At 26.1% G+C, this 87,977-nt stretch carries 94 protein-coding genes, 1 tRNA gene and 6 pseudogenes; 14 read left to right on the top strand and 87 right to left on the bottom strand.

Going from position 1 to position 87,977, the window contains the following annotated elements:
- The 16 genes from NG904_RS07390 to NG904_RS07315 all read right to left on the bottom strand — a co-directional run.
- Nucleotides 1-310 (bottom strand): DUF4176 domain-containing protein (locus NG904_RS07390; protein WP_252230801.1); only part of this gene is annotated, 310 nt, incomplete at its 3' end.
- Between the two features lie 47 nt (nt 311-357).
- A complete protein-coding gene (locus NG904_RS07385) occupies nt 358-717 on the bottom strand; it encodes a hypothetical protein (RefSeq protein WP_252230800.1) in 360 nt (119 codons plus the stop codon).
- A 116-nt stretch (nt 718-833) separates the two neighbouring features.
- Nucleotides 834-1,358, bottom strand: coding sequence for an Imm6 family immunity protein (locus NG904_RS07380; protein WP_252230798.1), 525 nt, complete (start codon nt 1,356-1,358; stop codon nt 834-836).
- Between the two features lie 163 nt (nt 1,359-1,521).
- Nucleotides 1,522-2,742, bottom strand: a complete 1,221-nt coding sequence (locus NG904_RS07375; RefSeq protein ID WP_252230796.1) for a hypothetical protein — start codon at nt 2,740-2,742, stop codon at nt 1,522-1,524.
- Nucleotides 2,743-3,086: 344 nt separating this feature from the next.
- Complete coding sequence (locus NG904_RS07370) at nt 3,087-3,803, bottom strand: SMI1/KNR4 family protein (protein ID WP_252230794.1); 717 nt, start codon at nt 3,801-3,803, stop codon at nt 3,087-3,089.
- Nucleotides 3,804-3,819: 16 nt separating this feature from the next.
- Nucleotides 3,820-6,624 (bottom strand): hypothetical protein, encoded by a 2,805-nt coding sequence (locus NG904_RS07365; protein ID WP_252230792.1) that lies wholly within the window; start codon nt 6,622-6,624, stop codon nt 3,820-3,822.
- Between the two features lie 25 nt (nt 6,625-6,649).
- Nucleotides 6,650-7,036, bottom strand: a complete 387-nt coding sequence (locus tag NG904_RS07360; RefSeq protein WP_252226898.1) for a DUF4280 domain-containing protein — start codon at nt 7,034-7,036, stop codon at nt 6,650-6,652.
- Between the two features lie 17 nt (nt 7,037-7,053).
- Nucleotides 7,054-7,584: an imm11 family protein gene (locus NG904_RS07355; RefSeq protein ID WP_252230790.1), complete on the bottom strand. Its 531-nt coding sequence runs from the start codon at nt 7,582-7,584 to the stop codon at nt 7,054-7,056.
- Nucleotides 7,585-7,598: 14 nt separating this feature from the next.
- Complete coding sequence (locus NG904_RS07350; protein WP_252230788.1) at nt 7,599-8,210, bottom strand: hypothetical protein; 612 nt, start codon at nt 8,208-8,210, stop codon at nt 7,599-7,601.
- Between the two features lie 28 nt (nt 8,211-8,238).
- Nucleotides 8,239-9,648, bottom strand: a complete 1,410-nt coding sequence (locus NG904_RS07345) for a contractile injection system protein, VgrG/Pvc8 family (RefSeq protein WP_252230786.1) — start codon at nt 9,646-9,648, stop codon at nt 8,239-8,241.
- A gap of 16 nt (nt 9,649-9,664) precedes the next feature.
- Nucleotides 9,665-10,267, bottom strand: coding sequence for a hypothetical protein (locus NG904_RS07340; RefSeq protein WP_252230784.1), 603 nt, complete (start codon nt 10,265-10,267; stop codon nt 9,665-9,667).
- Nucleotides 10,268-10,548: 281 nt separating this feature from the next.
- Entirely contained in the window at nt 10,549-11,757 is a 1,209-nt protein-coding gene (locus tag NG904_RS07335; protein ID WP_252230782.1) for an NADP-dependent isocitrate dehydrogenase, read from the bottom strand.
- Nucleotides 11,758-12,139: 382 nt separating this feature from the next.
- A complete protein-coding gene (locus tag NG904_RS07330) occupies nt 12,140-13,150 on the bottom strand; it encodes a YeiH family protein (protein WP_252230780.1) in 1,011 nt (336 codons plus the stop codon).
- A gap of 125 nt (nt 13,151-13,275) precedes the next feature.
- Nucleotides 13,276-14,151, bottom strand: a complete 876-nt coding sequence (locus NG904_RS07325) for a LysR family transcriptional regulator (RefSeq protein ID WP_252230778.1) — start codon at nt 14,149-14,151, stop codon at nt 13,276-13,278.
- 87 nt (nt 14,152-14,238) lie between these two features.
- Nucleotides 14,239-15,795: a GxxExxY protein gene (locus NG904_RS07320; RefSeq protein ID WP_252213556.1), complete on the bottom strand. Its 1,557-nt coding sequence runs from the start codon at nt 15,793-15,795 to the stop codon at nt 14,239-14,241.
- Nucleotides 15,796-15,950: 155 nt separating this feature from the next.
- Complete coding sequence (locus tag NG904_RS07315) at nt 15,951-17,720, bottom strand: methyl-accepting chemotaxis protein (RefSeq protein ID WP_252230776.1); 1,770 nt, start codon at nt 17,718-17,720, stop codon at nt 15,951-15,953.
- A 477-nt stretch (nt 17,721-18,197) separates the two neighbouring features.
- On the opposite strand from NG904_RS07315, the gene NG904_RS07310 reads away from it, so the two are divergent.
- The 3 genes from NG904_RS07310 (at nt 18,198) to NG904_RS07300 (ending at nt 21,491) form a co-directional block, all read left to right on the top strand.
- Complete coding sequence (locus tag NG904_RS07310) at nt 18,198-19,490, top strand: ABC transporter substrate-binding protein (RefSeq protein WP_252213560.1); 1,293 nt, start codon at nt 18,198-18,200, stop codon at nt 19,488-19,490.
- Between the two features lie 229 nt (nt 19,491-19,719).
- Entirely contained in the window at nt 19,720-20,586 is an 867-nt protein-coding gene (locus NG904_RS07305) for a carbohydrate ABC transporter permease (RefSeq protein ID WP_252213562.1), read from the top strand.
- Nucleotides 20,586-21,491: a carbohydrate ABC transporter permease gene (locus NG904_RS07300; RefSeq protein ID WP_252213564.1), complete on the top strand. Its 906-nt coding sequence runs from the start codon at nt 20,586-20,588 to the stop codon at nt 21,489-21,491. Before NG904_RS07305 ends, NG904_RS07300 begins: the two co-directional genes overlap by 1 nt.
- Nucleotides 21,492-21,638: 147 nt before the next feature.
- Here NG904_RS07300 and NG904_RS07295 read toward each other — a convergent pair whose 3' ends face one another.
- Nucleotides 21,639-22,523: a potassium channel family protein gene (locus NG904_RS07295; RefSeq protein WP_252213566.1), complete on the bottom strand. Its 885-nt coding sequence runs from the start codon at nt 22,521-22,523 to the stop codon at nt 21,639-21,641.
- A gap of 14 nt (nt 22,524-22,537) precedes the next feature.
- Nucleotides 22,538-22,719: pseudogene (locus NG904_RS07290) on the bottom strand (DNA alkylation repair protein); the annotation flags it as partial.
- A gap of 267 nt (nt 22,720-22,986) precedes the next feature.
- On the opposite strand from NG904_RS07290, the gene NG904_RS07285 reads away from it, so the two are divergent.
- Nucleotides 22,987-24,225, top strand: coding sequence for a S41 family peptidase (locus tag NG904_RS07285; RefSeq protein WP_252230772.1), 1,239 nt, complete (start codon nt 22,987-22,989; stop codon nt 24,223-24,225).
- A gap of 50 nt (nt 24,226-24,275) precedes the next feature.
- Here NG904_RS07285 and NG904_RS07280 read toward each other — a convergent pair whose 3' ends face one another.
- From NG904_RS07280 to NG904_RS07215, 14 genes are all read right to left on the bottom strand, one after another.
- Nucleotides 24,276-26,324, bottom strand: coding sequence for an N-acetylmuramoyl-L-alanine amidase (locus NG904_RS07280; RefSeq protein ID WP_252230770.1), 2,049 nt, complete (start codon nt 26,322-26,324; stop codon nt 24,276-24,278).
- A 275-nt stretch (nt 26,325-26,599) separates the two neighbouring features.
- The gene (locus NG904_RS07275) at nt 26,600-27,229 is read right to left on the bottom strand and encodes a PilZ domain-containing protein (protein WP_252230768.1); all 630 of its coding nucleotides are present in this window, start codon (nt 27,227-27,229) and stop codon (nt 26,600-26,602) included.
- A 254-nt stretch (nt 27,230-27,483) separates the two neighbouring features.
- Entirely contained in the window at nt 27,484-28,779 is a 1,296-nt protein-coding gene (locus tag NG904_RS07270) for an FtsW/RodA/SpoVE family cell cycle protein (protein WP_252230766.1), read from the bottom strand.
- 99 nt (nt 28,780-28,878) lie between these two features.
- On the bottom strand, nt 28,879-29,304 hold the full coding sequence (locus NG904_RS07265; RefSeq protein WP_252230764.1) for a PadR family transcriptional regulator: 426 nt from the start codon (nt 29,302-29,304) through the stop codon (nt 28,879-28,881).
- A gap of 11 nt (nt 29,305-29,315) precedes the next feature.
- Nucleotides 29,316-29,840, bottom strand: a complete 525-nt coding sequence (locus tag NG904_RS07260) for an RNA polymerase sigma factor (protein ID WP_252213578.1) — start codon at nt 29,838-29,840, stop codon at nt 29,316-29,318.
- Between the two features lie 155 nt (nt 29,841-29,995).
- The gene (locus tag NG904_RS07255; protein ID WP_252230762.1) at nt 29,996-31,060 is read right to left on the bottom strand and encodes a hypothetical protein; all 1,065 of its coding nucleotides are present in this window, start codon (nt 31,058-31,060) and stop codon (nt 29,996-29,998) included.
- 138 nt (nt 31,061-31,198) lie between these two features.
- The gene (locus tag NG904_RS07250) at nt 31,199-31,897 is read right to left on the bottom strand and encodes a class I SAM-dependent methyltransferase (RefSeq protein WP_502801457.1); all 699 of its coding nucleotides are present in this window, start codon (nt 31,895-31,897) and stop codon (nt 31,199-31,201) included.
- Nucleotides 31,898-32,293: 396 nt separating this feature from the next.
- A complete protein-coding gene (locus NG904_RS07245; RefSeq protein ID WP_252230760.1) occupies nt 32,294-32,503 on the bottom strand; it encodes a TfoX/Sxy family protein in 210 nt (69 codons plus the stop codon).
- A 149-nt stretch (nt 32,504-32,652) separates the two neighbouring features.
- A complete protein-coding gene (locus NG904_RS07240; protein ID WP_502801456.1) occupies nt 32,653-34,212 on the bottom strand; it encodes an AAA family ATPase in 1,560 nt (519 codons plus the stop codon).
- 113 nt (nt 34,213-34,325) lie between these two features.
- On the bottom strand, nt 34,326-35,084 hold the full coding sequence (locus NG904_RS07235) for a class I SAM-dependent methyltransferase (RefSeq protein ID WP_252230756.1): 759 nt from the start codon (nt 35,082-35,084) through the stop codon (nt 34,326-34,328).
- 233 nt (nt 35,085-35,317) lie between these two features.
- Nucleotides 35,318-35,602, bottom strand: coding sequence for a hypothetical protein (locus NG904_RS07230; RefSeq protein WP_252230754.1), 285 nt, complete (start codon nt 35,600-35,602; stop codon nt 35,318-35,320).
- Nucleotides 35,603-35,916: 314 nt separating this feature from the next.
- The gene (locus NG904_RS07225; protein WP_252230752.1) at nt 35,917-36,177 is read right to left on the bottom strand and encodes a TfoX/Sxy family protein; all 261 of its coding nucleotides are present in this window, start codon (nt 36,175-36,177) and stop codon (nt 35,917-35,919) included.
- Between the two features lie 162 nt (nt 36,178-36,339).
- Nucleotides 36,340-36,588, bottom strand: coding sequence for a hypothetical protein (locus tag NG904_RS07220; RefSeq protein WP_252230750.1), 249 nt, complete (start codon nt 36,586-36,588; stop codon nt 36,340-36,342).
- 34 nt (nt 36,589-36,622) lie between these two features.
- Entirely contained in the window at nt 36,623-36,784 is a 162-nt protein-coding gene (locus tag NG904_RS07215; RefSeq protein WP_252230748.1) for a hypothetical protein, read from the bottom strand.
- A 200-nt stretch (nt 36,785-36,984) separates the two neighbouring features.
- Between NG904_RS07215 and NG904_RS07210 the strand changes: the two genes are divergently transcribed.
- On the top strand, nt 36,985-37,788 hold the full coding sequence (locus NG904_RS07210) for a CAP domain-containing protein (protein ID WP_252230746.1): 804 nt from the start codon (nt 36,985-36,987) through the stop codon (nt 37,786-37,788).
- A gap of 640 nt (nt 37,789-38,428) precedes the next feature.
- Here the strand turns inward: NG904_RS07210 and NG904_RS07205 are convergent.
- Both NG904_RS07205 and NG904_RS07200 read right to left on the bottom strand, forming a co-directional pair.
- A complete protein-coding gene (locus tag NG904_RS07205) occupies nt 38,429-38,743 on the bottom strand; it encodes a hypothetical protein (protein ID WP_252230744.1) in 315 nt (104 codons plus the stop codon).
- 76 nt (nt 38,744-38,819) lie between these two features.
- Nucleotides 38,820-39,341: a DUF6652 family protein gene (locus tag NG904_RS07200; protein WP_252213597.1), complete on the bottom strand. Its 522-nt coding sequence runs from the start codon at nt 39,339-39,341 to the stop codon at nt 38,820-38,822.
- Nucleotides 39,342-39,639: 298 nt separating this feature from the next.
- Here NG904_RS07200 and NG904_RS07195 point away from each other — a divergent pair, with 298 nt between their 5' ends.
- Together NG904_RS07195 and NG904_RS17630 are read left to right on the top strand one after the other, a co-directional pair.
- Nucleotides 39,640-40,425, top strand: a complete 786-nt coding sequence (locus NG904_RS07195) for a hypothetical protein (RefSeq protein WP_252230742.1) — start codon at nt 39,640-39,642, stop codon at nt 40,423-40,425.
- A 15-nt stretch (nt 40,426-40,440) separates the two neighbouring features.
- Nucleotides 40,441-40,740: pseudogene (locus tag NG904_RS17630) on the top strand (glycoside hydrolase family protein); the annotation flags it as partial.
- A 179-nt stretch (nt 40,741-40,919) separates the two neighbouring features.
- Here the strand turns inward: NG904_RS17630 and NG904_RS07190 are convergent.
- A complete protein-coding gene (locus NG904_RS07190; protein WP_252213601.1) occupies nt 40,920-41,636 on the bottom strand; it encodes a hypothetical protein in 717 nt (238 codons plus the stop codon).
- A 254-nt stretch (nt 41,637-41,890) separates the two neighbouring features.
- Between NG904_RS07190 and NG904_RS07185 the strand changes: the two genes are divergently transcribed.
- Nucleotides 41,891-42,568 (top strand): hypothetical protein, encoded by a 678-nt coding sequence (locus NG904_RS07185; RefSeq protein WP_252213603.1) that lies wholly within the window; start codon nt 41,891-41,893, stop codon nt 42,566-42,568.
- A 267-nt stretch (nt 42,569-42,835) separates the two neighbouring features.
- Here the strand turns inward: NG904_RS07185 and NG904_RS07180 are convergent.
- Nucleotides 42,836-43,462, bottom strand: a pseudogene (locus NG904_RS07180) (oxidoreductase).
- Nucleotides 43,463-43,686: 224 nt separating this feature from the next.
- Between NG904_RS07180 and NG904_RS07175 the strand changes: the two are divergent.
- Nucleotides 43,687-43,802: pseudogene (locus tag NG904_RS07175) on the top strand (winged helix-turn-helix transcriptional regulator); the annotation flags it as partial.
- Nucleotides 43,803-44,252: 450 nt separating this feature from the next.
- On the opposite strand, the gene NG904_RS07170 reads toward NG904_RS07175, so the two are convergent.
- From NG904_RS07170 to NG904_RS07075, 21 genes and pseudogenes are all read right to left on the bottom strand, one after another.
- On the bottom strand, nt 44,253-46,052 hold the full coding sequence (locus NG904_RS07170) for an AIPR family protein (protein ID WP_252213605.1): 1,800 nt from the start codon (nt 46,050-46,052) through the stop codon (nt 44,253-44,255).
- A gap of 162 nt (nt 46,053-46,214) precedes the next feature.
- Complete coding sequence (locus NG904_RS07165; RefSeq protein ID WP_252213607.1) at nt 46,215-46,946, bottom strand: YwqG family protein; 732 nt, start codon at nt 46,944-46,946, stop codon at nt 46,215-46,217.
- A 137-nt stretch (nt 46,947-47,083) separates the two neighbouring features.
- Nucleotides 47,084-47,977 (bottom strand): DUF1266 domain-containing protein, encoded by an 894-nt coding sequence (locus tag NG904_RS07160; RefSeq protein ID WP_252230740.1) that lies wholly within the window; start codon nt 47,975-47,977, stop codon nt 47,084-47,086.
- 241 nt (nt 47,978-48,218) lie between these two features.
- Nucleotides 48,219-48,854 (bottom strand): hypothetical protein, encoded by a 636-nt coding sequence (locus tag NG904_RS07155; protein WP_252230738.1) that lies wholly within the window; start codon nt 48,852-48,854, stop codon nt 48,219-48,221.
- A 67-nt stretch (nt 48,855-48,921) separates the two neighbouring features.
- The gene (locus tag NG904_RS07150; RefSeq protein WP_252230736.1) at nt 48,922-49,332 is read right to left on the bottom strand and encodes a peptide deformylase; all 411 of its coding nucleotides are present in this window, start codon (nt 49,330-49,332) and stop codon (nt 48,922-48,924) included.
- Between the two features lie 117 nt (nt 49,333-49,449).
- Nucleotides 49,450-49,752, bottom strand: coding sequence for a hypothetical protein (locus NG904_RS07145; RefSeq protein ID WP_252213615.1), 303 nt, complete (start codon nt 49,750-49,752; stop codon nt 49,450-49,452).
- A gap of 465 nt (nt 49,753-50,217) precedes the next feature.
- Nucleotides 50,218-50,964, bottom strand: a complete 747-nt coding sequence (locus tag NG904_RS07140) for an alpha/beta fold hydrolase (protein WP_252213617.1) — start codon at nt 50,962-50,964, stop codon at nt 50,218-50,220.
- 677 nt (nt 50,965-51,641) lie between these two features.
- Nucleotides 51,642-51,890, bottom strand: a complete 249-nt coding sequence (locus NG904_RS07135; RefSeq protein ID WP_252213619.1) for a spore coat protein — start codon at nt 51,888-51,890, stop codon at nt 51,642-51,644.
- A 12-nt stretch (nt 51,891-51,902) separates the two neighbouring features.
- A complete protein-coding gene (locus NG904_RS07130) occupies nt 51,903-52,088 on the bottom strand; it encodes a hypothetical protein (protein WP_012424239.1) in 186 nt (61 codons plus the stop codon).
- A 122-nt stretch (nt 52,089-52,210) separates the two neighbouring features.
- Nucleotides 52,211-52,317, bottom strand: a pseudogene (locus tag NG904_RS07125) (manganese catalase family protein); the annotation flags it as partial.
- Nucleotides 52,318-52,549: 232 nt separating this feature from the next.
- On the bottom strand, nt 52,550-52,780 hold the full coding sequence (locus NG904_RS07120) for a hypothetical protein (RefSeq protein ID WP_252230734.1): 231 nt from the start codon (nt 52,778-52,780) through the stop codon (nt 52,550-52,552).
- A gap of 99 nt (nt 52,781-52,879) precedes the next feature.
- Nucleotides 52,880-53,029, bottom strand: a complete 150-nt coding sequence (locus tag NG904_RS07115) for a hypothetical protein (protein WP_252230732.1) — start codon at nt 53,027-53,029, stop codon at nt 52,880-52,882.
- A 275-nt stretch (nt 53,030-53,304) separates the two neighbouring features.
- Nucleotides 53,305-54,102 carry a DUF4097 family beta strand repeat-containing protein gene (locus tag NG904_RS07110; protein ID WP_252230730.1) on the bottom strand — a complete coding sequence of 266 codons (798 nt, stop codon included), beginning with the start codon at nt 54,100-54,102 and terminating at the stop codon, nt 53,305-53,307.
- Between the two features lie 196 nt (nt 54,103-54,298).
- Nucleotides 54,299-55,117: an MBL fold metallo-hydrolase gene (locus NG904_RS07105; protein ID WP_252230728.1), complete on the bottom strand. Its 819-nt coding sequence runs from the start codon at nt 55,115-55,117 to the stop codon at nt 54,299-54,301.
- A 355-nt stretch (nt 55,118-55,472) separates the two neighbouring features.
- On the bottom strand, nt 55,473-56,267 hold the full coding sequence (locus NG904_RS07100) for a dimethylarginine dimethylaminohydrolase family protein (RefSeq protein WP_252230726.1): 795 nt from the start codon (nt 56,265-56,267) through the stop codon (nt 55,473-55,475).
- 54 nt (nt 56,268-56,321) lie between these two features.
- Nucleotides 56,322-56,667: pseudogene (locus NG904_RS17625) on the bottom strand (DnaD domain protein); the annotation flags it as partial.
- A gap of 453 nt (nt 56,668-57,120) precedes the next feature.
- Complete coding sequence (locus NG904_RS07090; protein WP_252230724.1) at nt 57,121-57,402, bottom strand: hypothetical protein; 282 nt, start codon at nt 57,400-57,402, stop codon at nt 57,121-57,123.
- Between the two features lie 256 nt (nt 57,403-57,658).
- Nucleotides 57,659-57,910, bottom strand: coding sequence for a hypothetical protein (locus NG904_RS07085; RefSeq protein WP_252230722.1), 252 nt, complete (start codon nt 57,908-57,910; stop codon nt 57,659-57,661).
- Entirely contained in the window at nt 57,888-58,016 is a 129-nt protein-coding gene (locus NG904_RS17265; RefSeq protein WP_286674314.1) for a hypothetical protein, read from the bottom strand. Before NG904_RS17265 ends, NG904_RS07085 begins: the two co-directional genes overlap by 23 nt.
- A 359-nt stretch (nt 58,017-58,375) precedes the next feature.
- On the bottom strand, nt 58,376-59,377 hold the full coding sequence (locus tag NG904_RS07080) for a GGGtGRT protein (protein ID WP_252213635.1): 1,002 nt from the start codon (nt 59,375-59,377) through the stop codon (nt 58,376-58,378).
- Between the two features lie 25 nt (nt 59,378-59,402).
- Complete coding sequence (locus NG904_RS07075) at nt 59,403-60,095, bottom strand: iron-sulfur cluster assembly scaffold protein (protein WP_017826199.1); 693 nt, start codon at nt 60,093-60,095, stop codon at nt 59,403-59,405.
- 245 nt (nt 60,096-60,340) lie between these two features.
- Here NG904_RS07075 and NG904_RS07070 point away from each other — a divergent pair.
- Nucleotides 60,341-60,427, top strand: a tRNA-Leu gene (locus NG904_RS07070).
- A 108-nt stretch (nt 60,428-60,535) separates the two neighbouring features.
- On the opposite strand, the gene NG904_RS07065 is transcribed toward NG904_RS07070, so the two are convergent.
- From NG904_RS07065 to NG904_RS07055, 3 genes are read right to left on the bottom strand one after another with little or no spacing between them, the layout of a single operon-like run.
- On the bottom strand, nt 60,536-61,327 hold the full coding sequence (locus NG904_RS07065) for an ImmA/IrrE family metallo-endopeptidase (protein WP_252230720.1): 792 nt from the start codon (nt 61,325-61,327) through the stop codon (nt 60,536-60,538).
- A complete protein-coding gene (locus tag NG904_RS07060) occupies nt 61,328-61,765 on the bottom strand; it encodes a helix-turn-helix domain-containing protein (RefSeq protein ID WP_252230718.1) in 438 nt (145 codons plus the stop codon). It lies immediately after the preceding gene.
- Nucleotides 61,765-62,121, bottom strand: a complete 357-nt coding sequence (locus tag NG904_RS07055; protein WP_252230716.1) for a DUF4258 domain-containing protein — start codon at nt 62,119-62,121, stop codon at nt 61,765-61,767. The genes NG904_RS07060 and NG904_RS07055 overlap by 1 nt, the downstream gene beginning before the upstream one ends.
- A 445-nt stretch (nt 62,122-62,566) precedes the next feature.
- Between NG904_RS07055 and NG904_RS07050 the strand changes: the two genes are divergently transcribed.
- Nucleotides 62,567-63,325, top strand: a complete 759-nt coding sequence (locus NG904_RS07050; RefSeq protein WP_252230715.1) for a hypothetical protein — start codon at nt 62,567-62,569, stop codon at nt 63,323-63,325.
- A gap of 271 nt (nt 63,326-63,596) precedes the next feature.
- On the opposite strand, the gene NG904_RS07045 is transcribed toward NG904_RS07050, so the two are convergent.
- From NG904_RS07045 to trxA, 19 genes are all read right to left on the bottom strand, one after another.
- Nucleotides 63,597-63,842, bottom strand: coding sequence for a hypothetical protein (locus NG904_RS07045; RefSeq protein ID WP_252214020.1), 246 nt, complete (start codon nt 63,840-63,842; stop codon nt 63,597-63,599).
- A gap of 625 nt (nt 63,843-64,467) precedes the next feature.
- The gene (locus NG904_RS07040; protein WP_252230713.1) at nt 64,468-64,953 is read right to left on the bottom strand and encodes a hypothetical protein; all 486 of its coding nucleotides are present in this window, start codon (nt 64,951-64,953) and stop codon (nt 64,468-64,470) included.
- Complete coding sequence (locus NG904_RS07035) at nt 64,940-65,611, bottom strand: hypothetical protein (protein ID WP_252230711.1); 672 nt, start codon at nt 65,609-65,611, stop codon at nt 64,940-64,942. The genes NG904_RS07040 and NG904_RS07035 overlap by 14 nt, the downstream gene beginning before the upstream one ends.
- 356 nt (nt 65,612-65,967) lie before the next feature.
- On the bottom strand, nt 65,968-67,476 hold the full coding sequence (locus tag NG904_RS07030; RefSeq protein ID WP_252226754.1) for a DUF1846 domain-containing protein: 1,509 nt from the start codon (nt 67,474-67,476) through the stop codon (nt 65,968-65,970).
- A gap of 515 nt (nt 67,477-67,991) precedes the next feature.
- Nucleotides 67,992-68,501, bottom strand: a complete 510-nt coding sequence (locus tag NG904_RS07025) for a metallophosphoesterase (RefSeq protein WP_252230709.1) — start codon at nt 68,499-68,501, stop codon at nt 67,992-67,994.
- A gap of 92 nt (nt 68,502-68,593) precedes the next feature.
- A complete protein-coding gene (locus tag NG904_RS07020; protein ID WP_252230707.1) occupies nt 68,594-69,211 on the bottom strand; it encodes a hypothetical protein in 618 nt (205 codons plus the stop codon).
- A 93-nt stretch (nt 69,212-69,304) separates the two neighbouring features.
- Nucleotides 69,305-70,018: a serine/threonine protein kinase gene (locus NG904_RS07015; RefSeq protein WP_252230705.1), complete on the bottom strand. Its 714-nt coding sequence runs from the start codon at nt 70,016-70,018 to the stop codon at nt 69,305-69,307.
- 40 nt (nt 70,019-70,058) lie between these two features.
- Entirely contained in the window at nt 70,059-70,256 is a 198-nt protein-coding gene (locus NG904_RS07010; RefSeq protein WP_252230703.1) for a hypothetical protein, read from the bottom strand.
- 292 nt (nt 70,257-70,548) lie between these two features.
- Nucleotides 70,549-70,932 (bottom strand): iron-sulfur cluster assembly scaffold protein, encoded by a 384-nt coding sequence (locus NG904_RS07005; RefSeq protein WP_252230701.1) that lies wholly within the window; start codon nt 70,930-70,932, stop codon nt 70,549-70,551.
- Between the two features lie 70 nt (nt 70,933-71,002).
- On the bottom strand, nt 71,003-71,449 hold the full coding sequence (locus tag NG904_RS07000; protein ID WP_286674313.1) for a DUF134 domain-containing protein: 447 nt from the start codon (nt 71,447-71,449) through the stop codon (nt 71,003-71,005).
- Nucleotides 71,442-71,891: a Fur family transcriptional regulator gene (locus NG904_RS06995; protein ID WP_286674312.1), complete on the bottom strand. Its 450-nt coding sequence runs from the start codon at nt 71,889-71,891 to the stop codon at nt 71,442-71,444. The genes NG904_RS07000 and NG904_RS06995 overlap by 8 nt, the downstream gene beginning before the upstream one ends.
- Nucleotides 71,892-71,907: 16 nt before the next feature.
- On the bottom strand, nt 71,908-72,264 hold the full coding sequence (locus tag NG904_RS06990) for a NifB/NifX family molybdenum-iron cluster-binding protein (protein ID WP_252230697.1): 357 nt from the start codon (nt 72,262-72,264) through the stop codon (nt 71,908-71,910).
- A 90-nt stretch (nt 72,265-72,354) separates the two neighbouring features.
- Nucleotides 72,355-72,714, bottom strand: a complete 360-nt coding sequence (locus NG904_RS06985; RefSeq protein ID WP_252230695.1) for a C-GCAxxG-C-C family (seleno)protein — start codon at nt 72,712-72,714, stop codon at nt 72,355-72,357.
- Between the two features lie 34 nt (nt 72,715-72,748).
- Nucleotides 72,749-73,594: an ATP-binding protein gene (locus NG904_RS06980; RefSeq protein ID WP_252230693.1), complete on the bottom strand. Its 846-nt coding sequence runs from the start codon at nt 73,592-73,594 to the stop codon at nt 72,749-72,751.
- On the bottom strand, nt 73,585-74,415 hold the full coding sequence (locus NG904_RS06975) for an ATP-binding protein (protein WP_252230691.1): 831 nt from the start codon (nt 74,413-74,415) through the stop codon (nt 73,585-73,587). The genes NG904_RS06980 and NG904_RS06975 overlap by 10 nt, the downstream gene beginning before the upstream one ends.
- A 17-nt stretch (nt 74,416-74,432) precedes the next feature.
- Nucleotides 74,433-74,798, bottom strand: a complete 366-nt coding sequence (locus NG904_RS06970; RefSeq protein ID WP_252230689.1) for a NifB/NifX family molybdenum-iron cluster-binding protein — start codon at nt 74,796-74,798, stop codon at nt 74,433-74,435.
- Between the two features lie 241 nt (nt 74,799-75,039).
- Nucleotides 75,040-75,867, bottom strand: coding sequence for an Mrp/NBP35 family ATP-binding protein (locus NG904_RS06965; protein ID WP_252230687.1), 828 nt, complete (start codon nt 75,865-75,867; stop codon nt 75,040-75,042).
- 191 nt (nt 75,868-76,058) lie between these two features.
- Nucleotides 76,059-77,360, bottom strand: coding sequence for a cytochrome c biogenesis protein/redoxin (locus NG904_RS06960; RefSeq protein WP_252230685.1), 1,302 nt, complete (start codon nt 77,358-77,360; stop codon nt 76,059-76,061).
- Nucleotide 77,361: 1 nt separating this feature from the next.
- On the bottom strand, nt 77,362-77,679 hold the full coding sequence (trxA, locus tag NG904_RS06955) for a thioredoxin (protein ID WP_017826314.1): 318 nt from the start codon (nt 77,677-77,679) through the stop codon (nt 77,362-77,364).
- Nucleotides 77,680-77,974: 295 nt separating this feature from the next.
- Between trxA and NG904_RS06950 the strand changes: the two genes are divergently transcribed.
- Nucleotides 77,975-79,783: a thiol-activated cytolysin family protein gene (locus tag NG904_RS06950; protein WP_252230683.1), complete on the top strand. Its 1,809-nt coding sequence runs from the start codon at nt 77,975-77,977 to the stop codon at nt 79,781-79,783.
- A 99-nt stretch (nt 79,784-79,882) separates the two neighbouring features.
- Here NG904_RS06950 and NG904_RS06945 read toward each other — a convergent pair whose 3' ends face one another.
- The 6 genes from NG904_RS06945 to NG904_RS06920 form a co-directional block, all read right to left on the bottom strand.
- On the bottom strand, nt 79,883-80,539 hold the full coding sequence (locus NG904_RS06945) for a 4Fe-4S binding protein (RefSeq protein WP_252230681.1): 657 nt from the start codon (nt 80,537-80,539) through the stop codon (nt 79,883-79,885).
- Nucleotides 80,540-81,042: 503 nt separating this feature from the next.
- Nucleotides 81,043-82,062 (bottom strand): stalk domain-containing protein, encoded by a 1,020-nt coding sequence (locus NG904_RS06940; protein ID WP_252230679.1) that lies wholly within the window; start codon nt 82,060-82,062, stop codon nt 81,043-81,045.
- 199 nt (nt 82,063-82,261) lie between these two features.
- Nucleotides 82,262-82,426 (bottom strand): aspartyl-phosphate phosphatase Spo0E family protein, encoded by a 165-nt coding sequence (locus NG904_RS06935; protein WP_252213658.1) that lies wholly within the window; start codon nt 82,424-82,426, stop codon nt 82,262-82,264.
- A gap of 115 nt (nt 82,427-82,541) precedes the next feature.
- Nucleotides 82,542-83,351, bottom strand: a complete 810-nt coding sequence (locus tag NG904_RS06930) for an EcsC family protein (RefSeq protein ID WP_252230677.1) — start codon at nt 83,349-83,351, stop codon at nt 82,542-82,544.
- A 35-nt stretch (nt 83,352-83,386) separates the two neighbouring features.
- On the bottom strand, nt 83,387-83,890 hold the full coding sequence (locus NG904_RS06925; protein ID WP_252226746.1) for a GNAT family N-acetyltransferase: 504 nt from the start codon (nt 83,888-83,890) through the stop codon (nt 83,387-83,389).
- 98 nt (nt 83,891-83,988) lie between these two features.
- The gene (locus tag NG904_RS06920) at nt 83,989-84,216 is read right to left on the bottom strand and encodes a hypothetical protein (RefSeq protein ID WP_252213664.1); all 228 of its coding nucleotides are present in this window, start codon (nt 84,214-84,216) and stop codon (nt 83,989-83,991) included.
- Between the two features lie 483 nt (nt 84,217-84,699).
- On the opposite strand from NG904_RS06920, the gene NG904_RS06915 reads away from it, so the two are divergent.
- Nucleotides 84,700-85,161: a hypothetical protein gene (locus NG904_RS06915; RefSeq protein ID WP_252230675.1), complete on the top strand. Its 462-nt coding sequence runs from the start codon at nt 84,700-84,702 to the stop codon at nt 85,159-85,161.
- Between the two features lie 105 nt (nt 85,162-85,266).
- Here the strand turns inward: NG904_RS06915 and NG904_RS06910 are convergent, their stop codons facing one another.
- On the bottom strand, nt 85,267-86,181 hold the full coding sequence (locus tag NG904_RS06910; protein ID WP_252230673.1) for an EamA family transporter: 915 nt from the start codon (nt 86,179-86,181) through the stop codon (nt 85,267-85,269).
- A gap of 332 nt (nt 86,182-86,513) precedes the next feature.
- Nucleotides 86,514-87,044, bottom strand: a complete 531-nt coding sequence (locus NG904_RS06905) for a hypothetical protein (protein ID WP_252213670.1) — start codon at nt 87,042-87,044, stop codon at nt 86,514-86,516.
- Between the two features lie 347 nt (nt 87,045-87,391).
- Here NG904_RS06905 and lepB point away from each other — a divergent pair, with 347 nt between their 5' ends.
- Nucleotides 87,392-87,931: a signal peptidase I gene (lepB, locus tag NG904_RS06900; RefSeq protein WP_252213672.1), complete on the top strand. Its 540-nt coding sequence runs from the start codon at nt 87,392-87,394 to the stop codon at nt 87,929-87,931.
- The last annotated feature ends 46 nt before the right edge of the window (nt 87,932-87,977 follow it).

The following is an 87,977-nucleotide window of genomic DNA, read 5'->3' as shown; positions in this document are numbered from 1 at the left end:
CGCATCCAGAATAATCCCATATTTTTTCATTTGAGTCAGATGCTATCCTTTGCATTCTACCTGTTATCACCAATTCTCTATTTGAATTTTTTAATAACACTACTGTTCCTAAAGGTAAAACTTCATCTTTATCAATTTCTATTTCACTTTGTTCATTACTAATTATATTTTTTTCATCCTCTTCATTAAGATTTCCAATATTCACCTTGAAACTACATCCATTTAGAATAACAAACATACTTATTAAAACTACACTCAATATAATATTTTTCTTATGCAATTTTTTTATTAATAAACTAACCAATTTCATTTAATAACCCCTTTTATTAAATATAATAGATATGTTCTTTCCATTATCTATTCATTGTTTTTTTTACTTTCTACGCCAAAACTTCCGCCAATTACTTCTGCTGCTCCTACTTCACAATTTCCATTTATAAAATCTCTTTTTGTCTTAAATCCAAGTGCTCCCAAATACCCTTCAGCCTTTGCTGATGTATCTATTCCACCTTTTATATCATGCATGGAAATTGATACTTTTCCAAAAGATCCAATTGCCTCACATTTTCCTTCTCCATTATCAAACATAAGGCCAACATCTCCACTCATTAAACTAACAGATCCATCGACTTTAATCTTACTTCCATCTAATTGTGTCTCTTTAAATTCATATGGAAAATCGATTAACTTCCCATTTCCTTCAATTCCAACTTTCATAGATGGAGCAAATTCAGCATTTTCATTAAATAAATTTAATTTTATTAATTAATTTAATAAAATTAAATTATAGTTATTCATTTTATAATTTCACATTCTTAACCAATATTGATAAATTAATAAGCACTCATAATTTTTTTCATAAAATCATCTCTAATAATTGCTATCTTATCATCACTTATTTGATAATTAGATAAAAGCTGCTGTTCAAATACTATAATTTCATCTTTTGTAATGAAACTAGTCTCAATTGCACTTTCTATTAGAATTATAAAACTCTCTTCTTTTATACCTTCTAATGATTGTGGCAAATATTTTGTATTTTCTTTTTTATATGCCATCCACGATGTATAACTAACAGTATCTACTAATAAAGACCATAATCTCGCAATGTTTAAATCTTCTTCATCCTCCACAAACTCAGATATACCTGTACATTCAGCATTATCAATCAACTCATATAAATCATCTCCTGAAATTCCATTATTTTCAACCCACGTCCAGCATTTATTTAATGCGTCTCGTCCATCTACATACCTATCATCAGTTTTATTGATTTTAGAAAAAACTTTTTCTGCAATAGTAATAACAAACCCAACTTTTATTTCATCTTTTAATTTACCTAAACGTTGTAATTCCATACATTCTCTCTCCTATCATTCTATTATTTTTCCATATTTTAGTATAAATGATGTTAATCCATTTACTTTAACACTATTATCAATTTCCGAAGTAACAATTATCTTTAAGTTTGGATACTTCTTACTTGCTTGATAGAAGATTCCACACTTTTCTTTTGGAAATTTATTTTTTTATCTGTTTCTTTACTACTTCCGTTATTTGAACCTTTTGAAAAATTATAGCTCCAAGACCTAGTTCTGCTCCACCAATCCCATTTCTTACTGCTACACCTATATCAGCTATTTCAACAGAGCTAGGTATTGCCAATGTACCTTTTGTACCATTTAATATTGGTAATGAACCACCACCCATGTTAGATATATTCCCAGGTGATTTACATATGTTACCTATACCTTTTACTGCCATGAATAAATTTATATCTATACTATATGCATCATATGCCTGCTTATACTGAGACTTATTTTTATAATATTCATTTGCTTTTTTTCCTTCTTCTGTATATTCAGCACTTGCACTCATAGCATTAAGTCTTTTGTCCTGATCAAAGCTAAGTATTCCATCCAATGAAGCACCTAAAGCTAAAGTATCATAATATCCTTTTGTTGCTACTCCCATAAACGCATTACCAAATGATTGTAAATGCTTCTTGAATGATCCTGTATGCTTACTAGCAAGATCATAATCTACAGGTACAAAAACACTCCCATTGCATGTAGGATATGCCTTTCCTAAAATAAATTCATCATCACCTGCTTGAGTCTTTACTAGTGTCCCTTTATATACTTTTTTTGAATCAAATACTTCAATATCACTTCTATTTTTTAATGCTACTCCTGATTTGGGTATACCATTATACATATCATTCTGCATAACAACATTTAGCATTACATTACTTCCAAGAATACTTAGCGATAATAATTCATTTTTATATTCAAGTTCTGCTAATGCTTCTTGAACTCCGGCTGTTGGTTCATCATCTGTAAATTTCTCATATGTTTCTCTACAGCTTCCATTTTCATATACTGCATTACTTTGATTATAACATTCTCCTTCAAGTGAAATATAACTTGATTTGTTTTTTTGAACTAATACTTTATTACTTCCACTTATGGATACGCTTCCTCCACTTAAGCTTATTCCACCTGATGCTCCTAAGCTTAAATTTCCTGAACTACTTATATTAATTCCATTTTCATCATTTAAGTTGACATTCATTCCACCTCTATAGAAGTTAATGGCTCCTGGTAATATATCTAAATTATTTCCACTTTCAGTTGAAAAGTATCTATTATTTGTATTTGATATTTTAGAGCAGCTACTTCCATTTTTTCTTACACATCCAGTTACAATAGGTTCATCATATCTATTAGGAAAATAAAGCATTACGCTTTCTCCTATGTTTGGCATTGCATACATTATGTTTCCTGTTGGTGGAGAATACTTAAACCATGATGCCTTGCTTAAGAAAGGTACTGCTATTGATTAGATTTTCTTCATCATTTGTTGCCAATCTAATTGAACGGAAAAAAATAATGAGCCAATCTATTTCAACTGACTCATTATATATTTAACTGCATTATTAATATTATGCAGTGATGAATATAAATTAACTTTATTTATATTCCTATAAACTTTATTAAATTTTATTCATCTAAATTATTTTCATTAATCATGTTTTTATCATAACTAAATAATCCGTTAGATTCACTGAATAATTTTAGTTTTAATTATTCAAATCCAATAACTGTCCACTCATCTACTGTATCCCAAAATTTAATATTGTATTCTGGATCTTCTTTTGAAGACCATAAAGTTGCATTATCATTATCGCAATTGTTATAATCTATAACCACATATGTTCCCATACCATTACTAAAAAAACCATAAGATGATCCTAAATCAATTTTAAGATTTTGACTTCCTATATCATCAATAATTCCCCATTCATAATCATCTAAATATACTACATTTTCAAGAGAGCTAAGCCCCATACTTTTGCTAGGATAATAATAAAAACCATTATGGACATTTTCATAAAAAGCTCTAAGTTTTCCAGGAATTTTATTCCATGATTTCTTCAAATACTCATTCTTTAAATTATGTTTAGGATTCCCACCTTCATAATATAATATTTTCCCATTTGAATTTTTAATAGAATATAAAATAGAGTACTTATTTCCTACATTCATAAATTCTACATCTAATAAAAACTCCTTGAAAAAAGAAATTACATTACTCATTTCATCTTTCACATTTTTTTCCCATATCTCTAATATTTTTTTTATTTTCTCTGATTTTTCTACTTCATTAAAAGCTTCTCTCCATTCACATGGAATTAGGCCTTCTTCTAAATTGTTAATTTCATCAACATTTAATATCTTTATTGAAAGTTTTTTATTCAATGTATATTTATTTAAAAATTTTATTTTTTCTTCATTAATCATTTATATCAACTCCTTGTTATTTTAAAAAATCATCTATTAGCCTTTGTATTCTTCCTTCTAATTCCCTTTCTATTCTAATCATTCTTTTCCTAAATTCAGAATCAACTTCAATATCACCTTTTTTATACAATATCCATTCTTCATAAGATTTTGATCCTTTAGATGTGTTAGCTATCTTGCTTAAACCTATAAAGTTCTCCTCATAATTTAATATACTTAACTGTTGTTCATATGACAACTTCTCAAATCCCTCCATTTTAACTATTTTTTTCATAGATACTATATGATCTGCTTCCAAATTACTAGTAATTCGTTTTCCTGGTAAAGCAAAATCATCCATAGGTAAGTTTACCCCTTCATTTACCATATCCCTAATTTCAGTAGTTGGAGTTCTTCTTCTTAATTTGTTATATAATTTATCAGAAATTTTTTGTTTTCCATACCTAGCTCCATTATTAACTTTAGTTTCATTCCCCTGAACTTTATTTTCTATATTTTTACCTTTATTATTTGAACTACTTTCTTTCTCATAATTTTTCTTATTGGTAGCATTATTATTTTTATCTGTTTCTTTACTACTTCCGTTATTTGAACCTTTTGAAAAATTATAAGCTCCAAGTCCTAATTCTGCTCCACCAATTCCAGTTCTTACTACTACACCTATATCAGCTATTTTAACAGAGCTAGATATTGCCAATGTACCTTTTGTACCATTTAATATTGGTAATGAACCACCACCCATGTTAGATATATTCCCAGGTGATTTACATATGTTACCTATACCTTTTACTGCCATGAATAAATTTATATCTATGCTATATGCATCATATGCCTGCTTATACTGAGACTTATTTTTATAATATTCATTTGCTTTTTTTCCTTCTTCTGTATATTCAGCACTTGCACTCATAGCATTAAGTCTTTTGTCCTGATCAAAACTAAGTATTCCATCCAATGAAGCACCTAAAGCTAAAGTATCATAGTATCCTTTTGTTGCTACTCCCATAAACGCATTACCAAATGATTGTAAATGCTTCTTGAATGATCCTGTATGCTTACTAGCAAGATTAACATCTACAGGTACAAAAACACTCCCATTGCATGTAGGATATGCCTTTCCTAAAATAAATTCATCATCACCTGCTTGAGTCTTTACTAGTGTCCCTTTATATACTTTTTTTGAATCAAATACTTCAATATCACTTCTATTTTTTAATGCTACTCCTGATTTGGGTATACCATTATACATATCATTCTGCATAACAACATTTAGCATTACATTACTTCCAAGAATACTTAACGATAATAATTCATTTTTATATTCAAGTTCTGCTAATGCTTCTTGAACTCCGGCTGTTGGTTCATCATCTGTAAATGGTTCATATGTTTCTCTACAGCTTCCATTTTCATATACTGCATTACTTTGATTATAGCATTCTCCTTCAAGTGAAATATAACTTGATTTGTTTTTTTGAACTAATACTTTATTACTTCCACTTATGGATACACGTCCTCCACTTAAGCTTATTCCTCCTGATGCTCCTAAGCTTAAATTTCCTGAGCTACTTATATTAATTCCATTTTCATCATTTAAGTTGACATTCATTCCACCTCTATAGAAGTTAATGGCTCCTGGTAATATGTCTAAATTATTTCCACTTTCAGTTGAAAAGTATCTATTATTTGTGTTTGATATTTTAGAGCAGCTATTTCCATTTTTTCTTACACATCCAGTTACAATAGGTTCATCATATCTATTAGGAAAATAAAGCATTACGCTTTCTCCTATGTTTGGCATTGCATACATTATGTTTCCTGTTGGTGGGGCATACTTAAACCATGATGCCTTGCTTATATCTTGGGTTTCATCTATATTTAAATGGAGCTTTACCCTTTCTCCATCTACTGCAAGTACTTTTCCTTCTATGGATATACCACTTAATTTTTCATTATATATTTTTTCTTGCCAAATTCCATTTTTTCTACAAAACCTATATTTATATATTAATTCCCTATTATGCATTTGTCCATAATATTGGTTTATATAAAAATCTCTTTCTTTAAATTTTATTAAATCTCCAATGTCCATTTTTTCTCTAAGCATTACTTCATAATAAAAGAAATCTGTATCATGGAAATCAATCCCTAAAGTTAAGACTTTATAATATTTTTCTAAATCTTTACTTGCCTTATAATTAATTTCATTATTTAAAGCATAAAATTTTAAGCTAGGCTTTCCAAAATAAATTATATTATTTGTATTTACTACATCGCAGATTAGTTCTAAACCTAGATAACTTCCTATTCTTTTTAAAAATTCATAATCTGTTTCTTTATATTGAAAGAGTGGCTTTTCAATACTCATAGGTCTATTCATGCATTGAGCAAATCCATATCCTTCATAATTTTTTAGGATTTCATTTATTAATTCATCATAACTCATATTTATATCTTGAAAAGATCTTGTCCTTTTTTCAATATCAAGTAATGAGCTACTAGATGAACCTTCTAATTCTAAATAATATATTCCATTAATATTAGTTGTTTTAATATTCTCTATTATTCCATTAAATATTATTGTTCTTTTTTCTTCATTTGATGTATTTTCATTATTATTTAAGTCTGTGTTTTCTATTTCTTCATAAACACATATTTTATCATTTGTGGAAGCTTCTATAGAATACTTAAAATTTACGCTATCATCTATTAAGCATTTTAAATATACTTTTCCATGTTCATTAGGTTTGCAGAAAATTTTAATATCTTCTATTTTAAGTATTTCATATGGACATTCTACTTTTAGTTTTTTTGTTGCTTCCATAATAACTCAAGTCACCTCCTTGCTATTAACCTTCTTGTCCACTAGTTACAAAAGTTATATTACCGCCACGACAGCAATATATTACTGAATCTGTTGTAAGTGCTGGTTCGCCTTCTACTATAGTATCACCTTTAGTTTTTATCCAATCATGAACTATTTGTGGTACACACTTTATCCCAGTTTTTATATTTCCATCTTTATCTATTACTGTTATTTCAGTTTTTTCTACAAAGCATCCCTTTTCTTCGCATACTCCAAAATAACTTATATTTTGTTCTGTATTGTCCTTTTTATTTAATATTGGATTACCATTTGCATAACTTCCATGACTTACAGGAATGTTTATCTTTCTTTCATTACTTCCTTTATTGCACTTCATTTTTGCTCCTCTTACTACATAGTAAACTGCCATGCTCTCCCCTCCATCAATTATTTATTTTTCACTTCTAATTTTTCTAATAAAATTCCATTAAAATTACGTCTTAATATGCTCTCTGCTACATCTAATCTAATAACGATTAACGTTTGGTCACTTTCTTTAACTTTAAATATTTTCTTATTTTTAATTTTATTTTCATCTAACACTATTTTTTTAACTACACTTTTATTTAAATTGAATTCTGATTCTTCGCTTAAAGCTTGTACTTCTTCAAATATAGGCAAATAATAAATATGTTGCTCTAATTTTTTATAATCAGTTAATGCAATCATTTTAAAAATTATATTAGAATTATATTTTGATAATATCTTTTGCAAGTCTTCTGAAACTAAAAACATTGGGGTATAAAGAACATCCAAATACTCAATTCCTTGTGCTGATTTAACATAAAGAAGGTTATTATCTTCAATATTATCTGCTCTTACTAAATTCAAATTTTTAGTATTAAAATTCTTAAATAAGTTTAAAACTTGTGGAGTATTAGAGTATCTTTTATCTTGTTTTAATAAAAAATAATCCATATATATTTCCTTTCTTAGTCCTCTTTTGATGGTGAATTTTCATATATAATCTTGACTTCATCTCTATATTCACCAACAAATATCATTATTTCTTCACTCTTTTTCATTTCTTTGTATGATTCACAATTCAAAAAATCACATACAATACTTTCTAAAATATCAATGGCTATACCATTATATTTATTTCCTTCACTAATTTTTATCTTTTCAATATCCATTTCTGTTATGGTACGTCCATATTCTTTTCTTTTTTCTAATAATTCATTGCTATGCTTAAAAAGTGGCTCATATATAAAAGATAATTTAATATTTCCACTACATTCTTCTTTATCTAAAAACCATTTATCATCATACATATCAATTCTATAAATCCCACTATTTTGCATTATATTTGTTCTTAGATATGATATATAGATATATTGTATTTTTCCTTTTAAACTTTTGTTTTGTAGACTATTTGCAATTTTACAAACATGATCAAAATTACTTATGAGTTCTTTTTTTGTAGATTCCTTATTATTATTAAATTTTTCATATATCTTTGAGTGTTCTTCATTAAATCTTTCTTTAACATATTTTTCATTAAACTCTTGTAATACTTTTTCTTTATCTACTGGAATTATCATTAATTTTTCTCTCCTATGCAGTAAGACTTTATTGTGTGTTAATCTTACCTCCACTCATAACTATGTCATCTTTTATTTTTAGTTTTGCTCCATTTTGAGATATTGTGACACCACCGCCACCAGATATAGATACATAACCACCACTTATGTTTACACTAGATCCAGACATTGATATAGATTTGTTACTATTTATAGATATTCCACCATTATCACTTAAGCACATTGAATTGTTTCCTGAAATAACGTCTATAGCTCCTGGTCTCATTATTATTTCTTTTCCATATTTCGTTCCAATACTTTTTACAGACGGATCACTACGTTTAGATGAATTACTTGATTGTAGATTAACTGAACTTATAGCATAGGCATTGCTTTCAATATTATCTGGGAAATATAATCTTATTGCATCTCCAATTTCAGGCATACAATACCATCCTGTTCCATCTGGTGATGAAAATACTGTTGAGTATGGCAACCAAATTGTTGTTTCTTTTGTATTTGAATAAGCATCAATTTTAAGTGAAACTTTAACCAACTCTTTAGTAACATCAAGTATATAGCCTTCTAAAGATACGCCTGATATATTTTCATTAAATAATTTTTTAACCTTTGCCCCATCTTTATCTTTTAATATATATTTATTGAATAGTAATCCCTTAACTAAGGTAAATTCACTTTTACATATCAATAACTTTCTTCCTTTAAAAGCAACTGAAGTAAGTGAATTTAAAATTCTATTAGTAACTACTTCATAACTAATAAAATTCATATCATTTAATTCATAGCTACCTTCCCTTGATTTTAGCTTGTACTCTTTTATGCCTTTATTTACAGAATAATTAAATTCATCTAACTCATATACTGTGCTCGGTCCATCATCTCCTATATAATATTTAGTTCCATCTAATCTGCATTCTGGTATTAACACAGTATTAAAATGAGATGCTAACCTCTTTAAAAATTCCCAATCTGTTTCATTATATTGAACAACCATATTATCAATGGTTTTGCTATTTGTTACATAATCTATCATTTGAGCATTATGAATTTTGTTTATATCATTAAAAATTTCTGAATATGTTAAACATTCACCTTGAAAACTTCTACTTTTCTTTTCTAAATCCATTAGAAATGTTTGGCTTTGTGCTTCTATTTCTAAAATTCTTACATTATTAAAAGTATCTATTGATATATTTGTAACTATCCCTTTAAAAATTTCCGTTATATTTTCTTTATCATCCTTTAATGATGCCTTTATTATGTTATAACTTCCTGTTTTCTCTACATATTCATCGGATATTTCCTCTGATATAATTCCCTTTATATAAAATTTTCCATGCTCATTTATTTCTTTAACTATTTTTAACTCTAAAATTTTTAAAAATGTATAAGGTTCTATTAATATATCTCCCTGTGTATATACATATTCCATACTCATTTATTCTCACTTCCCTTTAATTATTTTCTGAGCATACTTCTTTATTTATTTTTATTGTTTTAAGTATTTGAAATACAACATCGTCCTTCCACTGTTCATGTTCACTATAACTGCAACTAAATGTACCCATTAATGTTTTCCCTTGGAATTCTAAAAAGAACATAATATTATATAGGAAATCGTCTATGGCAGAACTTTTGTAATCAAAATATCCAATTTTCTTTTTATCTACATCTATAATATCTTCATCAAAATATATGTTTGCTGGATTTAATCTTTGAGTTATTAATTTCATGATGCCCTTTAGTTCCTCTATATGATCATCATCTAAAGGACTGTCTATGAACTTTACTGTTATTGCAATACTTCCATCTTCATTGCATTTTATTATTTCAGGTCTGCTTTCTGATGGATATTTAAATTTTCTTGCTTCCATAGGCATATCTTCAAATGTATTTGGTATATACATTTTTAAAGCTCCATCAAAGAATTCTGTTTCTTCAAACTCATAAAATTTATTATTTATCTTAACTAATCCTTCTGTGATATATTTTCTAAGTTCCTTTTCTTCTGCTGCATTGATAAAATCTAATATCTTTTCATCTACTCTTTCATCCATATTTCTTTCCCCAATTCTATTCTGTATAATAAAAAAAGAATTCTTTATCATTTTCGTATTTTTATTCCATAACTTTATTTTTTTGTAATATTTCCATAATTTTATTAAATAAAAGAATACTATTTGCCTTTAAAAGACATTATTTTAAAAGTTATCNNTTAATAATATAAATTCCTAAATAATAAAAAAATAATATCTAAGGTGCTGTTTTACCACCTTAGATATTATTTATATAACTATAAAGGGATACATTCCTCTATAAGGTATGTATCCCCACATTATTATAAACTTATTTCTAAGTTCTTTCTTATTTCTTTTATGAATTCAAAGGTATTAACCTTTTTTATATTATCATGAATTGCAATTGCTGCTAAATCACCTGTCATTATTCCGTTCTCTATTGTTTTTAAAGATGCAGCTTCAAGCTTACTTGCAAAATCAATTAATGCTTTATTATTGTCTAGCTCTCCTCTTTTTCTAAGTGCACCACTCCATGCAAATATTGTTGCTATAGAATTAGTTGAAGTTTCTTTCCCATTCAAGTGATCATAATACTGATCTTGAACTGTTCCATGAGCCGCTTCATATTCATAATTTCCATCTGGTGAAACTAGTATTGATGTCATCATAGCTATTGATCCAAATGCTGCTGCAATCATATCACTCATAACATCACCATCATAATTTTTGCAAGCCCAAATCATTCCACCATGTGATTTTATTACATTTGCCACTGCTGAATCTATAAGCATATAAGTATATTTTATACCTAGTGCTTCAAACTTTTCTTTATATTCATTTTCATAAATCTCTTCAAATATATCTTTAAAAGTATGGTCATATTTTTTTGAGATTGTATCTTTAGCTCCAAACCATAAATCTTGTTTTAAATCTATTGAATAATTAAAACAGCTTCTTGCAAAGCTCTCAATTGATTTATTTATATTATGCATCCCCATAACGATACCATCATCATTAAAGTTATGTATTAGTTCTCTCTTTTCCTCACCATCTTCAGCTGTAAATACAAGTTCGCATTTGCCTTTACCTTCTATTTTCATTTCAGATGCTTTGTATATATCACCATAAGCATGTCTAGCTATTGTTATTGGTTTACTCCAAGTTCTAACGTAAGGTTTAACTACATCAACTATAATAGGTGCTCTAAATACTGTTCCATCTAAAATAGCTCTAATAGTTCCATTTGGACTTTTCCACATTTCTTTAAGATTATATTCTTTCACTCTTGCGCTATTTGGAGTTATAGTTGCACATTTTACTCCTACTCTGTGTTTTTTTATTGCTTCTGCTGCTTGTACTGTAACATTATCATCTGTTGCATTTCTATTTTCTAAACCTAGATCATAATATTCTGTATTTAATTCGATAAATGGATTTAATAACTCATCCTTTATCATTCCCCAAACTATTCTTGTCATTTCATCTCCATCAATTTCAACTAATGGATTAGACATTTTTATTTTTTCCATTTAATTGCCCCCTTGTTTTAGATGATAGTGTAAAGCTGTTTACACCATTTTTTTTAATTAAACTCTACTTTAGAAAAGTGTTGATATATGAATAAGCAAAGTGAACTAAGTAATTGAACTTAGGAATACTAAGATTAAAAGCACTATGATTTTTAATCTTTTATCTAAATAAATTTTATAAATATTATACATTACTTATATTATATATACAACTTTATATAGTTCTGATATATTTTAATTTATATCATTCTCTTAAGTCGTCTATCATATTAATGTAAAATAGCTAATAACTTTAAATAAAAATTATTAGTTTTTTTGCTTTATATTTTTAATAAAATATCTTAATTTGTTTTTACTGATTAAATTCACATATGTATTATTTTTAAAGTACAAATCTTATTAATGTAAGAGCAAATATTATTTGAAAACTTCCAACTATTAATCCATACATCATTGATTTTGGTCCTTCTTTAATTAAATCATCAAACTTAACTCGCATACCAATTGCAGCTAGTGCAATAATTTCAAAATTACTACTTATTAATTTAAATAACTTTTGAATTGAGTCAGGTACAAATCCTAAGCTATTTATTACACAGAATATAAAGAATCCTATTATATACCAAGGAACACTAATTTTAGCTTTTTTTTCTCTTTCAATTATTGCTTTTTCTGACATATTCTCATTTTCATCAACTTTAATTCTAGAGAATGCAATAACTACAACAACTAAAAATATTATTCTTATTATTTTAAATATGGTTGCTAACGTAACAATATCTTCGTTTATAAATTTAGCTGACGCTATTACTTGACCAACTGATTGCAAAATTCCTCCAATCATTGCTGATGTTTGTGTTAAACTATTTTTATATATTGTCATTGTAATTAGTGGAATTACAAACATTAATATTGTACCAGTTAAGTTTACAATAGTTACTGAAATTGCCTTATCTTTAGAATCTGCATTAATTGTTGGTGCTACTGCTGCTATTGCAGATGATCCACATACCGCATTTCCAGATGCCATAAGTAATGAGTATTTTTTAGAAAATCCTAATTTTTTTCCAACAAAATATGTAAGTAATATTGTAAAAGTCATTTGGATTGCTATAAATAAAACCCCTCTAAATCCAAGTGATTTTATTTCCATAAAGCTTATTGTTGCTCCCATAAGTACTATTGAATATGATAAAAGGTCTTTTTCTGAAAACTGAGAACCTTTATCATATTTAGGTTTATTAAATATAGTATTTCCTAAAATAATTCCTAAAATTATTGAAAAACTCGCTCCGCCAATAGAAGGAAAAAAACTACCTAATATTTTTCCGAGTATTGCTATAATTATGCATATTAAAAGTCCTGGGATAATATCTATTATTTTTTCTTTCATTAACAATCACCTCTAAATCACTGTTTTTTCAACAGCTTTCTTTTGCTCGAGTTAATTATAATAAATTTGAGATTGAAAATGAAATACTTATTATAATATGATATTAATAGGCTTTTACTTATATATTATTTTAATGAATAACTTATAAAATTCTTCATATTTTTACTTAGGAATTTATCACGATGATGTATAAGTCTTAAATCTCTCTTTATTTTTCCTTCTTTTAACCTATACCCTTTTAAACATCCACTTTTGATTTTTTCGTCTACACTTCTAGAAGATAAACAACTAACTCCTAAGTTAGCTTCCACACTTTTTTTAATTGCTTCAGTATTACCAAGTTCCATAAAAATCCTATAATCTATCTTATTGTTTTTTAAATATGATTCTATTATTTCTCTTGTGCCACTTCCTTGTTCTCTCATTATAAGTTTTTCTTTTATTATATCTTTTTTACTTAACATTTCTTTTTTAGTCCAAGGATGATTTAAACTAGATATAAATATAAGTTCATCTTCCCATATTTTCGATTGAACTATTTCATCTAAATTAGTTGTTCCTTCAATATAAGCAAAATCAACTTTATTTTCTAATATCATTTTTTCTATATTGGAAGTATTATCTATTGCTAGAGAAATTTCTATTCCACTATGCTCTTTAAGAAATCCTTTTATTATATCCGGTAATATGTATATTCCAATAGTTGTACTAGCACCTATTTTTATCTTACCCTTTTCGTTTGTATTTATGTCATTAATAGTTCTTATAGATTCATCATATAAATTAAGTATTCTTCTTGTATAGTTTAAATAAATTTCTCCCTCATGTGTTAAATATAGCTTTTTACCTATTCTATCAAATAATTTAACTTCTAACTCATCTTCTATCTCATGTATAGCCTGACTTATTGAAGGTTGACTTATATATAATTTTTTAGCTACATTAGTCATATTTAATTCAGTTGCTGTTTCATAAAATATCTTTAATTTTCTAAAATTCATCACTGTCACCCCATTTAAATTGATATTCTTTTTATTATTATAACCTTATATTATAAAAAATAGAGATAGACTTCAACAAGTCTATCTCTATACTATAACTTCAAATATTTCTTTTTTATCTATACTATATTTTTCATTTATATATTCCTTATTTTTATTAAAATTAAATATTAAAAGATATCCTTTATCTAAACCTTCTATATCTAAATAATTTTTAAGCTGTTTTAATCCCTTTTGATGTGCTATGTCTCCATGCCATATTTTTGTTTCTATAACATATTTATTATGATTATATTGAATTACTATATCTAGCCTTCTCTCTTCTGATATCTGTACTTCCTTATAGTCAAAACCCACACCATTTATTATTGGTTTTATAAATGATAAAAATAGTAAAACTCCTTGTCTTTCTAAAAATTCAGTATCTCTTGTGCTATAATTTTCTTTCATAAACTGTTGAAATCTTAAAAGTATTTTTTCCATGTGAAGTCCATTATTTTCAGTTATAAAGTTATCTTTAAAATTGTACTTAGACATTATCTTACTATCAGTTTTAGATACTAAATAATTATAAATCCTTTCTCTTATTATCTTATTTGATACAATAGTATTATTATTTTCATCCTTACTTAAATATCCAAACATAACCCCTAAATTTATAATTGGGTTGTCTATATTAAAAATAGATGTTACATTTAAAATAAGTAAATTATACAGGTATTCATATAGATTATTGTTATTTTCCATATTCTTTATTAAGTCATCAAACAATGTATTATTTTCTTGTAATAATATTTTTATAGCTTTTTGAATATGAATTTTATTCCAGGTAGTATCTCTATTTATTAATATATTTTCATCAATTATTTGACAGATTCTACTTACTAAAAATGGATATCCACTTGTGAATTTATATATTTCCTTACTTAAATTTTCTATATGAAAATTTAGCTTATTTTCATCTGAATATTCACTTAACATAGTTCCTATTTCATATTCATTAAAGCTCATATCCACATCAAATTTTACTGCAATATTCCAAGGTGAATTATACTTTATATCTGTAGCATCTCTAAATTTTATTTTAAGATTCTTAATATCATGAACTCCAGCTAATATTACAGATTTAAATGTATTACTATCTCCTTTAGCTCTTGATAAGTATAATGATCGAAGCATTCCTAAAAAATCTAAAAATAACTTATTATTTGAAGCTTTATCCACCTCATCAATAATTAATATAATATCTGTATCATTTGTAATTTCCTTTATAATATTAATTAAATCTAAAAATTCAAAAACTATAGGTAAGTCCAATTCAAGAGAAGAATTTATATGATTTATAAAATATCTACAAAAACTTTGCTCTGATTCAAATACATTTCCTAATCCTTCAAAATCTAAACTAACAACCTTATATCTAGTTTTTAATATTTTTTCAAGTCTACTAAGTATTGTTGTTTTTCCATACTGTCTAGGTCTATTGATTACAAAATAAGAATCATTTTGAATTAATTTAATAATATTCTTAATTTTATTATCTACATTAACCATATAATGCTTGGTTTCTATACATAATCCTGCTGTATTAAAATTTTTTTTATCAGACTCATATTCATCAAAAAATTCTAAATATTCTTCCATATACTTACCTCCTATCTTAATTAAATATTGAATTTATAATATTATTATAACATTACAATTTAATTACTGCTCTTATTTTTTTATTTACTCTTATACTAATAAAATACTTTCATTATCACTCTAAAACACAACATCAACTACTTATTTTTATTTATTTAAACCACAAAATTTTTAATAAGCTCATCAATTTTTAATGCTATATTAGCTTGTTCTTCTGCTGCCATTAAAACTTGTTTCATTGCAAGTGATGTATCATTTATACTATTTTTAATATTATCAATATTTTTAGCTGATTTATCACTATCTATTCCTATGTTATATATAGACTTGCCTACTTCTCCCATATTTGAATCTACTTCTTTTGATAATATTGCTAATTCATTTGACATATCACTCATGAAATTACCATCCTCAATATATTTACTACTTATTTCTGAATAGTCATTTAAATTCTTATTTATATCTTTTCCTATAAAACTCAATATATCATTGCTACTTTCTAATAAATTATTAACTGATAATTCAACTTTATTTATAGTATTTTTAATCGTACTTACTGCATTTGATGATTCTTCAGCTAATCTTTTTACTTCATTTGCAACAACACTAAATCCTTTTCCAGCTTCTCCTGCTCTTGCAGCTTCAATTGAAGCATTTAATGCTAAAAGATTAGTTTGCTCTGAAATATTATCTATTATATCAGCCATTTTTTTAATTTCATTTACTACTTTTACATCTTCAATTGCACTTAAAATTTCTGCTTTTTTATTTGAATATATATCGGATATATTATTTAGTGCTTTTTCACTATCTTTTTTTATTGTAATTGCTTTACTTTTAATCTTATTTGAATTAATATTACCATCTTCTGCTTTATGATATAATTTTTCCATATTATTATTAACATTGCTAATAGAATTATTTATTTCACTATAAGTTTTACCAGTTTGTTTCATTGAATTATTTATATCCTCTGTAGATGTATTTACCAATTCTACTTTTGAATTTACTTCTTGTACAGTAGCAGATAATTCTTCACTTAATGAACTTAAATCATATGATTCTCTAATTATTAATGATATCAAAGCTCTAATATTTTCTTGAGATCTATTTAATAATTTTCCAGTTCTTCCAAATTCATCTTCACTATTTAAATCTATATTTTCTGAAATATCATACTTAGACATTCTCTCTGCTAAATTTTCTATTTTCTTTAAAGGATTTATTATAAGTCTGCCTATTAGAAATATTAATATAAATGAAGTAGCTAATCCTATTAAAGCTATTATTATAGTCATTATTGAAACTGATTTAAATATTTTATTATTTTCTACATCACATTTTTCAGCATTACTTTCAGATAAATTAATGAGTGTTTTTAATAAATCATAAACGTTATTTTTCATTCTAAGCATATCTTTATTATATATTTCATTTGCTTCATTTATTTTTCCAGAATCTATTAAATTTAATATATCTAAAGAATACTTTTCCAGATTATTTATGTCATCTTTTAATTGTACAAATTTATTTATTTCAATTTCTGAAGTATTTATATTTTCGTAATTTTCTAGAAATGTATTTGTTTGTTGTAATAATATTTTAATTTTATTAGAATATTTATAACTCTCATTAGTGTCAGAACTCATAAATATATTCATAAAATATGAATCAAGTTCTTTTATATTTGAATTAATATTATCTATAGTTTGTATAACTTTAAAATTTATATTGTAGATTCTACTAGAGTTTCTACTCACAGTATCTATGCTTTTAATAGAGATTAATGCTATTAAAAATATTAATAAAGATAATATTATATATGAAGCTCTTAATTTAACTTTCACACTTAAACTTTTTAAAAACCCAATATTCTTTTTATAATTCTCTTTTTTACTCTTTGTATAAAATATATTTTTCCTCATGTAATATTCCCTTCTAATTATTTAAGTATAATTTATCAAATTTTAAATAATATAATAATTAGAACCGTTTCCAATTATTATATTATCATTGTAATTCCACTTTTTCAATTAATATTTTTTAATATTTTCTAAATTGTGAATTTTATCTTAATTATTCAATTTATTTATAATAAAATAAATTTTTCCCTTGTATAATACTTGAAAATTAAAATATGTGATGATATACTTAATTCAAGAAAACGATTTATATTGTTTTTTGTACAAGCTTATATCGTTTTTAGGAATCGTTTCCGATATATTTTATTAATATTTTTATTTTTCTAATCACAGTAAACGAATTCAAATGTTAAATATAAATTAAAGGTAAAAAAGATAGGCATATATTTAATATTATTCGTATATAATTTATTAACATGTATTTCGGAATCGTTTCCATATATGGTTATATAGTCAACTATTTTATAGGAGGGGTACAAAATGAAATTAAGAATGAAAAAAACATTATCAACAGTATTAGCAGCTTCACTTCTATTAGGTACAGTAGCTGGTTGTTCATCATCTAATGCTGGAAATAGTGCTAAAAAGGATGGAAAAGGAAAAACAGTTAGAGTGTTTCAATTAAAAGTTGAAATCAATGATCAATTAAAAGAACTTGCTAAAAAATATGAAGATGAAACAGGTGTTAAGGTAGATATAACTTCTGTTGGTGGTGGTGCTGATTATGGTGCTGCACTAAAAGCTGAATTCCAAAAAGGTACTGAACCTGATATATTCATGATTCAAGGTGCTGGAGATTACGGTGTATGGCAACATAAAATTGATGAATTAACTACTGAACCTTGGGTAAAAGATGCAGTTCATGGTACATTAGATACAGTTACAGTTGATGGTAAGGTTTATGGTATGCCTGCTGCAACTGAAGGTTATGGATTAATGTATAATAAAGATATCTTAGATAAAGCTGAAATAGATCCTGCTTCTATAGATACTTTTGATAAATTAAAAGCTACATTTGAAAAATTAGATTCTATGAAAGCTGAATTAGGAATAGACAATGTAGTATCTTATACAACTAAAGAAACTTGGGTTACTGGTAACCATACTTTCAATATTCCTTTAGCAGTACAAGATAATCCTACTCAATTTGTTAAAGATTATATTGATGGAAAAGCTGACTTTGTTAATAATCAATATTTTAAAGATTGGATGAACTTAGTTGAATTACTTGTTAAATATGGCGGGGGTGCTACTCTAGATACAATAGATTATACTACTCAAGTTGGTAACTTTGGAGCATCACACAAAACTGCTTTCTTACATCAAGGTAACTGGACTAGTAAAGATTTAGCTGGCTTAGACGCAAACTTTCCTAAAGGTTTTATTCCATTAGCAATTAACAATGATCCAAAAATAAGTGGAAGTATTCCTGTTGGAGTACCTATGTACTGGGTTGTTAATAAAGATTCAGCTGTTAATAAAGAAGCTAAAGATTTCTTAAATTGGATGGTAACTAGTGAAGCTGGACAAAATTCTCTAGTAAAAGATATGAAGATGATTCCTGCATTCACAAACTTCACAGTTGAACCTGAAGATGAATTAGCTAAATCTATAGTTGAATTCAACAAAGCTGGTAAGACTATTCCTTGGGCATTCACAAATCTTCCTGATGGATTCACAATGAATAATATTGGACCTGTATTCTCTAAATTTGCCAGAGGAGAAATTGATAAAAATCAAATGCTTCAACAATTACAAGATGCTACTAAATAATGTTTTTTAAATTTAGCTCTGTTTTAGCAGAGTGTTGATATATGCATAAGCAAAGTGAACTTAGTAATTGAACTTATTGCATATATTAACACACATTTAAAACAGAGCTAAAAATTAACTTCATAAGGAGATTACTTTACCTTATGGATGTTTATCATTACATATAGCATTAATTACACATAAGTTGTATTTGTATATATAGTGATTTTTATTACAAAGGAGTGAAAATATGAAAAAGAATAGTAAAGAACAAAGAGACTTTTGGCTTTTTATAGGTCCATGTTTGTTCTCTCTTATCATGGTAGTAATAATCCCTTTCTTTATGGGTATTTATTACACATTTACAGACTGGAATGGTGCTAATCCAAAATATGGTTTCGTTGGATTTGAAAATTATTTAAGTATTTGGAAAGATACTCAATTTCTTTATTCATTTAAAATAACAATTCTATATACTATTGCAAGCGTAATTACTATTAATTTAATTGGGTTTGGACTAGCATATATAGTTACTAGAAATTTAAAAACTAAGAATATTTTAAGAACTGGTTTCTTCATGCCAAACTTAATAGGTGGATTAATTTTAGGATTTATATGGCAATTTTTATTCAACTCTGTATTTACTTCAATTGGCCAAAACATAGGTTCATCATTTTTAGGAACTTCACTATTACAAAATCCTGGTACAGCAATGTTTGCAATGTTAATAGTTGCTTCATGGCAATATGCTGGATATATAATGGTTATTTATGTTGCTTCCCTTGAAAATGTACCTACTGATTTATTAGAGGCTAGTCATATTGATGGAGCTAATGGCTTGCAAACCTTCAAACATATTACAATTCCTATGGTAAGACCTGCAATTACAGTATGTTTATTCTTAACATTAGCTAATTCATTTAAAATGTTTGATTTAAATTTCTCTTTAACATCTGCAAAGACAACTGAAATGTTATCTTTAAATATATATAGGGAAGCTTTTTTAGTAAACAACATGGGCGTAGGACAAGCAAAGGCTATTATTTTCTTTATATTTGTAACTGCTGTCTCATTAACACAAGTGTACTTTAATAAAAAGAAGGAGGTAGAAGCATAATGAAAACAAATGTTGTAGAAAACACTAGTAGTTCACCTAAAAAAGCCAAAAAATTATCAACATTAAATGGATATAGCCGTAAATTAGGCGTATTAGAAATACTAACATGGATTGCATTAATAATTTATCTAACTCCTTTTTACTTAATGTTTATAAACTCTTTTAAAACTAGAAGAGAAATCTTTGTAAATACAACTGGTTTACCATCTACATGGAACTTTATCAATTACTTAGACGCTATTGATAGAATGCATATGACTAGTGCTTTCATCAACTCTATCATAATAACTGTTATAAGTGTTGCTTTAATAATTTTATTTTCTTCAATGGCATCTTGGGTTTTAGTTCGTAATGAATCTAAGGCCAGTAAAATTATATTTTACTTATTTGTTGCTGCTATGGTAGTTCCTTTCCAAGCTGTAATGTTACCACTTGTTAAATGGATGGGCATTTTAGGCATCGATTCCATTAATTTTAGCATGTTAGGTACACATTATGGATTAATCTTTATGTATATTGGATTTGGATCAAGTATGAGCATATTCTTGTACCACGGTGTAATAAAAGGAATTCCTAAAGAAATTGAAGAGGCTGCTATCATAGATGGTTGTAGTAAATGGAAAGTTTTCACTAAAGTAATTCTTCCACTTTTAAAACCTACTACTGTAACTGTAGCTGTATTAAATGGAATATGGGTATGGAACGACTTCTTGCTACCATTCTTAACTGTCAATGGTAAGATAAACACTATTCCACTTGCTATGAATAATTTCTTTGGTGCTTTCTCAAAACAATGGGAACTTGCAATGGCTGCTTTAATATTAGCTATTATCCCAATAATTATCTTTTACTTCTTTGTACAAAGACAAATTATTCAAGGAATCGTTCAAGGCTCTATCAAATAAAATTATGTGTATAAAAAAAGGGCGTTATGCCCTTTTTTTAGTTGAGAGTTGAGAATTTACAGGTTGAAAGTCCTAAATATCTTCTTTAAAAATTATATTTTAAAATTCCAATAAAAATTTTTTTTATTTACTCTCCACTTTCCACTCTCAATTCTCACCTTTATTATTAGTATAAGATAATATTGTACTTAAAAATATACCTATACATATTACACTCGTTATAGCTATAACCACAGCCATAAGTTTAGCTTCTACTGTAACTGGCACTATATCCCCATAACCGATTGTAGTAAATGTCATTATTGTATAATAAAATAGATCAATATTACCACTTACATTTGTATAAGAATCTGGTGAAATACTATTTATAAAGCAAACACCTAAAAATAAATTTATTATTATAAGTATAATTATTAATATAGCTGACACTAGTATACTATTAAAACTATTTTCTTCCTTTATTTTAAGAGTTGCTGGATTTCTTATAACATTAACAAGTACCTTTAAATTTAATATGTAGCATATGACAACTCCTAACAATCCTATTATGTAATTCTTTTTAAATTCATCAGGTAACAATATTAATATAGTAAAATATGAACTTAATATAAAATAAGATAAAAGCAAGTCTATCTTAGTAGTTTTGTCTTCAACTCTATGAAATATAGCATGTATTCTACTTATAATTAATAATACATATCCAACAGAATAATGTATTACAGTTATTATTCCTAATATAAGTACCAATTTAACTAATAAATCCAATCTATGTGCTAAAAATAAGTCAAAATTTTTAATTATACCTACTGATACTGTTATACTTATAAAAAATTCTGCCCCTATTAACATAATAATTTGACCATTTCTAAGTAATAAAGATTTTTCTTTAAATAAATTTCTGTACGTTCTATTGGTCTCCTTTAATACTTTTTTGATTTTTTTATATATACTAACATTTCTATTAAGATTTCTTAAAAATATAATAATTATTGCTATTATTGTAGTTAGTATCATAAAGATTCTACCCATCATTAAACTCTCCTACTCTATCTTCTTTTCATATTTCTAATTATATTTTTTCATCTTTATCAACTCTATATGATTCTATAATTTTTTGTAGAGTTTTATTATAAGTAAAATCATCTAATTCATTACTCTTTAAATATTTCATAGTTTTTTCAGGATATTTAATATAACATATTGAAATAGCCCAAGCTTCAAATATTTTTTCTTTTATATACTGTTTATCCATAATATATAAATTTCCTTTCTAAATTTTTTCCTTAATTATCTACATTATATTATACAGGAAAATATTCCTTTATTTTAGACTGTATTTTTGTTAAATGCTTATATACATTGATAATGTCAACATATTCATTTAAATTGACAACATATTATATTTTATTCCATTTTTTACATCATTTTAATTTAGAGGTATAATATTTATATATTATTTAAATATTAATTTTAGTTATTGAAAGGATAATAATTTATGAAAAGACTATTTACAATTCTTCTATCTACCTTAATGTTATTTTTAATAGGATGTAGCTCCAGTACTCCTACTTTAAGTAATACTGAAAATTTAAAACCATTAAGTACTGAAGAAAAATTAGAGGATTTTGAATATATGTATAAAATTCTAGAAGAAAACTATCCTTATTTTGAAGTTAACAAAAGAATGAATAATTTAGATTGGTTATCCAAAAGGGATGATTATATTTCTATGATAAAAAATACTACTGGTGATATAGACTTTTTTAATACATTAGAAAAAGTTTTATCTGATCTTAACAATGGACATACTGATATGATTTCTAAAGAAAGATTTTCTCGTCTTAAAGCTTTATATGAGCAAGATCGCAAATCTAATAAAGCATGGGTAAAAAAATTAAATGAACATAAAGCGCTTCAAAGATATGCCTTTAATTCAAATGATAAAAATTCTGATTTATCTTCATCTAATAAAGATAAGATAACAAAAGATAATATAAATACTAAAATATTTGAAGAAGGTAAAGCTGCTTATCTGTCTATAAAATCACTTAATAGTTTTAATATAGAAAATGATTTTAAAATTATACTTCCATTTTTAAAAGAAATAAAAGACTATAAAGGATTAATTATAGATATAAGAGGTAATGGTGGTGGAGATACACGTTATTGGACTGACAATCTTGTCCCTGCTTTAATAAATGAGCCTTTGAGTAGTTCAAATTACACAGTTTACAGAGGCGGAAATTTAACTGAGGAATTTGTTCAATGTAGATGGAATGGTGGCTATAAAAATTTTAATTCTATTTCTGATATAGATAAAGAAAAACTAACAAATCTTCCTAAAGAATTAAAAGAAGATTTTAAATATTACTCTGCTGACACTATAAATATTTCACCAAAAAACCCTATTGATTTTAAAGGTAAAATATATTTACTAGTAGATAAATATGTTTTTTCTTCATCAGAAGCATTTGCAAGCTTTGCAAAAAATACTAAGTTTGCTACATTAATAGGTGAAAAAACTGGTGGAGATGGCATTGGTTCTGACCCTGCAATAGCAGTTCTTCCTAATAGTGGTTATATCTTTAGGTTTCCTAAAGAAATGGGATTAGCTGCTGATGGCAGTTGCAATTTTGAATGTAGAACAGATCCAGACATAATCATTGATGCTACAAAAACTTTAGATTTAAAAGATGATAACTCGATTCAAAAAGCTATAGAACTTATAAATTAATTAAAACCTCATAAATAGTTATTGTGATTAAAACTATTTATGAGGTTATATTATTTATTTGATATTATATTAAAATTTTCATCAATTGCTTCTGCAATTGCCTTTGCAACTTTCTTTTGATAATATGAATCTGCACATCTCTCTGCTTCTTCAGTATTGGTTATAAATCCAACTTCAACTAAGACTGCTGGCATATTAGTATTTCTAAGTACAAATAATGTACGTTCAGAATCACTCTTAGCTCCACGATTTTTAGTATCTATGACTTTTACAATACTATCATTTATAACTTTAGCCATTTTTTTGCTTTTTTCAAGTCTATTATAATCTAAATTCCCACCATACTTATCATCTTTAGGTGCAGTGCTATAATAAGTCTCAACCCCTTTAGCAGTTTCTACTGCTGAATTATGATGGATGCTTATAAAGAAATCGGCATTTTCATCATTAGCAGTATCTGTTTTATGAGAAAGACTTGCTGTTAAAGATCCATAAGATGGTCTTTCTTTAGCTTTTCTTGTCATTATTACATTAAATCCTCTATCTTCTAATTCACTTTTAAGTTTAGATGCAACTTGTATATTTAAATCTGTTTCACTATAGGTTGTTCCATCGATTTTATTTTCAGATCCATAATCTTTTCCATAATCATGACCTGCATCTATAACTATTGTTTTCTCTTCTGAATTTTTATCATTATCCTTCTTCATATCTTTGTCTTTATTTTTATCATTATACTTATTTGATTCTTTATCAGAAGATAAACCCAATCTCTTACCATCTAAACCAATAACATATCCACCTATCACACTATCTACTATCATTTTTCCTGTATTTCCATCTAAATAATAATTATCTCCATTGCTTAAAATCCAACCTTTTGCTACTGATCCATCATCATTTAAGAAATACCAATTGTTATCAACATTAATCCAGCCTTTTGCCATGGCTCCAGTGTCATATAAATAATAACTTGTTCCATTAATATTTAACCAACCTATTTGCATATCTCCACTTAAACTGAAGTAATACCAATAATTATTGACTTTTTCCCAACCAACTTTCATTGAACCACTATTATCAAAATAATATATTTTATTGTTTATCTTATTAAGTCCATTCACCATAGCCCCACTATCTTTTAAATAGTACCATGTACCATTAATGTTAAGCCATCCTTTTGCCATAGCTCCTGAGCTTTTTAAGTAATACCAAGTGTTATTTAAGTTTATCCAACCATTTTTCATATATCCATTTTGATCTAAATAATACCAATTTCCATCTGGATTTATCCATCCATTAGCCTTTGTATTATCTGATTTATAATATAACCAATATCCATTTGCATATTTCCAACCAATATTAGATGAAATATTAACATTATCACTATTTTGATTATTAGTAACTTCATTTATATTGGGTAAACTAGGCTTATTCTCTGGAATTGCTGGATTAGGTAATACATTTGATGAATTACCTTTATCATCACTATCTTCTACTTTCGCTCCAGAATATCTTAATAAATCATTATAAAGAGCATTTACTTCTTTACCATATGTAGAACTTGGAGCCCAAACACCACTTAATTCTTTAACTGTTTTTGCTTTTCCTTTTATAGTTCTAAAATTTCTTGGATCATAGCTGTCACTTTTAGGATATCCCTTGGCACCTGCATATAATGCTAAGTGATCCATGTGAGCTTGTACTCCTTCATCCCAATTATCAAATTTTTCATGGGCATTTTTATCATTGTCATCTCCACCTGCTGCTGTCTTAAGCCCACACGGATTATTATAACTTTCATCTAAAACACCAGTAAAATTACCATATCCAGTTTCTTTAGCTGATTGTACATATGCTATTGCTGGATTTACATCACCACAATCCTCTGCATATTCCCAATACAAATCTGCTAAACCAATAAAGGTCTTAGTTGCACCTTTAGATTTAGCCCAATTTTTAGCTTCTTTTACTGTTACATCATTATCTGATATTATTTTATTATCATTACTTGCAGCTTGTACATTCATTGTTGGAATACCAATAAACATTATTGCAACAGCAAATATAACAATAGTAAGTTTCTTCTTAATATTCAATATTATTCATCCCCTTTTATGTTATATTTTAACACTAAATACATGTTTTAACTACATAATATTCCCTTGTAATATATTAATTTTTTATTAAGACTACGTTTTAAATATGCGTGGATATATGCAATAGATTAAGTGGTATTGTAATTTGGCTTTAAGAATTCTTAATTTGAAATTTATTTACTTATACAAAAAATTCACAAAAAAAAGACCATAAATATTTAATTTATAGTCCTAAATTTCATAATAAAATTTTATTTTACTTATATATTTCAAAATTATTTTGGATAATATTTGAAAAATTTGGTATTATAATTTTTAAGTATAAAATTTTCTAACAAATAATTTTCTGATGCATTTTTTAGTATGAATTCACATCCATAATAATATAAATTATCCTTTTCATATTTTCTTTTAGTAATAGTTTCTATATATATTTTTTTATCTTCTATAGGTAATTCAATGAAAAAGTTAATATCTTCTGGAATGTCTAAAACACACTCTAATAGTATTCCTCTAATACTTAAATTTTTACTTGTCATAAAAATAGGTTTAGATAGCTGCATTACGTTTTCACATATGTTACGTATCTTAGCTACTTTTAAAGGTATATTTACAATAATTCTATTGTTATTTCTTCTTTCTTTATCTAGTAAAAACTTTATATTTTTAACCACTATAGTATTTTTTAATATATTATTTATGATACCATTGTATATGGAGATACCTTGATTATTATTAAAAATATTTATAAAAACTTCTTCCCCAACTTTTAACTTCGTTTTTTCATTAGCACATATAATTAAAGTATCTTTCTGGAATTTTTGAACTATTCCCATAGTTATTATTTTTTCATCAATAGAAGTTAATTTTGCTAAAGAATATTCAATACTATTTTTTATTACCAAACTTATTAAACTCCTTCTAATATATATAGTTAATATTATAAATATAATTTTCTATATAATATTAATATTTCCATATATATACTCGTGCTAAAATTTGCTAATATTAATAGTAAATTTTATAAATTATAAAATTTATAAAAATATAACATTAAAATATCAAATATATATTAAATAAGCCATTTAAAAATAATATTATTAAAAATTTTTCACATTAAACTTAAATGTCTCTTTACTTTTCACTCCATATTCTAACATTATATTTTTTCAATTTTAGATATATTTTTCCCTTTGTATACATTGATTATAATTCCAACTATAAACATGTTTATAATAGTACTTGTTCCTCCATAACTTATAAAAGGTAGTGGCATAGGTGAATGCACACTTATAGTAATTCCAAAAGTCATTAATACATTGCAAATAAATTGAATTGTTATTATGGATACAACTCCTAAAACTAAAGATTTAGCATAAGTATTTTTTACACATACTGCTACTTTAATCATTCTTATTATTAATACTCCAATTAAAGTAATAATTACAATTCCAACTATCCAACCAAAATTATATATTATATATGAAAGAATATAATCAATATAAAACTCTGGAATAATATTTTTATCAAAGTTAGTAGCTCTTCCAATTAATACTGACGAATCTCTAATTATTTTAAGTTGATTATAAATATATCCATATCCATTAATATTATTACTTCTATCAATGAAATTTGAAATAGTATCAAAACCTATTTTGCTTAAAATCATAATTAATGTTTCAATACTAATAAATAATCCTAATATCTTTTTGCTTGATTTTGATAAATATACTAATATAATCAATGAAATTCCATAAATAATAAAACTAAATAGTGAATTTGTTCTAACAAGTAATATCAATGGTAATAAGCCTAAAAATAAAGCTATTATAATTTTTCTTTTATTAGTCCAATCATACTTATCATATATTCCTGCTAAAGCAATTACTATTATTATTGGTGCAAAATATCCAATATTTATAGTTAATCCACCTATTGGTAACCATTGTCTTACTCCATTAAAACCTTGAATTCCTGAAAATACAGTATAAGCTAAAGAGAATAAACCAATAGCATAAATATATTTTGAATACTTTTTAATTTTCCTATAATCAATGAAGCATGACATTATAAATACAAATATGGCTAGTATGCTAAATATAATATTATTCTTTGATATATGATTATTTTCAAGTTCTACATTCCACTCAAAAAACCTTATTATTACAGCACTAAATAATACCAATCCAATACTTAACGCTATTATGCTCCATTCTGGCTTAGACTTATGTAGCATATTAAGTTCACTTCCTACATGTTTAGAAGAGCCCATTTCGTTAATTGCTTTCTTTAAAGCCTTCTCTTTTTTTTCTCCTGATTTTATATATTCATTTGTCTTTTCCTCTAAATGTGCACTTAGTTCATCTCTTATTTCATTATGCATTCTTTTATTCTTTACTTGTGAACACACATCATTAATATATTTTTTTATATCATCACTATCTTTTATATTCATCTTTCTATCACCTCACCAGATTATAATTCATTTTTAACTTATTAAACATTAACACTTTAAGTACTTTTTATTATTTAAGTATCTTATTTTAAAATATACTTATGTTATCTTTTGTAATTTTGCCATATTTTCTAACATTTTAATGTTTTTAGTATCATCAGCCCTAAGTTTTAAATATTCTCTTCCTTTTCTAGTTAATCTATAATATTTTTTATCTATATTATCACTTTCACGAATCCAGTATGATTCTAATAAAGCATTTCTTTCTAAGTAATGTAAAATTGGATATATTTCGCCTTCTTTCATTAGAAATGTGTCCTTAGACTTAATTCCTAATTCTTTAATTATTGCATATCCATACATATCCTTTCTTTGAATTAATTCTAGTATTAATATTTCTAAATCAATTTTTTTATTTTCTATTTTTTCCTCTTCTCTCACTACATTTAAAATATTCTGTAATATCTCTTCTTTAGATTCTAATCCTTTGTGAATTGCTTTTTTAACTATATCCTCTTTATTCAAAATACACCCTCCTATATTTCAAATTCTTCATTTATTTTATTCATTGTTCGATACAGTCTATTTTTAACAGTGGACTCGCTTACATTAAGGCTCTTACTTATATCTTTTATTTTCAAATCACTTTGAAAATATAAAACAAATATCTTAAAAGTAAGCATATCCTTTTTCTTTATATACCCCCATATTTCCTCACATAATGCTTCTTCTTCATAGTTATATTCAATATTTAAATTCTCCTGAATGTTTTTAAATTGTTTCTCATCATTTAGTGAAAATATTGGAATATGATTTTGAAACATTTTTAATAATCCATAATGCTTATATACTTCATTTCTTGCAATTCTTATTAAATACTTTTTATATTCTTTTATTTCTCTTTTATTTTTTAAAGCTTTATAAAAATTCAAATATATATTTTGCATTATATCTGCTATATCATCACTACTTCTACATTTTGATACTACATATCTTAATACATCATCATAAGTATTGTTGTATATGTCAGTAATTAATTTTTCAATATTTGTTTCTTGCACATTTCACACTCCTTACACTAATAATGATACCTATATATTAAATTTTGTTTCAATAAAAATAATTTTTTTATAATTTATAATAAAATTATTATATAAATTTAAAAAGCTGGATAAGGCAGTAAGCGATTGCTTACCATCTTATCCAGCATATAATTCTAAAAATTACTTTCACTAAACTCTTTTAAAATAGAATATAATGAAACAGGATTATCATTAGTTTGGTTATTAAGTTTTTCCTGCCAATCTTCTACATTAATAGCATCCATAAGTAAGCATAATAATGCACCTGTTTCATAAGGCATACGGTCAGCAAGAAAACTTTTTTCAATGTAACCTTCATCAAATTTAGTCATAACTTCTGAGATTGAAACATTTTTAACATTATCAAAATACATAACACCATAATCATATCCAACAGCCTCTGATGCCTTAATTCCTACATAAGCTGCTGTACCTTCTGCTGTCTCCATAGACAACTCTGCATCCAAATATTGTTTATTTCTTTTAATTCGCTGATCCATTACATCAATATATTCTTTAGTATAGTTAATTAACATATCTCTAACAAAGTCTCCTGAAAGTAAAGCTTCTTGAATTTTAGCTAGTACATCATACTCCTTACGAATTAACTCTATGTCTTTTGTACTCAATAAATCCGTTGAAAAACGACTCCCACCATTCCAATTTTCCTGCATATAATAATGGAATGCCTCATGACTTAAAAATGTTATGTAATGTGATGAAGTAAATTCCTGCTTAATAGAGCTTGAATCTAAATATTTTGTATAAAATATTTCATTCCCAAATACTTTATATTTTTTACCAACAGTGTTGAAGTTACCATCAAATATAAATTGAATCATTTGCGGTGCAAAGCAAGATACACGGTAAACCTTAATAGCTGAGTCAGCTGGCATATTAATTTTTTTAGCAAATATTCCACTTACATCATTCTTTGGATTAATCAGAAAAGCTTTTCCTGAAGCTTTATCAATTGCCATTATGGTTCTCTTTTCTAAATCAAAGTCCTTCCATATTTGTGATTTAGAATTTGCCTTGCAATATTTATCAACTTCATCTAAAATCTGTTGCTCTGACCCCTTTAGTTTATCATAACTAGCATTAAAATGGTTTGTACTTATAACCCCCACTATCCCTATAATAATTATACAAATGATACATATAAGTGACACTTTCACTTTTTTATTTTTGAATTTCATATAATTGCCCCTATTTTAATGAATCTATATCTTCTGGATATTTCAAAGCCCTATCTTTTTTTATCTAACTATATATCTCTCTATCTTCTACTATTACGTGTTTAGTTATCATCAAAAATCTCCCTTCCAAATTGGAATTTATCTATTGCATTTCCTTGCACGAACAATTATTACATCTGGTTTTTCTTTAACTCCAAAGCTTTCTTCATAAAAACCATCAATTACAAAACCACTTTGAAAACATAGATTAAATATGTCTTGTAATGAACGATGATAATAACATTGTAATACTGGCTGACCTGAAATAGCCTCACCAGTATAACTATTATCAGACAAATATTTCTCTGTTAGAGTCACAAAACAAGGATGTTGTGTGGAAAATACGAATATACCATCTTCTTTAAGAAGGCAATTTACACATTGAAATAAAGTAGATATATCTGAAATATCCATAATAGCCATATTAGATACCACTTTACTATATGGTTTATCCTTTTTAAGCGAGAGAAGTTCATCTCTATTTGTTGCATCTATAACATGAAACTCAATTTTATTATTGTACTTATACTGTCTTTTCTCTGCCAATGTTATCATTTTTGAGCTGTAATCAAAAGCAACAACATCTGCTCCTTTTTCTGCAATATAGGCAGAGTAATTTCCATTTCCACAGGCAATATCAAGTATAAAATCATTTTCTTTAATATCAAGCAATTCACTTACTCTTGGTTTTACAACTTCTCTATGAAATTGATTTGACTCATCACCCATGCAGTTATCCCAAAACTGGGCATTAAATTCCCAAGCCTTTAAACTGTCTTCAACTGAATGTTCACTCACAAACGGTTCCCCCCATTCAAATTACTATTTAACTAACTTATGAATTACTATTTATTTACTGGTGGATTATTTTTATTAGCACTATTAACATTTATAGTGTTACTTATAGATAAAATATCAAAAAAATAGTAGCCCAGACTCGCAATTGGAAGCTACTATTTTTACAAACTAAAAATTTAGTCATACCAGTTGCATAAGCAACTAGAATTATATCTAGTAGAGTGTTCCAACACTCTACTTTTTTATTATCTGTATTTTTTATTTATATTATATCAAATTTTTATAAAAAATAAACATAAAATTTTAAAAAGCTAAACTGATCTACAACTTGGAATTTATAAGCTTAAATTTATACTTATCTTAAATAAAAAAATCTTTTACTACTTCTTTTCGTTCTTATAGTAATGACGTTTTCTTAATACCTTGAATTGCACCTTCTAGCGCTAGCAATCTATGAATACATGCTGAAACATCATTTTTTTGTATTTTTAGCCAAGCTTGCTCTGCTCCAATATTTTTTAATTCATCATATGTAAATATCCCCACTTTATTTAATTGACTTTCAACTTCTTTACCGATATTAGGTAGTTTTGATAATTCTCCCATAAAAATCTCTCCTTCAAATTACCATTTTTACTATTTGTTTTATGTATTTTATTGATAAAATATATAATTATTTTAATAAACCTTATCATTACTTATAAATTAAATTTCTACACAAAAAATAAGATAGACTTTTTAGCCTATCTCTAATTTTAGATTTCTTCAATTTTACATTCATGTTCTTTATTCTTAGAATCATAACATATAGCTACTGCCAACACTTTTTTTCTCTTATTTTCATTTCTAAACTTTTCTATATATTCTTTTTGTTTAATTTGATTTATTGCTACTTCTGGCAATTCATCTTTCTTAAGTTCAACTATAAAAGGAATATCATTCTTTCTTCTTGGATGAAATGTAAAATCAGCATATCCTTTTCCCGTCTTTTCCTCTCTTTCAACTCTATATGTGTCCCTAGCTGAAAGATACGCTAAAGTTAGAACACATGAAAGGCTATTTTCATCATTATATTGAAGTATTGGAATCTCCGAGTTGTGAATATCATGTAAAATTTCTTCCACAACTTTTATATCCCAATTTACAGTGGCTTTTAACATCCTCTTAGAATTTTCAATTATTTCAGATACATATCCAAAAGATTCATCCCTTAAAGCTTTCTCAAATTCTTGCATAAGTTCCTTATTAGGAATTTTTAAGTATCCATCATAATAAGATAAAAATCCAAGGACTATCATAGCTGAATAAATTTCTTCTTTATTTCTTGGAACCCCTTGCCCTGCTCTAAATTCTTCATTTATTATTATATCAATTTCTTCACCTGAAACCATTTTTATAACATCGTCACGAATTTCTAAAATGTTATATTTCAAATACTCACACACTTCATCCATAGCCCCTGTATTAGTCCAATAACTTTCACAATAATTATTTTCTAATGACTTAATAACAGAACGTGGATTATAAATTTTAATTCCACTAGCTGTAGTATATCCGTTATACCAATTCTCCAATTCTCTAAAATTTATTTCACCATTTTTATTACATAATGCTATAACTTCATCTTCTGTAAATCCAAAATATTCTCCAAGTTTTCTATCTCTTAAAAATGTAAACTCATCAAACATATTAAGTGCAGAACCACTTGAATATTTTTTAATTGGTAAAACTCCAGTCATATAGCAAAGCGCAACATATGGTTGATCCTTTAGAAGATTTCTTAAAAATTCTAAAAAGTCATTTTGATTTTCTTCAAATAAATTATTATTAAAAATATAATCCCATTCATCAAATATAAAGATAAATTTATCATTTGTTGCATTAAACATATTGCTAATATTATAAAAACTTTTAATTTCAAGATTAGGATACATTGTTTTTATATCATATACTATACCCTCTTGAATTACTCTAATATATTCCTCATATGTTTTGTTTTTATCTGGTATTGTATTAAAACTTATATTTATTACATTATATTTATTTAAATTCTCTTCATATCCATAAGTCTTGCTTATTTTAAGTTTATCAAAAATATTCTTAGAATCTACTGCTTTAGAATAATACGCTCCAAGCATATCTGCAACACTAGATTTTCCGAATCTTCTCGGTCTCGTAACACACACATATTTACTCTTTGTATTTATTTTTTTATTTAATAGTTTTATAATCAATGATTTATCTACAAAATACTCCTCATTAAAGAGCTCATTATAATTTTTTAAAGGTTTATCAGTGTTTAAATACAAATTCAAAATATCATCTCCCTTCATATTTTTTCACTTCATTATACTTATCATTATTATAACATAAGCCAATGACACGTTAATATCATTGGCTTAATTTCATTCTTTTAAACTTATTACAATTAATTTTGTTTTCTACAAACTATAATAAATCTATGTTCTATACTTTCTATATAGCCTTTAACATTTATCTCTTCATTCAATTTACAAAGCTTATCAAAACAATTTTCTACAGAGAAATTTGGAAATTCCCACTCAATAATTTTAGCAAAATAAACTATTGCTCCAATATCTTTAAATCGTAAATAAGGAAAATATTCTTTAGAATATAGTATTTCAAAAGAGTTCTTTTCTAAATTTCTTAAATTATTATCTAAAGTATTATCGCTATATAATGGCTTAAAATCTTTTATCAGTACATTTGATAATACTTCATTATTTTTCCCTCCAATTTGTTGAGTAACAAAAATTCCATTTGGTTTCAGTATTCTTCGCACTTCTTTAATATCAAAAGACTCATGCCTGTTAATAACCATATCAAAAGCATTATCTTCAAAAGGTAACTTCGAATCATTAAATGCTTGTTTAACTTCAATCCCTAATGGCTCCAATTTTTGTTTGCATAATTCAAAATTAGGTTTCCACATTTCTGTAACAGATGTATTATTATAAGGATGATTAATTGTTAATAAAAACTCTCCTCCACCGGTCCCCATATCTAATAACTTATAATCTGAATTCAAATATTTCTTCAATATATCTTTGTAATTCCAAGGTAATTCTTCATCATCCCATCTATTTTTTAAATAAGAAAAATCCCACCCCTTAAATGCAGCATCTTCTTCCTTTTTCCATAATTCTTTTAATTCATCATAATTCATAACTGTTCCTCTTTTCATTTATTATTTAATTAATAGAAAATTGGTGCAGTTTTCTGATAGTATATAAAATTATTCTTGGTACAACCTACTATCAGCTATAATGACTGCACCAAGTTATTAATTCGCTCTTTTCTCATTTTGAGATTTCACCTACTTTCAAATTAATATTTATATATCATTATTTATAAAATATTCTATGAATACTTAAAAATCTATATTTTAAAATTATATTGTTATTTATTTTCTGAAATAGTTGTAAAAATCCTTGAGTATACATCTTCAATATTTTTCTTATTTTCTATATCATTATATAATCCATATTCAATACTTGATACTTTACTATCTTTTATATATATACCCACTGCATAAGATGGTGGATTACCTTGCTGTGGTACTTCTTCATATGATAGTTCTTCATCTATAAAAGGTATGTCTCCTTTTATAGATTCAACAAAAAAGAATGGAACTATTCCTTCTTTGTAGATACTTGAATATTTCCCTTCTGATGCCTCTATCAAATTATCTTTTGTAATAAAAATTGCATCATATTTGCTTAATATATTTTTTTCTTCTAAATCTTTAAATGTAATTTTATTAAATGCAACATTATCTTCTCTGACTTCAGGTATTTCACCTATAACTCCAACATTTAAATTTTATCCAGTATATTTTTCAAACTTTATATTGTTACAACCACTCAAAAAAATTACAGCTATAATTATTGTAATTACTTTAAAATATTTTCTCATCAATTCTCTCCTTAATACCAATTACACTCAATATCATAAACAAAATAACAAACTGAATTTTATAGTATACAATCCTTAGTTTACTATTTACATTTATGCAAATTATAAAAATTCTTTAGTGCTTCTTTTTGTTCTTGTAGTAATGCTGTTTTCTTAATACCTTGAATTGCACTTTCTAGCGCTAGCAATCTATGAATACATGCTGAAACATCATTTTTTTGTATTTTTAGCCAAGCTTGCTCTGCTCCAATATTTTTTAATTCATCATATGTAAATATCCCCACTTTATTTAATTGACTTTCAACTTTTTTACCTATATTAGGTAGTTTTGATAATTCTCCCATAAAAATCTCTCCTTCAAATTACCATTTTTACTATTTGTTTTATGTGTTTTATTATATTTATATTCTTGCCTTTGCTTAGTAAAATAAAATTAAAATGTTTAATTATAAATAATAGTTCACTATTTTATCTTACTTATTTTTATGTACACAATAATAAAAATTTTATATTCCATGAATTAATCTTTGAAATCCCATTACAATACGGTACATAATAGGATATATTACAAACAAGAAACATCCAAATATTATATTTTCTAAATCCAAAGATATAATGTTTAATAATAAATTTAAAGGAATTAATATAATATAACAATACATAAAAAATTTTGCTCCAAAGTTAAGAATTTTACTTTTCCCTTCAAATTTATCTAACCAAAATAATTTATATAAAAAGACTTTTAATTTCCCCATAATATTCCTCCTAATTTGCTAGTATGTTATACAATTATTTTCCTAATTGAGGCAAATAATTAAATACAGTACTTTTTCCACTTTCAGATAAAATAAGCTCAATACCTCTATCGCTTTCACAGTACAACCCATCTTCTTCATCACATAATAATAGAATTCCTTTAAGTTCAGGTAATGTTTTTGAAAACAATCTCATTATTATCGTCCTCTCAAATTGCTACTTAGTAAGTCTTTTTTATTAATTTGCTTTTAGCTGTATATATTTAATTTCGTTCAATTCCAAGAAAAATTCCCCCCTTTTGTAAAATATATAAAAAGAGTTAATTGACTAATTTATTACATTAATGTATATTGATAATAAATTAAAAGAAAAGCTCTATTTTTAGGAGGAGGACTATGAATACATATTTAAAAAAAGCAATTAAATTAGGAACAGTAGCTATACTTACAGGAATTATATTATTTTTACCAAATCAAAAAGTTAATGCACAAGAGGCTGTTTATGGCCAATGGAAAAATGACAATATTGGATGGTGGTTTGAGTCTGATAGATCATATGCAAAAGGATGGAATACTATTGATGATAAATGGTATTATTTTTACAATAATGGTTATATGGCACATGATACAACAATTGACGGATACTATATAGATTCAGATGGTGAATGGATAGATGACTCTGAAATAAGCTATGAAGAATTTTGTAATAATGTAGATAGCCAAATGCTTAATTTAATAAATAAACATAGAAAAAGCAATGGTGTTTTTGTATTAATTGAAACAAATCAACTTAGAAATTCAGCTAAAGAAAAATCAAAACATATGTCTAACTATGGATATTTTTCTCATTATTATAATGGACAAGATTCTCGTCAATTATTTAATTCTCAAATAAATGCAGAAAATATTGAATACAAGTGTTTTAATAATAAATACACAAAAAGAAGCGCAAAAGAATTAGCACAAAAATTATTTGATGAGTGGAAGGAATCATCTGGACATAATGCTAATATGTTAAATTCAGATTTTAGTGAATATGGTTTTTCTGTAGAAAAAGGTGTTTATAATGGATCTAATGTGTTCTTTGCAACACAAATGTTTAAGGTTAGAAATAGAATCGGAAATGAACATAATATGCATATGTACATAGACAAAAATGGGCAAGAATATATTTATGTACCAAACCCAAATAACAATTAATATATAATTCTAGATGTATTTACTGTATTTTGTTAAATTCATACAAACACAGTTTAATACACTATTATATTGATTTTTATTTATTAATCATTCTTCTTTTAGTTTTAAAAAAATTTCTAAAGATTCTCTAGTAGTACAATAAAGCCCCCCATGTATAAGGTTTACTCTTATACATGGGGGGCTATATAATTCTATTTTAATTTATCTATAATTACTTTAAACTTTTTTATATACTCATCTTTCATACTAGAACTCAATAATTTTATTCCTACAAAAGATAAAATTAGTCCCATAAATAATTTTATTATTAGTAATATCATATTTTAAATAAAACCTTTCTTATTATTTTCTATTGTTAAAAAAATAATCTTCATTAAATTTTTTTAATTTTCTATGTATAATGTTATTAGTTATATATAGAATTTCAATTATAAGAAGTAGTAAAAGAACTAACCATATCAAATAAAAAAACCTAGACTTTCCATAACAAAAATATGTAATATATGATATAGCTTCTTAATACTTTTACGTTAATCTACAGACTTCAAATGTTAAATTCAGTAAAATTCCAAGGTTATCCTGTATGCTAATTTTTTCAAGCTTACCCCATTCTGTATCACCTAAAAATTCATAATAATCATCACACTGTGCAGGCCAATATACCTTCAATTAGTCCTATTATAGCTGGAATTAAAAGTAACCCACTTATAACAATCGCAATAGTTGGCAATGTTTTTTTTGACTCTTTTTCAAATCTAGCAATAACTCCCAGTATAAAGCTAATAAATAAGATTATAATTAAAGTTGGTACTTCTATGTGACGTGGAATTATTTTAATCGGATTATGCAGAACACAAACAATATCTAATATTGTCACAATAATCATATAAATTATTATTACTAATGTGAGAATGAAGGATATAATACCTATCTTCGAGTGTTTTAATTTTTTCAAATTCTCACCTCCCTCCTTACAATAAATTCACTTATTATGCTTATAAAGCATCTTTTAATATTAAATTATTTAATTTTTAAAGAACTTTTTTATTGATTTTGCTTTTAGATTTTACTATGCAAAACATAACTATAGCACTTATAACATCCAAACAAAAAAGAAAATGTAAAATACAGTTTACTACAGCTGTTAATTTAGTGATTTTCTTTTCTCTATAGGCTTGAACTATTCCGTTAATACCATACATAGAAGATGGAAGTAACATAATAAAATCAAAAATAGCCAAAAAGAGTGCTATAACTACTCCAAATCCCAATGGCCAAATCATCATAATACTTCCGAACATAAAAACTACAATATAAATTGGTATATTACATAATTTAAGAAGCATGTCCCAAAATAATAATGTAGTACTGTTCTCTCCATGCTTTGCTAGTATAAATGGATAAATCATATTAGATATAAAAAATATAATTGAAAGAACTAAAAAAATTAAATTAAGATTTGCTAAAACCCCTTTATAATTCCCCTTAAAAGTGATCAATATCACTAAATAAGTCAATATTATCAACATTATTGGTAAAATACGTTTTTTCATTAATTAACTCCTTTTTCATTTATATATAAATAATAGTTAATTTATATATAAAAGTCAAAAATTCACACTTAAGATATTTAATTTACATATTATTTTAAAATTAAAGTTTACAAAATTAAGAAAAAACTCCTTTTAGTATATGATTAGCAATTCAAATATGAAAGGAAATGATGTACAAATGTTAGATTAGAAAGAAAAAAATGGAAAATGGTATTGCTACAAAGCTGGAACTTTAGTTAAAGGCTGGGTAAAAGATGAAAATGGAAGATGGTTTCATTTAAATGAACGTAATGGCAAAATGGATATTGACTGGGTTGAGATTGATTCAATCTGGTACTATTTCTATCCTAAAAAAACTGAAAAAGATGGTAATACTCATTATACAGGCGAAATGGCTACTGGTTGGATTGAAATTGATTCTAAATGGTATTACTTATATTCTAAGAGAACTGAAAAGGATGGGATTACTCATCCTAAAGGTGAAATGGCTGCCGGTTGGGCTGAAATTGATTCTAGATGGTACTACTTCTATTCTAAGAGAACTGAAAAAGATGGTATCACTTATCCTAAAGGTGAAATGGCTACTGGTTGGATTGAAATTGATTCTAGATGGTATTTTTTATACCCTAATAAAACTGAAAAATATGGGGTTACTCATCCTCAAGGGGAGATGGCTACTGATTGGACTGAGATTAATTCTAAATGGTATTACTTATACACAAAGAAGACTGAAAAGGATGGTAATACTCATTATACAGGTGAAATGGCTACTGGTTGGATAAAATTAAATGAAAAATGGTATTACTTATATTCAGATGGTAAAATGGCTTGCAATACTACAATTGATGGATGGTCAATAGATTCAAATGGTGTTGCAAATAATTCTGCTGTATCTGGAGATGGTTTAATTTCAGATGACTTAGTTAAATTCATAGCGGGATGGGAAGCTTTTTATGATCATGCTTATGAAGATCCTTATTATCCTGGTAATAAATCATGTTGGACTATAGGATATGGAACTACTTACCAAGTTAATTCTTCAGCTTTTCCAAATGGCTTATCTAGTACATGTACAAGATCTTAAGCATTAACATGGTTAAAACAAGAAATAAATAAAGTTGCAAAAGAAGTTAAATCAGTATTAAATGAAAAGGGTGCTTCACTATCACAACAAGCATTTGATTGTATTTGTGATATTGGATACAATGCTGGTACAGGAGATTTACTTTACGGAAAATGTGTCACACTTAACGCAGTTATAAGTGGTAATCCTGATAGAATAACATCTGCGTTAATGAGTTGGAATAAAGCTAATAATTCAGTTTCCGAAGGATTAACTAAAAGATGCAAAGCTAGAGTTAATATGTGCTTATATGGAATATATGACTCTACCCATTAAAAAATATATTAATTCTATAGATATTTATATATTAAATTAATTTCTATAAAACTTAACTAATGCAGTATCTATAGAAATTATTTAAGGGAAAGTGTACCCCTTTAAATAGAGTTCTTTTTTATTAGACTCTACCGTCTTTTGTACACTTTCCCTTTATTATATATAAAGTAATAAATTTTTTATTTATTTTTATCTGTTGATGAAATTCTTTTAACATCATAGAATATTCCTTCATCACAAGAAATTAAAGTATTATCATCCTTCACAATAAGCTTATCTTGAAAAGAAGAATCTTCACTTTTTACAGTTATAGTAGTAATAGAATCTTTATTAATACCTAATTTTGAGAAGTTAGTACGATAATCATACTCTAAATCATCTTTTTTCTCACTTTTAATTATATATTTAGGATTTTTAAAAGAATCTTTATCAAAAGTAGCTAAATCCTTAGACAAGCTTATCTTTGTATTAATTACTAATGATGTGTTCCTGCCTGCATGTACCTTACTATATCCTACTACCTCTTTTATTACCCAATTACCATAAAATGATTCCTCATTTTTATCATTACTTACTTCTTTAGTTACATCTTGTGAATCTCTCTTAGTACTTGTACTATTATTGCTATTACTAACAGTATTGTTATTACTACTACTAGAATTATTGCTTGTACTATTCTTTGCTGTATCAGAATTAGAACTAGCTTCTTTTACATCATTTTTATTTTTATTTAATTTATCAGTATTTTTTTCATTAGCACTATTAGATTCATTATCAGATTCACTACTAACTTCATTATCTTCCTTTATATTATTACTGGATACTTTTTTATCAGTACAACTAATCAATCCCAATGATAAAACTAAAATTAATATTATTGCATATATACGTTTCAATATTACACCTCCTGTTATATCTTGATACATATTATGGATTTTATGTTTATTTTACCATATTATTCTTTAAAATAACAAAAAAATAATAAAAATTCGTAATTATTAAAATAAGCCATATTTTTTTCATTAAATAAATTATAGAGAAAATTTAATTAATATATTAACAAAAAATACAATTAATGCTAATATTATTATGGATTAAAATGTAAATAAAGTAATATATAAAAACAAAAGCATTAGAAGGAGATTTAAAATTGAAGTTTTTAAGAATTTTTATATTAGTAGCACTACTAGTAACCCTAACTGGTTGTGGGACTGAAAAATCACAAAATAATCATATCCAAACAAATAATGATATTTCTACTGAAGCTACTGATACTGAAGACAACACTACAAATAACAATACTAATAGTAGTGAAAAAATTACAAATAATAATACTAAAAAAGAAAGCACTACTAATAAAGTAAATTCTAATAAAAATAATAGTAATAACAATACTGCTATAAATAAAAACTCTGAAAATAACCCTACAGAAGTTCAAAATGAAGAATCATTTTATGGACAATGGGTTATAGAAAATGTAGTAGGATCTGGTAAGGTAGGAACTTATAGTGATGACGATATAAAAAAAATATTAGGAAAAAAACTAAGTTTTTCAAAAGAGCAATCAAGTTGCTTTGGAGATGATGTAAGCTACCTAAATGATACAGTTAAAAATCCTACTTACAAAAAATCAGTTATTACATCTGATGAATTTTTAAGCAATTGGCTTGTACCTTTAAGCACTTTGAGTATAAATAGCGATACTGTAACAGAAATTGAGGTAAATGATTTAAAAAATCTTCCAGCATGTACTTTTTTTATAAAAGATAACAACACATTAATACTTTATGGTGGAGGTACTTTTTTTGAACTTAAAAAAGCAGCATGAAAAACAAATTAAATAAACATAATTCACTGGCTATTATAGCCAGTGAATAAAAAGAAACTATGATAAAACTTAATTTATAAAAAATATTTAAGAGTCCATATTTATGTTAATATGGACTCTTTCCTAATATAAAACAAGATTTATACTGTTTATATATTTTAAATGATAATCTTAAATTTTTAAGTTTATCTCTTTTTTTAAATTACTTAATATTTTCTATTAAAATATTAAGTAAAAGCTTTATACTATTACATATTAAAAATTTTACTATTTTTCAATACTACCTTCCTTAAAAGCAACATATTCGGAACTAGAATTCACCATATATATATAATATTCACCTGATTCATCTGCTGTTAATTTATAACTTCCTGATAAATCGCTGAATGTTTTTCCTTTTATCATTTTTCCATTTAGTACATATCCATGTCCACCATGTATCTCAACTCCATCAAAACCTGATTCCTTAACTCTTCTTGCTGCTTCTGAATATGCATTAACTAAATATTTTATTTCATCTTTAGTCATTTCCTTTGCCCAAGTCTTAGTAACTTCATTCTGCATAGTTGATGGACCCCAGATAGTTCTTTCTCCTACATTAAAAGTAGTCATAAATTCACCATAAACTATTTACATTATTATATTTGCACCTAAATCATGTATTTTATTTGTAAATTCTTTATATTCCTTTATAAACGAATCATTATATATTCCCATCATTCTTGGATTGGGTTGCTCATCTTCTGTTACAAAGGCATACCCTGTTATTATTGTACCTACTCCACCCTTTGTCAGTTCTTCATAGATTGAACTTAATTCAAGTGTTAAATGTCCTTTTTCATCTGCTAACTCTTCCCAAAGTACACCTCTAAAAAATCTATTTTTTAATTCCATTTTACAAATATTTGTTTTATCCCAAAGACTTTTCATTAAAATCTCTCCTTTGAATTAGGTTATCCGCGGTTCATACATACTATAACGCCATATTGAAAGTCTAACAAGTATGCACCTTTTAGTAACTTGATATTATTTAATCATTAAAATCAAATGTATTGACTAAATAAACTTTCTTTACTATCATCTTAAATAATTAATCTATTACTTAAGGAGATGTTGATTTGATCAAATATAATAATAAAAATATGTTTGTTTGCTTGATTTAGCAATGGATTTTATCCGTGGTAAATGGAAGGCTGTTATACTTTGCCACCTTCTTAATGAACCTAAAAGATTTAATAACTCTATGGCTTTGTGTTGCAAGTGGAACTTTAAATAAAGATGAAATTAAATCATTTGTATTAAAGAATAAAAGGTAGTAAAATATTTGCTTACTACCTTTTAGTGTTTTGTATTTAATTCGTTATAATTTCCCCTATAACTTCTTATTTATCTATCACTCAAACATTATCTTCTTCTTTTATCATTTCATTTTTTGTTAATTTGCCACTTATTGTAATACATTATTTTTACATACAAACTGCCCTATCCAAGTAATTTATATTAAGTGAAGTTTTTTCTAAATTGCTATATTTAATTTCATTCTCCCCAATTTTAATTTTTTCATAAGAAAAGAAGAAGTATTTCTAACAGAAACTTCCTCAATATTTATACTTTAGAGTAACCTTTAGTATAATGTACTTTTCTATGATCCTCTTAAGTAAATTTAAAATTACCGTGCTACTATTTACATATTATTTTCAACGTAGTCTAATATTAAGGTTGTAGTATCTTTTCTTTCAAAAGTTTTTCTATCCGAAAGAATTTCATTTATATCTCCTTTTTTACTAAGACTAGCCTCTATAACTTCAATAGCCTTCTTCAATACTTCATTAGTTTTATTATCATCTAAAAGAACTTTTTCTATAATTCTGCTATTTTCTTCTGATTTTTTATCTATAGTTAGAGTAAACTTTCCTTTAGGACAACATAAATACTTTAACAGCATTATTATATGCCATCTAGCTCTTCTAAACCTTTTTCCCTCATCCTGATTTTGAACAAATCTCTCTACTTTATACCATGCTAGTCCACTTACATAATATGAATTAAGAAATGATATATGTGAATCCTCAAATAATAATCCTCTAGTTTTTTTCTCTACCTTCCCATATTGTCCTGAAACTTCATGTGGCATATCAAAAAATAATGCTGATGTTGCTTTAATTTGAAATGGTATATTAACTATTTTAACTTTGGGAATATTTTCATCTCTATATTGTTCTGTTCTACGTTCATAATATAGTGGATATTTGTTTCCTTTAGACTTAGTAATATAATATTGTTCTAGAGTTTTTTGAATAGTCGATAATGCAACTAACTGCTCGGCTTTAAGTGGCGTTTGGCTATTTGTTGCTTTTATAATTGAATGTTTTGTATCTTCATCTTCTGTACCAATTAGTCTTACTGGAAGATAAATATCCTTAACACCAGAAATTTTTTCTAGGCATTCAAATATTACATTGCTAGTTTGGCATCCATTAACTATTTGATAGTTTGTAAGAGTTAATTCCTCTGAATTTATTGCAACGGAATCTGCAATTATTGTAATTCCATTGTTCAATAAGCCAAATAAATAACTTTCTTCACCTAATAATTGTTTCTTCATACTTGAATTAACTTCAAGTTTTTCAGAAGCACCTAAATAAAATCTTATATTATCATTAAAGATTCCTTTTCTAAGAACCTTTTCTCCATTGATATCTTCAGTTAATAACTTTTCGAATTCTTCCAGCTTCATTAGCCCATAATATCCATTTTTAATTTTATTGTGCATATCCTTAGGATATGGTACCGGTTGCTTCGATAATGTTACACAAACTTCTAGTCCTGATACAGTTTTTTCATGTAATTCCATTATCTCTTTTATTCCTAAAAAGTCTGGTTTCCTTACTTCACTAAAAAGACTTTTTTCTCTTAAATCAGCAACTCCCATTGATATCGTTGATTCTAAATGAACATCGTTTAGATTTATCTCTTTTGATGATAAGGTTATAAACTTCATACTTAAATTAGGTGCTTTTTTAAATCTTGAACTCTTTGAATATATATACTTAGTAATTTCCCATTGGTTTAAAAGTTCTGGTATTTCACACTTTGAAAAATTAAAAAATCTTCTAATTCCATTTAAAAAATCTCCAATTTCTGTACGATCAAACTTATCGGAAGTTTTTACTTGGGTAAACATGAAATTCACTTCAAATTTTTTAAGTCCTTCTATAACAGAATCAACATCTTCTACACTTGTTACAATTCTGTCAGCTACAAAAATTGCTATTCCATCTATCCCAAAAGCTGTACCAGTCTCCATGTCTTGATATGTAACACTAGGATCATTAGAGTAAACTGATAATATAAGTGAATTAATAAATTGTTCAAATACTGTATGTTGATCCTTTGCTTTATTTTTAGAAATTTCATTTTGCTCAATAAAATTCTCAATATATGATTGTATAACTGGATGTGAAACATTGGTTATTTTCGACATTATTGTTCTCCTTTGATTTTAACTTTTTTCTGCTAAATTACACCTTATACAACTAAATTATACCATATTAAGTATACTTAAATATATCTTCATACATAGAATAAAAATCCCATACTCTCTTATTTTTCGATTTACAAGTTTTGTAAAATCTCTTAAATTTCATTAGCAGCATTGCCAATCATATTTTACATTTGAAAAGTCTCTATTTTTTAAATCCTCTTCACTAATAAAAAAATTGCAATTTCCAGAATCACCAAACATAATTCCACATTCATCTTCTATATCTAGTTGTAATAATAAAATATTATGTTCTTTATAATGCTCTGATTCTGATTGAACAAAATATGGATAACCTCCAATTCTACTGCCTGCACCATCAAAATCATCCCACTTTTTATTTTCTTGTTCTTCATTAAGTCCATCAAATAATTTATTAAAATCTTCACAAGGACAAGTCATTGGCATTTCATTTATTTGAAAGTTCATTTTTCCTTCTTTATAAAATGGTAAAAAATCCTCATAATCCTTCTCATATGGATTTTCACTAATTAATTTACTCTCATCCATTGTATATTCTTCAATATATCTAACTTTACATGGATACTCATAACCATAACAGTCATCATTATGAACAAAAAATTGAAGCAATCCATTTTGTGGCATATTTTTTAATTCTACTAAATCAGATAAATTAATTTGAGCAATAAACATCATTGGATTGTTTTCCTCATCTAAGGGATAATCATTAATATTTTCAAGATAAGGACATCCCCCTAATTTACTTTCCCATGGCTTTGTTTTCCCTGCTTTAAAAGCAATTTCGTTACTTTTACGAATAGTTGTTTTTATAATTTCTTCATATTCCTTAAATAATTCTGGTACTTCATACTTCATTATTTTAATCACCTCTTAATAATAGTTTGTTCTGATTATATTAAAGGTGTGGAAATAATATTAAATTATTGTTTCCACACCTTCAAATTCAAGTAAATAATTGTATTTAAATAAATAAAATAAATTCCTATTTATGTTTATAGAATGTTTAAATCTTTATTAAAATAGTCATTTTCAATTAAAGTTTTTACGCCGTTAACTCTCTCATTTATCATTACAGGTCCAAAGACTATCTTCTCTTCATAGAAATAACATACACCAATTAAATAGTCTATAATAAAATCTTCCATTGAAGCAAATTCTTCATTAATTAGATTATGTAATTTTGTTTTAAATTCTTCAAATTCTCCTAAATTTATTAAATCACATGTTAATGATTCTCTTAATAATAAGACAGCTCTTTGAAGATTAAAAGCAGCTATATGTTTTGAACTTTTTTTGTTTTTAATATTTTCAAATTGTAAATTATGTTTTTTTAATATTTTTTCAAACCACTTATTCTTATTTATATCAAAGTCTATATCTGAGAAATTATTTTTATCCATTAGTTGTTCCAAATTTGCATAAAGCTGATTTTTATTCTCAATGTTCCAACTAGCACCAAGTGAAGCAAGAATCATTTCTTTCTCATCTTTACTTTTATAATCTCGTACTTCTAAACAATTAATAAATCCCTTTTTATTTTTTTCACCTTTATTATGTTTATCTAAAGTAGCTTCCGTAATTGAAAATAATGCTCCTATTTTAACTAAAAATTGAGATGCTTCATCTGTGCATTTAAAATGAATAGTTTTATTAATAGCCTTTTCAAATGAAATAACACTTGTTTTCCAAATAAATCTTACGACAAAAACAGCTAACCATTTAATAATATTTACAATAACAGCGGCTAAAAAAACGCCTATTAAAAGCTTACCTATTTTATCACCCATATAAACTGATATTAATTCCTTGAAATAAAATAAAATAACCACAATAATAATCGAGAGCAATGTTGTCCCTATATGCTTTTTTAATGTCCCCCCATACATATTAAAAAATCTCCTTCCATATTAATATTTTTATGTTTCTATATTTATTATACATAATTATATATAATAACCAAGTTAAAATATGTAACTAATGTAATAAGCTCACTACTAAGGTTTGGGACATTCATATAGAACTTAATGGTAAAGAGAAAAAGTACACATCCAACTATGAATAATAATAATTATTATAAACATAGTCATTTTCCACTTAAATGACTATGTTTATATGAAAATAATATATTTAACCCCTATTATCATAAACTTCCAAATTAAATTCATTATCAATTCTGCCAACTGTAGCCAATAATAAATAACCATCACATTCATTACTGTTTATCTCAAATTCTAAACCATACTCTGATAATTCCATAAATGAAGGAATAATAGTACTTAAAAGCTTTTCTATATCAATCATTGGTAAATATTTATTAAACACATCTATTCCAGATATAGTATCTACTGGTTTATTAAAGACTTCATTACAAGCGTCTTCATAATTTTTGCCACTAATTTTATCATAAATTGTTTCTTCATTTATTATTTCTGGAATTTTATCTTTAATAATAAATGAAGGAAATTCAGCATTTGAACATTCCCAAAATTCAAAATAAGTATCCGTTAAATCTTCAAAAAGCCACATTATAAATTGATTTTTTATCTTATCAATATTTTCATTAACATTAGAAATAAATGTATTATATTTTTCTGTTAAAATTTTCATTTCTTCTTCTCTCTTTGACACTGTCTTTTCTATTTCAGAAAAACATACTTCTTCTTCAATACTAATCATATCTGAATTGTAAGTCCCCAAAAAACCTAAATCGATACTATTATTACAATATAAGTTATTATTATCATCTATCTTAATTTGAAACATAATCATACCTACTTTCATTTTGCAATTAACTACCTTATTATGCTAAGTCCTATTTTCATGTCTACAACTAAATTATAATTCCCTCAAAATGATCCATTTCATGTTGAATAATTTGTGCTACAAATCCAGTAAACACCTGCTTCTTTTTCTTGAAATTTTTATCAAGATACTGAACTTCTATTATTTCATATCTCTTTGTTTTTCTAAATCCTGTTAAAGATAAGCAGCTCTCTTCTGTTTCATAAATCTTTTCTTTTTTTAATATAACTGGATTCACCATAGGTATAATAACTTTTCCTGCTACAAATACCAATATACGCTTTTTAACTCCAATCATATTTGCAGCCAAGCCAACACAATGTTCTATGTTTACTTTTAAAGTATCTATTAAATCATCAATAACAACCTTATCTCTTTTTGTTGCCTCTTCTGATTTCTCACCTAAAAATAATACATCTTTTACAATTGGTTTTACCATAATTTATCTTCCTCTTCTTTCATTATCTGCTTTAAAATTTATTCAACATATTGTTATTTAATTTTTTGCCATAGTTATCAGTCCACTTTTTCATGTTGTATATGATAAATAATAATTTTAATAATATCCATTTTCACATAATAGTTCATAGCAACTGTTTACTTCTTCATCAGTAAATAATTTTGCATATTTAGGTTCTACAATAGTCGCCTCCATTGTTAATTTAATGCATCCTTCTTCTACTAATTTAGTAAAACAATCAGATGTTCTACCTTTTCTTAAAATTTCTTGCGCAGTTCTAACTATTCCAAATCTCTCTATTGTTTCTAGAAATTTTGTCATTTTACAATCATGTTCTTTTTCTGCTATTTCACATTTTTTTATAACTTCCTCTTGAAGTTTCTTCTCTAAAGTTTCCATTTTTACACTCCACTATTAATTATTTCTTATATTACTATTTTTATTTATTATACCGTATTTTTACTTATAAGAATAGCTTTAGCCTAGTAATATCAATACTTAATTATATAAATATCCCTTTCCAATATTAAGTATGCTTATTTATTATCCTTGATTATTAAAGGCTATAGAAGAGAATATTTTGATGCATTGATATTAATTTTAACTTTCTATTAAAACCGTCTATAGCTTCAAAAGCAAAAATATTGCAATAATAATGGATGATGTATTTAATATTTGGGCTATTTTCTTGTTATTATTTTTTTTATTTATAGTTATAAGACAAATTGTGAAAACTTGAATAATAAAGTATAACACTCCAAATATTTCAAAATATGTTTTGGTATCATATGAAATCATTATAATTTCTCTCTCCTTAAAAAGTAAACAGGCTATTCTCCAGTTATTAACGAATTCTATGATAATTTAGTTTAAAAAATTTAATATTAAATTTCTAAACTCTTTTTTATTGCTAAACATAGCAGGATGATTTCCATTCTTAAAAATAATTAATTTAGAATTTTCTATTTTTAAATTAATGCTTTTTAATATACTTTCAATATTAGGTATTAAATCATCTTTCAAGCTTCCTGTAATCAAAATATCATTTTTTATATTACTAAGATTACAATCAAAAAAATTACCTTTATTTCTTGAAAAGTTTATAATTAAATTTGTATTTTGATCAATAACATTTTTCCAATCAAAGCCATGCATAATAAACCAAAATAACTTTGAACTTAACTTACTTTTTGCTATTTTTCTATCATATAAAATTTTTTTAGCAAACTCATAAGATAAATTTTCTCCCATAAAACTATCCACAATTATTTTATTGAATAAAGCTGGTTCTTCTAATACAGCACTTAAAGCAATAATAGCTCCACCGCTTGTACCTAATAAATTAACATTGCTAATACCTATATGTTTACACAATTCAATAACTAACATAGCATTAAAATGCCAATAGTTTAATGGTAATTCATTTACTCTTTGAGATTTTCCCTGACCTACTAAATCTAACAAAATTACTTTAAAGTTTTTAGAATAGAATTTTAATTCTGGTATAAACATTTTTGAGGAAGCTGTATCCCCATGTATGATAACTAATGGTTTTCCTTCACCATATACTTTGTAATAAATATTAAAATTTTTGTATTTAAAATAAGACATTTTTTACCTCCACGTAATAAACATAATAATTTTTCTACATAGTCTACACGGGAGAATTAGTAATTACTCTTACATATAGACTATTAAAGTCTATTAAAAATTCCCATACTTTTCACTCCTTAATTATATTAGTTAACTGCTACTGATATGATTTTCTTCATTTTTCATAAATTCAGGAAAATTCTTCATGTTTAATACCTACATATTCTTATTATATTAATAACTCTTGCAAGAAAATTATAACATATTTTACAAATTTAAAATTGTTTAAATGTTAAACAATTTAGTTTATAATGTCTTGCTATTGTTTATAATATTTTAGAATTGAGCAATAAAAAATATGACACTTTCATTTCTGAATAATTCTATATTTCAATCTGCTTTTTTCATATGGCACATTATTCAATTTTTAAGGAAAATCTTCATGTTTTGTTTCATCAAATCCACATGCCCGTAGCAATTATAATATAAAAATAAAGCGCCATAACAATTAAAAATCATTACAACTCTTTATATATCTAATACTCTTATTTAACATATCTACTATTTGCCATTCTTCATATTGTATTAGAATTGCGAACTAAAAAATACCGCACATTCATTTTGAATAATACGGTATTTACATAAATTTAGTTTTGTAATTTTATAAAATTAAATTTACAAAGCTATATAAGTTACTATCCTTGGGACATTTCTTGTTTAACAACTGCAATTTCTTCTGGAGTTGCTGGTTGTGCTGGTATATAATATCCTTTTTCTTTAGCTTTAGTAAAAAGATTATATTGACGATATTCATCTTGATTTCTCATTTGCTGAATTGTTTCACGTAATTGTTGATTTTCACATTGAGAAATTATACCACCATATCCTGCTAAACTTGCATTTAATCCAGCAAGATAATCACTTATCATTTCTTTTTCTTGCATATTTTACACCTCCTAATTTAAAAATTCCATTAATTTTGCTTTACTTGCTTTTGCATCTTCAGAATCTTTTTTTAACATTTCTTTTAATGTTGGATCAGTACATTGTTGTGAATAGTATTCTAACTTTTTCTCAATAGTACAATGAGCTCCAATTAAATGACGTAGATTTTGTAGTTCAAGCTGATTTAAATTTGCCATTATTTGCACCTCCAATTTAATAACTTCACTACTTAATATTTTCAATATAGAATATGTTTATTCATTTTTTAATAAATTTTTTATTTCTGAATCTTTTACTCTAAACTTTGAGAAATATATTACATAGCTGCTTTAAGCTCTCCATTTCCATCACCTAACTGTTCGCATATTTAGGATTAGGTCTTTCAACTTTCACTTCATACAACAACTGTTTTTTGTGTTCAAAAATTTATATTTTTCTTGCTAATATTCAATACCATATTATTCAATTTTCAAAGATCAGTTTTTCTTAACAAGTTCGTAATATTTACAAATTGTACACTTAATAAGAATTACGTAAAAAAACACCTAAGATAACTAAATCCTAAGTGTTTCTAAAAAATTCTGATGGCCATAAATAACTTTATTCTATGAGAATTTTTTCATACTCTTTAAATAGAGTATATTTTCCTATAAAGACTTTATAAATAATCTTTATTCTTAATTATTTTATTTCCTATAACTTTATACTCAGCAGGATATTCCTCTACTTTAAAAGGTATTGGAGTTTCCTCTATTCTATTATTTTCAGCTAAATACCTTATATGAACATCTTCATATTTTTCACCTTTGCTTAACCAAAAGTAGTCCTCCATACACATTGCCCTAGTTCTTCTACATAATTCCCAAAAGTCATAATCTATTAATCCCATAACCTCTAATATCTCATCTATATTTGCTCTTTCTTTTGGAACAACCCTATCTTCAAGCCAAAATACAATATCATCATGAGAAGGTTTATAAGATATATTCTAGTTTTTATAACTATACATGCCTAATGGTAGATACTGTCTATTTATAATTTCATCATATTTTTCAAAACTAAATTTTTTAGTATTTGTATCATAAATAAGATCCCCAGCAGGAACATCTTTATACATTAATATATACTTGTCTATCATAAAATCTCCTTCTCCATTTTTGAATGTTTATTAAATTATTGATTACTCACTTCAATTTATCATTAATCTTGTCTATATTATATCAAATATTAATTTTTTTAAACTTAACTACATTAAATGTACAATAAAAAAGAATCTACCAAAATAGTCTTTTAAAAGTGTCTATTCTATAGGTTCCATTTTACTTTGTACATGGATTTTATATTATTATCTCCAAAATCATCTAATAACTTTTGAAAATAACTAATAATATTTCATTTTTTCATTATCAAAATCTAATTTCCCACATTTATTGAACCTATTCCAACTGATAAATCAAAAGTATACCTTTTCTCACCTGATGTTTGAGCGTTAACATTATAATGTCCATCCCCTTTTTCTGTTACTATATCAACAGGGGAATTTTTAGGTATTATAATATCAATATCACCAACGCCCCCTTCATATTCAAGATTTCCACCTACTTCTGCCATTTTAAGTTTTAGTTTTCCCACGCCTCCATTGATTTTAATATCTCCACATTTTTCTTTTAAATTCAAATCAAATTCACTAGTTCCTGACTCTAAATTTAACTTATCAAATTTAATATCTTCACATTTTGATTTTACTGAGCCACCGCTAATATCAATGTTTTTAGCTTTTATTCCTTCTATATCTAATATTCCTGCTCCTTGATCGAATTTAAAATTCCCTTTAAATTTTGAAGGAACCATAATATCTAATCTAGATATATTCTTTTCACCATTCATATCCAACCTACTTGATTTATATTCTTTTTCAATTATTTGAATTTCATGACCAGTTCTTTTTACGCCAAAACCATCACTTTTTTGAGAAAGTTTACCTGTCACCTTTACTTCTTCCCCATCGTAACTCTTAATAGATACCTGAGCTGCATAAATTTCTACGTTAATATCAGTTGCATTATCAAGCTTTATTTTTTCATCTATAAGTTTATTTTCATTTGAAACTTCGCTTTCTTTATTAGATATGGTAGTTTGAGTTTTAGTATTACATCCTACAGATGAAATTAATACTATTCCTACAATAGCTAAAATCAATATTTTTTTCATTATTATTACCCCTTAAAAATTTATTTACCTATTACTTAATTATATTATATGATTTTTTCCATAATAATTAATTTTTACTTAATTTAATACTCAATAATTGTATATTTGGGTTTTAGAATATAAAAAAATATTACTGAAATTTTTCTTTTCAGTAATATTTAAAATAAATATGTTAATTATCTTTTATTTCCAAAATCTATTTCATCATTTCCAATCTTTCATAGCATAAGTTACGAAACAACTGACAGTATTTACGAAATCCACTTTGTCCAATTAAATAAATGTTTGACATATAACTCATTCTTTTTTGTGAATATGCAATACGTTCCAATCCATTATCTAGTCCTGTATGATTACTAAGTGCTATCTCTACATTTTTATCTTCAGCTTGTTCCATAAAGTAATCTAATGACTTCATGTAAATCACAATGTCTTCTATATTTTGAGGTGGATTAGATCCTCCCCATAAAGCTGCTTGATACGTCTTATTATTTTCTGTTACATTAAATATAAAACTAAGGCCACCTGGTGTATGTCCTGGAGTATCATAAACATAAATTATTTTATCCCCAAGAATAATTTTATCTCCATCCTTAACATAAACATCAATTTTATAGTCCTTCCATGTGTCAGGTCTATTCTTTTTTGCTGGCTTTTCTTCCCAAAATATATCATCTATTTTTGATAGATATGTTTTAGCATTAGATGCATTTACAATCCACTTTCCACAGCCTGTATGATCTACGTGTCCATGAGTTAACACCAACTTTTTTATATCTTCTGGATTCCAACCAACATCTTTAATTGCAAAAACAATTGCATTAAATGCCTCTTCACATGGCCATATAGCATCTATAATAATTAATCCTTCAGTAGTTTTTAAAACAAAACAGTTTGTTTCTTTTTGTGCAATAATAAGCAAATCGTCAAATATAAGTGAATGAGTAAAATAAGACATATCCTCCATTGCTTTTATTGTTTCCATTGTAATTATTGGTTTTTCTAATCTTAACATATAAAATTCTCCTTTGATAATCGTATTATATTATTTGATAAAACGATGTACAAAGTTTTATATTAAAATAACAATACTGTACTTAAAAACTATACTTAAAAAAGTTTAAAAATAAATATTTATTACAATATCATTATTTTTGATGAATCTTTCTCTCTGTACAACGCCCATCATTTTATGTGCACAGAGTTAATTCGATTCTTTGGATGCATTTTTAAATATATTTTCATTATTTTCTTTCCTTTACTTTCATTAAATTATTTATATAATAATAGTGTCACGTATAATTAAATACTATAATATTTTTTATATAATTCCAACTGAATTTCTTTTCTCATAGTCCAAACGTCATGTTTTATTTAGATGATATTGGAAGTGTTGTGCAAGTCAATGCTCCACCTCCCTTTATTATTTCTGAGTAATCTATATAAATCGCATTTATTCCATCTTTAGCAAGGATTTCACATAGTTTTTTGCTAGATGAAATTACAGTATTATTTCCTATTGTTATAAAGTTTGCTGCTAAATTCTTTGCTTCTTCTTTTTCTATATAATAACACTTCTTGAAACTCTTTTCTATAATATCCATATCATATATATAATCACTAATTACACAACTATCTTGTGATATTACATTAAATACACAATCCAAATGCAGCATTTCCTCCTTATTAAATCTTATAGGTACAACCTTATAATCTTTATTTTCTTCCTTTAAAATTTTCTCAAGTTCATTTATCCCTTCTATTGATGTTGCATTGCTTTGTCCTACAAATACTGTGTTATCATGCAACACCACATCTCCTCCTTCTATAAAATTATTTATCTTTTTTACTTTTATATTATTCCCCTTAAAGAATTCTTCTAAGGCTTTATATTCTTCAGTCCTACTTTTAGCCTTCATTTTTCCTATAAATAAAATCTCATCTATAGCAAATGCTATATCCCTTGTATAAACTTGAGATATTCCATACTTAGGATCTAAAAAATAAGTTACAATACCCTCTTGTGATAGTATATTTATGAAGTTATTGTACTGCTTAAACATTATTTCTTTATTTATTTCCTTTTTTTCTACCTTATAATTTACTGGATAACACAATATTACTTCTTGTAGCTTGTTATATCTATTTTTCAAGTTTATATTCATATTTTATTTCTCCTTCTATATACTTAACACCCAAAACATTAGGTATTAATTACATTACCACCCTAATAGCCTCTTTTCCAACTCATCATAGTCATACTCCCTAGGTTCAAAATTATTAAATTTCAAATTAGTAGCCTTTCTTTTTGATTTATCATGAACTCTTCTTTTTATCCTTTCCTTTAAACTTGTCATATTTACTTGGATACCATTCTTTTCTCCAATTTTTTAGTATGCCATTAATGTAATTCATATTTTCCTTAGTAAACTCTAATGCCTTATTACTTGCCATCTTAACATTATCATATCCATGACTAGAAATAGCTAGCTTAAGAGAACATAAGTTAAGTCCACCAATTACTCCTGTGATACTTTCATAATACTTAAGTAACTCTCCTGTATTAACTTAAAGACTGTCTATATTACTTACCACATTGCTAATAGTATTTCCCCCATTTTCTATTACATGTGACTCATTATTATTTTTATAATTATTTTCAATTCTACATGAATTATTATCTTTATTTCCACTTCACGTGATTCATCTAAAGTTTTATCTTCTTCAAAACTTGAATCATAACATTTATCAGGTAAATACTTCGTAACTTTTCAGCTTAAATTTGATTTTTACAACATATTTAATAAAAAATATGTATACTAAAAAAAGTACCTATTCATTTTATAAGTACTTTTACAGAAAAAATTGAACCTGTTTTCTAGTGAACTATACTTTACAAGAAAAGTTTATTATATAAGCAAAAAAGAATCTTATTTCTAGACTATCTTTATTCTTTCAATAAATGATTATCTTCTTGGATTTTCAAATGCCTCCCTAGAATTAACTTTTATTTATCAACTATTTCTTAAATATATTTATACCAGATAAAATGCTTATTAGTAATAAAATACCAAGCCTTATCCAATCCATAATAAGTGCTAAATCTCCACCTAATACAACATCTAAAGATGTATTAAATTCATCAACATAAACTCCCGTATTCCAAAATAATTTAAAACCCTTTATGTTAAGTTCAAGATTAAATTCACAATTTTTAGAATTATGTTTTAATGCTATCAATATCAATAATACCAATATAATTGATATTGGTATTATTAACATTCCATGTAAAGAACACAAAAAATACCTATAGAGGAGATACTTTTTTCTAAGTGTCCACTCTATAGGTACCATTCTATAAAAAGAGCAACTAAAAAGTTACTCTTTTCATCTATATCAACATGAGTTATTAATGCATATATAAATCCGTTGACAAATTAATATTTTGTTGTAACAACAAAAGACTATTTGTTCATTTCTTCTTCAACAGCAACAGCTACTGCAACAGTGCATCCTACCATCTAAGTTGTTACCCATTCCGATAAGACCCATCATTTCAACGTGAGCTAATATTATATTTTTTCTCCCATTCTCTAAATAATTTATCAACAATATATTGAGAACTTTCAGCCCATAAAACAGATTCTGTGTTTTGAAGTGCTTTATATGTGTTAGATTCATAAAATTTTTTAAGGACTTCTTCAAATGTTTCCCCTGTTTTTTCACATATAATGCTAATAATCTTTTCAATCTTCATTATAATATCTAAAGTTATATCTTGTCCTTTATATGAATATTTGTTCATCATATTCATATCTCCTAAAATCTCGTTTATCTTTAGAGCTTTTTAAATCTATTTCATCAAATACTGTATTAGTTCCATGAAATAATACTAATTCATTATTAATTAACATATCCTTTTCTCCTAATTACATCTTCAACAAAATTTATACTTTCCTCTAAACTTTGAGTATGCAAAACCTTCAATGGCTTCTATTACTAATAAATTTTTATCATGTTCTATACTATTCATACTAAGCCCCCAGCTATTCTTTATTACACATATCTTAACATTAAAATTACACCTCTTCAAATATATTAAAACCTATTTTTCCAAATACCTCATTATTAAACTCTAAATTCTTTATCATAACACTAATTGTTACCAAACATAAATTTATACAAAAAATACCCACATCCACAGATCCTAAAATCTATAAATGTGAGTATTTATATAAGCTAATTGCTTAGCTTCAAATGAACAGTCAAAAGACTATTTATTCATTCCTTCTTCAACAGCAACAGCTACTGCAACAGTACATCCTACCATTGGGTTGTTACCCATTCCGATAAGACCCATCATTTCAACGTGAGCTGGAACTGATGATGATCCTGCGAATTGTGCATCTGAATGCATTCTTCCCATAGTATCAGTCATACCGTAAGAAGCAGGACCTGCTCCCATGTTATCTGGGTGAAGAGTTCTTCCAGTACCACCACCTGATGCTACTGAGAAGTATTTCTTACCTTGTTCCATACATTCTTTTTTGTATGTTCCTGCAACTGGATGTTGGAATCTTGTTGGGTTAGTTGAGTTACCAGTGATTGATACGTCAACGCCTTCCATATGCATGATAGCAACACCTTCTCTAACATCGTCAGAACCGTAACATCTTACTTTAGCTCTTTCTCCGTTTGAGTATGCTTTTTCTTTAACTACTTTAACTTCTCCAGTATAGTAGTCAAATTTAGTTTGAACATAAGTGAATCCATTAATTCTTGAGATTATGAATGCAGCATCTTTTCCAAGACCGTTTAATATAACTCTTAATGGTTCTTTTCTTACTCTGTTAGCTTTTTCAGCTATTTTGATAGCACCTTCAGCAGCAGCGAAACTTTCGTGTCCTGCTAAGAATGCGAAGCATTTAGTTTCTTCTCTTAAAAGCATAGCTCCTAAGTTTCCGTGTCCTAAACCAACTTTTCTATCATCAGCAACTGATCCTGGGATACAGAATGCTTGTAATCCTTCTCCGATTGCTTCAGCAGCTTCAGCAGCTTTTTTGCAACCTTTCTTTATAGCTATAGCAGCACCTAAAGTATAAGCCCATCCAGCATTTTCAAACGCTATTGGTTGAGTTTCTTTAGCTATTGTACATGGATCAATTCCTATTGATTCACAAACTGCTTGCGCATCTTCTAGAGTTTTCATTCCGTACTTTTCTAGTACTGGAGTGATTTGATTAATTCTTCTTTCATAACTTTCAAATATTGCCATAATAAAAATCCTCCTTTACAAATAATTATTTATGTCTTGGGTCCATTAATTCAGCAGCGTCAGCAACTCTTCCGTATTGACCTCTAGCTTCTTCTAATGCTTTATTAGCATCCATACCCTTGCCTATGTTTTCCATCATTTTTCCTAAATTAACGAATTTATATCCGATAATTTCTTTGTCTTCATCTAAAGCTACGTCAGTAACGTATCCTTCAGCCATTTCTAAGTATCTAGGTCCTTTAGCAAGAGTTCCGTACATAGTACCAACTTGAGATCTTAGACCTTTTCCTAAATCTTCAAGACCTGCTCCTACTGGTAATCCACCTTCTGAGAACGCAGTTTGAGTTCTTCCATAAACTATTTGTAAGAATAATTCTCTCATAGCTGTGTTTATAGCGTCACAAACTAAATCTGTGTTTAATGCTTCTAATATAGTCTTTCCTGGTAATATTTCTGAAGCCATTGCAGCTGAATGAGTCATTCCTGAACATCCAATTGTTTCTACTAAAGCTTCTTCGATTATACCGTCCTTAACATTTAGAGTTAATTTACAAGCTCCTTGTTGTGGTGCACACCAACCTATTCCATGAGTTAATCCTGATATATCAGTTACTTCTTTTGATTGAACCCATTTTCCTTCTGCAGGAATTGGTGCTGGTCCGTGATTAGGACCCTTAGCAACTACACACATTTCTTCAACTTCTTTTGAATACATCATATAAATTTGCTCCTCTCCCTAATTGATAGATGATTACTATAATAAAAACTTAAAATTTATCTTTTTAATATAGTACTGGGCTTAAAAACATCCCACTGGGATATCATTGCCCTATTCCTATTCTAGCAAATGATTTATTATGTAACAACCTTTATTTAAAAATTTGATAAAAAAAACTTAAAAAATTTAACTTGAATTATATTTTTCAATATGGTAAAATATCACTTGTTCAACAATATGAATATGCCGCTATGATGGAATTGGCAGACGTGGTGGACTCAAAATCCTCTGGTAGTGATATCGTGCCGGTTCGAATCCGGCTAGCGGCACCATTTAAAAACAGGAAAACCCCTTAAAGAAAATTAATAATTTTTTTTAAGGGGTTTTATTTTATTCAAAATAATGTGCTTTTTATTCACTCTACATATTATTTAGATTCATTATATGTCCCATAATAAATCTAAAGTATCATTATTATCCGCTTTTCTTAGTAAAGTAAAAACTCTGCCCAACTTATTTTGAAACATAGATTCTTCTATAATTTTATAAGTACATCCCTTTTCTTTAAACCAAATGCTACTTTCTAAAATATCTTTAATTTCAGCATTAGTATTATATGAAGTTAATAATTTATGTGCTGATGATTTGGTTATACATCCATCTTTTAACTCTTCCTTAAATGTTTTTGACTTCATTTGAATATATTTTTTTCCATTTGGATAATAAATTAATACTACAGCCTCAGTATCAGTGTATTCCAATACTCTTCTAGCCATTACTACTAATGATACATCATACTGCTTAGCTAAACTTTTTATTAAACTTAACGTTACTTTTTTATCTTTTATATCCTCTAATAAATTACTTTTAGGTACTAACAATTCAGATGCAAACTCATTTGCTTGTTTCTCAACCTCATCATTTGATTCAAAATTTACTATTTTATCACATTGTTGTAAGTTCTCATGCCATGGAATTATATAATGACCAATTTCATGAGCTATAGTAAACCTTTCTCTTTGTGGAGACACAGTTTTATAATTATTTATAATTATATTTTTCTTTCCTGATGATATTATTAGTAATGCTTCAATTGAATACAATGGTTCATAATTAATTCTTATATCTAATTTTTCACATATTTTAGTTAAATCTATAGGTGGAGTTAAATCAAACGATGAAACAATATCCTGAGCATACTGCTCAGGATAATTATATAGATAATTACTCATTTATTTATATTTTTCAATAGTCTCTGCAATTCTTGAGTCTATTTCACCTTCTTTATTTCTTGCTGCTATATCATAGGAACCATTCATATAAGAATCTATATCTTTTCTATTAAATCTCCACTCCCTACCAAACTTTACAGCCTTTATTCTACCATCTTTTATCATATTATATATAGTTTGATTACTTACTCTTAGGAGATCTGCAACCTCTGTTAAATTTAAAACATCTGGCTTATCGTCCATTTTTACATCTTCTAAACTCCTACTAAGCTTTTGAAGCATCATTGCATCTTTACTATCTAGTACCATTTCTCCACATTCTGGACACACATATGCACTTATACCATTTACAGTAACCTTATAATCACCCCACCCTGTGTTAATTGCAGTGATTTTCTTTTCCATTTCATGATCACAAATATAACATTTCATACTCATTACTTATGCATCTCCCTTCTTTTTAAAACATTTCCAACCTGTTCCCATACTTCATCCTTAGTTCTACAAACTGTAACTATAACAGGTCTTTCTCTATCAGCTACTACAGTATAAACTTCTGGCTTATCCTTACTACCTTCTTGAAATAATACTTTTAAATCGCCTATTTCTTTCCCCATTTGAACTTCAATATTTTCTCCTTCAGTTATACAATTTATAACCTTATTTAAAGAAACTTTACGTTCTGCCATCCTACCAAGAGCATGATTACTAACTACATAATATCCATCTCTAACCTTCTGACGTATATTATTTTCGGCCATTTCAAATCTTAATTTTGCTAACTCATCTAACATATATTTATTACCTCTTCTTATATATAATATACACATATAATCTATAATTTACAATAAGATATTATAAATTGTTATAAATTAATATAAAATTAAAAATTTCTGAGGAACGTATTTCCTATGGAAATGCGGGCTATGTTGCTAAGCTCATTCCTCACTAAGCAACATATGCCTCTCCCCAAAACAACATCTAAAGTTCTATTTTACCCCCTTAGAAATTCTAAGCACCTTTACATTTACAAAATATGTTATAATCAATTTATTATAGAGATACATTTCAAAGCAAATAAAAAAAATACACTAAAGTCATATTAATGAACTTTATATAAATAAAAAGATACATTTTATATAAAATCAATTAATATATAAATAACTTCAAAACCGAGTAATTTCCTATTATATACCTTACACACATAAATCTATGAGTAAAAATTTTTAGGAGGAAAATATGTTTTATAAAGAAATAAAAGATTTATTAAATAAATTAGATAGTACCAATATTGAAGATCTCAAGCCAACTTTAACAAGAAAAGTTAATGAGCTTATTTTAAATATAGATGATGATAATATGTCTGATTGTGAGTTAGAAGAACTATGTGATTTCTTCATAATTAGAGAAACATTAAGAGAAGAAGTAAGACAAGAAGATTCCTTAAGTGAAGGATTACTTATAGAAAATTTCATAAAAGCATTTGATACATTTATAGAAGAAATTAATACTAAAGAATATATTTCAGATGCCATTGACTTAACCAATATTGCTATAAGAAGCATTGGAGGAATTGCACGAGGATTTATGTTAATGAAAAAATACGCTCCAAAAGAAGGCTTTATTAACACTGATCAGTATTTAATAGAGTTAAAAGAAGAATTTTATAAACAGTTAAGATCATATAGCACTAAAGGACTTTATGAAGAACACTTTGTAATATGTGGCCTTATTAATACCATAAAATTTGACTTAGAAGAGCAATCACAAGAACATGGAAGATACATTATTTCCTTTCTTACAGATTATGAAACACAAAAATTAAAAAGTTTTGAGGAATTTGAAAATGAACCTCATTTAAATGAATCTAAAATTAAAATGAAACGTGAGTTTGGAATAGAGCTTCAAAGAAGAATTTATTCATGGGATAACTTAACAAAAAAACTAACAGATCATTACTATTTAGAAAGTCTATATAAAGAAGAATGTGGTGATTAAACACGCATCACATAAGCAAATTCTTAAATTCTAAAATTTATTTATTCTAAAAATGTAAAATTCTTTTCTTCTTAAGAATTTTAGATTTTTAGAATTCAAATCACAAATATTTTAACATTCGATAAATCAAAATAAGTACAACATTTAAAATACTGTTTAGCAAACCATCAAATATTTCAAAATTTAGCAAATTAAAATGAAGCATCTAATAAAAAATAAACATCTTAATTAATCGTATCCTCTGAAAATAATATGTTGTCATATCAATCTCTTACTTTAATTTAAATAACTTGTACTCTATAACCTTACTAACAACCAGTAAAATTCCTGCTAATATTATAAGAATTTCACCACTTATAATACCTAATTCTAAAAGCAGCCCTAAAATTATAATTACCACTCCTAAAATAGAATAATATAATTTATATAAATATACGTTATTTTTATCTGGAAATATATTAGCTAATAAAATATTCATTGCTCCCATTAATATAATAATTGCCCCTAATGTTTGCATTGACAAGGTATCATCTCCTATAAATTACTACTAAAAATATAAATTTAACATTGTTAATAAAAAATAAAGATTTCTTAATTAAAATAAGATAAAAAAAATATTAAAGTAGATTTTAGTTCCTATTATTACATATATTCAATACCCCTTATTTATAACCTTCCTAAAAAATACTACAAATTAACAACTACTTTTCTATCAAATAAATTAATATACAAATCATGAATTTCATATCAATTAAAATTATTTGTTATGAAAAATTCCCCCTACCATGTAATTCTTTAATCCAACACATATATCCTATATGAAATCAAATTAAAGGAGGCAAAACATCATGGCTATTAGCAAAATTCAAACTGGTTATACCCTTGGTATCGAGGTATAAAAAGGAAAGAACAAATCAGGTGTTCCATAAACTGCTTTATTTCCATTATAACTACCATATGTTGTGATTTAGCTTTAGCAGATTCCATTAACTCATCTAACCATTATAATTTTTCTACACCATTATTTTTCCTATGTTTATTTACTAATCTAAACATTTCCTTGCATACTTCATCCTGAAATTCACTTTCAGACAATTCAATTTCATTATCTTTCGTAGTTGTTTCATTTTCATTTATATCACTTAAATCACTTGAAGTTTAATTACATAACTAACAAAATGAATTGATTCTGGTATTGAGTCCCAAGTCACCTTTATTGAATAAATGTATTCACCTTTTTCTTCTGGAGCTTGTACAAAATCATCTGTAAGTTCTATTGGTATTTCCTTTCTCTGCCCTTCTATCATCTCTACTCTAATTACTTTTATTTTTGAAATCTCACTATCATATCCTATTTTTAAAGCTAGTTTATCATTTGGATTTACAATAGCTGGTTCCATATGATTTGTTATATCAAATTCAGGAACACTTATAAGACTATTCCCACCATTTTCAGTCCATGTTACTTCATTCACTTCTGTTTTTAAATCCACTCCATTACATTCAATAACCAATGGAGGATAATTACTAGGATATTTTTTAGAATAACAGGCTGTAATAGTTAAACTTAATATTATAATTAGCATATATTTAAATACTTTAAAAGATTGTATATCAAAAAATTTCATAGACTTCACCCTCATTAGAATCTTTATTTACTATAACAATCTTAAGATTTGACAATCCTTTAGATCCACCAGTTTCACTAGGATATATTAAATAACACATATTATTTTCATCTATATGTGCATAATCTAGTAACTCCATATCTTCATATTTTTTAATATATTCATGATTATAATAATCTACTTTATTATATTCATCTTCAAAATAATGTGGTCCTTTATACTCATCATTAAAATTACTAATATCACTTTTACTTAATTTATCATTTTCAATATTATATAAATAAGCATTATTATGATCAGAATCATTAAAAATTAATATCTCACTTCCATCTTCTTTTGCTTTAAAAATAGTAACTTCATCACCTTGAATATAATTCATATTAATATCCTTTAAGTTTATAGCTCTATGAATTTGCTTATTAGAAACATCATATACAATCAATCCAATAGTTCCATAAAAAATAACTCTATCTTTTGATGCATATGCTAATTCTGTAAAAAAAGGCACTTGTTTATCTTCTATTTCTTTAACAATTCCATTTAAATGTTTCTCATTTAATGTTTGGCAAGCTGTAAATTGAAAAATAATTATACTCATAGTAAAAAACAATATAAAATCAAAGCAAATCTTTTTAAAATTAAACATATTTTTTAACAATATTAAATCCCCCTATTTAAAAATTCTCAATATCTTTTTATATAAAACTCTTACTTTAATAAAATAAACCATTTATGCTATTTTAAATTTCCCTCCCATTTTTTACATCTTAAAATTATCTTTTATTCCATATTACAGTTATTCTATATATTTTATTAATAACCTTTTTGAAGAATACTCCATCATAACTGGAAAAGGTTCATTTGTAAAACCTCATTCAGCTTAATTAGTTCAAAGAGAAGTTAAAAAATTTGAAATAAAATAAAAGACTGTAATAAGATTTATTTTTATACAAATCTCATTACAGTCTTTTGATATTTTAATTTTTAACTAAAGCTCTGTTTTAAATAAACAATTTAGTTATTATAATAAAGACTTTCTGATGGATAATTAGGATCACATGTTACATCTATTCCTAATTTTCCTAAAGTTGTATCATCTGCTCTTGATAATATAGTTGTAGCGTGAGCTTGACAACCTCTTAATAAAGGTAATTTTTCCATAGCAACTTGTGCTGTTGGATTTGTTGCTGCTGAAATACTTAACGCTGTAAGAACTTCTTCACAATTTAATGATATATTCTTTTCATTAAAAGTCTTAGATTTTAAGTTCATTATTGGTTCTAATATAACAGGTGAAATTAAGTATATATCATCTGAAATATTAGCTAAATATTTTATAGCATTAATTGTTACAGCTGCAGCTCCATCCATTAAATCTGAACTCTTTCCTGTTAAAATTGTTCCATCACTTAATTCTAATGCTACTACTGGACAAATTTCATTTTCATCTGTAGCCATTTTTAACTTTGCAGATTTTTCTCTAGCTGGAAGAACAACTTTTCTATCAGTTTCCTTTAAGTCTACTTCTTCCATTATTAATTTAGATCTATCAAAAGTTTCTTTATCTGCATATCCTTTTTTATAATCGCAACCAGTTTTAAAGTATCTTCTTATTATTTCTTGCTTTGATGCTTCTTTAACTGCATCATCATCAACTATTCCAAACCCAACTCTGTTAACGCCCATATCAGTTGGTGATTTATAAATAGATTCTTTACCTGTAATCTTTTCTATTATTCTCTTTAACACTGGAAAACTTTCAATATCTCTATTATAATTTACAGTAACCTTATTATATGCATCCATATGGAATGAATCAAGCATATTAACGTCCTTTAAATCAACCGTTGCAGCTTCATATGCTATATTTAATGGATGTTTTAATGGAACATTCCATACTGGGAATGTTTCAAACTTAGAATATCCTGCTGCATTTCCTCTTTTTGATTCATGATATAATTGACTAAGACAAGTAGCAAGTTTTCCACTACCAGGACCTGGTGCTGTTACAACTACTATTGGTTTTGTAGTTTCAATATATGGATTTTGTCCGTAACCTTCTTCACTAACTATTGTATCAACATCTGTTGGATATCCTTTTGTTGATTTATGCTTATAAACCTTGATGCCTCTTCTTTCAAGCTTATTTATAAATACTGTAGTCGCTGGTTGACCATTATATCTTGTAATAACTACACTATTAACTTCTAATTCATAAGTTCTTAAATCATCAATAAGTCTTAAGACATCCATATCATATGTAATACCAAAATCGCCTCTTATTTTGTTTCTTTCTATATCTCCTGCATAAACACATATTACTACTTCAACTTTTTCTTTTAACTTGTGTAGTAATTTAATCTTTGCATTTTCATCAAATCCTGGAAGAACTCTCATTGCATGTCTATCATTAAAAAGTTTACCACCAAATTCTAAATATAGCTTATCATAGCTATCAACTCTCTCTAAGATATACTTTGATTGTTCCTCTAAATATTTTTCATGATCAAATCCTATTTTCATTATGTTACCTCACTCACTTCTTGCTTACTAAAAATTCATTATTACATTATTTCATAAAATAAGGTCATTGTAAATTTAATTTTTTCCACTTTATGAAATTTTAAATTAGCTTAATCTTACTTGTATCATATCACCATAAATTCCCATCAACGCTAAAGTCATACTACATCAAACAAAAGTAATAAATCTTTTAATTTAATTCTTGATAAATTATTTTTTATATACAGCTTTTTAATTTTTTATATTCATAATTTTATATTTCCCTGTAATTGTTCACATAATTTATAAAAACAAAAAATATATTTAATATTAAAAACAACATATAATTGGTTTAATAAATATAAGTACATTGATTATGTTGATATGTATAAATAAATTATATTAAATATAATAATATGTGTTAAATATTGCAATTCTCCAAAACCTTAAATAAAACTATAATAAGTTTGTATTTTTTTATTTGGAGAACTTATTTTTTTAAAAGTATATGAATTTTTAAATATTCACCTATTAAGTTAAGAGAAAATGTTCATCTTTTCTTTTATTTGTTCCCAAGAAATAGGAGTATAATTTATACGTTCTACACATGCACAAAATGATTGTTTTGAATAATCAACATACATTTCATTTCCATGTACATGACCATAAATATTGGCATAAGGCATATTTTTATTTAAATATAATGGTTTATGTGAAATCATCCAAAACTCTTCTAAAATTATTGGATATTGATATACATTTTTAAATCCACACTCATAATAATATTCTTCTGAATTATTATCATGATTTCCAGAAATTAATATTTTTTCCCCTTTTAATTTATTACATATCTCTTTAGTCTTTTCCTTAGGATGAAGAGAAAAATCTCCTATCATAAAAATAGTATCATCATCTGTTACAACAGAGTTCCATCTATTAATTAATTCTCTATCCATTTCTTCTACGTTTTCAAATGGTCTTTGTTCATAATCAATAATGTGACTATCTCCAAAATGAGTATCTCCTATAAAAAATATCTTTTTCATTGTATCTCCTTATAAAATAAAACTAATCATTATAATTTCATTATAGCATTTCTATAAAACGAATTATATAATAGCTAATGATAGTTCTTACTCTATATATTATTTATAATGATATGCTTATTTTTTAATATATTAAAATCTAAATTATTTAAATCAAATATATCTTGTATAAATTTTTCAAAATTCTCTTTTTGGCTATGTGTATTTCCTTTATAAATTTCTTTTGAAGTTAATAAACTATTAAGTTTTTTAGAATCTAATGAAGTTATTAATTGAAATTCATCTTTTTCATATAAATCCCTTAATTTTTTTCCAATTTCTAAAAGACTTCTGTGATATCTTCCATTAGAAAATCCTCTAATTATATACTCTTCATTGTGTAAATGAGAAAAAAATAAAGACTTAGCAAGCCATCCTTCTCTAGCTCTTCCATTTTTAGTTGAATTTCTTAAAACAAAATTTAAGTATTCAGTAAATTCAGTGAATTTTCCAGTATGAGTTTTTATTCCAACAATAGGATACCATAACCCCTTAATTTTGCCACTATTTGTGCCTGATGATCTAAAAAACGCTAAAGATACTTTTTCAATTCCATAATTATATTTTATATTTACATCTATAATACCAATCATTCTAAATGGAGCAGTTGAATATACATTTGCTTTAAAACTTTCAGGATATATATTTAATATTTCATCTGAGTTTATCAAAACTTTTTCCCCCTTTGTTTAATGTGTTTTTTTATTTAAAATCAACCATGCAATATTAAAATAATTCTAAAAATTGCATGGTTGCTATATTAATCAAACTATATTTTTAATTTTTTCAAGTTGATTTCTTATATCTATAATATTTTGATAATTACCATCAATACCCATAAGCTTTTTTAAAAATATTTTTTCTTCTAAATTTAAATCTAATTCTTCATACCATGGTCTTTCTGGTAATCCATTTTCTATATAAGATGAATAATGCAAATGAATTAAAAAATCTGCTAAAAACCAATAATCCATAGTTTCAACATACCTTTTATTATCAATAATTCTTGCCAACCCAAAATCTATTAAAACCAATTCTTTATTTTCTCTTATTATCACGTTAGGAAGTCTAATATCTCTATGAACTATATTATTATCCTGTAACAATTCTATTATCTCTAATAATTTACTACAAATTTCATAAATTTCGTATTTTTTAAATTCATATCTGTCTCTAACTAAAACATCTTCAAAGACTTTACCTTCAATATATTCTAATATATATCCTTCTCTATCATCATCTTTAAAACTAGATATAAATTTAGGAAATTTACTATTATTTAATACTCTTAGTATCTTCTCTTCGTAAAACAATTTTTCTCTAGTTTCTTCAAGTGTGTCTTTTTTTAATTGTTTTATTACACATTTTTCATTATTGTCATTTATAGCCAAATATACAATACCATATCTACCTTCACCTATTATTTTTTTAATAGAATATCCGTTTACTATTTCATCTTTTTTGTAATATTTATCCATAGCACTAATCTCTATTATGAAAAATTATTATGAAATATTGCTATCGACTATATGATTGACTTGAATTGCTTCTTGATCTGCTATATGATTGACTTGAATTGCTTCTTGATCTGCTATATGATTCATCTGCATTACTTCTTGATCTACTATCTGAATAGCTTTCAGAATAACTATCACTATTTCTATTAGATCTATAGTATCTATGACCTCTACATGATTCATTTGTATAACAATTCATAAAAAACACCTCTATTATTTTTATCTATAAGTTATTTTGTACTTACTTTATAGTATGAAATACTTTATTATATTGTTACATATCTTTTTTAATTGTCTAATATTTTTCTATAAAATATTATCTACATATCTTTTTTTACTTATTTTATTTTCTCCTAATGTTCTTTATTCAATTATACATAAAAGTACCCTATAGAATAGACTTCTTTTATATTGTCTATCCCATAGGGTACATTTTATTATTTTAATTTCACCAAAGCTTTTTTATAATATGATTTTTAATTATCTACAATTTATTTTTCAGTATTTACACGATAATTGCTAATAGCATTTTTTAATGCTGTGACTCCAAGATTAGAACAATGCTTTTTATTTTCTGGTAATCCACCTAAAGCATCTATTATATCAACTTCCGTAATCTTTAATGCTTCTTCCAAAGTCTTTTTCTTTGCCAATTCAGTTGTCATACTGCTTGTAGCTATTGATGCAGGACAACCAAAAACTAAAAAACTTATATCCTCTATAATATTATTTTCCACTCTTATATAAATATTTAAATAATCTCCACAATTAGGATCACCATTAGATCCTTCTCCGTTTGAATCATTTATTACCCCCATATTTCTTGGACACATAAAATGATCTATAACAAGATTTGAATATTCTTCTTCATACATATAAACTACTTCCTAACTTAGAATTATTAAGTATTTTAGGCACAATCAAAAAATAACCAGTCCATTTGCCTTATTCTCTGTTATTTCCTTTACACCATTCTTTACAAAATTCTGCTTTTTTATTGCACATAACTTTTTTAGAGCCACAATTAGGACAAGTAAATCTATCTTGATCATAATTTATTTCATAAACTGTTTCACATTCTAAACATTTAAATTTACAAAGTTTTGTAGTATAATGTCCACCACTTATCTTTATTGCTTTACCTTCTGTTAGAGCAATTGCTATCTTATTTCTAGCACTATCTATAATATTTTGAAATGTTTGTCTTGATACTTGCATTTTTTCAGCACATTCTTCCTGATTTAATGCTTCAATATCTTTCAATCTCATTGCTTCAAGTTCTTCTACTTTTAAAATAATTTCCTCAAGTTCACATTTAGGTTTTCCCCATGGTACAAAATAATTATCTTCTGGGAAAAATTCCACTCTTCTAAATTTTGTTGGTCTAGCCATCCATATCCTCCTTGCATTTACTGCATACTCCAATTAGCATAATATTTAAATCATCTATCTCTAGATTATTATTCTCTTGAATTTTTTTATTCAACTTAATATACTCTAAGTTCAAATATTTATCTTCAATATCTATTATACTATTACATTTGGAACATTTAAAATGAATATGAAGAGGATTCCCACTAAAAATTTTTATTTCATAATAATTTGTACCATTAATATTTATTTCCTTTGTTATTCCTAATTTAGTAAAAACCTTTAAACTCCTATATATTGTAGAAACACCAATATGCTTGCTCTTAATTTTCTCATAAATCTCTTTAGCAGATAAATGAATATTAGAATTAATTACCTCTAATAATATTATCCTCTTTTGCACAGTAAACTTGTATCCATGCTTTTTAATTAAGTTTTTATAAAAAGAAATATTTTCGCTCATTTATTTTTTCCACGTATTAGTCATTACAATGACCTTCATGTGAGTGTTCAGTGCATATGCTACCTGTTGACTTTAGTTCTTTTTTTATAAATTTTTGAATAACATCATCACATAAGCCTTCAACACCTACAATAACTTCTATATTATTTTCCTTAAAAAGCTCTTGTGCTGTTGCGCCCATTCCTCCTGCAATTATTACATTTACATCATGTTCTTTTAAAAATACTGGTAAATAACCTGGTTTATGTCCTGGATTAGGTACAAATTCCTTCTTTGAAATTTCTTTTCCTTCTAAATCGTATATTGTAAATCCTTCACAATGTCCAAAATGTCCACTCACATATTTTTCTTCACTTGCAATAGCTATTTTCATTTTTAATTCCTCCTAATATTTTTATTTATATTAACAACTTTGCAATCAAATATTTTACAAATCACAAAATTGTAATTATCTTTTATACTATTATTTTGAATATTCCTTTAATAAATCATAGGTATACTTTATCATTTCATCACAAGTTATACCTTTTTTCTTAAGTTCAATACATTCTAAAGTTCCATATTTCTCTTTAACCTTAGTTACTACTTCCCTAGCAAATGCTCTTGAATTATTTTTTTCTTCATTTGTGTTTCTTCCCTTTAGTGCACCTACTACCATTAATGCTCCTGTAATTGCTCCACAAGTACTTCCTACAGTCATACCTGAACCGAAGGGACTAGCAAGTGATACAGGAATATTAAGTTCATTATCCTCATTAAATGCTTTAAGTATTGATTCAGCACAATTATATCCTTCTTTGTGCAATTCTACTGCTCTATCCATTTGCTTTCTCCCTTAAACTCTTTATTCATTCGTATTAAAAAATTTTCTTTATATTATTCCACATTTCTTTTATAGATTTACATGCTATACTATCTGGATAATTTATAATTGGTTTTAACTCATTTATAGATTTCATAACAGCATCATCATATGGAATTTTCCCTACTAAAGATATGTTTTTTTCTATTATAAAGTTTTCTATATTTTTACTCATATCTTCATTTATATCAAATTTATTTATACAAACCATAGTAAAAACTCCAAAATGTTCACATAATGCTACTACTCTCATTAAATCTTCAAGCCCTGATTTTGTTGGTTCTGTAACAATTAAAACAGCATCACTTCCTGTTATAGATGATATAACAGAACATCCTATTCCTGGTGAACCATCTACTATTGTTAACTTTTCATCAGTATTAAATTTTTTACCATTTTTTCTTAAATAACTTATTAGTTTACCTGAACCATCACTACCGATTTCCATCTCTGCTCTTGATATTATTCCACTATCAAGTTCAGTTATAAAAGTATCTGCAGTTTTTTCATCCTCTAAATTTATAGCTTTTTGTGGACACACTAATGTGCATGCTCCACAGCCTTCACATAAAAAAGCATTTATATTAAAATCTTTTATTGCATCAAATTTACACACACTCTCACATTTTCCACATTTGATACATAAGGTTTCATTTATAATTGCTTTTTTACTACCTAAAAATTTGTTTTTTTCAATGTCTTTACCTTTATAAAACATATAAAAATTAGGTGCATCAACATCACAATCTATCCTTATTACATCTCCTACAAGTTCTGATAGTGAGGTTGCAATTGTAGTTTTTCCTGTTCCACCTTTTCCACTTAAAACTACTAATTCCATTTTAAAACCTCCTTCACTTGTTCTGACAATTCATCAAATAAAATTTTATATTGTAAATTATCGTATAATACTTCTCCATTTGAATAAAGAGTTGCAGTATTTTTACTATAAGGTATAACACCAATTAAGTTTATTTTTTCGTTTCTGCAATATTTTTTTATGATGTTCTCTTCTCCATCATCTTTATTTATAATTATTCCAAATGGTATATTATATGTTTTTACAAGTTCTACAGCCATTTTTAAGTCGTGAAGTCCAAACTCTGACGGCTCTGTAACAAGTATAGCTCCATTAGCATATTTTAAAGCAGTTACCACATTACAAGATGTTCCTGGAGGGCAATCAATTAAATTAGTATTATGAGGTAAATCTTTAAGAAGTTCACGTATAACTGGTACAGCCATTGGTTCACTTATATTTAAAATTCCTCTGCTACAATTTATATCTCTTGCCATTCCAACTTCAATTTTTCCTAGTTCTCTTTTCTTATAAGTTAATGCATCATATTCACATACAATTTCACAAGCACCACATCCATGACATAACTTATTAAAAAGTATTATGTCATTTTTAACTTTTGCAATAGAATTAAACTGACATACCTCTACACACTTTCCACATAAAACACATTTTTCATCATCTATAAATGGATAATCTATCATAACCTGTTTAGTTTCATTTATTTCAGGCTTTAAAAATATAAATCCATTAGGTTCTTCTACATCACAGTCAATATAATTTGACTTTAAAGCAAGAGCAAGATTAGTAGAAACTGTAGTTTTTCCTGTTCCTCCCTTTCCACTAAGAACTGCTATATTCATCGCTTTACTCCTCCTATCTAATTATGCATTCCATGATGTGCCATACCTGCAATTTTTATTTCTTCAAGTTCATTATTGTTATACTTATTTAATGCAGATTCTATAGAAACACTTTCACACTTATACGCCTTAATTTCTGCTTTATCTATAAGTTCAAAAGCATTTGGCCCAAGGTTTCCTGTAATAATAACTTCAACATTTTCATCTATTACTTGATTAGCTGCTGCTATACCTGCACCCCCACTTGATGATTGGCCTTTGTTTTCTAAAATCTTAAAACTCTTATCTTCAGTATCGAATATTTGAAAATATTCACATCTTCCAAATCTTGAATCAAGTAAATCACTACTTACTTTTCCTTTTGCTGAAATTGCTATTTTCATTTTAATCATCTCCCATTTCATTATTGGCATTTGCTAATTATTATATTACTCTTTATTTTTATTATTGTCAAATGCCAATAATAATTTAAAGAAAATTTTTTAAATAATTTCAATTACATTTCCTGTGTTATTGTATACAGATTTATTTTCAAGCTTATCTTTATCTGAATTATTTTCGATAAGAGTAGTTATCCTTAAATCCATTTAGTTTTTCTCCTTATTACAAAAACTAATTTTAATACTATTCTAGACTATTAATAATTTCTTTTACTATAGGATCAAATATTAATTCTAAACTTTCATTTATTTTTTCATCTCCACAGTGTGACAAATTGCTTATACTTTTTATCATTGGAAGTTCTCCTAAAAGTTTTAAATTCATTTCTTTTAAAAACTTTTCAGTACTTTCTCCATCAAATAATTTAGTTTTTTTACCACACTCAGCACAAGTTATATAGCTCATATTTTCAACAACGCCTAAAACATTAATATTCATTTGTTTTGCCATATTTACTGCTTTAGAAACTATCATAGAAACTAAATCTTGTGGAACAGATACCATCACTACTCCGTTTATTGGCATTGACTGCATTACTGTTAATGCAACGTCTCCTGTTCCCGGTGGCATATCTATTACTAAATAATCAAGCTCTCCCCAAAGTACATCATTCCAAAATTGTTTAACCATTCCCGAAATTATTGGACCTCTCCAAATTACTGGATCTTCTTCATTTTCCATCAATAAATTCAAAGACATAACTTTTATACCATCACCAGTTTCCACTGGTAATATCATTTCATTATAACTGCACGCCTTTTTATCACTTAAACCCAAAAGTCTTGGGATACTTGGACCAGTTATATCAGCATCTAAAACACCAACATTATATCCAAGTTCCTTTAAATACTTTGCAATAATAACAGAAATTGATGATTTTCCAACTCCACCTTTTCCACTCATAACACCAATAACTTTTTTTACATTATTTAAAGGATTATTCTCGATCATACACTTTTCTTTATTCTTACTACATCCATTATTTAACGCACATGAATTACAATCTGACATAAAATCATCTCCCTATATTAATTGGCATTTGCCAATATAATATTATTACTATTTTTGGTTATTGTCAAATGCTAATAACTTTTTTTGTATTTATTATTTTTTATCAATATTTTTATAAACTCAATTGAAAATACTCATAAAAAATCACCTGAGAAATAAAATCTCAGGTGATTTTTTCTAATTTTTATTTTCTATTTTTCTTTAGTTTCGCTTATTATACTTTTCATTTGATCCTTGCTTAAAGCACCACTTACATATCCATAAACATTTCCATCTTTATCTATCATAAATGTAGTTGGCAAAGACATTATTCTATAATTATTAAATACCTCTCCACTCTCATCAAAAACTACTGGGAATGTATATCCCTGCTCATTTAAGAATTGTTTAATTCCTTCTATGTCCTTTTCTTCTCCACCAGGTTGTGCTACTCCTAAGATAATAACATCATCTTTATTATAATTAAATTCTTTGTATAGCTCTTCTATATGAGGCATCTCCATACGACATGGCGGACACCATGTTGCCCAGAAATTTAAAAATACAGTTTTACCTTTGTAATCAGATAATTTATGAACATTTCCATACTGATCCTTTAACGTAAAATCAAATGATGGCTGCAAAGATTCCTTTTCTATATTTTCATTACTTGAATTTGTACTATTAGAATTATTTCTCTCTTCCGATTCTTTAATATATTGTTCTTCTCTTTTAATCTCTTCTTTTTCTTCTGATGTTAATTTAGTATTTTCATTACTTCCTACTTGATTTAAATAACCTGTAACATTATTTAACCATCCTGTAAAAGTCATTACTCCCATAATTATCATTAGGATTCCACCTATTTTTATTGTATACTTCATAACATTTTTATTATTTTTTATAAAATTTAAAGCTTGAGTTGTAAAAAGACCTAATATTAAAAATGGTATTACAAAGCCTAAGCAATATATTAAAACCAATAAATTTCCAATAGCGGCATCTTTAGCACTTGATGCAAGAATTAAAACTGATGATAAAGCTGGACCAACACAAGGTGTCCATGCAAAGCTAAATGTAAATCCCATTATATAAGCTATTAAAGGATTTACCTTTTTTCCATTTAAGTTTATTTTTAATTTACGTTCTCTTTGCAAAAATTTAAATTCAAAAATTCCCATTTGGAATAAACCTAAAATAATTATAATAATTCCACTAATTTTAGTGAAAATCATTTTATTATTATTAAGAAATGTTCCTATTGTGGTAAATGAAATTCCTAGTATGAAAAAAGCTGTTGAAATTCCTAGTACAAAAAATATAGTGTGAAATAATACTTTTTTTCTTTCATAAGTATATGTACCATCATTATTTTGTTTTTTAGCATTTCCCGCTAAATATCCAATGTAAAGTGGTATTAAAGGTAATACACAAGGGGATAGAAATGAAACTATCCCCTCAAAAAATACTAATAAATAACTTACATTACTTACAGAGGTTATTCCTTCAAACATTTTATAAATGAACCTTTAATTTATTTGTTATATTTTCTTTTGGCATAAATCCAGTTAAATTTTCTACTGCTTTTCCATCTTTGAATATTATCATTGTAGGAATAGAAAATACACCGTATTTTTCTGCTATTTCTCCACTTTCTTCTATATCTAATTTAAACAATTTAGCCTTATCATTAAATTCATTACTAAGATCTTCAAATATTGGAGCTAACATCTTACATGGACCACACCAATCTGCAAAAAAATCAACCATAACTACACCTTTAGTATTTTCTACCTTTTCCATAAACTCTCTACTATTTATAATTTTAGCCATAATAAAGCCTCCTATCATATTAAAATATATAATAATATATTTGTTAATTTTATTATACTTGTATTTCTATAATACTTAAGTGACTTAATCACATTAAATTACTATAAAATACTATATTTATTATTTTAATGATTAATAGTAATGTTTAAAAATATCTCGTCCTATAAAGCCTATGCAACATATTAATTGGTATTTATCCTCTGTTTTCTCTTTTTTTTCTAAAGTTTCTTGATTTTTGTCCGTATAAATAATCAGCACCAAATATTATAACTATACAAAAAAGGGGGAAAATTAAATGAAAACTACTAAAAAACTTCTTAAGTCATTTGCACAAGGATTATTAGCAGTTATGCTTATCAATGGATTTGCATATATTAGTGATTTTAAAACTAATAACAATGTTTTTCTATCAGGCATAACAGAAGATAATTCTGCAAAAGAAACTACAGATAAAAATGTAATTACTGAAAATATTAGTGATGAAACAAAAAATGTTGTATCAGATAATAAAACAGATAATAGTTTATCTGAAAAAAATGTATTAGATGAGGGCACACAAACAGATGGTGACTTACTAAATACAGATTCTGTACAAGCTATTAATCCCATTACTATTAATCCTATAGTTGATCCTATCAAATCTATTGAAGAACCAATTATAGAAGATATACCTCTTATAAGAGATACTTTAAAAAATGAAATTAATGATATTGATAAAAATATCTATGGATTATCATATAACCCTGATAAGATACTATCTTCAAAAGGTGAAAGCGTTGATAGCTTTGTGCCTGCTCAAGGTTTTGATACTCCAAATAAATATATTGTAGTAAAAAGAGAAAAGAAAAGTATATCTGACTCTACTGCAGATATTTCAATAATAGACTCAATTAATGATAGAACTTACCCTGGTGCTATTCAACTTGCAAATAGAAATCTTGTAGAAAACAAACCAGATATAATTTCTTGTAAAAGAAAACCAATAACTATAAGTGTTGACTTACCTGGAATGAGTGATGATGGTAGTAAAGTTGTTAATTCACCAACATACTCTACTGTAAATTCTTCAATAAATTCTCTATTAGATACTTGGAATACAAAATACGCATCTAAATATACTATTCCTACAAGAATGAGCTATACTGATGCTATGGTATATAGTAAATCTCAATTATCTACAATGTTTGGTTGCAATTTCAAAATTTTAGACAAAGCATTAAATATAGATTTCAATTCTATATTTAAAGGTGAAAAACAAGCTATGGTTGTTGCATATAAACAAATATTCTATACAGTTAGTGTAGATGCACCTGAAAAACCTTCTGACTTATTTGGCGACAATGTAAGCTTTGATGAATTAGCTTTAAAAGGTGTAGATAACGAAAATCCACCTGCATATGTTTCTAATGTAGCCTATGGTAGAACAATTTATGTAAAACTTGAAACTACATCTAAGAGTGCAAATGTTAAAGCAGCATTTAAAGCTTTAGTCTCTAACCAAGATATCAGTGGTAACACAGAATATGAAGATATCTTAGAGCAAAGTTCATTTACAGCTACAGTTCTTGGTGGTGGTGCTGAAGCCCATAACAAAGTAGTTACTAAAGATTTTAATGAAATACAAAATATAATACAAAACAATTCAGTATATAGTCCTAAAAATCCTGGCTATCCTATTTCATACACAAGTACATTCTTAAAAGATAATAGAATTGCTAGTGTAAATAATAAAACAGAGTATATTGAAACAACATCAACAGAATATACTAATGGTAAAATTGTTCTTGATCATAGTGGTGCTTATGTTGCTCAATTTGAAGTAACTTGGGATGAAGTTAGCTATGATAAAGATGGTAATGAAATAATAGAGCATAAGATTTGGTCTGGAAGTGATAAAGATAAAACTGCTCACTTTAATACAGAAATATATCTAAAAGGAAATGCTAGAAATATTTCCGTTAAAGCATGGGAGTGTACAGGCCTTGCATGGGAATGGTGGAGACAAGTTATAGATGCTCAAAATATCCCACTAGTAAAAGAAAGAACATTCTCAATATGGGGTACAACATTATATCCTAAAAAATCTGTTGAACCAGAAATTTAAATTTTAAAACATCACTTTTTTATTAAACACCCAAAAATAAGGTTAAAATAAACTTAACTTACGTATAGTTTATTTTAACCTTTTATTTTAATTATATTTCTATTTTAATGTGATTTTATCATATCCTATTGCTTTTTTAGGGCATACTGTTACACATTTACCACATTGTATGCAATCAGGATGACTTAAAATATCCCCCTTATATTCATAAGGAACTATTCCTAAAGGACATTTTTTTTCACATATTTTACAAGATACACATGAAGATGATACTTGCAATACTTTTTTGTTTTTCCTAAATTTTGATATAACTGATGCTATAGTTCCCATAGGACAAAAATGACACCAAGTTCTATGATTATAGAATAAAGATAATACTATTCCTATTAAAGTTGTTACAACGATCATTCTATAAAATACCATGCCAATACCATATAAATTTCCTAAGTTTTGTTTAATTCCTATACCAAACATAGACATCATAACAACAACTACTATTGCTCTAAAATAATAAGATTTTAAAAATTTAGGTACTTTTCTTTTATTGCTAAATTTAGAAACTACATTGTCATAAAAATTTCCTCTTGGACATAAATTACCGCACCAAAATCTCCCCTTAGCAACAGAAACAATTACAGGTGCAACCATACATATAATAGCTAACAAAGCAAATCTTAAATCAATTAGTCCTAATATTATAAAAGCTATTAACATTATAAATGAATATTTTTTCCATAATTCTAAAAATTTTTTCACTAGAATTCCTCCCAATTTACATATTATATTAAATTAAAATTTCTATTTCATTGTGTACAGATCAGTTTATCTTTTTTCATTTTATTAGATAAACCTTTATTTTTCTGTAACTTTATCACATATTAAAAAACTTTTAATATATTTTTTTTTATATCTATTAAAATAGAAATTTATATTATTTTTAAAATAAACTATATATAAACAAAAAAATATAGTCTATGATACTAACAAATAGTTTTGTATCATAGACTATATTCTTATAAACTTACATTCATATTATATTTTAGAAATTATTTATTTATTTGTTTTTAATGTTTATTATTTATTTTAGAAATTTTTTATTTATTTTTTAATATTTATTTTGGAAATTGTAATCTTATTATACTAAATCTTTTATATACTTATTTTTTTATATACTTATTTTTATATAACCTGTGTTTTAACTGCTCATCCAAATTGTTTATGAATATTTGAACACAATACTAAAACACATCCTTATTAAACTATTCTACTACTACCTTAGCATTTTCAGCTAAGTTAAATAATTCTGAACTTACAAATATAGTATTATTTTTTACCATTGTTTTATTTCTTAAATAATACCCAGTATCTTCTGTTTCTAACATATCGCTATCAATAGCTACAGTATAAGTTTTAGAACCTTCTTTTGTAATGTTAAGCATAGTTGTTTTATTAAAAGGCTTAACTTCATATCCAAGTTTTTCTGAAACTAAATTTAATGGAAGCATTAATGTTTCACCTTCCATAAATGGAGCTTCACTAGCTTTAAAATTAATATCTTCCCCATTAACACTTAACTTATCTGCAGAAGCTTTTATTACTCCACTGTATTCATAAGGCATAAGTAAACACTTTTCTACATTTACCTTTTCTGGAAGCTGTAAAGTTTGAGGTTCATTTGGATTATACTTTGTCCATAAAAATATTTTTGATCCAACCTCAATATTATCCATAGTTACAATATTTCTTGTTAAGTAAGGAGATATATTCGTATCCTTATTTAATGTTGCTTGTAGTAATCCATCATCACTTGTAACAGTTATACTTCCATCATCATTTTTCTTTATATCCTGAACTTCCATATAATTAGGAACTTTAAAATCCTGGGGTATATTAACAATAATAGCTTCTGCCGTAGTTATAGGTGGTAAGCTCATTGTCATTATTGGGCTAGTATATGCATAAATATCATCATTTATATTTATATCATTAATAGCAACTGGTAATCCACTAACTGCATCTATTATCTTAGTTTCATCAGATATATTTAATATCATATCATTGTTCATGTTACTTGAATTTTTAATATGAATTTGCTTATCACCCTTCTCCTTTACGCTTCCCCATGCTGTTGAGAATTTTGGCATATTAAATACTTCTTGGCTTTCTGTTGCTGCCACATTATCTGATGTAGTTAGTACATTGGCAGATACATATTGTGGCACTCCCATAAGAACTGTTAAGGCTATAGCGCTTCCTAAAATTCTTTTTGTTATTTTCATTTTAATCATCTCCTTCACTTATAAAACAATTCTACTCAGGAAAATGTTGCACTTATTAGAAATTTATTATTAAAAAATTATTTTCTATTAAAAAATTATAATTAATATATTTTTTTGCAATAATATTTTCTCTATTTATGTACTTTAAGTTATAAATATATAAAAGGAGGAATAAGAAGTATTCCTCCCCTTTTTCACTTTACTTTTTTAGTTCTTTGAGTAATTTATTATACTCGTTTAGAACTTCATCAAGTTCTTGACTAGCTGCAATAACTTTAGGATTTAATAAATTGTTTTCTTCACTTATAAGTTTTTGCAAAGCTTGTCTTAATTTTAAGATTTTGTTATTCATTTCTTCAACCATTATAATATTACACCTCCTTTCGCTATTTAATTATCAGCGTCTGAAGGTCTCTTACTTTAAATAAAATAAAAAGAACCCTATCCAATCAATAGAGTTCTTATATATTCTTATTTAACTATTTAAGTTTTTTTAAATATCGCTTCTTATACTTAACTTTAGCTATCTTACTAATATCTTTTATAGTTTTATAATTAGTAAAACTACCTACAACACCGATTATAGGTAATCCTTGTATAAATTTGCTTGTCAGCATTGAAGATGCCATTTTTTTAGATGTTTCATTAATTAATTCGTCTACACTATGTTCTATTTTAATCCCATTATTTATTTGTTCTCCTACTTTATCAATCTCTTCAAGATATTTTCTTTTTTCTTCTCCTGTAGTCATAGCACTAGAAATAACGTTTAAAATATATATTCTTTCATCATCATTATCATAGTGGAAACCATATCCTAAGCTTATTTCATAAATAGTTTTTAATATAACCCCTATAAAAATTGGAATATCAGGTAAACCTATACCTAAAACTCCTAGTATTCCGCCTTCTAATACACCTATTGATTTATTTAAAAATACTTTTCTATTTGTTTTTTTATCAATTCTATTTATATTCTTTTTATTAGTTTGTATATTCACAGCATAATCATCTATATTAAACTCTTCATTTATTTTCTCTTTATCAAAACTTTTTTCAATAATTTTTACACCTTTTTTAAAAACAATATTAAAACCTTTTTCAAATGCTAATTGCAAAGTTTCTTCAAGTTTATCTGGAATTTTTTCTTCTAGCTTATTCTTATATGGTGATATTTTTTTATTTAAAAAGCTTTCTTTCTGTTCTACTAATAAATTTTCTTCTTTTTTATTAATAATTTTCAATTGTTTTGTTAAAACTTTTTCTTTTTTAGATAAAATTCTTTTCATAATTTTAATGCTCCCAATCAATATTAAATTTTATTTTATATTACCTTTTCAAAAGCTATTCTTTCACTTTTATCTTCTAAGTATATTATACCGCAATACTGAAAGTTATTCTTTTTAAGTAAATTTTGCATAGGTTTATTTTCTATATGTGTGTCTATTTTTATACTATGTATATCTTTATTTAAACAAATTTTTTCTATATTTTTAATAATTTTAGATGCTATCCCTTCCCCCTTATACATGTTATTTACAGCCATTCTATGAATAACCGCATATTTACAATTACTAATCCATTTGCCATCACAAATAGTATCATATGATTTTTCTCCATCAAAAGAAATTGCTACTGTAGCAACAATTTGTTTATCTTTTAAAAATACATATGAATAATCATTTTTAATATCTTCTTTTATTGTATCAATGTTAGGATAATTATTTTGCCACTGATTTATTTTTTGTTCTTTAAAATATATTTGTGCCTCATTAATAACTTTCATTATATTACTTATATCTTCTTCTATTGATTTTTTTAATTCCATATACACCCTTCTTTCATAAATAAAAATACATTTAAGTTGCTTTAAATTACTTAAATGTATTTTTACTTTCTAAATTATGTGATTATATTATAATATTTCTATTCTAAAAGTTCCAAAACTTTTTTACCATTAACATTGTGTTTACTGCAAAATTTCATAAATTCTTCATTATATTTTTCATCTGTCATATTAGCAGTCTTTGTAAATTTATCTATTTCTCCACTTTCTGATTTGAAAATACAATCTCCATAAGATGTTTTTCTAAATAATCCATTTTTCAAAATTACATCCACACATCCTAATTGTTTATTAACCATGTACTCCATTCTTCTTCCCCCTATTTTTATTGTAAATTTATCTTACAGCTAACATTTATTCATATCTTTTAATAAAGTATATACTAGTTCTAAAATTTTATTTACTAATAACATATAATTATTTTTAATATATATTTATAATCTCTCTTCTAAATTCAAATATATTCACTTTAATATCATTTTCCATTTATTGGTATAATAAAATATTTTAACACAACTAAATATTTTTACAAGTATAACAATTTGTAAAGAATATAAACATTATTCTTTAATATACAATATCATTGAAATCTTTTCTCTATTTCTATTCTACACTATATAACCTAAGAACAGTATAGATTAATAAAATCTATAATTTTTCAGGAAAATTTTGTAATAATGTATAAAGTTTCCTGAAACTAATTCGATAATATAAATATAATAATATTCTAAAATATAGCTTAATATTAAAAACTATTATAGAAAGAAAGTGTTTGTATGGAATTTATAAATATGAAAACTACCAATTCTAATATTGATAATTCTTTAAATATTAATAATAAATTGAATAAGCTTAAAGATTCCAATTTTGTTGACTTTCTAAATAAATCAAATAAAATAGTAAATCAATTAAAAACTCAAAACAATATATCTAATGAAGCAAAAACTGCTATATCAATTATAGAAAAAGCGCTAAATATTAATATAAGTAGTCATGATTATAAAAATAATGGTAAATTAGATATTATGGGTATTATAAGAAAACATGGTGATAAGCTTTCCACTAGAGATACTGCAGATTTTAAGGATAGTTTAATGGTTTTATTGAATCAAGGTTTAATTGAAAGTCATGATTATTTTGAAGCTATAAAATGGATTTCCTTAAAATCAAGCTTTAAAAAATCAGATGACAAATGTGAAGATGAATTAATTAAAAGTGTTGGTGAAATAGATAAAAAATCTGAATATAAATAATCATTAACTAACTTATTTATAAAAAAAATAGTAGCTTCTAACTATTAGAAACTACTATTTTTATTTAATTTAAAACAGAACCTAATTTTAAATTAGTATTATATTTTATGACAAATTAGTATTAGGTTCCTTAGAAAATTTTATTGAATTGTTATTTTTTAAATTTACTAACTGTGGTAATGCAACCCCTATTAAAATTATTATAACTCCTACCCACTTTATCATAGAAACCTCTTCTTTTAGAATAACAATAGACGCTATAATAGCTACTGGTAATTCTCCTGCTCCAAGAATAGTTGATAGGCCTGTACTTAATTTAGGTGTTCCTATTGCAAAGAATAACACTGGTAATACAGCTCCAAATACACCTAGTATAATTCCATATTTCCATATTCCTTGTGATAAACATCCATTAGAGAAATAGTTTGGACAAATAGCAAAGGCAACTAATAATGCTCCTGTTGTTACACAAAAGCTTCTATTAACTGATGGTATTTGAGTTTCCACTCTTCCACTAAAAAATACAAATAGAGAATATGAAAGCGCTGCCATAAGTCCAAATATTATTCCACTAAAGCTCCACTTAAAGTTATTACTATTAATTACCCCACTAGCTAATATAGTTCCAATAAATAATATTATAATAGATAATATTTTTATTTTTGATGGAAATTTCTTATCTACTATGGATTCAATCAATACTCCAATCCATGTAAATTGAAATAATAGTACAACAGCAAATGATGCTGGAATACTTTCAAGAGATAAGTAATAAAAAACAGTTGTTGCACATGTACTTATTCCGATTAATGCAAGTGAAATGAACTGTTTTATCGTAATATTTCTTCTAGATGAGATTAGCATTATGATTAACATAGTTAACCATCCAAATAAAAATTGACTCATAACAACATCTTTAAATACAAACCCATCATTATATGCTATTTTTACTAGTGTCGATAATACTCCATAACAACAAGCTCCTAAAAATACAAATAAAGAACTTTTAAATAAATTCATAATAAACTCCTTTTTTAATTTCAGTAATATAAAATAATTACTTTAAATTTTTATCATTAACGTATAACTAATTATGTAAATGTGTATATTCATCTCCTTTCATAAAGAATAAAAAAAGCCATATATTCTCCCGTTTTGAAACCAAAAAACTGAAAAATATATGGCCATTAGGCAATAATTATTTAATTATTTGGCTCTGTTTTTAAACATAGCCTATTATTTAAATTATAATATTAATATATATTTTTTTCAAGCATTTATATCAATACTCTTTCACTGCTTTTATAATCATTTACAAAGTGTGATTACTTTAAATACATATTTAATATCATTTATTCATCGTAACTTAAATTAGTATGAATAAATGATATTACTTTAAATATTCTATACTTTTCTTTTATAGTAAACTCTTGAACTTTTTCTTCTCCTCCCCACAGCTTTACATTAACTTTTAACTCATTGTTATTATTGCTATAAATAATAACTTCACCAATTATATTGTTAAACTTCATTAAATCTATTACTTTTTTATTAAATTCTTCATATGAATTCTTAGCAAATTCTGCTTTCACATCCTTAGGTAAATTATGTGCAAGTATTTCTTTAACTGTATCCATATTGTCCTTAATTTCATTTGTTACTATATAATTTATCTTATCTTCTATATTTTCAGTTTTAACTTTTTCCTCATTTATATTTTCTTCTAATGCCATCATATCTTGCTTTATAGCATTCATTTCACCAATCACTATGTTGATTCTTTTAGTTAATTCACCACTTGCCTTAATTATTTTACTAAATTCCTCTATATTATCTTTTTCCTGTTTTAAAATTGAATAGAAATCAGAAACCTTTTTATCCATTACTCTACACCCTAACTTTACTTATTTTTAAGATCATATTTTAAAGATAAGCTATGTCTTAAATATGTATTGACATATTTAATTAATACCTCTCACTTTGCTGATGTATATATTATTTTGCTAAAGCATTAACTAAATACATTATCAATTTGCACTAACTAATATCAAATATAAAATTCGATTCAAACTACACTTTTACATTACATTATTAAAATATATGATTACAAAATATAATTTAGCACCTTAACATAAACAATTTGACAATAACATTATGTAATGATATATTTTAGTTAAAATATGGAAAAAAACAATTAGAGCACTATACATAAAATACGGGGGTACTTATCATGGAAGAAATAAAAAAAGAAACTATATCAAGTAAAATTATTTTTTTAAAAGATTGGCTTATACCTATACTTATAGCTCTTATACTTGGAATTTTAATAAATAAATTTATGTTTTTTAGTGTTTTTGTTCCGACTGGTTCTATGATTCCAACTATAAATGAAGATAACAAGGCACTTGTAACTAGAGTTAATAATCTATCTAGTATTACAAGAGGAGATATAATAGTATTTCAATCTGATGAGCTTAATTTAACATTAGTAAAGAGATTAATTGGTTTACCTGGTGATAAAATAAAAATAAAAAATGGAGTTGTATTTATTAACGGTGAAGAACTGGTTGAAGATTATGTAAAGAATAAAGATTATTCCTACTCCGGTGAATTCGATGTTCCTGAGGGAAAGTATTTCTTTTTAGGTGATAATCGTCCTGATTCAAATGATGCTCGACTTTGGAAAAATCCTTATATTGACGGCTCTCATATAAAAGGAAAATTCAAATTCATTTTCTATCCATTTGAAGATTTTGGATTTGCAAAATAGTTTTTAATTCTTTAGGAATTTATATTATTAAAAAATTTGTGGATAA

This window comes from Clostridium sp. ZBS15 (assembly GCF_023845705.1).
GTDB classification, from domain to species: Bacteria; Bacillota; Clostridia; order Clostridiales; family Clostridiaceae; genus Clostridium; species Clostridium aquiflavi.
The sequence above is the reverse complement of the archived record's forward strand: the minus strand, read 5'-3'. Positions and strand labels throughout refer to the sequence as shown.

Excerpts from the sequence above, each read along its gene's own strand:
- NG904_RS07385 (WP_252230800.1), bottom strand. The coding sequence starts at position 717 with ATGAAAGTTGGAATTGAAGGAAATGGGAAGTTAATCGATTTTCCATAT.
- NG904_RS07380 (WP_252230798.1), bottom strand. The coding sequence starts at position 1,358 with ATGGAATTACAACGTTTAGGTAAATTAAAAGATGAAATAAAAGTTGGG.
- NG904_RS07375 (WP_252230796.1), bottom strand. The coding sequence starts at position 2,742 with ATGCTTTATTTTCCTAATAGATATGATGAACCTATTGTAACTGGATGT.
- NG904_RS07370 (WP_252230794.1), bottom strand. The coding sequence starts at position 3,803 with ATGATTAATGAAGAAAAAATAAAATTTTTAAATAAATATACATTGAAT.
- NG904_RS07365 (WP_252230792.1), bottom strand. The coding sequence starts at position 6,624 with ATGGAAGCAACAAAAAAACTAAAAGTAGAATGTCCATATGAAATACTT.
- NG904_RS07360 (WP_252226898.1), bottom strand. The coding sequence starts at position 7,036 with ATGGCAGTTTACTATGTAGTAAGAGGAGCAAAAATGAAGTGCAATAAA.
- NG904_RS07355 (WP_252230790.1), bottom strand. The coding sequence starts at position 7,584 with ATGGATTATTTTTTATTAAAACAAGATAAAAGATACTCTAATACTCCA.
- NG904_RS07350 (WP_252230788.1), bottom strand. The coding sequence starts at position 8,210 with ATGATAATTCCAGTAGATAAAGAAAAAGTATTACAAGAGTTTAATGAA.
- NG904_RS07345 (WP_252230786.1), bottom strand. The coding sequence starts at position 9,648 with ATGAGTATGGAATATGTATATACACAGGGAGATATATTAATAGAACCT.
- NG904_RS07340 (WP_252230784.1), bottom strand. The coding sequence starts at position 10,267 with ATGGATGAAAGAGTAGATGAAAAGATATTAGATTTTATCAATGCAGCA.
- NG904_RS07335 (WP_252230782.1), bottom strand. The coding sequence starts at position 11,757 with ATGGAAAAAATAAAAATGTCTAATCCATTAGTTGAAATTGATGGAGAT.
- NG904_RS07330 (WP_252230780.1), bottom strand. The coding sequence starts at position 13,150 with ATGAAAGAAAAAATAATAGATATTATCCCAGGACTTTTAATATGCATA.
- NG904_RS07325 (WP_252230778.1), bottom strand. The coding sequence starts at position 14,151 with ATGAATTTTAGAAAATTAAAGATATTTTATGAAACAGCAACTGAATTA.
- NG904_RS07320 (WP_252213556.1), bottom strand. The coding sequence starts at position 15,795 with ATGGAAGAATATTTAGAATTTTTTGATGAATATGAGTCTGATAAAAAA.
- NG904_RS07315 (WP_252230776.1), bottom strand. The coding sequence starts at position 17,720 with ATGAGGAAAAATATATTTTATACAAAGAGTAAAAAAGAGAATTATAAA.
- NG904_RS07310 (WP_252213560.1), top strand. The coding sequence starts at position 18,198 with ATGAAATTAAGAATGAAAAAAACATTATCAACAGTATTAGCAGCTTCA.
- NG904_RS07305 (WP_252213562.1), top strand. The coding sequence starts at position 19,720 with ATGAAAAAGAATAGTAAAGAACAAAGAGACTTTTGGCTTTTTATAGGT.
- NG904_RS07300 (WP_252213564.1), top strand. The coding sequence starts at position 20,586 with ATGAAAACAAATGTTGTAGAAAACACTAGTAGTTCACCTAAAAAAGCC.
- NG904_RS07295 (WP_252213566.1), bottom strand. The coding sequence starts at position 22,523 with ATGATGGGTAGAATCTTTATGATACTAACTACAATAATAGCAATAATT.
- NG904_RS07285 (WP_252230772.1), top strand. The coding sequence starts at position 22,987 with ATGAAAAGACTATTTACAATTCTTCTATCTACCTTAATGTTATTTTTA.
- NG904_RS07270 (WP_252230766.1), bottom strand. The coding sequence starts at position 28,779 with ATGAATATAAAAGATAGTGATGATATAAAAAAATATATTAATGATGTG.
- NG904_RS07255 (WP_252230762.1), bottom strand. The coding sequence starts at position 31,060 with ATGAAATTCAAAAATAAAAAAGTGAAAGTGTCACTTATATGTATCATT.
- NG904_RS07245 (WP_252230760.1), bottom strand. The coding sequence starts at position 32,503 with ATGGGAGAATTATCAAAACTACCTAATATCGGTAAAGAAGTTGAAAGT.
- NG904_RS07235 (WP_252230756.1), bottom strand. The coding sequence starts at position 35,084 with ATGAATTATGATGAATTAAAAGAATTATGGAAAAAGGAAGAAGATGCT.
- NG904_RS07225 (WP_252230752.1), bottom strand. The coding sequence starts at position 36,177 with ATGGGAGAATTATCAAAACTACCTAATATAGGTAAAAAAGTTGAAAGT.
- NG904_RS07220 (WP_252230750.1), bottom strand. The coding sequence starts at position 36,588 with ATGGGGAAATTAAAAGTCTTTTTATATAAATTATTTTGGTTAGATAAA.
- NG904_RS07215 (WP_252230748.1), bottom strand. The coding sequence starts at position 36,784 with ATGAGATTGTTTTCAAAAACATTACCTGAACTTAAAGGAATTCTATTA.
- NG904_RS07210 (WP_252230746.1), top strand. The coding sequence starts at position 36,985 with ATGAATACATATTTAAAAAAAGCAATTAAATTAGGAACAGTAGCTATA.
- NG904_RS07200 (WP_252213597.1), bottom strand. The coding sequence starts at position 39,341 with ATGAAAAAACGTATTTTACCAATAATGTTGATAATATTGACTTATTTA.
- NG904_RS07195 (WP_252230742.1), top strand. The coding sequence starts at position 39,640 with ATGGATATTGACTGGGTTGAGATTGATTCAATCTGGTACTATTTCTAT.
- NG904_RS07170 (WP_252213605.1), bottom strand. The coding sequence starts at position 46,052 with ATGTCGAAAATAACCAATGTTTCACATCCAGTTATACAATCATATATT.
- NG904_RS07165 (WP_252213607.1), bottom strand. The coding sequence starts at position 46,946 with ATGAAGTATGAAGTACCAGAATTATTTAAGGAATATGAAGAAATTATA.
- NG904_RS07160 (WP_252230740.1), bottom strand. The coding sequence starts at position 47,977 with ATGTATGGGGGGACATTAAAAAAGCATATAGGGACAACATTGCTCTCG.
- NG904_RS07155 (WP_252230738.1), bottom strand. The coding sequence starts at position 48,854 with ATGTTTCAAATTAAGATAGATGATAATAATAACTTATATTGTAATAAT.
- NG904_RS07150 (WP_252230736.1), bottom strand. The coding sequence starts at position 49,332 with ATGGTAAAACCAATTGTAAAAGATGTATTATTTTTAGGTGAGAAATCA.
- NG904_RS07145 (WP_252213615.1), bottom strand. The coding sequence starts at position 49,752 with ATGGAAACTTTAGAGAAGAAACTTCAAGAGGAAGTTATAAAAAAATGT.
- NG904_RS07140 (WP_252213617.1), bottom strand. The coding sequence starts at position 50,964 with ATGTCTTATTTTAAATACAAAAATTTTAATATTTATTACAAAGTATAT.
- NG904_RS07135 (WP_252213619.1), bottom strand. The coding sequence starts at position 51,890 with ATGCAAGAAAAAGAAATGATAAGTGATTATCTTGCTGGATTAAATGCA.
- NG904_RS07130 (WP_012424239.1), bottom strand. The coding sequence starts at position 52,088 with ATGGCAAATTTAAATCAGCTTGAACTACAAAATCTACGTCATTTAATT.
- NG904_RS07120 (WP_252230734.1), bottom strand. The coding sequence starts at position 52,780 with ATGGGATTAATAGATTATGACTTTTGGGAATTATGTAGAAGAACTAGG.
- NG904_RS07115 (WP_252230732.1), bottom strand. The coding sequence starts at position 53,029 with ATGATAGACAAGTATATATTAATGTATAAAGATGTTCCTGCTGGGGAT.
- NG904_RS07110 (WP_252230730.1), bottom strand. The coding sequence starts at position 54,102 with ATGAAAAAAATATTGATTTTAGCTATTGTAGGAATAGTATTAATTTCA.
- NG904_RS07105 (WP_252230728.1), bottom strand. The coding sequence starts at position 55,117 with ATGTTAAGATTAGAAAAACCAATAATTACAATGGAAACAATAAAAGCA.
- NG904_RS07100 (WP_252230726.1), bottom strand. The coding sequence starts at position 56,267 with ATGAATATAAACTTGAAAAATAGATATAACAAGCTACAAGAAGTAATA.
- NG904_RS07085 (WP_252230722.1), bottom strand. The coding sequence starts at position 57,910 with ATGATGAACAAATATTCATATAAAGGACAAGATATAACTTTAGATATT.
- NG904_RS17265 (WP_286674314.1), bottom strand. The coding sequence starts at position 58,016 with ATGTTAATTAATAATGAATTAGTATTATTTCATGGAACTAATACAGTA.
- NG904_RS07080 (WP_252213635.1), bottom strand. The coding sequence starts at position 59,377 with ATGGCAATATTTGAAAGTTATGAAAGAAGAATTAATCAAATCACTCCA.
- NG904_RS07075 (WP_017826199.1), bottom strand. The coding sequence starts at position 60,095 with ATGATGTATTCAAAAGAAGTTGAAGAAATGTGTGTAGTTGCTAAGGGT.
- NG904_RS07065 (WP_252230720.1), bottom strand. The coding sequence starts at position 61,327 with ATGAGTAATTATCTATATAATTATCCTGAGCAGTATGCTCAGGATATT.
- NG904_RS07060 (WP_252230718.1), bottom strand. The coding sequence starts at position 61,765 with ATGAGTATGAAATGTTATATTTGTGATCATGAAATGGAAAAGAAAATC.
- NG904_RS07055 (WP_252230716.1), bottom strand. The coding sequence starts at position 62,121 with ATGTTAGATGAGTTAGCAAAATTAAGATTTGAAATGGCCGAAAATAAT.
- NG904_RS07050 (WP_252230715.1), top strand. The coding sequence starts at position 62,567 with ATGTTTTATAAAGAAATAAAAGATTTATTAAATAAATTAGATAGTACC.
- NG904_RS07045 (WP_252214020.1), bottom strand. The coding sequence starts at position 63,842 with ATGCAAACATTAGGGGCAATTATTATATTAATGGGAGCAATGAATATT.
- NG904_RS07040 (WP_252230713.1), bottom strand. The coding sequence starts at position 64,953 with ATGAAATTTTTTGATATACAATCTTTTAAAGTATTTAAATATATGCTA.
- NG904_RS07030 (WP_252226754.1), bottom strand. The coding sequence starts at position 67,476 with ATGAAAATAGGATTTGATCATGAAAAATATTTAGAGGAACAATCAAAG.
- NG904_RS07025 (WP_252230709.1), bottom strand. The coding sequence starts at position 68,501 with ATGAAAAAGATATTTTTTATAGGAGATACTCATTTTGGAGATAGTCAC.
- NG904_RS07015 (WP_252230705.1), bottom strand. The coding sequence starts at position 70,018 with ATGGATAAATATTACAAAAAAGATGAAATAGTAAACGGATATTCTATT.
- NG904_RS07010 (WP_252230703.1), bottom strand. The coding sequence starts at position 70,256 with ATGAATTGTTATACAAATGAATCATGTAGAGGTCATAGATACTATAGA.
- NG904_RS07005 (WP_252230701.1), bottom strand. The coding sequence starts at position 70,932 with ATGTATGAAGAAGAATATTCAAATCTTGTTATAGATCATTTTATGTGT.
- NG904_RS07000 (WP_286674313.1), bottom strand. The coding sequence starts at position 71,449 with ATGGCTAGACCAACAAAATTTAGAAGAGTGGAATTTTTCCCAGAAGAT.
- NG904_RS06995 (WP_286674312.1), bottom strand. The coding sequence starts at position 71,891 with ATGAGCGAAAATATTTCTTTTTATAAAAACTTAATTAAAAAGCATGGA.
- NG904_RS06990 (WP_252230697.1), bottom strand. The coding sequence starts at position 72,264 with ATGAAAATAGCTATTGCAAGTGAAGAAAAATATGTGAGTGGACATTTT.
- NG904_RS06985 (WP_252230695.1), bottom strand. The coding sequence starts at position 72,714 with ATGGATAGAGCAGTAGAATTGCACAAAGAAGGATATAATTGTGCTGAA.
- NG904_RS06980 (WP_252230693.1), bottom strand. The coding sequence starts at position 73,594 with ATGGAATTAGTAGTTTTAAGTGGAAAAGGTGGAACAGGAAAAACTACA.
- NG904_RS06975 (WP_252230691.1), bottom strand. The coding sequence starts at position 74,415 with ATGAATATAGCAGTTCTTAGTGGAAAGGGAGGAACAGGAAAAACTACA.
- NG904_RS06970 (WP_252230689.1), bottom strand. The coding sequence starts at position 74,798 with ATGAAAATAGCAATTTCAGCAAAAGGAAAAGTAAGTAGTGATTTACTT.
- NG904_RS06965 (WP_252230687.1), bottom strand. The coding sequence starts at position 75,867 with ATGTCAGATTGTAATTCATGTGCGTTAAATAATGGATGTAGTAAGAAT.
- NG904_RS06960 (WP_252230685.1), bottom strand. The coding sequence starts at position 77,360 with ATGTTTGAAGGAATAACCTCTGTAAGTAATGTAAGTTATTTATTAGTA.
- trxA (WP_017826314.1), bottom strand. The coding sequence starts at position 77,679 with ATGGCTAAAATTATAAATAGTAGAGAGTTTATGGAAAAGGTAGAAAAT.
- NG904_RS06950 (WP_252230683.1), top strand. The coding sequence starts at position 77,975 with ATGAAAACTACTAAAAAACTTCTTAAGTCATTTGCACAAGGATTATTA.
- NG904_RS06940 (WP_252230679.1), bottom strand. The coding sequence starts at position 82,062 with ATGAAAATAACAAAAAGAATTTTAGGAAGCGCTATAGCCTTAACAGTT.
- NG904_RS06935 (WP_252213658.1), bottom strand. The coding sequence starts at position 82,426 with ATGGTTGAAGAAATGAATAACAAAATCTTAAAATTAAGACAAGCTTTG.
- NG904_RS06930 (WP_252230677.1), bottom strand. The coding sequence starts at position 83,351 with ATGAAAAGAATTTTATCTAAAAAAGAAAAAGTTTTAACAAAACAATTG.
- NG904_RS06925 (WP_252226746.1), bottom strand. The coding sequence starts at position 83,890 with ATGGAATTAAAAAAATCAATAGAAGAAGATATAAGTAATATAATGAAA.
- NG904_RS06920 (WP_252213664.1), bottom strand. The coding sequence starts at position 84,216 with ATGGAGTACATGGTTAATAAACAATTAGGATGTGTGGATGTAATTTTG.
- NG904_RS06915 (WP_252230675.1), top strand. The coding sequence starts at position 84,700 with ATGAAAACTACCAATTCTAATATTGATAATTCTTTAAATATTAATAAT.
- NG904_RS06910 (WP_252230673.1), bottom strand. The coding sequence starts at position 86,181 with ATGAATTTATTTAAAAGTTCTTTATTTGTATTTTTAGGAGCTTGTTGT.
- NG904_RS06905 (WP_252213670.1), bottom strand. The coding sequence starts at position 87,044 with ATGGATAAAAAGGTTTCTGATTTCTATTCAATTTTAAAACAGGAAAAA.
- lepB (WP_252213672.1), top strand. The coding sequence starts at position 87,392 with ATGGAAGAAATAAAAAAAGAAACTATATCAAGTAAAATTATTTTTTTA.